A 113,706-nucleotide genomic window follows, 5' to 3' on the forward strand; every position below is an offset into this window, starting at 1 on the left:
ACATCAAGGAACGCGCCATCGCGTACTGGACCAACGTCGACGCCGATTTCGGCGCCAAGCTGCGCGCCAACCTCGGTGCCGGCCAGGTCGAGTCCGACGCAGAGGCCGCCAACAAGGTCTAATCCCTGTTGACTCGGCTTGCGCTGTCACCTCGACTTGCGCTGGCACCTCGGCTTACGCTGTCACCTCGGCTTACGCTGTCACCTCGACGGTGAACGCCCCGCCACGGACCTCCGTGGCGGGGCGTTGTGCGTTATCCACATGCGTGTGCGTGCCCCTCGCCTCCGCGGACAGAGGATCCGTAGGATTTGGGCATGACCGCATTTGCAGGCATTCCGGATGACGCTTTCCGGTTTTACGCCGATCTTGAACAGAACAACAACCGCGACTGGTGGCTGGAGCACAAGCCGGTCTACGACGCCGCGGTGAAAGGCCCGCTCACCCAACTGCTGGCCGAGCTGGAGCCACGCTTCGGGCCGGCCAAGATCTTTCGCCCCAACCGGGATGTCCGGTTCTCGCCGGACAAGTCGCCCTACAAGACCGCCCAGGGAGCCTTCGCCGCACGGGACGAAGGCTTGGGCTTCTACATCCAGCTCAGCGCCGACGGCCTCCTCATCGGCGGCGGCTGCCATACCTACACTCCGGCCCAGCTGGCACGCTTTCGCGGCGCGGTGGACGACCCCGCCAGCGGTGAGGCCCTGCAGGAGATCGTGCGCAAGGTCGAGGCAGCAGGCTTCGCGGTGGAGGGCGAACGCCTCAAGACGGTGCCGCGGGGCTTCGACAAGGACCACCCCAGGGCAGAGCTGCTCAAGCACAAATCACTCACGGCCGGGGTCAACGTGGGCCAGCCGGACTGGCTTGCCGGACCCGGTGCGGTGGAGGAAGTGGCACAGCGCTGGGAGGAATTGCGTCCCCTCGTGGAGTGGGAGGGCCGCTACGCCGCTCCCTGAGAATCGGTTGTGCCGTCCCCTCAGAATCAGATGTGCTGCCCGTCGGTGGCCAGGCGCCTGTCGAGGTTGTTGAAGAAGACCAGCATCATCAGCTCAAAGGCCTCGCTGGCTTCCTCGGGCTGGTTGTTGACGACGAAGTCGAACTGCAGCCCATAGAACGCGGCGGTGAACAGGCGGGCGTCGGTGTCGGCAAACTCCGGCTGGATGCCCTGGATGACGAGCCAGTCCCGGGACTTCTCGTGCAGCATCCGGAAGTGTTCCTGGGCGGTGCCGCGCGGTACCGCCGCCACCACGTCCTGCGCTGTCGCCTCGAATTCAAGCCGGGCCAGGTGCCGGTTGCGCTGCGCCATGGTCCACTGCCAGGACTCGAGGAGGAAGGCCCGCCACGCGTCCCTGTCAATTTCCCGGACGTCCGTGGCACGGATGCTGTCCAGCCGGGATTCGATGCCGCGGATGATCTCGTTGATCAGCTGTTCCCGGTGGCCGAAGTGGTACACCAGAACGTAGCTGCTGACGCCCAGCCCGTCGGCGAGGCTCCGGAACGTGAGCTCCGCCAGCGACTTGTCCATGAGGTAATCGAGAATCGCGGACAACAGCTCTGATTTGCGTTCCGGTCGTGCTGGGCGGGCCATGCCTCCATCTTAGGGAGCCGTCAGCACAACGCCGAAGTCGCCGGAACCGTGCCCACAACGCCGAAATCGCCGGTACCGTGCCAGCCCGCCGGAAATTTCCAGCGATTTCGCACGGTTCCGGCGACCTCGATTTGCGTGGCCGGTCATTGGCCGGTCAGGAATTGGTAAACGCGGTCAGCGGGTGAGCGCGTGCTCGTCGTCCCCGGCAGCGTCCCCGGCAGCCGGTCCGGCCGCATTGACGGCGCTTTCCTGGCCAGGGCCGTTCACAGAGGCCCGGGCTTCCGCGAACTTTTCGTTCAGCCGGGAGTGGCGCTGGCCGTAGGCGAAGTAGATCGCGATGCCGATGACCAGCCAGATCGCGAAGAAGATCCAGGTTTCCACGGCGAGGTTGGTCATGAGGTACAGGCAGAGCACTGCCGAGAGGACCGGGAGCACCTTGCCGAACGGAACGCGGAAGGCCGGCTTCAGGTCCGGGCGCTTCTTGCGGAGCACCAGGATGCCCAGGCTCACCATCACGAAGGCGGACAGCGTGCCAATGTTGATCATTTCCTCCAGCAGGTCCACATTCGTCAGCCCGGCCACGAGGGCCACGGCGGCGCCGCAGATGATCTGCAGGCGGGCCGGCGTCGCACGCACCGTGCTGGTCTTGGACAGGGAACGCGGGAGCAGTCCGTCGCGGCTCATGGCGAGGACCACGCGGGACAGGCCCATGAGCAGCACCATGATGACGGTGGTGAGGCCCACAAGGGAGCCAAAGGCGATGACCTTGGCGGCGTCGGTATTGCCGACAGCCTCGAACGCGGTGGTGAGCGTCGGGTTCTTGGCCTCAGCCAGCTGCGTGTAGGACACCATGCCGGTCAGCGCCAGCGACACCAGGATGTACAGCACCGTGACGATCGCCAGGCCGCCGAAGATGCCGCGGGGCAGCGTCTTCTGCGGGTTCTTGACCTCTTCGGCCGAGGTGGCGACGACGTCGAAGCCGATGAAGGCGAAGAAGACCAGGGCGGCGCCGGCGAAGATTCCAAGGGTTCCGTACTGGGCAGGGGCCGCACCTGTCAGGAAGCCAAAGAAGGACTGCTTCAGGACATCCGCGGTCCCGGTGCCTCCGGTAGGCTCGGACGCCGGAACGAACGGGGTATAGTTCCCGACCTTCATGTACGTGAAGCCGACGACGATCACGAAGAGGACCACGGCAATCTTGATGAGCGTGAAGATGTTGCCCACGCGGGCGGAGAGCTTGGTCCCCAGGACCAGCAGCACAGTGAAGATCGCGACGATCAGGAAAGCGCCCCAGTAGAGGTCGACGCCGCCCAGGGAGATCGACGGCGGTATGTCCACGCCCATGAGCGCAAAGACCTTGCTGAGGTAGATGCCCCAGTACTTCGCGATCACGGCGCCGGCCGTGAAGAGTTCGAGGATCAGGTTCCAGCCGATGATCCACGCGAGGATCTCGCCCATGGTGGCATACGTGAAGACGTAGGCGGAGCCTGCCACCGGGATGGCCGTCGCGAACTCGGCGTAGCACATGATGGCGAGCGCGCAGGTGACGGCGGCGATCAGGAAGGAGATGGTCACGGCCGGGCCGGCGAAATTCGCGGCGGCCTTGGCGCCGACCGAGAAGATCCCGGCGCCCACGGCAACGGCGACCCCCATGATCATGAGGTCCCACGTGCTGAGCGAGCGCTTCAGCTTGCGTCCGGGTTCATCGGCGTCAGACATGGACTGCTCGATGGATTTGGTCCGGAAAAGATTCATAGGAAAGTCCGCAATCTCGATATCAGGTTTGGAAACAGACCTATCTATCGTAGTGTCCATCCACTGGACGGCCAGATTTGTCCCACATAGTGAGACGCTTCAGTGAGCGGGAGCGGCCGCGGACGTGCCTCCGGCGTACATCCGCCGGGCCTCAGACGGGCCAGTCCATCAGCGTCGAGCGGATCAGGAATCGCTTGCCTTCCGGCGCTTCCACCGAGAATCCGCTCCCCCGGCCCGCAACGACATCGACAGTCAGGTGGGTGTGGCTCCAGTAGTTGAACTGCTCCCGCGACATCCAGAATTCCAGCGGCTGGGGCTGCAGCCGGTCGGAGATGTCGAACAGGCCCAGCTTGACGTCGGAGTCCCCCGTGATGAACTCCCCTGCCGGATAGCACATCGGCGAGGAGCCGTCGCAGCAGCCGCCGGACTGATGGAACATCAGTGGACCGTGCTGTGCCCACAGCTTGCGCAGCAGCTCAACGGCCTCGGGGGTGAGCGCCACGCGGGAGAAGTCCTCGCCGGTGCGGGTGATGGCGGCGTCGAGCCTGGCCTGGGACATGGGAAGTGCTCCCTCGGAAACTGGTGCGGGCGGAAACTGGTGCGGGCGGAAAACTTGTGCGTGCGGAAAATGGTGCGGGCGGGGCGGATCACTGCCGATCCGCCCCGCCCGGGTCAATGCGGCTTAGAAGAAGCCGAGCTTGTTCTCGTTGTAGCTGACCAGGAGGTTCTTGGTCTGCTGGTAGTGGTCCAGCATCATCGAGTGGTTCTCGCGGCCGATGCCGGAGGACTTGTACCCGCCGAACGCGGCGCCGGCCGGGTAGGCGTGGTAGTTGTTGACCCACACGCGGCCGGCCTGGATCTCGCGGCCGGCGCGGTAGGCGACGTTGCCGTTGCGGGACCAGACGCCGGCGCCGAGGCCGTAGAGGGTGTCGTTGGCGATTCCCATGGCGTCGTTGTAGTCGCTGAAGCGGGTCACGGACACCACGGGGCCGAAGATCTCCTCCTGGAAGATCCGCATCTTGTTGTGGCCCTCGAACACGGTGGGCTGCACGTAGTAGCCGCCGGCCAGGTCACCGGGCAGTTCGGCGCGCGCGCCGCCAGTGAGCAGCTTGGCGCCTTCCTGCTTGCCGATGTCGATGTAGGAGAGGATCTTCTCCAGCTGGTCGTTGGAGGCCTGGGCGCCGAGCTGCGTCTCGGTGTCCAGCGGGTTGCCCTGGATGATCTTCTCCACCCGCGCGATGGCGTCGGCCATGAAGGAGTCGTAGATGCCGTCCTGGACCAGGGCGCGGGACGGGCAGGTGCAGACCTCGCCCTGGTTGAAGGCGAAGAGCGTGAAGCCCTCCTGGGCCTTGTCGTAGAACGCGTCGTTGGTGTCGGCGACGTCGTTGAAGAAGATGTTCGGGCTCTTGCCGCCGAGTTCCAGGGTGACCGGGATCAGGTTCTGGCTGGCGTACTGGCTGATCAGGCGGCCAGTGGTGGTTTCACCGGTGAACGCGATCTTGCGGATCCGGGAGCTGGAGGCCAGCGGCTTGCCGGCCTCGACGCCGAAGCCGTTGACGACGTTGACCACGCCGGCGGGCAGGAGGTCGCCGATGAGTTCCATCAGCACCAGGATCGAGGACGGCGTCTGCTCGGCCGGCTTGAGGACGACGGCGTTGCCGGCGGCGAGGGCCGGGGCGAGCTTCCAGACGGCCATGAGGATCGGGAAGTTCCAGGGGATGATCTGGCCCACGACGCCGAGGGGCTCGTGGTAGTGGTAGGCGGTGGTGTCGTCGTCGAGCTGGGACAGCCGGCCCTCCTGGGCGCGCACGGCGGAGGCGAAGTAGCGGAAGTGGTCGGCGGCGAGCGGAATATCGGCGTTGAGGGTTTCGCGGATCGGCTTGCCGTTGTCCCAGGACTCGGCGACGGCGAGCATCTCGGTGTTCTCATCGATCCGGTCGGCGATCTTGTTCAGGATCGCGGCGCGCTCGGCCACGGAGGTCTTGCCCCAGGACGGTGCAACCTTGTGGGCGGCGTCCAGCGCCAGCTCGATGTCCTCGGCGGTGCCGCGGGCCACCTCGCAGAACGCCTTGCCGGTCACCGGGGTGATGTTCTCGAAGTACTGTCCCTTGACCGGGGCAACCCATTCGCCGCCGATCCAGTTTTCGTAGCGGTCCTTGAAGATGACCTTCGAGCCCTCGGTACCGGGCTGGGCGTAAACAGTCATTGCTAGCTCCTTTGCTGTGCAAGATGGGGGGCAACAAGGCGCTTCCGGCCCCCGTTGCACCCAGCGTAGGCGCGCAAAGGTTGCAATCAGGTTGCAACCGAAGTGAGCCAGGTCACCGCCGGGCATCCCCGGCCTCCAGCACCGGGGTCAGGCGCCCAGTTCCCTGTCCAGCCGTTCCAGATCGGCGACGACGGCGGCGCGCTTGGGCGAGCGGGGCGCCAGCAGCTTCAGCGCGGCGATCCGGACCTCCACGTCGTCCTTTGCCTCGGGCAGCCTCGCGTACTTCAGGAGCGATTCGGCGCTGCCGTCGGTCAGCAGGGCCTCACGCATCAGCGCGGAGACCCTGGCCCGCAGCTCCACGATGCCGGGCGCCTCGGAGCGGGGCAGCACGGCGCCGCGGTAGATTTCCAGCGCTATCCGGTGGGCGCCGCGCTGCAGGCAGTCCAGGACCTGTCCGGCGTCGGGAACCAGGTCCAGCGGCAGGCGGTAGGGGCGTGATTCCGGGACGGCGCCGGGGTTGAGCTGCTGGAGTACCTTGCGCAGCCGCACCATCTCCGCGCGCAGCGTCATGGTGGAGGCCTCCCCCGGGTAGAGGAGGGCGCTGAGTTCCTCGGCATTCAGCCCGGCGGGGTGGGTGCTGAGCAGGGCCAGAATCTCGCTGTGCCGGGCTGACAGGGCCACGGTGCGCCCGTCAATGCTGAGCAGGGCCTGATCGCGGCCGAGCAGCTGGAGGCTGTCGCGGTACAGGCTGTTGCCGGCCGGCGCCCCGGACGGTTTGGCCGCCGGGCTGCGCCGCCGGGACGGCGCGGACTGGCGGGCCGCGGCCAGCTGCAACCGCTCCACGCGCAGATGGGCCTGGGCCGCTGCGACCGTGGCCTCAACGAGCGACAGCGTGTGCGGGGCCACGGCCGACTCGGTTCCGGTGATGTCCACGACGCCCAGCAGGGCGCCTGAATCGGGATCGTGGAAGGGCACTGCCGTGCAGCTCCACGGATGCACCGAGCGTTTGTAGTGCTCCGCGCCGGAGATCTGGATTCCCCGGCCGAGGGCCAGCGCGGTGCCGGGGGCGCTGGTGCCGACTGTCGCCTCGGACCAGTCGGCGCCGGGGACGAACATCATCCCTTCCGCCCGGCGCTGCAGTTCCGCGTCGCCTTCGACCCAGAGCAGCCTGCCGACCTCGTCCCCCACCGCCACCAGCATGCCGCTGTCATGGCTCGGCAGGACCAGCAGCTTATGGATCACCGGCATGATGGCGGCCAGCGGGTGCTGGCGGCGGTATTCTTCGAGTTCTCCGCGGTCCAGGGCCAGCGGCGCCTCGGGGTGGTCCGGGTTCGCGCGCAGTTGCGCGGACCGGCGCCACGACTCCTGGATCAGGCTGCTGAGTCCGGGCAGTTGGAGGTCCTCGGGGGAAACGAGTCCCCGCGAGTCCAGTTCCTCGTGCCCGGCGCTGGCATGCTGCTGCCGCAGCGCTGCTGTGACCCCGCCTGCTGGCGGTAACAGTGCTGCCGGATGGACCAGATTCCTCATTGAACTCCCACCGGACGGGCTCGACGACGTGCCGAAGGCCGCCTCGTCCGGCCCAGTCTAGTTCCGTGCGGGGAGTTTGGAAACGTACCGGCCCGCACAGCCTGAGGGTGGCTCAGGCGCTGGCACCCGGCGGCAGGACGTAGCTCTTGACCTCGCCCAGGTGCCGGATGTCGGGGTGCGGCAGGCCGGCGGCCGTGAGCAGCTCCTGGAATTCCCGCCCGCTGCTGAAACGGTCAAAGACCTCCCGGTTCGGGCAGGTGTCCAGGACGGCGATGCCGTCCTCCGTCTGCACGCACAGGTGCAGGTCCAGCTGGCCCGCCGGAAGGAGGGCCAGCATGCGGTCGTGGCCGGCGAGAAGCTCTGCAGGGTCGCCGCGGAAACTGTACATTCCCAGATACATCATCGGTCTCCTTCACATCGACTGCGCTGCGGGATTTCAGTGCACAGGAACCGCCGGATGCCGTCCGGCCCACGGCCTGGCCTGTTCAAGCTGGGCGGCGAGCCGGAAGAGGGTCGGTTCGGTCCCGAATCCGGCAAGGAAGGACATCCCCACGGGAAGCCCTGCCGAATCGGTGCCCAGGGGGACGGACATGGCCGGGTTGCCCGTGATGTTGGCATACTCGCCGTCGAACATCAGGAAGCGGCCGGCCTCCCGTTCCCCGCGGACGGGGTCCTCCGCCGTCGGCGTCAGGGTGCCCAGCGGCAAAGGCGGCCAGCCCACCGTCGGCGTCAGCCAGAGGTCGTAGCCCCGGAAGAAGCCGGCTGCCCGGCGGCTGAACCGCTGCAGTTCCTCCACGCCCTGCAGGTAGTCTCCGGCACTGACCTTCCGGCCGCGCCCGAACAGGACCTCCGTATGCGGTTCGATCTCGCCAGGATCCGGTCCCCGGCCCAACCGCCGCGTCCAGTACCCCTCGATCCAGGCGGCTGCGGCGGCGTAGACCGCACGGATGGCCCTGTGTCCTGCCTGGTCCAGGGGTTCGGGGTGGGCCTCTTCGACGTCGTGTCCGAGGCTGCCGAGCAAGTCCACTGTGGCATCGAAGGCACGAAGGTAGTCGGGATGGACCGTCCGGCCGCTGTTGGGCGTGGCCGTGGCGGCGATCCTCAACCGTCCCGGCGGTGCCGCGGTTTCGGCCACGTACGGGCGCAGCTGCGGCGGTGCCCAGTAGGGGTCCCCGCGGGCCGGGCCGGCGACGGCGTCCAGCAGCGCCGCGGCGTCGCGCACCGTTCGGGTCAGGGCGAATTCGGTGGCGAGGCCGCCCACGACGTCACCGTATTCCGGGCCCAGCGGCACCCGTCCCCGGGTCGGTTTGAGGGCGAACAGCCCGCACCACGCCGCCGGATAGCGCAGTGACCCGCCGAAGTCGTTGCCGTGGGCCATCGGGACGATCCCGGCGGCCACGGCGGCGGCCGACCCGCCGCTCGATCCGCTCGTGGACAGGGACAGGTCCCAGGGGTTGCGCGTGGCTCCGTGCAGCAGCGGTTCGCAGTGCGGGCTCAGGCCGAACTCGCAGGTGTTGGTCTTGCCGATGATGGCCAGCCCGGCCCGGCGGAAGCGCCGCGCGAGCTCCTGGTCGTGCTGTGAGAGCCGGCGAGCCAGCGGGAGCCTTCGGAGAACGGAGTCCCGGCGATTTCCAGCGCAAGGTCCTTGACGAGGAACGGCACGCCGGGAAACGGGAGTTCATCGGCGGCAAGGGCTTCCGTGGCATCGTCCGGAGTGCTGGCAACCGGGGAGGTGCCGTCCAGCTCGGCGATCACTGCGTTCACCGCGGGGTTGAATTCCCTGATGCGCTCCCGCGCCTCGGCGAGGAGTTCTGCGGCGCTGACCTGGCCGGAGCGGACCAGGTCGGCCTGCTCGGTGGCATCCATCCAGCGGAGTTGTTCGTCCACGGCAACCTCCCGAAGGGATTAGCAGGGCGGGACTATCAGCGCGATATGGAAACACCGAATTAGGGCGGTCTGGTGCCCGCCGCGGCCGCCGGTGTCCGTGAAGATTCGTGCGTGAAGATTCTACGTCCGGGCGCGGCGCGGGGACAGGCCTGCCAGATCCCTTCGAGGGCCCCGCAGGTGCCAAAGGGACCCCCGCCGCGGCAGGATCCGGACCGGCGACTTGTGCAGGCGCTCGCTGGGCTGGTTCGACCACTAGGTTGGCTCGACGAGCAGCTTTCTGATTTCGGTGAGCTTGGCTTCGGATGCCTCCAGGCGGAGGCGGAGCCCCTCGACCGTCGCGGTATCAGTATCGGCCGCTTCGACGGGAGGTGCGGGAGTCTTGGGAGCCAGGAAGAAGTTGGCCAGGTATCCGGTAAACGTGCCGAAGATGCCGACACCGAGGACGATGATGCCTGACCCGATGAAACGGCCCATATCCGTGACCGGATATTGGTCACCGTATCCAACGGTCGAGATCGTGACAATCGTGTACCAGATGGCGTCCGAGGCGCTCGTGATATTTGCCCCTGGGGCGTATTGCTCGACGCGGAGCATCGTGAGGCTGCCGAATTCCAGGACCAAAATGCCCATGAGCAGCAGTACGTACAGGGAGCTGCCGGCCCGGTCCTTGATCAGCGCCCGGACGATCGTGTGGACGCCTACCTCGCGGAGCAGGCGGTACACCCGGATCAGCCGGAAGATCCGCAGGATCTTGAATTGGGCAACGGGCACGCTGGCCAACAGATCGGCCCAGCCGAAGTGCTTGAAGAAATAGGCACCCGCCGAGGGCGCGGTGACAATCCGGTAAAGGAAGTCGGCGAGGAAAATCACGCTGAAGATGGCGTTCATCACGGAGAGCACGGTGTCGAGCGCCGCGTCCCGCACGACATACAGGAGCACGAGATTGACGATCGACAGGATCGAGAGGATACCGATGAAGATCTCGTATCCGGTGCTCTTCAGTTCACTGCGTTCCTTGGTCATGGGAGGATTCTGGCACGCAGGCAGCTGCGTGCCGACACTTTTTTCCAGCCATCACACCGCGGAATGACCAGACATGCCTAGCCGCGGGAAATCTCGATCATGTCCTCGCGCGGCACCACCTTGATGCGCTCCCGTTCGACCCCGTTGGCGGGCTCCGCCGCGGACCACTCGGCGCCGAGGGCGAGCTCGTGGGCATCGAGCTTGATCCACCCTTCCCACGTGGTGTATTCGATGCCGCGCTCTTCCAGCAGGTCGATGATGGCCTGCGGGTCCGGGTTCTGCGCCGGCGGCAGGGTCAGCCGGTCCTCCAGGAGGAAGCCGATGGTCTCCAGGGCGTCGCCCTTGGTGTGCCCGATCAGCCCGACGGGCCCGCGCTTGATCCAGCCCGTGGCGTAGATCCCGGGGACGGGGTTGCCCTCGGCGTCCAGGACCCGGCCGCCTTCGTTGGGGACAACCCCGCGGCGGGCATCGTATTCCAGCTCATCCAGCGGCGAGCCGTGGTAGCCGATCGCACGGTAGACCGCCTGGACCGGGTAGTCGAGGAACTCCCCGCTGCCCTTGACGTTTCCGGTGCCGTCCAGCTGCATGCGTTCGAACTTGATGCCCGCGACCTTGCCGGGGTTCGCGGCGTCGTCGTACACCTCCACCGGGCTGTGCAGGAAGTGCAGGTGCAGCCTCCGCGAGGACGGTTCCTCAGCCTCGGCGTGCTCCTCGACGAGCCAGTTCGTCAGGGTGTTGACCATGGTCCGGATCTGGTTGTTGCTGCGGATGGCCTCGTCGGAGGCCTCGTCGAACTCGAAGTCCTCCGGATACAGGACGATGTCCACGTCCTTGGCGTGGCTGAGTTCGCGCAGCTCCAGCGGCGTGAACTTCACCTGCGCCGGGCCGCGGCGGCCAAAGACATGGACGTCGGTGACCGGCGAATCCTTCAGCGCCCGGTAGACGTTGTCCGGGATCTCGGTGACCAGGAGTTCATCGGCGTGCTTGACCAGCATGCGGGCCACGTCCAGGGCCACATTGCCGTTGCCGATCACGGCAATCTCCTTGGCCTCCAGCGGCCAGTCCCGCGGCACGTCCGGGTGGCCGTCGTACCAGGAGACGAAGTCTGCCCCGCCGAAGGAACCTTCCAGGCCGATCCCGGGGATGTCCAGGTCCGCGTCCTTGATGGCTCCGGTGGAGAAGATGACGGCGTCGTAGAAGGCACGGAAGTCATGCAGCGTCAGGTCCCGGCCGTAAGTGACGTTGCCGAGGAACCGGATATCGCCGCGGTCCAGGACCTTGTGCAGCGCGTTGACGATCCCCTTGATCCGCGGATGGTCGGGAGCCACGCCGTAGCGGATCAGGCCGTACGGGGCCGGGTAGGCCTCGAAGAGATCGATGCTGACCTGGAAGTCGCCGTCTTTGACCTCATTGGACTTCGTCAGGATGTCCGCGGCGTAGACGCCGGCCGGACCGGCGCCAACAATCGCGACGCGGAGGGGACGGGTGGATGTGGATTCGGCCGAGTTGGACACCGGGAGCCCTTCTGACTCTTAGGGACAGCGCCAGTAGATACAGCGCACAGGCCCCTATTCTAAATGTCGCCGGCTCGCATGCGCCCAATTGGCAGGAATAGGCGGAGCGCAGATGGTGTTATTGGTCTTGTGCCTAATCCCGAAGGATCCTCCTCCCCCGCCCCGCTGACGGCGCCGCCCGCCCCTGCCGTTGCCGCAGGCCCCGCCCGTCTGGCGGGACCGGCACAGGTAGACAAGGACACGACGGCGGGGATCCTGTTCGGCATCGGCGCCTACGGGCTCTGGGGGCTGCTGCCCCTGTACTTCTATGTTCTGCATCCAGCCGGCGCGGTCGAAATCGTGGCCAACCGGGTGGTCTGGTCACTGATTTTCTGCACCCTGCTGATCACCGTCACCAGGTCCTGGCGGGTGCTCGGCGCCGCGTTCCGGAACCGCACGGTGATCGGCCCGCTGGCCATCGCCGCGGCGCTGATCGCGGTGAACTGGCTGACGTATACCTACGGCGTGACCACCGGCCAGGCCGTCGAGGCCTCCCTGGGCTACTTCATCAACCCGCTGGTCTCGGTGCTGCTGGGGGTCTTTGTCCTGAAGGAGAAGCTGCGGCCGCTGCAGTGGGCCGCCGTCGGCATCGGTTTCATTGCCGTCGGCGTGCTGACGGTCTCCTACGGCAAGCTCCCCTGGATCGCCCTCACGCTGGCGTTCAGCTTCGGCCTGTACGGATTCGTCAAGAAACGTGTTGGCCCGCGCGCGGACGCGATCACCAGCCTCACCGTGGAGACGATCGTGCTGGCGCCGGTGGCCGCGGCCACCATGATCTTCCTCGCGGTCAGCGGGGCGGCAAGCCTGGCCTCCAACGGTGCCGGGCATTTCTGGCTCCTGGTGGCGTCGGGCGTCATCACCGCCGTGCCGCTGCTGTTCTTCGGCGCCTCCGCCCGCCGGCTTCCGATGACCACGATCGGCCTGCTGCAGTACTTCGCACCCGTCCTGCAGTTCATCGTGGCCCTGGTCGTGTTCAAAGAAACGATGACGCTGGACCGCTGGATCGGCTTCGGCGTGGTCTGGCTGGCTCTGCTGGTGTTGACCGTGGACATGCTGCACACTGCCCGGAAGAACTCCGTCACCCGGAAACTGGCCCGCGCGGCCGCGTAGCCAGTACTCAAGTCCTCCGGCCGGCGTCCTGCACACCACGCCCGCCGTGCACTAGTGTCATCATGAATGGACACGTTGGGGCGAAATTGAGGATTGCTGGTGCCAGTAGAGGATCGTGAAACTCCGGGCGGGCGGGATATCTCGTCCCTGGACTTCGACAGCAGCGGCATCTTGCGCCTCGAGTGGGCGCGGGGCGTGGTGATTGATGCCCCCAACGCCCAGCTGGCCATGGATCGGGTCAATGAACTGTGCGGCGGCCGGCCCACGCCGCTGCTGATCGACATGGCCACCACGCAGTCCGTCAGCCGGGCCGCCCGGGCCGTGTTCGCCAAGCGCTGCGACGCCTCGGCAATCGCGCTCCTTGGCTCGTCCGCCGTGGACCGAGTTCTGGCCAACTTCTTCCTGGGCGTCAATTCGGCGCCGGTTCCGACACGCTTTTTCACCAACGGCGATGAGGCGGTCCGCTGGCTGACTTCACAGGGCCATGACGGGGAATGATGATGACCGCCGCCTCGAGGAACTCGTGGACGGCATCGTCGTACTGTCCTCGGGCGATCTGTCGAACCGCCTGCCGGTGTCGCCGGCACGGGACGGCATCGACGCCGTAACGACCGGCATCAACCTGCTGGCCGAAGAACTCCAAAGCATGTACGAGGACCTGGAAGTCCGGGTCGCCGAACGGACAGCGCTGCTGGAGGCGGCCAAGGCCGAACTCCGGCGCGTCATCAACACCGATGAACTGACCGGCCTGGCCAGCCGCTCGCTGCTGCAGGAAAAAGTGGCCGAGGCTGTTGCCGGGGCCGGCACCGGACACCAGCCGGCACTCATCCTGCTGGACCTCGATTCGTTCCGGCTCGTCAACGACAGCCTCGGCCACGACGCGGGGGACGCCGTGTTGCGGGAGGCGGCCCTGCGGCTGAGCGCGGCGGCCGGGCCCGGACACCTGATCGCACGCCTGAGCGGCGATGAGTTCGCCGTACTCGTGGCGGACCAGGATCCGGAGGCCGTGCTGCAGATCGCGGCCCGGCTCGGCGAATCGCTGAAGGACAGAATCGTCGCCGGCGGCGTCGCGGTCGCCCTCACGGCCGGCACCGGTGTCCGGCTGGGGGAACCTGGCCTGCGCAGCGAGGAGCTCATCCGCGATGCCGACATCGCCATGCACGAGGCCAAGAAACGCGGCCGCGACACCCTTCTGGTGTTTTCCGCGGCGATGCACGAGACCGCCAAGCAGCGGGTCCACCAGGCGGCGGAACTGCGGACGGCGCTCGCGACGGACCAGCTCGAACTGGAATACCAGCCCATCATGGATCTGCGCACCGGAGCCATTGCCGGCACCGAGGCGCTGATCCGCTGGCGGCACCCCGTGTTGGGCCTGCTGGCGCCGGACACCTTCCTCGACGCCGCCGACGAGGCCGGGCTAACCGTCGAAATCGGCCACTGGGTGCTGCGGAACGCCATCGCACAGACCGGCCGCTGGAAGTCAGAACCGGGCCTTCCGGCGGATTTCAGCACGCATATCAATCTCTCACCGGCGGACCTGCACCACGTCGATCTGGCCCCCTACGTCGAAACCCTGCTGGCCCGGCACGGCGTCGAACCCCGCCACGTCTCCATCGAAATCACCGAAACCGCGATCATGCGCGGCGGTCCGGAGGTGGCCGCCACCATGCAGTCGCTCAATGACCTCGGCGTCCGGATCGAAATTGACGACTTCGGCACCGGCTATTCGTCCATCAGCTACCTGCGCACGCTCCCCGTCACGCAGGCCAAGATCGACAAGTCCCTGCTCGACGGCCTGACCACAGACCGGCAACAGGAGACATTCGTCGCGGCCATTCTGCAGCTGATCCATTCGGCCGGCCTCGCCGCCGTCGCCGAGGGCATCGAGGACAGGGAGCAGGCGAACCGGCTCCGGCAACTGAACTGCGAATTCGGCCAGGGATACTTCTTCAGCCGTCCGCTGCCCGTCGCGGACATGACGGCCCTGCTGGCGCACCAAGACGGCGCCGTCGCGTGAGCGGACCCGACTCGGCTGGCACGCAGAAGACGGCCACGCACAAGACGGCCACGCAGACAACGCGCATGCGCAGACAGGGCATGGGCGCGGTGGCGGACACCATCCGGCTCGCAGCCAGGGTCGCCGCCTTGTCCCTGCACCGTCCGCGGCGCCCGGACCGGCGCTGGGATGCCTTCTGGCGCGGCGTGTCGCAGGGGTCCCTCACGGAAGCGATCATCTGGGATGCGGCGCCCGGCGCCGGGAACGAAGAGGTCCGGCACCACCTGCAGACGATGGCCGGCACGATGAACACCAGCCTTCCCGTGATCGATCTCGGCTGCGGGAACGGCGCCATCACCCGGCGGCTCACCGAAGTCTTCCCCTCGGTCCTGGGTTTCGATGTCTCCCCCGGGGCCGTGGCGGCAGCGCAATCCGCGCAGCCGGACGTCCCCGGCCTCAGTTTCCGGAGCCTGGATGCCACGCAGCCGGTCGCAGCGGCAGGGCTGGCCCGCGAACTCGGGGACGCCAATGTATTTGTCCGCGGCGTGTTCCACGTCCTGAGCCGGCGACGGCAGGCACGCCTGGCGGGCTCCATCGAAGCCCTCCTCGGCGCCCGGGGACGGGTCTACCTCGTCGAGACGAATGTCCCGGGCAGCGCGCTGAGTTACTTGCGGGGCCTGGGCGCCACGGGCGGGCAGATCCCGGGACCGCTCCGCCAGGCCATTTCTGCCCTGCCGAAACCGGGCCATTTCGGTGCCGTGCAACGCTCGCGCGTGTTCCCCGCGGACCGCTGGACCCTCATCGCCGAGGGCCCCACCGTCCTGCGGACTGTGCCGATGGAACCCGACGGACCGCCCGGCAGCATTCCGGCGTACTGGGCGGTCCTGGCCCCGCGGCCTTAAAACCTCCGGGAATTAGACTGCCGGGAAGGTATCGACTTGCTGGTAGTCGCGCGGGACCACGACCATCGGAACGGGGAGGGCCCGCAGCACCTTAAAGGCCGTGCTGCCGATGAACAGCTTGTACTTCTCCGCCAGGCGGGAGGACCCCACGATCATGACCTCGCCGTCGTCCCATTCCAGGTCATCGATTGCTTCCTCGATTGTGCGCCCGTGGGCCACCTCGACACTGACGGGGTGCCCCTCCGGCAGGCGGTGCGCGGCGGCGGCCAGGACGGTGTTGGCGTGGATGTGGGCAGCGTTGACGTTTTCCCCGCCGTCCCCCTCCACGTCCAGTTCCACGAGCGAGACCAGCCGAAGCGGCACCCCGCGGCGCGCGGCAGATTCGATCGCGACGTCGATCGCCGCCTCTGCTCCGGCGCGCTGGCCCACGGCGAGGGTCATGCGCGTGACGGCTTCGGTCCGGCGGTAGCCGCGCGGCGCCAGTGCTACCGGAACCGGTGCGGCGTGCAGGAGGGCGTTGGCCACGTTACCCACGGTATGGCGCTTAAACAGGCCGTTGCTTGCGGCACCCACCACAATCAAGCCAGCCCTGTACTCAAGGGCGGCATCGATCAGGCCAGCTGCGAACGATTCCGCCTGGCGGACATGGAAGTGTGCCTCCAGTCCCTCCGGGACCAGCTCCATTCCCTGGCGCTCCGCGGAGAGGACCTGCTGCTCTGCGGCGCTGACCCGGTTTCCTTCCGGGTTCATCGCCACGTAGGGCGTGTGCCGGTCCACCACATAGACCAGGTCAAGATGCGCTCCCTGCGCCCGGGCCATCGCCGACGCCAAAGCAACCGCGTCCGCGCCGCGTTCGGTGGGGGTATAGCCAACTACGTATCGCATGTGTGAACCCCTTATGGGTCTGTGGCAGATGCCAGCTGCGCCCCGGGGGTTCCGGGCGACGTCGGCCGGTCTGCGTTCCTGCAGTGGATAGGGATGACTCTAGTCCAGCGCCCGTCCAAAAGGTGGTGACTAATGGCCCTGAGCAGCACAATCTTCCGGGCCTACGCTGGGATGGTCGAGGGGAGACAACCATGAACGCCATCCGCAGACGCAGGACCGGGTCGCGGACAGCGGGGCTGGGCACCCTGGCGCTCCTGCTGGTCCTGACCGCCTGCACGCCGCCGGCCCCGCAACCCCCGGCCAGCAGCCAGCCGCCGTCCCCGTCCGCCACCGCCAGCCCGACGGCGAGCCCGACGCCGTCGTCGACCGGCGACGCTGATGAAACGGCACCCCCGCAACCCGGCGACAAGGTGATTTCCTCAACGGTCACCCACGACTGGTCGGTGCCCGGGCCGACGACCCCGATCCACACGGACCACCAGAACCCTGTGCCGATCGCGCCTCCGCCGGCTGCCCCACTGCCTGCCTTGTATGCCATCGGCGCGGGCCAGCACCCCTCGGACGCCCCGCCGTATGACCAGCTCAGTTTCCGGTTCTCCGGCGGATTCCCCAGCTACGACGTCGAAGTGGTCCCCGAACTCGTCGCCGACGGCAGCGGCCTGCCCATCCCGATGCCCGGCACGGGAACCATCCTGGAGGTGACATTCCGGGGAGCCCAGTCGCACACCGCGGACGGCACGGCCAGCACCGTGACCAGCGCGCCGCCACCGGCAATCGGGTACCACGCACTCACCAGCTACGCGCCGGCCGGGGACTTCGAGGGCGTCCTGAGCTACGGAATCGGCGTCGGCCGTCCGATGAGCACGGTCCCGGAGACGAAGGTTCGCATTAATGAGGTGGAAAAGATCGAACAGGGCCAGCACCTGTATGTGGTGGCGATCCAGCTGGACTCGTCGGCCTGGAAGTAGCGCCTGGAAACAGCGGAGGAGCCGCGGACGGTGTGTCCGCGGCTCCTGGCGTTTACCGGAAGGACCGGTCTCCGGGAAGGGATTGCCTTCCCGGCAGCTCATGGTGATGTGGGCTAGGCGTTGGCCTTGATGGCCGAGGCCAGGACCGCGAGGCCGTCCAGCAGCAGCTCGTCGCTGATCACCAGCGGCGGCAGCAGCCGGATGACGTTGCCGTAGGTGCCGCAGGTGAGGATGATGACACCCTCCTTGAGGCAGGCTGCGGCGACGGCCTTGGTCAGCTCCGGGTTGGGCTCCTTCGAACCGGCCTGGACGAGTTCGACTGCCAGCATGGCGCCGCGGCCGCGGACGTCCCCGATCACGGACTGCTCGTTGGCCAGTTCGCGGAGCTTGCCGAGGGCGATCTCCTCGATGTGCTTGGCACGGGCGTTGAGGTCGTACTGCTCCATCGAGCCGATCGAGGCCAGCGCGGCCGCACAGGCTACCGGGTTGCCGCCGTAGGTGCCGCCGAGCCCGCCCGGGTGGACGGCGTCGAGGAGGTCAGCGCGGCCGGTGATGGCCGAGAGCGGCATGCCGCCGGCGATGCCCTTGGCCATGGTGATGATGTCCGGGACAACACCTTCGTGGTTCACGGCAAACCATTCGCCGGTGCGGCAGAAGCCGGACTGGACCTCATCGGCGATGAAGACGATGCCCTTGTCCTTGGCCCAGGCCGCCAGTGCGGGCAGGAAGCCATCGGCGGGGACAATGAAGCCGCCCTCGCCCTGGATGGGTTCGATGATGATCGCGGCAACCTGCTCGCCGCCGATCTGCTTCTCGATCATGGTAATGGCGCGCTTGGCAGCCTCGGCACCGGTGATCTCCGGGTTTTCTTCGCGGAACGGGTAACTCATCGGCATGCGGTAGACCTCGGGCGCGAACGGGCCGAAGTTGGTCTTGTACGGCATGGCCTTGGCGGTCAGCGCCATGGTCAGGTTGGTGCGGCCGTGGTAGGCGTGGTCGAACGCGACGACGGCGTCCCGGCCGGTAGCCAGGCGGGCCACCTTGACGGCGTTTTCGACAGCTTCGGCGCCGGAGTTGAAGAGCACCGTGCGCTTTTCGTGGTCGCCCGGGGTGAGGCGGTTCAGCTGCTCGGCGACTGCGACATAGCCTTCGTAGGGCGTGACCATGAAGCACGTGTGGGTGAAGTGCTCCACGGCTTCCTTCACGGCGCCGACGACGGCGGGGTCCGAGGCTCCGACGCTCGTCACCGCGATGCCGGAGCCGAGGTCGACGAAGGAGTTGCCGTCGACGTCGTGGATGATGCCGCCGTCGGCGTCGGCGACGAACACCGGAACGCTGGAGGCGACGCCGGCGGCGACGACCGCCTTGCGGCGCTCGGTCAGGGCAACGGACTTGGGGCCCGGGAAGTCGGCCTGGACGCGGCGCTTCTGCTCGAGCCGGTAGGTGATGTCATGTGCGGTGGTGGTCATGGGAAAGCCTTTCTAAGCGTCCAGTTGAGGCGCGCGGGTTATGCGTCAGGTGGAGTTGTGCGACGGCGTGATGCGGGGGCGTTACGCGTCGAGCGCGCTCATCACGTGCTTGATGCGGGTGTAGTCCTCCACGCCGTACATGGACAGGTCCTTGCCGTAGCCGGACTGTTTGAAGCCACCGTGCGGCATTTCTGCGGTGAGGAGAATGTGGGTGTTGATCCAGACGGCGCCGAAGTCGAGGTCTCGGCTCAGGCGCATCGCGGTGCCGTGGTTGGACGTCCAGACGCTGGAGGCCAGGGCGTATTCGACGTCGTTCGCCATCTCCACCGCCTCGTCCTCGGTGCTGAATTTCTGCACCGTGATGACCGGGCCGAACGTTTCCTTCTGGACGATGTCATCGCTCTGCTTGGCGCCGGTGACAATGGTGGGCTCGAAGAAGAAACCCTTCTCCCCCGCGCGGTGCCCGCCGGTCTCGATCTTGCAGTTCGCCGGCAGGTGCTCGACCACGGAGGTGACCGCGTTGAAGTGGTTGACGTTGTTCAGCGGGCCGAAGTAGTTGTCTTCGTCGTTCTGCGAGCCCGTGTGCAGGGTCTTGGTGTGCTCGACCATGGCGGCGACGACGTCGTCGTGCACCGAGTCCTGGACCAGGACGCGGGTAATCGCCGTGCAGTCCTGGCCGGCGTTGAAGAAGGCGAACTCAGCGATGGCAGCGGCGCTCTTCTTGATGTCGGCGTCGGCGAACACAATGGCCGGGGCCTTGCCGCCGAGTTCCAGGTGGGCGCGCTTCAGACCCCGGGCGGCGCCCGAGGCGACGGCGATGCCGGCGCGGACGGAGCCGGTGATGGAGACCAGGCCCGGGACCTTGTGCTCCACCATCATGGCGCCGGTCTCGCCGGTGCCCAGGACAACGTTCAGGACGCCGGCCGGGAAGATTTCACCGGCGAGCCGTGCCAGCACCAGGGTGGATTCCGGGGTGGTGTCCGAGGGCTTGAGGACCACGGTGTTGCCGGCGGCCAGGGCGGGCCCGATCTTCCAGATGGCCATAAGGAACGGGTAGTTCCACGGGGCCACCTGGGCCACGACGCCGATCGGCTCGCGGCGCACGTAGGACGTGTGGCCTTCGAAGTACTCGCCGGCGGACTTGCCTTCCATGATGCGGGCCGCGCCGGCAAAGAAGCGCAGCTGGTCGGCGCCCGCGGCGATTTCCTCGGAGGCGATCAGGGAGCGGACCTGGCCGGTGTTGCGGTGCTGGGCCTCCACGAGCTCGTCGCTGTTGGCCTCCACGGCGTCCGCCAGCTTGAGCAGCATAAGCTGCCGCTGCCCGGGCGTGGTGTGCTTCCAGGTCTTGAAGGCATTCTGGGCGGCCGTCATGGCGGCATCGACGTCGGCCTGCACCGAGATCGGCGACTGCGCCACCACGTCACCGTTGGTGGGGTTGACGATGGGCAGCAACCCTGTGCCGGCGGGGGTGACAAACTCGCCGTTGATGAAGTTCTGCAAGGTTTGGACCACGGTGTACAACCTCTTTCTTACTGCCAATGACGGATGTGTGTGACTGGTCACGAGCCTATGCCAGCCGGACATGCCAGGGAATAGGCACCTGCACACCTTGCCGGCAAGAGTTTAGTGCGCTTGACCAGCACCCAGCTATCCTGAATCCATGGCCATTTCACTCGCTGCCCTGCTGGGAGTTCCGTCCCTGAATCTCTCCAAGGCCGGCCTCGCCGAAACCACCTGGCACCAGGACATCCTCTGGGTGGCCGTCACCGAACAGGAGGACCCGCAGCGATTCCTCAACGGCGGCGAACTGATCCTGACCACCGGCATGCGTCTCAAGAGCGCCGCGGAGCAGCGTCGGTTTGTGCGCCAGGTCCAGCGGGCAGGGGCCGTGGGAATCGGGTTCGGCGTCGGCCTGACGCACGACGCCGTGCCCCCGGCCCTGATCGCCGAGGCCAACCGGTGGGGTTTGCCGGTGGTGGAAGTGCCTTACGAGACGCCCTTCATTGCAATCGGAAAGCTCGTGGCGGACGCCCAGTCTGCCGACCATCTGGTCAAGCTCGAGCGGCTCATCGCGGGGCACCAGATCCTGGCCCGGGCCCTGCTGACCGGCGGCGGCCTCGCGGAACTCCTGAAACACCTGGGTTCGATGCTGCGCACCGAGATCATCCTGACCCAGTTCACCGCCCAGCTGTACAACAGCGTGCCCGGCCACCCGGCGCCCAAGACCGAGGGCTGGTCGTCCTACCCCATCCCCACGGGCCGCCGCGACGCCTGCACGCTGTGGGTCAGGCAGCCGTTTGAGGACTCGGGCATCGTGGGCTACGCCCAAAACCTGATCAGCGTCGAACTAAACAACATGGTCAAGCAGCGGCAGGCCCAACGGGCCCTGGCCGGCCAGGTCCTCGACGACGTCATCCACGGCACGCTGGAGTCCAGCGAAGCCACCCGGCGCCTCGCCGGCGTCGGGATCAACAGCACCCGCAAGAACGTGGTCCTGCTCGCCGAATCGGCCGCCCACCAGAAACAGCTGGGGAGTTCCTCCCTTCCCCAGCCGCTCGAGACGGCGGTCAGCGCCGTCGTCGGGAAGGACCTCGTGGTGGTGATGCCCGACGACGGCAGCGGCGCCAGCACACTGGCCCGCAGCCTCAGCGACCACCTGGCCGAGGCCGGGATCCACGCCACGATCGGCATCGGCGGGGCGTACACCAAACCCAACGGCCTGCGCTGGAGCTATTTCGAGGCACGCGACGCGGCCAGCCACGGCCTGCCGGTCAACGAGCCGGAGCGGCTGAGCCTGACATCGCTGCTGCTGGCCAGCGAAGACGTTCCGCTGGCGGACATGGCCAACGAATCGCTGAATCCGCTGCGGGCCTTTGACGCAGCGCACGGCGCCGAACTCATGGCCACGCTGGAAAGCTACCTCGTCAACAATGGCTCGGTGGCGGCCGTGGCCGAGGAACTCACCCTGCACCGCAATACGGTCCGCTACCGGCTGGCGCAGATCACCGAACTCACCGGCTACGACCCGGCCCAGACACCGGACCGGGTGCAGCTCTGGCTCGCGCTGGCGGTGCAGCGGCTCAGCGCCCGGCAGCCGGGCTGACACCGCTCCCCCAACCCACGCCTTACCCAAGCAACGCGGGGTCACTCGCGGAGATATTCGCCACTAAAGGCTGACTCTCAAACATCAAACGTCTAACCTTTAGTTATGGTCAGCAGCACTGCGGTTTCCGCACTTTCCCAGACAGCCCCACCCGGTGCCGGCCGCCCGCGCGGCGTGATCCTGGCCGGCGTCGTGGCGCTCGTGCTCATCGGGCTCAACCTGCGCGCAGGGATCACCGGCGCCGCCGCGCTGTTCCACGACCTGCAGTCCGTCCTGGGCTACGGCCCACTGATCGCGGCCCTGCTCCCCTCGATCCCCACGCTGTGTTTCGCGGTGGCCGGGGCTGCCACGTCCTGGCTCACCCGGCAGCTGGGGCTGGAAAAAGCGATCCTGCTCTCCCTCGTGATGCTGGCCGCGGGACTGCTGCTCCGCGGAGTACCGTCCACCGGAATGCTCCTGGCCGGGACCGTGGCGGGGATGTCCGGGCTGGCCATCTGCAACGTGGCCATGCCGTCCTTCATCAGGGTGCACTTCGCGGACCGCACATCCCTCATGACCGCCGTCTACACGTTGACCATGACCACCGGCGCCACCGTCACCGCCGTGCTGATCGTTCCGATGGCCCACGCCCTTGGCTCCCCCTCGGCGGGCGTCGGCGCAATCGGCCTCCTGGCCCTGGGCGCCTGCCTCGGCTTTGTCCCGATCGCGGTACACGCCCACCTCAACACAACCGCCGGCAAGGCCGCCAGGGTCTCCCCGTGGCCCCTGCTGCGGACCCGCACCGGCGCGCTGATCACCCTCGGCTTCACAGTACAGGCGCTCCTGGCCTACGCCGTGCTCAGCTGGTTCCCCTACATGCTGGCCACGATGGGCCTCACCGCCTCCGACAGCGGGCTCATGTTCGGACTCATGCAGCTCGTCTCCGTCCCCGCCGGCATGATCCTGGTTGCCATCGGCTCGCGCCCCCGGATGCTGCGGACGGCGTTCTACCTGGCCACCGTCACCATGGCCCTCGGCGTCCTGGCCATGCTGGTCCTGCCGGCTACCTGGGCTGCACTGACCGCGGTGCTGCTGGGCTTCGGCCTCGGCATCTTCCCGCTGGTCATGGTGATGATCAGCCGCAGCGGCCGCACCACGGCCGAGACCACCGCGCTCTCCACCGTGGCCCAGTCCGCCGGATATCTGCTGGCGACCCTCGGACCGTTCGGCATGGGCCTGCTGCACAGCGCCACCAACTCCTGGACCCTCCCCCTGGCGCTGCTGCTGGCAGTGGCGCTCGGCCAGATCGTGGTGGGCCACCTCCTCTCGGCAGGACCGAAAGAGCTGCGCGCCAAAGATTTGCGCGCCAAAGAACTGCGCTCCGAGGGAAGGACCCGGCAATGACGCTTACCGCCTCGCACCGGCCCCCGCTGGCGGAGGAAATCACCGCCAAGCTGCGGGCTCTGATCCACTCGGGCGAATGGCCGCTGCAGCAGCGCATCCCGGCCGAACCGGAATTGATGGCCGCGTTCGGGGTCTCCCGCGGCACCCTTCGCGAGGCCATCAAAGCGCTCGCGCACAGCGGCATGCTCGAAGTCCGGCGCGGGGACGGCACGTACGTCCGCGCCACCAGCGAGATCGCCGGCGCCACGCAGCGGATGTACCAGGACCACTCCCAGGAGCATATCCTCGAGGTCCGGGTCGGGCTGGACACCCAGGCCGCCCGCCTTGCCGCCCGCCACGCGACGGCCGACGACGTCACCGCCCTGCGCGATTTGCTCACGGCACGCCGGGACGCCTGGCTGGCCGAAGACTACGCCGCCTGGGCCCGCGCCGACTGGGACTTCCATGTGCGCGTGGCGCAGGCGTCCGCCAACCCGCTGCTGCATGAGCTGTACGTCAGCTTCGGCGGCGTTTTCCACAATGACCTGCTCCGCCAGCAGCGGCGCGGAGGATTCAATGGCCTGCCGCTTGAGGGCCACGACGAACTCGTGGCCGCGATTGCCGCCCGCGACGAGGCGGCCGCCGTCGAAAGCGTCACCAGGAACCTGAATTCCTGCGCCGAATGGCTGCAGGAGTAACTGCCACGGATTTTCCCAAGGTGGCCGGAAGATGCTCTGTCTCAGTGGCGTCCGCCATTCGCGAAACTGGCCTCGCGGCCCGGCTCGCGGGCACGCGGATTCGCGTCACCGTCGGCCTCAACGCCGAGTCCAGACGGCCGGCCCCTGCGCCCAGCAGCAGGGGCCGGCTCGACTGCGGCGCGTGGCTCAGCTGCACGTCAATAGGGTCTTAGTGCCGTAGACCGGACCCCAGCCGCGATCAACACTAAGAGTGGTAGGACGCTGCACGAGGGTGCCCGAAAAGGGGTGCCTGCATTGGCCCCAGTCCCCGGGACGACGGCGCCAGTCTCGCCGGATGTCAGCCTCGCCGGGTTCGGCAGTGCCTGCTGTGATTTGCCGCAGCAAGTACGCCGCGAGGAGGTCGAAAGTGGGCAAGAAGAAGAAAAAGGCCAAGCGCGCCGAGGGACAGGACGAGCAGGCCCGGAAGAAAATGCCCCGCAAGGAGTACGAGGCGGAGATGGCCGTCCTGCAAGGCGAGCTGGTGGCCATGCAGGAGTGGGTGAAGTCCACGGGAGCCAAGGTCTGCATCGTCTTCGAAGGCCGCGACACGGCCGGCAAGGGCGGCACGATCAAGCGAATCGTCGAGCGGGTGAGCCCTCGGGTGTTCCGGGTGGTGGCGCTCCCCACCCCGACGGAGCGGGAGAAATCCCAGATGTATCTCCAGCGTTATATGTCGCACTTCCCGGCGGGCGGCGAGGTGGTCATCTTTGACCGCAGCTGGTACAACCGTGCGGGTGTGGAGCGTGTGATGAACTTCTGCACCCCGGAGGAGACCGAAAGATTCCTCAACATGACGCCGATATTTGAGAAGGCGATGGTCGACGCTGGAATCATCCTGATCAAGTACTGGCTCGAGGTCAGCGCCGACGAGCAGACCCGGCGCCTCGAGAGCCGCATCGATGACCCCCGCAAGACCTGGAAATTGTCGCCCATGGATCTCAAGTCCTACAAGCGGTGGTACGACTACTCCAGGGCCAGGGACGCCATGTTCGAAGCGACCGACACCGCCTGGGCACCGTGGTACGTCGCGCACAATGACGTCAAGAAGCGCGGCCGGCTCAACATCATCAGCCACCTGCTCAGCCAGGTGCCCTATGAGCCGTACCCGGGGCTCGACGTCGAACTCCCCAAGCGTCAGGAGGCCGGCGACTACCGTGAACCCACGCTGGCCGTCCGGCACATCCCGACACCTTTCTGAACAGCGTCCCGGCGACGAGGAGGAATGTCATGACCGACAATCCCGGAGCGGCACCAGATTTGGCCGCGACCGAAGTGGACGCAACGTGGTACTCGATGTCACCAGCGGACGTAGCGTCCGAGCTGAGGGTGGACCCGGCCAGCGGGTTGAGCGCGGCGGAGGCTGAGGAGCGGCTGCAGGAGTACGGCCTGAACGCGCTGGCCGCCGCGAAGCAGGAGCCGGTCTGGAAGCGGTTCTTCAAGCACTACCGGGACTACATGCAGATCGTGCTCGTGGTCGCCGCCCTGGTGAGCCTGTTGATCGAGGAGTACGGGACCGCCATCGGGCTCGCCCTGCTGACGCTGTTCAACGCATGGTTGGGCTACCACCAGGAAGGCAAGGCCGAGGCGGCCGCCGCTTCCCTGGGGCAGATGATGAAGGCCATGGCCAAGGTGCGCCGCGATGGTGACATGGCGGAAATCCCCGCCGACCAGATTGTCCCCGGCGACATCGTGGTGGTCGACGCCGGTGACCGCGTCCCCGCCGACGGCAGGGTCATCCTGGCCGCGACCCTCCAGATCGAAGAGGGCGCGCTGACCGGCGAAAGCGTCGCTGTCGAGAAGGACGTCGCGGCCATCGGCCGGCACGACGTCGGCATCGGGGACCGCGTGAACATGGCATTCATGAACACCAACGTCACCCGGGGCCACGGCGAGATCCTCGTGACCACCACCGGCATGGGCTCGGAGGTCGGCCACATCGCCCACATGCTGGCCGGTCAAAAGGAGGAGAAAACCCCCCTCACCAAGCAGGTGGACCGGCTTACCATCTTCATCATCATCGCGGCCCTCTTCGCCTTTGTCGCGATCGTGGTGATGGGGCTGGCCCAGGGCGAATCCTTCGCGGTGCTCTTCGGGATCGGCGTGGCCCTGGCGGTCGGCTCGATCCCGGATGCACTTCCCGCCGTTGTCACCACGATCCTGTCCGTGGGCTCGGTCAACATGGCAAAGAAGAATGCCATCATGAAGGTCCTGCCCGCGGTGGAGACCCTTGGTTCCACGTCGGCCATCAATTCCGACAAGACCGGCACCCTGACCTTGAACCAGATGACGGTGCGCGAATTCGTGACCGTGCAGCACCACTACACCGTCAGCGGCGAGGGCTACAGCTTCAACGGCCAGATCCAGCGGACCACCGGCGACGCCGAACGCGACCTGGACTACGTGATGTTCCCCTGCGCGCTGTGCAACGACTCCGATATCGAGAACGGCGAAGTCATCGGCGATCCCACCGAGGCGGCGCTGTACGTGCTGGCGCAAAAGGGCGGCGTGGACGTCCGCGAGTTCCGCAGGAACAACCCGCGGGTGGCGTCCGTGCCCTTTGACTCCGACTACAAGTTCATGGCCACCTTCCACCTGATGCCGGGCGCCGATGGCAAGCCAGTGATCCGGGCCTACGTGAAGGGGGCACCCGACGTCGTCCTCAACAGGTCCTCGTCCGGGCGGATGCCGGGCGGCCGCACCGAGACCCTCACCGAGGAAATGCGGGGGAAAGTGCTCGCCGCGAACGACCGCATTGCCAGCCAGGGCCGGCGCGTGCTCGCCCTGGCGCAGCGCGAATTCGACCCGGCAACGTTCCAGCCCTCTGGCGACCTGATGGCCTTGATGCAGGACCTGGAGATTTCGGCGCTGATCGGCGAGGTGGACCCGCCCCGCGCCGAGGCCGTGGCCGCCATCGCCACGGCGAAGCACGCCGGCATACGGGTCCGGATGATCACCGGAGACCACGCCGTCACCGCTGCGGCGATCGCGGCCGAACTGGGCATCCGGGGACGTGCGGTCACCGGCGCCGATTTCGCGGCGATGACCGACGCCGAAGCCGACAGCCAGGTGGACGGGATCGGGGTGATCGCCCGGGTGGCGCCCGAGCACAAGGTCAGGCTGGTCGAGGTCCTCAAGCGCAAGGGCAACATCGTCGCGATGACCGGCGACGGCGTCAACGATGCGCCGGCCATCGCCGCGGCCGACATCGGAATCGCGATGGGCATCACGGGCACCGACGTCGCCAAGGGTGCGGCCAAGATGATCCTGGCCGACGACAACTTCGCCACGATCGTGGCCGCCGTCGAGGAAGGCAGGCTGGTCTACGACAACCTGCAGAAGTTCATCCGCATCCAGGTCGCCAACCTGTACATGTTCATCCTGGCCTTCATCGGCTCCTCGGCATTCGCGATCGCCGGCACGGCTCTGCTCAGCCCGGCGCAGGTACTCTGGATCCACATGGCGATCGTCGCCCCGATCGGCGCCGTGATGGGCCTGGACCTCGCGACGCCGGGCATCATGGACCGCAAGCCCCGGCCGTTCAATCAGCCGATCATCGTCCGGTCGATGATGGTGCGACTGCTGATCGTCGGGCTGTTCATGGCGGCCGCCACACTGCTCCTCGTGCAGATCGGCAAGGCCAGCTACGGTTCACTCGAAGTCGGCCAAACCATGGCCATAGTTGGCCTGGGTCTGATGAACATTTCGGTCGCACTCAACCTGCGTTTCCCCGAGGAGAGCGCGTTCGGGCCTTCCACCGTGTCCAACCCGAAGCTGCTCTGGGCGTTCGGCTGGGCGGTCTTCGGCTCGATGCTGATCACCCAGATGCGCGTCATGCAGGACCTCTTCGGCACGGTACCGCTCACCGGCGCGCAGTGGCTGCTCTGCCTGGTTCCGGCCGTAGTGCTGCTGCTCCTTGGCGAACTGTTCAAGCTGATCCTGCGGGCCCGGCACACGTCTAACAGGGCCAACGTCCCCGCTCCGCCCGTTCCTGCCTGACGCCCGGAACCGCCGCGCGTAGAATCGGCGCCAAAGGCAACGCCCGGGGCAAAGCGCTGAGCAACGCCCTGGGCACGATGGGGTTTCACCGGACCGGATGAGGTTGAGCGGCATCGCTACGGCAGACGAAGAGTCAGGGATCGATTCCGTCATCGACGGCGCCGCGGACGCGGCCGAGGCGGCGTCGAACAGCATCTGGCTCGACGTCGCCGCGCGTTCGGGGTTCGCCGTGATGGCACTGCTGCACATCGTGATCGGGGCCATCGCCGTCGCCCTGGTCCTGGGCGTGCCCGGCCAGGCCGACCCCACCGGCGCCATCGAACAGCTCGCGGCCAACCCCTGGGGGCCGGCCGTGATGTGGGCGGCGTGTACGGCCTGCGCCGGGCTTTCGCTCTGGCAGCTGAGCGAGGCGACCCTGAGGGCGCGGCACCTGCCCCGCGGCGAACGGCTGGGCAAGCTCATTTCCTCCGGCTTCCTCGCCGTCGCCTACGGCAGCGTCGGCTTGAGCTTCGCCGGCTTCGCGCTCGGCCAGCGCGGCGATTCCGGCGACTCCACGCGGGATTTCAGCACGGCCCTGGTCCAGAGCCCGTTCGGGGTGCCGGCCTTGGTCGGCCTCGGCCTGACTATCATCGGGATCGGCGTGTACTTCATCGTCAAGGGCTTCGGGAAGAAGTTCAAGGAGGAGCTGCACCATTTCGAAGGGACCCACCGGGGCAGGCTGATCAGTGTCCTCGGCGTCACCGGCCATGTCGCGAAAGGGCTGGCACTGATCCTGACCGGGCTGCTGTTCGTGATCGCGGCGGCCACCAACAACCCCGGTTCATCCACCGGCCTCGACGGAAGCCTCAAGGCACTGCGCGACCACCCCTTCGGCCCGTACCTGCTCCTGGCGATCGGCGCCGGCTTCATTGCCTACGGCGCGTTCGCCCTGGTACGGGCGCGCTTCGGCCGGATGTAGCGGCCCCGGATGTAGCCTCCTCCCGTGCTGCTAGCCTGTGGCCTTCCGCAGCGGAACCACATCGCCTTCCTGGTACAGCAGAGCCCGGATCTCGGATTCGGCGGAATCCAGCCGCCTCGGGTCGATCGTCTCCCCCGCAGCGAAGTGGTCCAGCAGCCGCGGATCCACGTAGCTTTTCCGGGCGATCGACGGCGTGTTGCCCAGCACCGCGGACGCCTCCAGCATGGCGCGGCTGACCGCATTCTTGCGGGCCCCAACTTTCGCCTGCGGCCCGCTCTGCGCCAGGCTGACGGCCGCCGCCGCCGTCCCCCGCAGGGTGCGGAAGTCCTTGGCTGTGAAGTCCTCCCCCGTGCGTTCCTTGACGTACTCGTTGATGTCCGCGCTGGACACCGGATGCCAGCGGCGGCCGTCCTTGTAGGCGAGCAGCCGTGCATTGCCACCGCGCCGCTTGAGCTGGCGCACGACGGCGGCGAGGTCGGCGTCGTCGATCCGCGATGCCCAGGTCTTGCCGCTCTTGGCGGGGAAACTGAGCCGGAGTTCGTCCTTGTGGACCTTGACGTGGGCGCAGAGCAGGGTGGCGAGGCCGCGGCTGCCGTTTTCGTTGGTGTACCGCTCCGAGCCGACCCGCAGCGATCCGCTGTCGAGCATCCGAAAGGCTGCGGCCAGCACCCGCTCGCGGCTCAGCCCCTCGGAGCGCAGGTCCATGGTCACCAGGCGGCGCGCGGCCGGCAGGGTCTCGGCGAGCTGGAGTGAGCGGTCGAACTTGAGCCGGTCCTTCCGTTCCCGCCAGCTCGGGTGGTAGATGTACTGCCGCCGGCCCACTGCGTCGACTCCCGTGGCCTGGATGTGCCCGTTGTCGTACGGGGCAATCCAGACATCCGTCCAGGCCGGCGGGATCCCGATGCCCTCCAGCCGCTCCCGCACGGGCCCCGGCGGCACGGTGGACCCGTCCAAGTCCTTGTAACTGAAGCCGGTCCCGGCGGGGACCCGGCGGTACCCGCGGCCGGACGCGTTGCTGTGACGGAGCCTCATGACGGTAAGCCTACTGACTACTGCCCTGGTTTCCACGCACAACAAACAACGCGGGGTCACTCCGCGCCCATAGTCCCGTCCGGGATGGGCGCGAGGTGACCCCGCGTTGCGCTGTGTTCTGCGCTGGCTCCGGGCGTGAAGGCTAGACCTCCGCGGCCACTCCGCCGCGGGAGATCGCCACCATCTCCTCGCGCGGGACTACCTTGATGCGCTCACGGGTGACGTCGACCCCGAAGGACGGGCCGGCCGCCGTCGCCGTCTCGCCGAGGCCGCGCTCGTGGGCGTCGAGCGCCAGCCAGCCTTCCCAGCTGGTGTACTGCACGCCGCGGCCCTCCAGGAGTTCGACAATCCTCTCCGGGGCGGGCGCCGCGGCCAGGGGCAGGTTGGCGCGGTCTTCGAGCAGGTAGGTCACGGTTTCCAGGGCGTCGCCCTTGGTGTGGCCGATCAGCCCCACCGGCCCGCGCTTGATCCAGCCGGTCGCGTAGATTCCGGGAACGTGGGTGCCGGCGGCATCCAGGACGCGGCCGCCGTCGTTCGGGACAACGCCCTTGCTGTGGTCGAACTCGACCTCAGGGAGTGCGGAGCCGAAGTAGCCGATGGCGCGGTACACGGCCTGGACCGGGTAGTCGACAAACTCGCCGGTGCCGCGGGCGTTGCCGGTGCCGTCCAGTTCGGTGCGCTCGAACTTGATGCCGGCGACGCGGCCGGGCGTCTCGGCGCCGTCGTACACCTCGACCGGGCTGTGCAGGAAGTGCAGGTGCAGCCGGCGGGACGCCTTGAGCTCGGAGAGGTCCTCGGGCTGTTCGGCGATCCAGTTGGTGAGCGTGCCCACCATGGTCTTGGTCTGGTTGTTGCTCTGGATCTGCCGGTCCGATTCGGCGTCGAACTCGAAGTCCTCGGCGTAGAGGATGATGTCGACGTCCTTGGAGTGCGAGAGTTCGCGCAGTTCCAGCGGCGTGAACTTGACCTGGGCCGGGCCGCGGCGGCCGAACACGTGGACGTCGGTGACGGGCGAGGACTTCAGCCCGGCGTAGACGTTGTCCGGGATTTCGGAGACCAGGAGGTCGTCCGCGTGCTTGGAGAGCATGCGGGCCACGTCCAGGGCCACGTTGCCGTTGCCGATCACGGCGATTTCCTTGGCGTCCAGCGGCCATTCGCGGGACACGTCGGGGTGGCCGTCATACCAGGAGACGAAGTCGGCGCCGCCGTAGGAGCCCTCGAGTTCGATGCCGGGGATGTTCAGGTCCGCGTCCTTGATGGCGCCGGTGGCGAAGATGACGGCGTCGTAGTGGGTGCGCAGGTCATCGATGGACAGGTCGGTGCCGTAGTCCACGTTGCCGAAGAAGCGGATGTCGCCGCGGTCCAGGACCTTGTGCAGGGCGTTGACGATGCCCTTGATGCGGGGGTGGTCCGGGGCCACGCCGTAGCGGATCAGGCCGTAGGGTGCCGGGTAGCGGTCGAAGAGGTCGATGCTGACTGTGAGCTCGCCGCTCTTGACGGCCTCGCTCTTGGTCAGGATGTCCGCGGCGTAGACGCCGGCGGGACCGGAGCCGACGACGGCGACGCGCAGCGGGCGGGCGGCGGTTCCTACAGGGGTGTTCGTTGACACGGCTGTGTTCCTTTTTCTTCTGCATCCGTTGCTCCACAAACGCCCTTTTGAGACTTGATAAAGGCAGTTATGGAGCAATCGACGGGCTTTACGGGGTCAGTACGCGGGTCTTGGTGGTGCGGGGAGCGTTCGGGGAAGTGGTGCTGTAGTCCGCGGTCTTGAAGCGCGACGGCGCGAACGGGCTGACGCGGACAACGTCGCCGATCACGATTACCGCGGGGTTCGCGACGCCGGCGGCCTCCGCCTGGTCCGCGATGGTCCCGAGAGTTCCGATGGTCACCCGCTGGTTCGGCAGGTATCCATTCTCTACGATGCCAACAGGCGTCTCCGGAGGCAAACCGGCGCGGGCCAGGGAGGCTGCGGAATCGCGCAGCTGGCCCACGCCCATGAGCAGGATCACAGTGTGGTCGGCGCGGGCCGGGACCTCGGAGAGCTCCTCGTGTCCGGTGACCACGCTGAAGCCTTTGGCGAGGCCGCGGTGCGTGACCGGGATGCCCGCGGCGGCCGGGACGGAGATGGCTGACGTGACGCCGGAAACCACTTCCACCTCGACGCCGTGCTGCCGGCAGAATTCGGCTTCCTCGCCGCCGCGGCCCAGGACGTACGGGTCGCCGCCCTTGAGCCGGACCACGCGGTGGCCCTGCAGGGCTTCGTCGACCAGGATCCGGTTGATCTCCGCCTGCGGGACGGGATGGTGGCCGGGAGTCTTGCCGACCTCGATCACGCGGACGTCGGGGGCGAGTTCGTTTAGCAGCTCACGGGGGCCGAGCCGGTCCGCGACCACGACGTCGGCCTGGCCCAGGAGCCGGCGGCCGCGGACGGTGATGAGTCCGGTGTCGCCGGGACCGCCGCCTACGAGTGCCACCGATCCGGTGGCGCCTGTGCCGGAAACACGGCGCCTGCGCAACGGCAGATCCCCGGCGTCCAGGGCGGTGGCGACGGCGTCGCGCAGGGCCATGGCCCGGCGCGGGTCCCCGCCGGCGTTGACGGCGATCTTGACGTCGTCCACCACGGCGACGGCGGGCGTCCAGGCGGCGGACGCTTCGTGGTCGGAGGCATTGACGCACCAGATGCGCTGTGCCTCGGCGTCGGCCGAAACCTGGGCATCCACCGCGGCGTCGCCGGTGGCCGTCTGGACGAACCAGACGCCGTCGACGTCGGAGGGACGGTACGGGCGGGGCTCCCAAGTCAGGAGGCCGGCGTCGGCAAGTTCAGTCAGGGCCGGGCAGGCAACCGGGGCAACAACGGTGACGCGGGCTCCGGCGTCGAGCAGGCCCTTGGTGCGCCGGGCGGCCACCGGTCCGGCGCCTACCACCAGCACGGGACGGCCGAGGAGGCGCAGCGCCGTGGGGTAAATGTCCTGAATTGCCATGCATCGACGATAGGGCGGCGTCACATTGCGGAACAACGGCGCGGAAACACCAGTTCACGCAAGGTAACGCCACGTCACATTGTGGACTGGCTTATGCGGGCCGGCTGGGAGCTGTTCGGGGGGCACTTTGACGGCCGGAGCAGTCATCTCGCGCAGAAACGACGGCGCGTCCGTGTCAATGTGCCCCCGGAGCGCAGGCCTCGCAGGAGCACAGGGCCGCAGGGCCGCAGGCTTCGGCCTATTTCACTGCGATGAGTTCGATCAGTTTGATGTCCGGGTCCTTGGCGAGCAGGGCGGGACCGTGTTCGCCGAGGGCGGCGGGGATGGCTCCCGTGAGGTGGGCCTGCCGGTCCTCCTCGGTATCGAAGGTGTCGAAGATGCCGAACGTGTTCTCGTTGACCCTGAAGGCGTACCAGGTGCGCGTCCCGGGTTCGTTGAGCACGATTTCACGGCCCCCGTTGAGGAAGTCCCAGACGTCCTGTTCCTTCCCCGCTTTGGCTTCGACCAGGGCCAGAACGCCAAATTTTGCTGCCACAGCGACCTCCTTGGATTCAGTCTTGGAATCAGATGGAATGGGCCGCAACCCGGCCTATAGGCGTGAGTGTAGGCCCGCGGTTTCGGCGGAACAAGGGTCCTCAAGCGGACAGCAGAAAGCCCGACGGCGAGCATCGCCATCTGGCATTTTGTGTTCTCTCACGACCCCGCAAACTACCCGGCGCGATGAGCCATACAATTTACTTCGGCCGGATTCTCCGGTCAGTCTCAACTTGGGGGAAGGGGACTTCGTTGTCTCTGCACGAAAAGGTCCTTGCTCGGACGCGCATTGGCCGTCTGACCAGGGCAGTAGCCACAGCAGGGAGCACCGCACTGCTCGCCGGTCTTTTTATGGCTCCGGCAGCACAGGCGCAGCCGGTGGAAACGGCTGCCACGCCGGCAGCGGTTCGCCCGGGAACCGTCGCGGGGGTCAGCTGGATCAACGCCGTAGCCGGCAAACCCGTCCTCGGGCAGGCGCTGGAGCTAAGCGCGCCGGTACCAACGGTCAGCGGTATCGCCAAGGTGGGCCAGCTGCAAACTGCCAATGCAGGCACGTGGGCGCCGACCGGTGCCACGCTCTCCTACCAGTGGTACCGCGGAACGGCAGCCATCGTTGGCGCGGTCGGCCGCACCTACACCACCACTGCGCTCGAACACGGTAGGACGCTCAAGGTCAGGGTGCGTGCAGCCAAATCCGGCTACACAACGCTAGACGGCTACTCCGCGGCTCGCACGATTGCTGCCGGGACCATCGAGGCCACCAGTTCGCTGACGGTGATCGGAACCCACCGCCTTGGACAGACGGTGAAGGTTTCTCAGGGTTGGACTGCCGGTTCAACAATCCAGTACCAGTGGTACCGGAACGGCGTCGCAGTCAGCGGCGGGACCGGTTACGCGCTGTACCTTAACAGCGGCTACATCGGCGCCCAGGTGAACGTCAAGGTGACAGTCTCCAAAGCGGGATACACGACCCGCTCGGCCACCACTCCAGCCATCACGGTGGGCAAGGCCCTGATCACGTTGATATCGGCCCCGAAGATCACCGGAGCGCTGTCTCTTGGATCGACCCTGACGGCCGACGCCGGCACTTACGCACCGGCACCGTCAGCCTATGCCTACCAGTGGTACCGTGACGGCGCCGCGATCTCCGGCGCGCGCAACCGCACGTACGGCATCACTGCTGCCGACAACGGCCGCTCCATCACGGTCCGAGTGTCCGCCAGTCTGCTCTACCGGGATACGCGGGTCACTATGAGTCCGGCACTGAAACTGCCTGTTTGGGCTGTGACGGTACTTCGTGGTGACGGCACCTACCCTGTCGGAGCGCAGGTCAAGCCCGGCCTGTACAAAGCAACCGGGACCGGCACCGGATGCTACTGGGAAAGGCTCAGTGGCTTCACCGGCCAGCTGAGCCAGATCAACGCAAACTACTACGGGACCGCCCGGACATACGTCCAGATCCTTCCGGGAGACGTCGGATTCAGCTCCCGCGGCTGCGACTCCTGGACGACCGCCCCTTCCACCGGGGCCAAGTCGACCCGGATCACAACCGACGGCACCTACCGCGTCGGCATCGACATCCTGCCTGGCACCTACTACGGATACGGCGCCGGAGACTCCTGTTACTGGGAAACGCTCAGCGGTTTCAGCGGAGCTGACGACATCACCGAAAACTACTTCGGCGCGGCCCGGACCATCGTCACAATCCCGGCGGGAACAATGGGCTTCCAAGCCCGCGGCTGCGGCACGCTGACGCGCGGCTGACAAACGGACAACAGAAAGCCCGACGGCGAGTATCGCCGTCGGGCTTTCTGTTGTTTGGAATTGTCGAGGTGCTTTAGCGGGTGCTGCCCGCCAGGAGGCCCCTGCGGCGGAGGAGCCGCTTTTCGATCGGGGCGAACACGAGCAGTTCGATCAGGATGCCGACGCCGAGGATCAGCAGGATCGCGGACATCACGATGGTCATGTCGGACAGGGCGCGGCCCTGGTCCAGCATGGAGCCCAGGCCAAAGCCGATGGTGCCGCCGACGGCGATGATTTCCGCCGCCATCAGTGAGCGCCAGGAGAACGCCCAGCCCTGTTTGAGGCCGCTGAGGTACCCGGGCAGGGCTGCGGGCAGGATGATTTGCAGGGCCAGTTGGAGCCGGGACGCCCCCAGGACCTTTCCGACGCTGCGGTACTGCGGCGGGATCTGGTCCACACCGGAGATCAGCCCGTTGATGATGGAGGGGATGGCGCCCATGAACACCACGAAATACACCGTGGCGTCGGTCAGGCCGAACCAAAGGATGGCCGCGGGCACCCAAGCTACGGACGGCAGGACCTGCAGCCCGGAGATCAGCGGACCGAAGGCGCGCCGGAGAGGTGCCACCTGCGCCAGCAGGAGCCCCACCGGAGTCGCAATGACCACGCTGATCAGGAAGCCCACAACGCCGCGCTGCAGCGACGTCCAGACGGCCTCCTGCAGTTTGCCCTCGCCCCACAGGGTTCCGATCTGGCCAACAACATCCATCGGGCCGGGCACGATGTCCCGCCGTTTGAAGCCGAGCCAAACGTAAACCTGCCAGATGAGGACAAGCACCACCAGGGCGGCCACCGGGAGCAGGATCCGACTCCAGTCGATGCCGGCCTTGCGCGCGGCATCGGACTGGAGGGAGTCCAGACCCGACTCCAGCTGCCGCAGGTCTTCCTTGCCGGTGGAGGAACGGGTCAGCGCCGCGTGGACCTTGCGGGTCTCGGCCGGGGCGTCGGCGACAGCTTCGGCGACGGGGAGTTGGTTACTTGGCATGGCGGCGGATCTCCTCGCGTAGCCGGGCGGTGATGACGCCGGTCAGGTGGCCGGCCAGTCCTGCGTCGGTGCGGTGTTCCTCGGTGACGTGCCATTCCTGCACCACCCGGCCGGGCCGGGAGGAGAGCAGCAGCACGCGCTGGCCAAGCCGGACGGCCTCGCGGACGTTGTGGGTGACAAAGACGATAGTGCGGCCGGTTTCCTTCCAGATGCGTTCCAGTTCGTCATGGAGCAGGTCGCGCGTAATGGCGTCCAGGGCGGCGAACGGCTCGTCCATCAGCAGCAGCTGCCGGTCCTGGGCCAGGGAGCGGGCCAGGGCCACGCGCTGGCGCATGCCGCCGGAGAGCTCGTGCGGGCGCTTGTCCCCCGCGCTGCCCAGGTGAACGAGGTCGAGCAGTTCGCCGGCCTTGGTCCGGCACTCGGCCTTCCCGAGCCCGCGCAGTTTCAGGGCCAGTTCCACGTTTTCGCGGGCAGTCAGCCACGGGAAGAGGGCTGAATCCTGGAACATGAAGGCGGCGCCGTCGCTGGGCACTTCGAGGGCCCCCGACGTCGGTGCCTCCAGTCCCGCCATGATGTTGAGCAGGGTGGACTTGCCGCAGCCGGACGCACCGAGCAGGGCGACGAACTCGCCCTGCCCGATGGTGGCGTTGACGTCGTCCAGCACCGGGGCGCCGTCGCCAAAGCGCTTGCCCAGGTTTTCCAGTACGACTGGCATGGTCAGGTCCTAACTGTTGTTGCGGGTGGCTGGAGGCCGGGAGCTAGTCCTTGCCCAGTCCTTCGGCGGAAATCTTCTGGCCCGCCGCAGTCTCGCCGAGGACGGCGTTGAGCGCCGTTAGGTCGAAGATCCCGTTGATGTCGGCCGGTTTGGTGGTCCCGGCGTCGACGCCGTCCTGCAGAAGCTTCTTGTACGTCCCGGCGAGCGGGTCCGTGGTGAAGACAATGTTCTTCAGGGATCGGTCGATCACATCGGCCGGAAGCGCCGAGCCGGCCGCCGCCTTGAGTGCGTCGTTGAGGACCGTGGCCTTCTCGGCGGCGGGCGCCGCGTTGAGCCAGTTCACGGACTCAACGTGGCCTTTCAGGAGCGCCTGCACGGTGGCCGGGTGCTCGGCCGCGAACTTCTTGTTGACGATCAGGACGGTGGTGATGAACTCGCCCTTATCCCAGAGGTCCTTCTCGTCGACCAGGACCTTCGCGCCGGCCTGCAGTACCAATCGGGAGGCCCAGGGCTCCGGCAGCCACGCACCGTCGAGCTTGCCGTCCTGGAACAGCTTCAGGGTCTGGGCGTTCTCGGTGGGGTTGATGGCGACGTCGCCGCCGCCGTCAGTGGAGGTCTTGAGCCCCTGGTGGCCGAGCCACGCGCGCAGTGCCACGTCCTGGGTTCCGCCGAGCTGCGGGGACGCGAGCGTCTTGCCCTTGAGGTCGGCTGGTGAGTTGATGCCGGGCTTGACCACCAACTGAGCCCCGCCTGCCGCGGCGCCGGCAATGATGCTGACCGATTCGCCCTTGCTCTTGATGTAGGAGTTGATGGCCGGGTTGGGGCCGATGTACGTGGCGTCGATGGCGCCGGCGTTAAGCGCCTCGATCGCGGCCGGGCCGGCGTTGAAGGTCTGCGTGGTGAGCTTGGTTGCGCCAAGGTCCTTGGCGATGATGCCCTTGCTGGTGCCGACCAGGGCCGGTGCGTGGGTGATGTTGTTGAAGTAGCCGAGCCGCAGTTCGGTGGCCGGGCTGGTGTCCGCGGCGGCCACCGCCGGGGCGGCTTCCGGGCCGCGGGACAGCGAGGATGCCACGGCCGCGCCGGCGCCGATCAGGATCACGAGTCCGGCAACGAGGGCGATCTCCAGGGTGCGTTTGCGCTTGGGCTTTCCGGTCTCGCCGGCGACGATCCGGGTGGTGCCGGGTTGGGCGCCGGGCTCACGGCTTTCGGGTGTGGGTGACATGGGCTGAATCCTGTTCTGGGTCTGTGCGGAAAGGCCGGGCGGGGTGGTCAGCGCCGGCGACATCGCCCCCGAAGATCCCCGTCGAGAAGACCGTGGAACCGTTCCGTCGTCGTCATTCATTCACCATAGGGAGTGTCATAAACGCGGTTCAATGGCCCGGAAACCGGGGGTCACGCAAGTTCATGCAGCGTCATATTCGGCCGAAAAAGACGGCAGCCTGTTTCCTGGTCCGCGGCAATTGCTGCGGGCCGGGAAACAGGCTGTACCCGTGGGGATGGGCGTCAGATCGCGTAGCGCTCGTCTTCGTGGTCTCCCGGGTGGTCCTTGACCAGGCCGGCGGCAAGGGTGTTGCCGTCGAGCGGGTCGATCACCAGGAATGCCCCCGTGCGGCGGTGGTGCAGGTAGTTCTCCAGGGGCAGCGGGGCGGAAAGCCGGAGCTGCGCGTGCCCGATGTCGTTCAGCTCCAGGGTGGACGTCGGTTCCAGGCCGAAGCTGGCGAGGTCCACCTTGCCTGTCACGTTCCGGACCAGGGCCTGGACCGTGCGGGTGCCGTGCTTGACCAGCACCTTAGCGCCCTCGCGGAGCGGCTTGGGCGAGAGCCAGCACAAGGCGGCGTACAGGTCGGCGCTGGCTTCGCGGACGGTGCCCGCAGCCGCGATTGTGTCGCCCCGGGCGACGTCGAACTCGTCGGCCAGGCGCAATGCCACGGACTGCGGGGCGGCCGCCTCGGCGAGCTCGCTGCCCGCGAAGTCGATCCCGGTGACCGTGGTGGTGCGCGGGGCCTGACCCGGCGTCAGGATGCTGACCTGGTCCCCCACCTTGACCGAACCTTCGGTGATCTGCCCGGCGTAGGCGCGGTAGTCACGATAGGCCTCGGCGTCGAGCCCGCCGGCGATCGCGTCCGGCGCCAGCGCGCCCTGCGGCCGGATGACCAGCTGAACGGGGAAGCGGAAGCTCTCCAGGTGGCTTTCGAGCTCGTCGGCGGCCGGCAGGGTCTCGAGGACTTCCAGCAGTGCCGGCCCGGTGTACCAGGGGGTACGCCGCGAAGCGTCCACCACGTTGTCGCCGTCGAGCGCGGACACGGGGATGACCCGGAGGTCGGCGACACCGTCGGATCCGAGCCCGAGCTCGCGCCCGACCTGCTGGACGTCCGCCTCGATTGCGCGGAATACGTCCTCGCTGAAGTCCACGAGGTCGATCTTGTTCACCGCCACGATCACGTGGGCCACCCGCAGCAGCTGCAGCACGGACAGGTGCCGGCGGGTCTGCTCCAGGACACCCTTGCGGGCGTCGATGAGCACGACGACGGCGTCCGCGGTGGACGCGCCGGTCACCGTGTTCTTGGTGTACTGCACGTGCCCGGGGCAGTCGGCGAGGATGAAGCTGCGGCGGTCCGTGGCGAAGTAGCGGTAGGCGACGTCGATGGTGATGCCCTGCTCGCGCTCGGCGCGCAGGCCGTCGGTCAGCAGGGCGAGGTCGATCCCGCCTTTATCGCCGCCGAAGCCCCGGTCCGCGGACGTGCGGGCGACGGCGTCGAGCTGGTCGGCGAGGATGGCCTTGGAGTCGTGCAGGAGCCGGCCCACCAGCGTGGACTTGCCGTCGTCGACCGATCCGGCGGTGGCGAAGCGGAACAGGGTGGTGGGCAGCGCCGCGGACACCAGGTCCGGGTCCGGGAGAAACGTTTCCGTGCTCATTAGAAATAGCCGTCCTTCTTGCGGTCTTCCATGGCGGCCTCGGAGATGCGGTCATCGGCCCGGGTGGCGCCACGTTCGGTGATGGTCGAGGCGGCAACCTCAATGACGACGTCGCGCACGGTGGCGGCGGCCGATTCCACGGCGCCGGTGCAGGACATGTCCCCGACGGTCCTGTACCGGACGGTCTTGGTGATGACTTCCTCGTGTTCGCGCGGCTGGGAGACCTCGCCGACGGCGCGCCACATGCCGTCGCGGGCGAAGACCTCCCGGTCGTGGGCGTAGTAGAGACCCGGCAGTTCGATGTTTTCGCGCTCGATGTAGCGCCACACATCCAGTTCGGTCCAGTTGCTGATCGGGAACGCGCGGACGTGCTGGCCCACGGTGTGCCGGCCGTTGTACAGGTTCCACAGCTCGGGGCGCTGGTTGCGCGGATCCCACTGGCCGAACTCGTCACGCAGGCTCAGGATCCGCTCCTTGGCGCGGGCCTTGTCCTCGTCGCGGCGGCCACCGCCGAAGACGGCGTCGAACTTGTTGCGCTGGATCGCGTCCAACAGCGGGACGGTCTGCAGCGGGTTGCGCGTGCCGTCGGCACGCTCTGCCAGTTCGCCGGAGTCGATGAACTCCTGGACGGAGCCGACAACCAGCTTCAGGCCCAGCCGCTCCACGGTGCGGTCGCGGAAGTCGATGACCTCCGGGAAGTTGTGGCCGGTGTCGACGTGCAGCACCGGGAAGGGCACCTTGCCCGGCCAGAAGGCCTTGGTGGCCAGGTGCAGCATGACCACGGAGTCCTTGCCGCCGGAGAACAGCAGCGCCGGCTTCTCGAACTCGGCCACCACCTCGCGGATGATGTGGATGGCCTCGGACTCGAGGGTGTCCAGGCTGGAGAGGCGTGTGGAAACGGGAGCGTCGGTCACCTGTGTGGGCTCCTCAGTCAGGAAAGTGCTCATACGTGTAGTCCGCATTCTGTCTTGTCGGTTCCTGCCCAGCGGCCGGCGCGGGGGTCATCACCGGGCGCTACCCTGCGGGTGCAAGGCTGGCAGCCAATGGACGGGTAGCCCTGTGAAAGCAGCGGGTTGACGGGCAGGAGGTTGTCGTCGGAGTACTGCACCAGCTGGTCGAACGTCCAGGCCGCCACCGGGTTGACCTTGACCAGCCCGTTGGCCTCGTCCCAGGTGATCAGCGGGGTGTTGGTGCGGGTGGGGGCCTCGTCGCGGCGGACTCCGGTGAACCAGAGCTCGTAGCCGGCGAGGGTGCGGCGCAGGGGCGCCACCTTGCGCAGGGCGCAGCACTGGGCTGCGTCGCGGGCGAAGAGGTCCTTGCCCAGGAGCCGGTCCTGCTGCTCCACGGTGTTCTCCGGGAGGACGTCCACCACATTGACGTGCAGGTTGGCTGCGACCTCGTCGCGCGTCGCGTACGTCTCCGGGAAGTGGTAGCCGGTCTCGAGGAACAGGACGTCGACGCCGGGCAGCTGGTCCGCGACGAGCGCCGGAAGGACGGCGTCGGCCATGGAGCAGGCGACGGCGACCGTGGGCAGCTCGAAGTTGCGGGCCACCCAGGCGATGACATCGCGGGCCGGGGCGTCCCAGCCGAGCTCGGCGGCGCCGGCCTCGGCGATGGCCTTGAGCTCGTCGTGGGAGCGGAGTGCAACCGTCACTGCAAATCACCTTCCTCGGCTGTGTGGGCCCATTCGGCGAAGGTCTGGCCTTCGGCGCGGTCCGCCACGAACTTCCGCACCACGCGTTCCACGTAGTCCGGCAGGTCCGCAACGTAGACCTTCAGGCCACGGACGGTACGTCCCAGGCCGGCCTCTTCGCGGTCCGACGAAGCCAGTCCGCCGCCGAGGTGGACCTGGAAACCGGGGCTGGGGTCGCCGTCGGGCGTGGGGAGCATCATGCCTTTGAGTCCGATGTCCGCGGTCTGGATGCGGGCGCAGGAGTTGGGGCAGCCGTTGATGTGCAGGGACAGCGCGTGGGGCAGCTGGCCGCTGTCCGCAAGATCGGCGAGGCGGCGCTCCAGCTCGGCGACGGCGGTGGCCGCCGTGACCTTGGTCTCCACGATGGCCAGCTTGCAGTACTCGATGCCGGTGCAGGCGATGGTGCCGCGGCGGAACACGGACGGCCGGGCGGAGAGGCCCAGGGCGTCGAGCTCTGCCACGAGCGGCTCAACCTCGTCCTTGGGCACGTCCAGCACAACCAGCTTCTGGTGCGGGGTGGTGCGCAGGCGGTGGGAGCCGCGGGCCTCGAGGGTGTCCGCGAGCTTCACCAGCTGCGCTCCCGAGAGGCGGCCGGCAATGGGCGTGGCGCCGATGAAGAACTTGCCGTCCTTCTGCTCGTGCACGCCCACGTGGTCGCCCGGGGTGGACGGCTTCGGTGCGGCGGGGCCGTCGGCCAGCTTGTAGCCGAGGTATTCGTCCTCGAGGATCTGGCGGAACTTCTCCGGTCCCCAGTCGGCCATGAGGAACTTCAGGCGCGCCTTGGTGCGCATGCGGCGGTAACCGTAGTCGCGGAAGATGCTGGTGACGCCGAGCCAGACGTCGGCGGCCTGCTCGGGCGTGACGAAGGCGCCCAGGCGCTTGCCCAGCATCGGGTTAGTTGACAGCGCGCCGCCGGCCCAGAGGTCGTAGCCGATGCCGAGTTCGGGGTGCTTGACGCCGACGAGGGCGAAGTCGTTGATCTCGTGCACCACGTCCTGGCTGGGGTGGCCGGTGATGGCGGTCTTGTACTTGCGCGGCAGGTTGGACAGCAGCGGGTTGCCGATGAACCGTTCGCCCAGCTCGGCGATGAGCGGGGTGGGGTCGATGATTTCGTCCTTGGCGATGCCGGCCACGGGCGAGCCGAGGATGACGCGGGGAACGTCGCCGCAGGCCTCGGTGGTGGACAGGCCCACACCCTCCAGCCGCTTCCAGATCTCGGGGACGTCTTCCACGCGGATCCAGTGCAGCTGGATGTTCTGGCGGTCGGTGAGGTCGGCGGAGTCGCGGGCGAAGTCGACCGAGATGTTGCCGATGACGCGAAGCTGCTCGGTGGTGAGCGCACCGCCGTCGATCCTCACGCGCAGCATGAAGTACTTGTCTTCGAGCTCGTGCGGCTCAAGCGTGGCGGTCTTGCCGCCGTCGATCCCGGGCTTGCGCTGGGTGTACAGCCCCCACCAGCGGAAGCGGCCGTGCAGGTCCTGGCCCGGGATGGAGTCGAAGCCGTCCTTGGAATAGATGGACTCAATACGCTCGCGGACGTTAAGGCCGTCGTCTTCCTGTTTCCAGGTTTCGTTGGCGTTCAGCGGCGTGGTTCCGTCGACCTTCCACTGGCCGTGGGGCTTGGCGGCGGGCCGGGAGGCACGGGCCGGGCGCGAGGGCTTGTCCGTGGACGCTCCGGCTAGAGCTGTATCAGTCATGCATCGACTGTAGGGGTGCCCGTAATGCCGTCACAAAGGGTCGGAAACGGGAAGTCACCTAGGGAAACATTTCGTCACGAACCGCCGTAAAGCCTTGATCGATCCAGGCGGCTGTGCATCGGCGGGGACCGTCAGGCCGGCGACTGGGAGGCTGCGGCCAGCGCCGCGTCGTAGCGTTCCAAAGCAATTTCGGCGAGGACCGGCGAGGGCAGCAGCGGCGCCGTCACCAGGTCCGCGCCGGCCTTGGCCAGTTGGTCGTGGAAGAAGCCGGGCGCCAGCAGGTAGGAGGCGATGACCACCCGCCCGCCCAGGTCCACCGCCCCGGCCGACTCCCCTGCGCCGGCACCGCCGGCGGCCTCCTCGCGGAGCATGGCGACGGCCTCCGGGACCGATGGCTTGGCGGAGGCGCCGTAGCCGGCCACGATCCGGTTGGACCGCAGGGCACGGAGTTGCTCGGCGAGTTCCTCGACATTCTTGGCGGCGCTGGGATCGGAGGAACCGGCGGCGGCGAGCACCACGGCGTCGTTGTCCGTCACACCGGCCTCGCGCAGGCGCTGGTCCAGCAGCGCCGCGAGCCGCGGGTCCGGCCCCAGCGGCGCAGCGGCAAGGGTGTCCGGCCGGCTCTTCACGGCCCGTGCGATGTCCACCTTGACGTGGTAGCCGACGCTGAGCAGCAGCGGCACCACGACGGCGCCCTCCCCCGCCGGAAGTCCCGCGACGACGGCCGGCAAGTCCGGGTCCTGCACGTCGACGTAGGCCTCGCGGACGTCCAGCCCTGGACGGAGCCGGGCGATGCCGTCCCGGAGCGCGTCGACCTCCGCGGCTCCGTGCGGACTGGACGTGCCATGGGCGCAGGCGATCAGGATGGGGCTATTCATAGCCGTTAGCGTAACCTTGGAGCCGCCCTATCCGCCCCCTTGTTATCGACCGGGACGCTTCATGACCTTCTCCTTCAGCCTTGTCCTGGTCTGGCTCGAACTTGCCGGAGTCTTCTTCTTCGCGGTCTCCGGCTCGCTGCTCGCGGCCCGGAAACAGTTCGACCTCATCGGCTCGCTGCTCCTGGCCTCGGTGGTGAGCCTGGGCGGCGGCGTCATCCGGGACATCATCCTGAACACCGGGCCGCCCGCGGCGTTCACCAACCCGGCCTACCTGGCCCCTCCCCTCCTTGCGACGGTGCTGGTCTACTTCCTGTTCTCCAGCGTCCAGCGGTTCACCTCGCTGCTGGTCCTGTTCGACGCCGGCGGGCTGGCCCTCTTCTGCATCACCGGCACGTTGAAGGCCCTGGCCGCCGGGATGAATCCCGTGGCGGCCGTTCTCCTGGGGGTCACGACGGCGGTGGGCGGCGGCCTGCTGCGGGACATCACGGCCAACGAGGTGCCGCAGCTTTTCGACGCTCGGGATCTGTACGCCGTTCCGGCGTTCGCCGGGGCGACTGCGACCGTGGTCCTGTCCCTTACGGGAGCCTTCACCGGCGTCACGGCCTGCGCCGTCGCCGCCGTCGTCTTCGCCTTCCGGATCGCCGCCTGGCGGCTCCACTGGCGCCTTCCGCTGGCGGTCCGCGGCTGGCACCGGCTGGGCCTGGACAACGCGGAAAACGACCGCTGAGGATTAGCTAGGATAAGACCATGACTGACATGTTCCTCGAGAAATTCCGCGCGCTTGTCCCGAAGTATCTCGAAGACGAATGGCAGGAAGAGGATGGCCTCGCGGCCGAAGAGCTTGACGCCGCCCTCGCCGAACACCAGTTCCAAGTCCCGCTGGTCCTGCGCGAGTTCTACCTCGCCGTCGGCGGCTGCGAGGACATCATGGAGGCCTACCACTACTTCTGGGACCCCGAAGAGCTCGAAGTCGATGACGAGGGCTTCCTCATGTTCCTCGAGGACGAGGAAGAGCAGTTCACCTGGGGTTTCCGCGTGGGCGACCTCAGCATCCCCGATCCCATCGTGTACCGCCGCAACAACGCCCGCGGCCAGTGGAAGAGCGAAGAGGGGACCTTCTCCGAATTCGTCTTCGACATGTTCGAGTGGGCCTTCAACGACGATGACGAAGACTAGGCCTGGGGCCACGCCCCATTAGGTTCCGGTCCCGGCGGATTCTCCCCATGTTTGGCGTCCCGCACCGGAGTGTCCGGGCAAACCGCCGGTGATTTTCGGCGTCGGAGGTTCATACCTGAGGAAACTCAGCGGAGGACGCGGCCGCGGAGCACCTGCCATACCTCATCGACCACCTTCTGCGGGTTGTGGACCACGTCCTGGTACCCGTAGCGCAGCACGGCGTAGCCGGTCAGGGTGCTGGCGTTGTTCCGTCCCCGGTCCTTCTTGACCTGCGCCCGCTCAAGACGGGTGCTGCCGTCGATCTCCACGATCAGGAATCCCTCCAGCAGGAAATCCACGATGCCGATCCCGGGCAGCGCCACCTGCGTCTGGGTGTAGATTCCCTGGCTCCGGAATAGCAGCCTGGCCACGACCTCGATGGCTGAGTCCGCCGTGCCGTCGACCAAATCCAGGACTGCGCGGGCGGCCCCGTTGCGGTTTCCCGGCAGCCGTTCGCTCAGGTAGTCGAGGGTCGTGCGGCCCTGCAGCAGGGCGCTTTCCACCATGACGGCGGCCTCCACAGCGGACAGGCACCGCAGCGCGTGGAGCAGGGTATCCGTCAGACTGGCCACGGGCAGCGGGAACTCCGGCGGCACAGCACTGCCGCGGTGGATGACTGCGCCGGCCGCTGACCGTGTGCGCACAGCAGGTGCAGCCGCTCGGGCTCATGGAGGCGCCATAGGCCATGGAACGGCGCGGCGGAGGCGCAGCAGACCAGGCCGTTCGCGAGCACGGCGGCAACCAGGTCAGGAACGGCGCCCTCCAGAGCCACTACTCCGTGGCGCAGCCGTGACATCTCCCCCGCAGCCACGGCATTCCTGATGCTCCGCGCCGAGAAGCCGGCCCGCAGCAACGTCCCGGTCCGGGCAACCGAGCCGGCGTACTTGAGGTAGGTGGTGAGGTCCATGAGGAAAGCACAGCCCCGGACCGCGCGCACCAACAGCCGTGTTGGCATGTATGTGGAAACTTCCGGCACCGCGCTCCCCGGCATGGCCGCCGGTTTTCCCCAGTTTTGACGGCGTCCGACGGCGCGTCCCGCCGCCGGGCCGGTGTGTCCCGCAGCTCTCCGTTCAAATATGGGGAAACTCCGCGCGACAACGTTGGCACAGGCTAGAAATCTTTTGACAAATATTTAACAGAAAGGGCTGGACGCTGTGACATATCTGTCATAGACTCATTTCTGGGTTCACCAAATGCCTCCGGTGGATCTGATGCGAACGGAGAAATCGCCCCGGTTCGGCACAACGGAAGACTCGAACGTTGTGAGGAACCGGGGCCATTCCGTTTAAGAATCGGCAAGCCCGATGCGCCCGGCCGGCGGTGCCGGCAGAACCGGCATCGATGGCGGGGAACGCCGTCCAGCCGGTGCCAGGCGGCGGGGACGCCGTCCAGGCGGGCAGCGCGAGCCAACCGGACCAGACAGGGAACGGACACAAAAGAGCGGTCCAAGACAAACCCGTCCTGGACCGCTCACCCGTGCCCTCCTGACAAGGAACACCTACATATCAGCTGCTGCGGTCCACTACCGCGTGCGCGAAGCTGGTCAGCGACGCCTTCACGACGCCTTCGGGCAGCGGGGCAAGCGCGGCAATCGCCTCATCGGCCCAGGCGCGCGCCACCACCCAGGACTGCGCGGTGACGGGGTGCTCGCGGAGTCCGGCCACGGCCGCGGCCAGGGCCTCGTCGGAGCTGAGGTCGCCGTCGATCAGCGTCAGCAGTTCGACGGCGGACAGGTCACCCTCGCGGGCCGCGGTGCGCAGCAACAGCACCGGCAGCGTCGGGACGCGTTCGCGCAGGTCGGTTCCTGGAGATTTGCCGGACTTGACCTTGATTCCGGTGACGTCGATGACGTCGTCGGCGAGCTGGAAGGCGACGCCCACTTTCTCGCCGTACTCCACCAGATGGGCTTCGTAGGACTCGTCGGCGCCGGAGAAAATGGCGCCCAGCTGGCCGGAGGCCGCCACGAGCGAGCCGGTCTTGTCCGCGATGACGGACAGGTAGTGCGCCAGGGGGTCCTCGTCCGGACGGGGTCCCACGGTCTCGTGCAGCTGGCCGAGGCAGAGCCGTTCAAAGGTCCGGGCCTGGATGCCGAGCGCGCGGGAGCCGAGCTCCGAGACCAGGATGGAGGCGCGCGCAAAGATGAGGTCACCGGTCAGGACCGCGACGGAGTTGCCCCAGACTTCGTGGGCCGTCGGCGCCCCGCGGCGGAACGGCGCGGAGTCCATGACGTCGTCGTGGTACAGCGTGGCAAGGTGCGTCAGTTCGACGACGACGGCGGCCTGCACAACGGCGGGCAGGGAGGCGTCGCCAAGGTGGGCGCACAGCAGGGTCAGGAGCGGGCGGATGCGCTTGCCACCGGCTTCCACGAGGTGACGCGACGTTGCGTCAGCCAGGGGATCGGAGTTGGCGATGGCTTCGCGCAGCCTCTTCTCGACGCGCGCCAGGTTAGTGGTGAGCGCGGGACCCAGTTCGGGGTCGCCCGCAATGGCCGCGAAGCCCGCCGGCAGTTGGAGGCCCGTGGCGATCGCCGTGGTGGTGGGGGCTGGTTCAGAGCTCGGCAGGCCGTGTCCGGCGTGCGTCCAGCTTTGGTCTGCAGAGTTGGTCACGGGTTAACCCTAACTTTTGTTGCGGAAACCGCGGAGTTGGTATCGGAGTGCGGAACGCTGTCCGTGGCGGACTTTGCCTGATTGGACCCTGCTTGGTTGGACGCTGCCTGGTTGGACGTGGCAGGTACCAGGGATTCCAGGACCCGGATGACCCGGTCCTCGAAGCCCTTGGCGGCGGGATCGGTGAGGTTGGCCAGCATCCGCACCACGAAGCGCATCAGCACAGGGATAGGCATGCCCGTCCGCAAGGCCAGTTTCATGACGGCCGGCTTGCCGATCAGGGCGGCGAACGCCCGGCCCAGCGTGAAGTGCGAGCCCCACTGCTCCCGCACGTAGTCGGCGTACCGCGCAAGGTGCGCGTCGGCGTCGGCCACACCCCAGCCCGCCGACGCTGACCGGGCAGCGCCGTCGATGATGAATTCGGCCGCAAAGCGGGCGGATTCCATGGCATAGGAGATGCCCTCGCCGTTGAACGGGGACACCATGCCGCCGGCATCGCCCAGCAGCAGCAGCCCCTGCGAGTAGTGCGGGGTGCGGTTGAAGCCCATGGGCAGCGCGGCGCCGCGGATCTCGCCCACCTGGTTGTCCGGGGTGAAGCCCCACTCGGCGGGCATGCCGGCCGTCCATTCGCGCAGCACCTGCTTGTAGTCCAGCTTGCCGAAGTCCTTCGAGGAGTTCAGGATGCCCAGGCCCACGTTGGAGGTGCCGTCGCCGACGCCAAAGACCCAGCCGTAGCCGGGCAGCAGTTTGCCCTCGCGGCCGGGAAGCTCCAGCCAGCCCTCCATCCAGTCGTCCTCGTGCCGGGGGCTGGTGAAATAGGTCCGCACGGCCACGCCGAGCGGCCGGTCGTCGCGCTTGCGGATGCCCAGCGAGACGGCGGTGCGCGCGGAGTTGCCGTCCGCGGCGAGGACGACGTCGGCGCTGAAGTCGCGCGTTTCGCCCGTCTTGCGCCCGGACTCATCCAGCAGCGCGGCGCGGACGCCGGTCACCCGGCCGTCCTCGGAGTGGAGCGCCTCGGTGACGCTGTGGCGTTCCTGCACGACGGCGCCCGCGGACCGGGCGTGGCGGGCCAGCTGCTCGTCGAAGCCAAGCCGGGTCCGGATCAGCCCGTACTGCGGGAAATCGGAGACCTCGGGCCAGGGCAGTTCGATGGTGCGGCCGCCGGCGATCAGGCGCAGGCCCTTGTTGCGGCGCCAGCCCTCGCTTTCGGGATGCGCGAGTCCCAGCTTCTGGATCTCGCGGACCGCGCGCGGCGTCAGTCCGTCGCCGCAGACCTTCTCGCGGGGAAAGCTGGTTTTCTCCAGCACCGTGACGTCAATGCCGGCTTTGGCAAGGTAGTAGGCGGCAGTGGAACCGGCCGGTCCCGCTCCGACGATCAGTACATTCACGACGCGTATCGGCTAACGCCCGGGCCGGGTGATGTTGCGGCGCAGCTTGGCCACGGGTCCGGTGTGGGCGGCCAGAGCGGCAGCTCCGCTGGCGGGATTGGTTGCCGGGCCGGCCAGCGGCTTCTGGGCCCGGTGCACGGCGACGATGCCGCCGCTGAGGTTGCGGTAGGTGACGGATTCCCAGCCGGCTTCCTGCAGCCAGGCCGCCAGGTGGTCCTGGTCCGGCCAGGCGCGGATGGACTCGGCCAGGTAGACGTAGGCGTCCGGGTTGGACGAGACCTTAACGGCGATGGCCGGCAGGGCCCGCATGAGGTATTCGGTGTACATGGTGCGCCAGAGCGGCACCACGGGCTGGGAGAACTCGGCGATGACCAGCCGGCCGCCGGGCTTGGTGACCCGCAGCATCTCGGCCAGGGCCTTCTTGGGCTCGTTGACGTTGCGCAGGCCGAAGGAGATCGTGCTGGCATCAAAAGTGTTGTCCGCGAACGGCAGGCGGGTGGCGTCCCCGGCGATGAAGTCGATGTCCGGGCGGCGGCGCTTGCCGACTTTGAGCATGCCCAAGGAGAAATCGCAGGCGATCACGTTAATGCCGGCGTCGGCATACGGCTCGCTGGAGGTGCCCGTGCCGGCAGCCAGGTCCAGCACCCGCTGGCCGACCGAAACGCCGACGGCATCGACCACCACCTTGCGCCAACGCCGCGTCTGCCCCATCGACAGGACATCGTTGACGACGTCGTATTTGGGGGCGACGTCGTCAAACATCGTGGCTACTTCGTCCGGACGCTTATCCAAGGATGCTCGGTTCACCATGTCATTGTCTCAAATGATCGGCTCGCCCACGAACGGGCCGCCAATCAACGCCGCTTTCACCTGCGGCAACGGCCGCGCCCGCCGCGCGCAGGCCCCATCGGCCGGTGATTATCCACCGCAGGGCGATCACGGGCTAGTGTTATGCCATCATGACGAGCACGTTCCGCACCTTGACAGTCCCCCTCGATGCCGAAACTTTCCCCGGGGGTCTGCCGTCGTTTCTGGTCCGGGAGGATGTCCTCTGCTGGACCCGCCGCGAGGCCGGGCTGGTGGGCTTCGGCGAGATCGCCCGGTTCACCGCCACCGGCCCCGAGCGCTTCCTCGAGGCGGACATCTGGTGGCGCCATCTGGTCCTGGAGGCGGACATCGAGGACGCCGTGGACTGCCCCGGCACCGGTCCGGTCGCCTTTGGCTCGTTCGCCTTCTCCAAAGCCTCAGCCCACGAGTCACGCCTGCTGGTCCCCGAAATCGCCGTGGGGCTCCGTGACGGCCAGGCCTGGCTCACCCAGTTGACGTTCGACGACGGCGAGCTCACCGAGGCCGGCGCCCGCGCTGCCCTGGACCGCTGGCTGGGCAGCGCCAGCGCTAATACCGGCGCCGGGTCCGACAGCGCCGTGGCGGACGACCCGGTGCCGGTGCCCGCGCAGGTGGGTGGCGCCGTCGTACGCCCTTTGACGCTGGCTGCAGGGGCAACCCTGCACACAGGTTCCCTGACCGAGGAAGCCTGGATGGCCGCCGTTGCCGCGGGCGTCGAGGAGATCCGGACCGGCGCCCTGGAGAAGCTGGTGCTGGCGCGGGACATCGTGGCCACCGTCCCCACCGGCGTCAATGCCGCCCAGGTGCTGCGCGAATTGTCCGCCCGCTACCGTGAATGCTGGACCTACGGCGTGGACGGGCTGGTGGGGGCCACGCCGGAGATGCTGATCCAGGTGGAGGGCCGCACCGCACAGGCCCGCGTCCTGGCGGGCACGCTGGACCGCCGCGACGCCGACGGCATGGCGGGCTCCCCGCTGGAATTCGCCGAACGCGTGCTGGCCGGCTCCGAGAAGCAGCGGCACGAGCACGACATCGCCATCCAGTCCCTGACCACGCAGCTGGCCCCGTTTTCCGAGGCCATGAACGCGCACAGCGAACCGTTCATCCTGGAACTGCCCAACGTGTGGCATCTGGCCTCGGATGTGAAGGCTGAGCTGGCCGAGGTGGAGGGCCACGTCCCCACCTGCCTCGCGCTGATCAATGCACTGCACCCGACCGCTGCCGTCTGCGGCACCCCCACCACCGTGGCGGGCGCCCTGATCCGGCAGCTTGAGCACCTGGACCGCGGCCCGTATGCCGGTCCGGTCGGCTGGCTGGACGCGGCAGGCAACGGCGAGTGGGGCATCGCACTGCGCGGCGCCGTCATCGAATCCCCGCAGACGGTCCGGCTGTACGCGGGTTGCGGCGTGGTGGATGGCTCGGTGCCCGAGACCGAGCTCGCCGAGACGTGGGCTAAGTTCCGCCCAATGCTGGAGTCGCTCGGCATCAGCAGCTAGCCTGCCACGCATGACGCTCCGGGGCGAGCCGTTGCAGGTCGCGCGGACCCCCGACGTCCCGCTACCGACTCCTGCTGTGACAGGAATCCGGGATCACAGACAGATCGGGCATTGGGGTTATTGCATTTCGGTCTGGTTTAGTTATCCAATAGTGAAACTTAGTTTTCTGTGACGCACATCTCATGTTCGGCGCTACACTATAACCGGCCTCGTTACCATCCCTCCGGCAACAAAAGGTAAGAAAATGCAGATTTCCCGTTCGTTCCTGAGCAACCCCAGGCTTAAGACGGCAGCAGTCCTGGCCGTCGGTGCCCTGGCCCTTTCGGCCTGCACCAACGCCTCCGAAACCGGTGGCAAGGGGGCAGCGTCGCCTTCCGGCAGTGCCGCGGCCAGCTTTGACCCCAGCACCGTCCAGAAGGACGACGCGCTGGCCGCCATGGTGCCTGAGGCAATCAAGTCCAAAGGCACCCTGACCGTGGGCTCGGATACGTCCTACGCCCCCGCGGAATTCCTCGGCACCGACGGCCAGACCGCGGTGGGCTACGACGTCGACATCGCCAAGGCCATCGGCGCCGCGCTGGGCCTGAAGGTCCAGGTCCAGACGGCCGAATTTACGGGCATCCTTCCGGCCCTGGGCCCGAAGTACGACCTCGGGATCTCCTCTTTCACGATCAACCCGGAGCGGCTCGCCGCGGTGAACATGGTCAGCTACTACAAGGCCGGCACCGGCTGGGCCGTGCAAAAGGGCAATCCGAAAAAGGTCTCGCTGGATGACCTCTGCGGCAAGTCCATCGGCGTGCAGACCGGCACCATCCAGGAGGATCCGGACCTCTCGGGCCGCAACAAGAAGTGCGTCGACGCGGGCAAGCAGCCCATCAACATTGTGACGCTCAAGACCCAGACGGACATCACCACCCGCCTGGTCAACGGCAGCATCGACGCGATGGCGGCCGACTCCCCCATCATCGGTTACGCGCTGACCCAGACCAACGGCCAGCTCGAAAAGCTCGGCGAGGTCTACGACGCTGCCCCCCAGGGCATCGCCGTCGCCAAGTCCGACACTGCCCTGGCCGACCTCGTCCAGAAGACCGTCACCAAACTGATGGAAGACGGTTCCTACAAGAAGATCCTTGAGGGCTGGGGCGCCGCTGACGGTGCCATCACCACGTCCCAGGTCAACCCGGCGGCGACATCTTGAGCATTCCCACAACCGGACCGACAGCAGGGGCACAGATGGACAGCCATCAGGACGCTCAAGCAGCACCGGTACTGAACAATGCAGTACCGGTGCGGCACCCTGGACGCTGGATCAGCGCCGTCATCATCGTCGGCGTCCTTGTCGCCTTCCTGCAGAGCCTGTTCACGAACCCCAACTTCCGCTGGGACGTCGTGGGCACCTACATCCTGGACACCAAGGTGGTTCAGGGCGTGATGTGGACCTTGTTCCTGACGTTTGCCTCCATGGTCTTGGCGATCGTCCTGGCCATCCTCCTGGCCTTCATGCGGCAGTCCGACAACCCTGTGTTCCGCTGGTCCAGCTGGACCTGGGTCTGGTTCTTCCGCGGCACCCCTGTGTACACCCAGCTGCTCTTCTGGGGCCTGGCCACTGTTCTCTATCCGACAATCGTTCTCGGCATCCCGTTTGGTCCGGCAGCCATCACCTGGGTGACCTCGGATCCCACGCACGGCCTGATCCCGGCCATCCTTGGCCTGGGCCTGAATGAGTCCGCGTACCTCGCGGAGATCTTCCGGGCCGGCCTGAAGTCCGTGGACAAGGGCCAGAGTGAGGCCGCCGAGGCACTCGGCATGACCAAGGGCAAGATCATGCGGCGGATTATCCTGCCGCAGGCCATGCGCGTCATCGTTCCGCCGACAGGCAACGAGACCATCGGCATGCTGAAGACCACCTCCCTGGTCCTGGCCGTGCCGTTCACCCTGGATCTGACGTTCGCGACCAACGCCCTCGCCAACCGGATTTACCTTCCGATTCCGCTCCTGATTGTCGCCGCGTTCTGGTACCTGCTGGTGACCAGCCTGCTGATGGTGGGCCAGCACTTCATTGAGGCGCACTACGGCAAGGGCGTGGACAACCGGGTTCCGGCGCCCGTCAACCCCGCGGCAGCCAAGGCCGCCGCGGCCGTGGCTCCCAGCGCCGACGCCGAGCCGGACCTCAAAATGAACTTCCCCGAGGAGGAGGCGAAATGACGATCACCACTGAGAAACCACTGGTGCAGATTGAGGGCCTCCACAAGTACTACGGCCACCACCACGTGCTGCGCGGCATCGACCTGACCGTCAACCAGGGCGAGGTTTCGGTGGTGATCGGCCCGTCCGGTTCGGGCAAGTCCACCATGCTCCGCTGCGTGAACCTGCTCGAGACCATCAGCGCGGGACGCATTTCCGTCGGCGGTGAGCTGATCGGCTACCGCGAGGTCAAGGGCAGGCTCCACGACCTGAAGACCAAGGAAATCGCCGCCCAGCGCCGCGAGATCGGGATGGTCTTCCAGCGGTTCAACCTGTTCCCGCACAAGACGGCCATGCAGAACATCATGGAAGCTCCGATCCAGGTCAAGGGCCAGTCAAAGGCCGTGGCCCGGAAGCGGGCCCTGGAACTGCTGGACCGAGTGGGGCTCGGCGACCGTGCCGGCCACTACCCGTCCCAGCTCTCCGGCGGCCAGCAGCAGCGCGTTGCGATTGCCCGGGCCTTGGCCATGGACCCCGAGCTCATGCTGTTCGATGAGCCCACCTCGGCGCTCGACCCGGAGCTCGTGGGCGATGTCCTGAACGTGATGAAGGACCTCGCCAAGTCCGGCATGACCATGATCGTGGTGACCCACGAGATCGGCTTCGCCCGCGAGGTCGGCGACCGCCTGACGTTCATGGACGGCGGCGTGGTTGTGGAATCGGGCGATCCCCGCGAAGTCCTGGCCAACCCGCAGCACCCCCGCACCAAGGAGTTCCTGAGCCGGGTGCTGTAATTTCGACATTCCGCACCGATTAAGGACAGCCGCTACGTGGATCCACGTGGCGGCTGTCCTTTTTCGTAGCGGAAACCTGGGCTACGTCAGCGGGAGGCCTTCCACGGCCGTGGCCACTGCGGCCCGGATGGCCCGGTGCAGTTCCCCGAGCCGGTGCCGGTCCGTGCGCACTTCGATGATGCTGCGGCCCGCCAGCGGCTCGGACAGCGCCTTGGCGAGTTCCGCCGTCGTGCCTACCGAGTGGTGCGCGACGCCGTATGCCGCGGCCAGCGCGGCGACGTCCACCTGCTGCGGGGTGGCGAATAGACGTTCGACGGCGTCGCCGTAGCGCCCCGCCGCGGCCACTGCGCCGTGCTCCAGGAGCCCGAAGATGGCACCGCCGGCGTCGTTGAGCACCACGATCCGGAGCTGGGGTTCGGCCTCCCCGGCGCCGAGCAGGAGTCCCCCGGCGTCGTGCAGGAACGTCACGTCCCCCATGAACACGGTGGTTTCCTGGCGGCCGCCCAGCGCGATGCCCGTGGCGGTGGACGTGGTGCCGTCGATCCCGGCCAGGCCCCGGTTGGCGAACATGGTGGCCTGCGGTTCCGCGGGCGGCGCCCCGGCGAGGTCCACGTCGCGGATCCCGTTCGAGGAGCCCAGCACCAGCTGTCCGCGGGCGTGCTTCCAGACCTCTGCACCGACGGACGGGCCGGTCGCGGCGGGGGATGCGGCCAGGATCAGGTCCACGGCGTGCTGCGCGGCGGCTCCTGCCAGCAGCCAGGCATCGAGCCACGCGGCAGCCCCGCGGCCGGCGAACTCGGCCAGGTCCGCCAGGGTGTCCAGCGGCAGTTCGGTGCGGCGGCCGGGTTCGTACCAGGCCACCGGGACGGGCTGGTACAGGGCCGAGGGGACATCCGCCCGTTCCAGCAGAGCGCTCACCGGCCGGGAGAGCGTCGGCCGGCCGAAGAGGACCACGCGCTCGATCGGTTGTGCGGAGTCCGCGCCGAAGTGGTCGATCAGCAGCCGGTAGGGCCCCACTGCGTTGGGGCCGAACCGGGCGTTGGAGGACGGTTCGGCCAGCAGCGGCAGGCCGTGCGCGCGGGCGAATGCCTCGGCGACCGGACCGGCGTCGTGCCCGGCCAGCACCACCGTGCGCCGCTCCGGCAGTGCCGCCGACGCGGCCGGAAAGTCCAGCGCCAGGGGGTTCCGCGCGGCCCGGTAAACGCCGTGTCCGGCCGCGACGGGCAGCCCGTCGCCCACGGCCGGGACCAGCGGATCGCGGAAGGCCAGGTTGAGCTGGACAGGACCGGGAGGCGCGTCCTCAAAGGCCCCGGTGGCCGCGCTGAGGGCCGTATCCACGGCGCGCCGCGGATCGCTGCCCGCGGGAACATCGACGGCGAACCGCACGTGCTCGCCGAACAGGTCCAGCTGAACGGTGGTCTGGTTCGCGCCGGTCCCCCGCAGTTCCTCGGGCCGGTCGGCGGAGATGACCACGAGCGGCACGGCGGCGTGGTTGGCTTCCATGACGGCCGGCAGGAGGTTGCCGACGGCGGTCCCCGACGTGGTGAGGACGGCGGCGGGGGCCCCGTTGGACAAGGCGAGGCCAAGCGCCGTGAAGCCGGCCGACCGCTCGTCGATCCGGACCAGCAGCTCAACCCGTCCGGCGGCCTCGGCCTCGGCCAGGGCGTAAGCCATGGGCGCCGAGCGCGAACCCGGGGACACCACCACCTGGCGCACACCGGCGTCGAGCAAGGTATCGACGGCGATCCGCGCAGCCTCCACCGCGGCAAGGCCGCCGGGCGTGGACGGGGCGGGCGCGGAATCCGCCGGACTCACATGTTCTCCGGCGTTTCGATGCCCAGCAGCTCCAGGCCACCGGACAGGCGGCGCAGCGCGAGCGCGCACAGGGCCAGCCGCGAGTCCCGCACGTTCTCCTCGGCCTTGAGCACCGGGCACTGGTCGTAGAAGGTGGTGAACAGCTGCGCGAGCTCGAAGAGGTAGCCGCAGAGCCGGTGCGGCTCAAGGGCTTCCCGCACCTTGTTCAGCGTCGCGTCGAACTCCAGCAGGTGCAGGGCGAGGGCACGTTCTGCGGGTTCGACGACGGCGATCGCCGTCGCGGGCCCGCTTTCGCCCGCTGCCTCGGCTGCCGGGGTCACGACTGCGGGCGCGCCGCCGTCGATACCGCCGGTGATCTGCTCCAGCACCCCGGCTTTGCGCAGGATGGAGCGGATCCGTGCGGCGGCGTACTGCACGTAGGGTCCGGTGTTGCCGCTGAGGGCGAGCATGCGGTCGAAGTCGAAGACGTACTCAGTGTCGTGGCCGGTGGAGAGGTCGGCGTATTTGACGGCGCCGATGCCCACCTGGCGGGCGGTCACGGCGCGTTCCTCCTCGCTGAGCTCGGGCCGGCTCTCGTCGATGACGGCGCGGGCGCGGTCCACGGCCTCCTCGAGCAGGGCCATGAGCTTCACCGGGGCACCGGAGCGGGACTTGAGGATCTTCCCGTCCTCACCGAGCACGTTGCCGATCTGCACATGCACGGCCTCCACCGTGTCCGGCAGCCAGCCCGCGTCCCTGGCGCTGGCCATCACCATGCGCAGGTGGACGTTCTGCGGGGCGCCCACGACGTAGAGGATCCGGTTGGCCTCGAGGTCCCGGACCCGGTAGCGGATGGTGGCGAGGTCCGTGGTGCCGTAGCCGTAGCCGCCGTCGGATTTGCGGATGATCAGCGGCAGCGGCTGCCCGTCGCGGCCGCTAAAACCGTCGGGGAAGGTGCAGAGGGCGCCGTCGCTGATCCGGGCGAGGCCGCGGTCCTCCAGTTCCTGGCACAGCTGTGCCAAATGCGCGTCGTAGGAGCTTTCGCCGGCGATGTGGTCGTCGGTGAGGCTGATCCCCAGGGTGGAGTAGATGGCGTTGAAGTAGCGCTTGGACTGCGCGACGAGCCGCTGCCAGACGGCGAAGGTCTCGGCGTCGCCGCCCTGCAGGGCAACCACGCGGAGCCGGGCCCGGGTGGCGAATCCTTCCGCGTCGGTGGCCGAGGCATCGAACTTGGCCCGGGCGGCCTGGTAGAACGCGCTGGGGTCCTCAACCAGCAGCGCCGCCTCCGGGGAGTCCTCGCCGATCTCGAGCCAGTGTTCGATCAGCATGCCGAACGGTGTGCCCCAGTCCCCGATGTGGTTCTGCCGGATCACGGTGTCGCCAAGAGCTTCGAGCACCTTGACGAGGCTGTCGCCCACCACGGTGGTGCGCAGGTGGCCGACGTGCATTTCCTTGGCCACGTTCGGGGAGGAATAGTCGACGACGACGCGTTGCGGTGTGGCGGCGGGCGTCACCGCCGTGGCCGGGGACGCGGCCTGGACCGACTCTGCGTTCAGCAGTTCCTCGATCCACGTTCCGTCATAGCTGAGGTTGATGAAGCCGGGCCCGGAGATTTCCACGCTGGTGCAGATGCCGTCCAGATCAAGGGCCTCCACGATCTTTGCGGCGGCGTCCCGCGGCGGCAGGCCGGCCTTCTTGGCCAGGGCCATGGCGGCGTTGATCTGGATGTCGGCGAACTGGGAGGGCCTGACCACCGGGTCCGCCTGCCGGAACTCTTCGCCGAACGCAGTGGCAATTGCAGCCTGGACTCTGGGGACAACCAATTCGGCCGGATTATTCACAGTCCCAAATTATCAGTTCGTGCCTCACCCCGACGTTCCCTCACTTCCGGCCCCCAACCGGGGGACGCTCCCTCACGTCCGGCCGTGGAAATGCTAAACGTGAGGGAGCGTCCGGAGGGGGCTAGCTGTTGGTGCGGAACACCTGGACCACGGACGGACGCGGGGCGCGGACCTGGCCGGGCTTCGGCGTCGCGCCGGCCGCGACGTAGTCCGGGAAGTAGGAGTGCTGTTCGGCGAACGTGCCTTCCTCGCCCGGGTGCTGCACGGCAACGAACACGGTCCGTTCGTCGTCGTGGATGACCGGGCCGCAGGTCTCGGCGTCGCGCGGGACGGCGAGGAACTGCTCCACCCTGCCGCGTTCCGCACCGTCCAGGGTCACCTTGAACAGCCCGTCGGCGTAACCGATGCTGGAGGGCGCGCCGTCGGTGGAGATCCACAGGTTGCCCACGGAGTCGAAGGCCACGTTGTCCGGGCAGGAGATGGGTGAGACCTGGCTGGCGGGGAACCCGGCGAAGTAGGCGGCGGAGTTCTTGGCCGGATCGCCGCAGACCATCAGCAGGTTCCAGCCGAACGTGGTGGAGGTCTGGTCCCCGGTCTCGGTGATTTCGACGACGTGGCCGTCGCGGTTCAGGGTACGGGGGTTGACCTCGGTGGCGCCTTCCTTGCCCGGCTTGCCGCGGTCCGCGTTGTTGGTGCAGACCACGTAGACCTTGCCGGTCTGCAGGCTGGGCTGGACGTCTTCGCAGCGGTCCATCTTGGTGGGGCCCACCTTGTCGGCGGCGAGGCGGGTGTACACCAGCACCTCTTCCACGGACATCCCGGCCACCTTGGACTGTCCGCCCACCACGAGGGGCAGCCACTCGCCGGAACCGTCGAAGGCTCCGTCGGCCGGAAGCTTGCCCGCGCCGTCGAATCCGGCTGCCGGGGAGTTGCCCGTGAACTTGGCCACGTACAGGTCACCCTCGGAGAGCAGCGTGAGGTTGTTCTTGCGGTCCTCAGCGGTGTTTCCGGGCCGGTAGGTGCCGGCCGAGACGAACTTGTACAGGTAGTCGAAGCGTTCGTCGTCGCCCATGTAGGCCACCACGTGGCCGGACTTGGCGACGATCACGTTGGCGCCCTCATGCTTGAAGCGGCCCATCGCGGAGTGCTTGCGCGGCGTGGAGGTGGGATCGAACGGGTCCACTTCCACGATCCAGCCGAAGCGGTTGGCCTCGTTTTCGTACCCGGGGTTGCGCGTGTCGAAGCGCGGGTCGTCGAGTTCCCACTGGCGGGCGGTGGGCTTGCTGGTCAGGCCGTAGCGCTTGTCGGAATCAGAGGTTCCGGGCGTGGCGAAGTAGCCGTTGAAGTTTTCCTCTCCGGACAGGATGGTGCCCCACGGCGTGGTGCCGCCGGAGCAGTTGCCCAGGGTGCCCTTGATGGCCCGGCCGGAGGGATCGGCGGCGGTCTTCAGGAGCGCGGATCCGGCGGCCGGGCCGTCGAGCTCGTAGGTGGTGTCGGTCAGGAAGCGGCGGTTCAGCCCGGCGCCCCGGACGTAGCTCCAGGGCTTGTTCGTGTTCTTGCGCTCCAGCTCCACGACCGTGAGGCCGTGGGCTGCCCGGCCGATCGCGCGGGTCTCGGCGGCGTCGAACCCGGCCGGCAGCATGATGTTCTCGTTGGTGTATTCGTGGTTCGTGAAGAGCACGGCCCGGCGGTCCTTGGATCCGTCGATCGGCAGGATGTCGGTGTAGTCGTTGTTGTAGCCGAACTGGCGGGCCTGCGCCGCGGCGCTCTGGTGGTCGATGTCGAAGGCCGGCGAGTCGTTGAAGAGCGGGTCGCCCCAGCGGATGACCGGCTGCCAGGTGAACCCGGCGGGGACGGTGAGCTGGTCGACGGCGGCGTCCACCGGAGCGATGGCGGTGAACTGCAGCTTGGATTTTCCAAACCCGTCCTTGGCGGCTGCCGCGAGGCCCGGGCCACCATCGGCGACGGCGGGTCCGGCCGAGGTCACGGCGTTTCCAAAGGCGACGGCGAGCGCGCCGGCGGCGCCGAAGCCCAGGGCGGCACGGCGGGACATCGTGGCGGAGGCGATGTCACGGAAGTAGCTGTTGGTGCTGGTGTTGCAGACCTCGCCCGAACAGGCGTTGTCGCATTTCAGCGCGCAGGTGACAGGGCTTCGCTTGCCCTTGGTGTGGCCGAGCATGGGGAGCAGGGAAAACGTGCGTCCGGAGGAGACAGACATGGAGAGACCTTCCATGGGGGTGAGTTGCGGTCGCGCCCACCCTTCCAGCCGCGGACTACGCGGAGCCGTCCCGCGGGTGAAGATCCGGTGAACGGCGCAGTTCCAGCACGGTGTGTACCCGCCGCAGCCGTTCCAGCCACCAGTCCCGGCGTTCGGTGGATGCGGCGTGTGCGGCCAGCAGCCCGGGCGCCGGGCGGACGTCGCGGAGGGCGATCGCGCCGTCGTCGGGAACCAGCGAATCCTCCGTGACATCGGCGGCGAGCAGGGACACCGTGCCCAGGCCGCAGGCGTACGGCAGCTCGGGCAGGGCGGCGGCGAGGGCCAGCCCGGCCCGGATTCCCACCGATGTGTCCAGTGCCGAACTCACGACGGCGGGCAGCCCGGCCTGCGCCACGATCTCCAAGGCACGCCGCACTCCCCCGAGCGGGGCGACCTTGACCACGATCAGGTCCGCGGCGCCGGCGCGCGCCACTTTGAGGGGGTCGTCCTCCTTGCGCACGCTCTCGTCCGCGGCGATCAGCACGGGAACTCCGGCGGCCCGGAGCTGCCGCCGGACCTCGGCGAGGCCCGCGATCTCCGGCACGGGCTGTTCGGCATATTCGAGCCCGACGGCGGCGAGCCGCTTGAGTGCCGCGACGGCGTCCGGCACGTCCCAGCCTCCGTTCGCGTCCACCCGGATCGCGGCGTCCGGCAGCGCCTCCCGGACGGCGGCCACCCGTGCGGCGTCGTCGTTCAGGCTCTGGCCTCGTTCGGCAACCTTGATTTTGACCGCATCCACCCGGCCAAAGCGGGCCAGGACCTCGGGCACCTGGTGCGCCGGCACGGCAGGGACTGTCGCGTTGACCGGGACGCTGCCCCGCAGCGGCGCCGGGAACCCGGACCAGCCGGCCTCCACCGCGGCACTCAGCCAGCGGGAGGCCTCGGCGTCGTCGTACTCCGGGAAAGGTGCGAATTCGCCCCAGCCGAGCGGACCGCGGAGCAGCAGGGCCTCGCGCTGCAGGATGCCGCGGAACTTCACGCGCATCGGCAGGCTCACAACATGGGCGCCTGCCAGGAGTTCGTCGAGGCCGGGCAGGGGTGCCGCCGGCGCTGACATGGGGTTCGTGGGGAGGGCGGGCATGGTGCCACTGTACTGGGATGCCGAACTGGGATGCGGACCGGCGATGCCGAATAGGGAGGCTGCACTGGGATGGCGGCCGCGGCAGCCAGCCCGCAGGCTGGCACATGGACACTGGCCAAGTCGGCCGATTGCGAAGGTCCTTGATTGGGCCGGCGTCGACTGGGGGTGAGTCCCTGCTCCAGGAAACTCGTCTCCGCCGGCCCCGCTCAAGGAGCGTAGTGCCGGGGACAAGCCGCGCCGGCACACCCGACTCTACGAATCCCCTGCCGGCGCCGCACCAGTAGTGGGTACTTGCTTTTTCGGCGGCTGCTACTCCCCCCGCCGCGCCGGGCCCAGCACCGGCCCTTCAGCTGGCGCGCAGGGTTCTGTGGGACCCTTGATGGCATGACTTTTCGGCAGGAACGCACCTCATGGGACCCGTCTGCCCAAATTCAGAAGACCCAAGTCCAGGAGATCCAAGTCCCGCAGACGCAGGTCCCGAAAACGAAAACGCCGTTCCTCGCGACTCCGCGGCCCGAAACCCGGGAATGCAGGCCCCGGGCCCGCAGACCCCGTGATCCGCAGGCGGATCCAAAAGCGCGGCGGTCCCCCGGCAAAGGCGCGGCCGCCTTGTTCGTGCTGGCCACCCTTTTCTGCGTCGCCGCGCTGGCCGCCACCTACATCTTCTTTGTGCGCACCACCACCGGCCAGTTCATTGACGAATCGGCCCTCGTCGAAGCGGTGGAGCTCAGCGGCACCGCGGGCAAGGCCGCTACCAAACTGCTGGACTGGCTACCGGCGCTCTCCGTGGTGATCGCGTCGATCGTGGTGGTCTTCGTCACCATCCTCCGGCGCCGCTGGTCTGCGGCGGCGATCGCGATTGCGGCCTGCGTGGGCGCCAATGTGGCCACGCAGATCCTGAAGGACCTGCTCCCGGTCCGGCCGTACCGCGGCGTCGAGACGCTGGAGCTGAATTCGTTGCCCTCGGGCCACACCACTATGGCTGCCTCCGCCGCCGCCGCGGTGTTCCTGATGGTCTCGCCGCGCTGGCGGCCGCTGGCCGGCTTTCTGGGCGGCAGCTTCGCCGTCGCCACGGGGGTGTCCACCCTGATCAACCAGTGGCACCGGCCGGCCGACGTGGTGGCAGCTTTCCTGCTGGTAGGGGCCTTCATGATCCCGGCCGGCTGGCTGATCATCCGCCGGGGCCCGCGCTGGAATATCTGGGACGGCTACAACAAGCACTGGGCCTCTGCCAGGGTGTGGGTGGCGCTTCCCCTGCTCGCCGGCCTTGCCGCGGCCGGGGTGGCGGCGTATGCCCTGCTGAGCGTAGGCCTGGGCGGTCAGGAGATCAGCAGCACCAGCTACTTCTGGGCCGGAACATCGCTGATCGTCATAGCCGGCTACCTCGCCACCGTGGCCGGAGTGTGGTTGTTCGGCCTTGCCGCCGGGCAGCGGGGCGCACACCTCCGGGCGGCCTAAGCGTTCTACGCAGAGCGGCGGGACGCGCGCCTGGCTGACCCGGCGGCACCTCCCGGGGACACTTTGGACACGGACACGCCGGGAAAACTCGGCGTCTCCCCCGCAAAGCCCTTCAAAGTGCCCCCGGAACGCGGCGCACCCCGGCTGGGTGGTGGCGGGGGCCGCTATTGACGCACGGAAAAGTAGTTCAGCCAGTCAGTAGTTCCGGCGGTGCTTGAGCCGGGGAATGGTCACTGCGAACACCGCAGCGGCGGCGAAGCCGATCACGCCGGTCGCGGCCACGCCGGCCCCCAGGGACGCGGCGGCGGTGACGGCTGAGAGCAGCACGGGACCTCCGGTGGACCCGGCGTCGGCCATGAAGCGCCAGATGCCCAGAAACTGGCCGCGGCCGTTATCCGGCGAGAAGTCGGCCCCAAGCGTCATGTTCAGTCCGGAACTGATCCCGTTGCCGAAGCCGATCAGGAGCGCCGCCAGCATGAGCGAGACGAAGCCCGTGCTCAGCGGGATCAGCACCATGGCGGTGCCCATGATGAGCGTGGACGGCACCGCCACCCACTGCCGGCCCTTGCGGTCCATCAGCTTGCCTGCCGGGTAGAACACCAGCATGTCCATCGCCCCGGAGATCCCGTAGATGAGGGAGGCCTGGGTGGGGTCCATGCCCAGGTGATCGGCCCACAGCGGGATGACCGCCTGGCGGGAGGCACGCAGCGCGCTCAGCAGCAGGACCCCAGCGCCCACGTTCAGGAAGACCCCGGCGTGGGACACCGCGATGCTACGCAGGGTGGGTTGCTGCGGCGCCACGCCGTCGGCCGGCAGCGGCTTCGCCTCAAGGTCCGGGATGGTGACCGAGACGGCCGCGGCGGCGGCCATGGCCACGACGCCGGCCCAGTAGGCCCCGCTGATGCCGGCAAACTGCATCACGACGGCGCCGATGAACGGGCCGATGAAGATCCCGATCCTGTTGACGCCGCCGAGCGTGGACAGGGCCCGCGCCCGGACCATGACCGGAACGGCCTCGGTCAGGTATTTCTGCCGCGCGAGGCTGAAGACGCTGGCGGCCATGCCCACCACCACCATCGCCGCCGCCAGCACCCAGAGGCCGCCGGAGAACAGCGGGGCGAGGGCCGCGGCGGCGAGGGCTAACGCGCTGGCGGCGGCTGCCCCCACGATCGCCCAGCGTTCACCGAACTTCAGGGTGATCAGGGACGCCGGAAGGTTGAAGAACCAGGATCCGAGTCCGATCAGGGTGACAATCAGCGCGGCACCGGCCACGGAGGCGCCGAGGTCGCGGGCGGACAGGGCGACCACGGGCAGGATCGCGCCTTCGCCCAGGCTGAACATGAGGGCCGGCCCGAACGCGGGAACGGCGATGCTGCGGAGGCTGAACGGGGCGAGGCGTGTGGTGGTCATCCCCTTCATCCTAGGCAACCGCCACGCCCGAACTTGGCCTACGCGTCGAAGTGTGTGCGGACTTCTTCGCCGGTGACGTTCCGCAGAACGTCCGCGGCCACATCCCGGAGCTTCTGGTTCCGGTTGCTGGACACCCGGGTCAGGATGGCCATGGCCTCGTCCTGGGAGCAGCGGTTCTGCGCCATCACCACGCCGCAGGCGAGATCAATGGAGGTGCGGTGTTCCATGGCGGCGTGCATGTCCTCCGCCCGGGACTGGACGGTTGCGATCCGCACGGCCAGCCGCAGGGCACGGCCGGCGAGATCGGCGAATCCGGACGCCTCCGCAATGATGTCCTCGGTGAACAGTCCGGTGTCCGCCCCGAAGAAGTTCAGGGCCGCGGCAGCGTCCTCGCCGATTTCCAGTGGGACGCCGAGCGTGCTGCGGCAGCCGTGGGCTGCGAGTTGGCGTTGGTAGTCGGGCCAGCGGGAATCGGTGTCGACATCCGCGAGCAGGATCACGGTTTTGGTCCGCAAAGCCTCGATGCAGGGCCCCGCACCGAGGCTTTGCTCGATGCGGTCCAGCACAACGGCCCGGGGGCTGCTGCCCGCGACCGTCATGGTCCGTTTGCGGCGCTGCAGCGTGACGCCGCACTCAACCTCGGCGCCCGTCGTGTGGCTCAGCGTGGCGGCCGAAAATTCCGCGAGACGGTTCAGGAAGTCTTCGACGTTCTCGGTCCCCAGGAGTAGGTCCTGGAGGTGGCGGGCGGCGTCATCCCCGACGAAGTTGTTGGCCATGCCTTAATCTACCGCGCCTTAATCCACCGCGGCGGCCCGGCCGGACGGGCCTAGCTGTATCCGTCGACAATTGCCGCGGCGATCTCGCGGTAGGCCCGCCGAGTTTCGGGGCGGAGCACGTCCAAGGTGACGAGGTCGCCGTCAGCCACTCCGCGGTCGTGCGGAACGGCGATCAGCTGGCGGCAGATGCCGGAGAGGTGTTCCTCGATGGCGTCCTTGTCCACCCGGGTGGACACCTCGTCTTTGTCGGTGATGACCACGACGGCGTTGCGGGCCAGGTCTTCGTAGCCGTGGCTGGCCAGCCAGTGCAGGGTGCTGCGGGCCCGCTTGGCGCCGCTGACGGCATAGCCGGCCGCGATGATCAGGTTGTCCGCCGACTGCAGGATCCCGCTCATGGCATTGTGCGTCACGCCCGTACCGCAGTCGATCAGGGCAACGGAGTAGTAGCCGGCGATGAGCTTGCGGATCCGCAGGTATGCCTCGGCCGTCAGCGAATCCGATACCTCGGGATCCTGTTCGCCGGCAATGAGGTGGAGCCTGCCGGCATGGTGCATGTAGCGGGCCAGCGCCGTGAGGGAATCGACGGACTCGATGTTCATGAGCAGGTCCGTGATGGTGCGCGGGCTCTGCTGCTGGTAGATCCCCTCGCCGAGGGCCCGTTCCACGAGGTCGCCGGAATCGGGGTTGGCGTCGATCGCGCAGGGAGGATCGCCCCGGAACTCGGCCAGGGTCAGGCCGACGCCGACCGTGGTGGAGGTCTTGCCGATGCCGCCCTTGAGGCTCAGGACTGCCGTGTTGTAGCTGCCCTGGAGTTGGCGGGAGATGCGCCGGGCCAGCTCGTCTTCTTCCCGCTGCCTGGCGCTCGGGCCCAGGTTTAGCCCGCCGCCAGTCAGGTTGTAGAGCGCCCCGCGGAAACCACCGATGGGCCGGGGCTTCTGTTCGCGGACGAAAAGACCAGGGGAACTGATGAAGTCGGGTACCGGGGCGTCCGCCAGGGCGGCCGCCTTGCTGGCCGAGCGGGTGGAACGGGTGGGCTGGGCCGGCACGGCAGGAGCGGCCTGGGGGGCAGGCGGCTTCAGGGCAGGATCCTTGGACGGTTTTGCAGGCTGCGGCCGCGCGGGCGGTGCGTCGGCCGCGGCGGCAGCCTCCGCCCAGGAACTGCTGGGGGCTGTCGGGCGTTGCTCGGCCTGGTTGCTGGAAATGATGGGCATGGTTCCTGTCCAGGCGTCGGAGTCGTCGCCGCGGCGGCGGTCTCTCCGGCGCGGGAGTTGGGCCTGCTCTGCAGCTGCTTCAGCTTCAGCGAGGGCGTTGGCGGTCTTGTTTTCGACCGGTTCTGGCATGTTTGTTCCCCCCAGGGATCACAGCGCAGACCGCTGCAGTGCTCGATTGACATCGTTCAAGGGACAAGTCTAGGGGCAGTGGCGGGCGCACTGCCCCTCAGCCGCCAAAATCCTGGCCCTAGCGGTTGGCCTGCGTGTCCTGCAGGCGCTTGATGAACCAGCGCGACTGCTCTGGCCCGTACGGCAAAATCGGAATGGCCTTGGTCGCGTCGTCCGGGGTTTCCCGGGTGGCCTGGATGGCCTGCCGGACCGCGGTGGTCATGGTGTTGGCCATGGTCTTGACGAACTGGTCCGAGCACGGTTCGCCGTGGCCGGGAATCAGGAATTCGTAGCGGTGCCGCAGCGCGGACAGGTGCCGGAGGGCATCGGCCCAGTCTTCCGGGTACGAGTCCTCGAAGGACGGGTGGGAACCTTGCTCCACGAGGTCGCCGGCGTAGAGGGTGCTGGCCGTGCCGACCAGGAGGTCGCCGTCGGTGTGGCCGCGGCCCAGATAGAACAAGGTGACGCTCTGCCCGCCAAGGTCCACCAGTACCGGCTGATCCTTCACGATCGCGTTCGGGACCACCAACTCAGCGTCAGTGCCCTGCCCTGCCGCCATCTCCGGCTCCGCCGAGGCTACGAGCCTGCGCTGTTCGTCGCCGTTCTCCTCGATTTCCGCGGCGCAGTTCTCGTGCGCCCAGAATTCCGTGACACCGTCATCAGCAAAGATGGCATTGCCGAAGAAGTGGTCGTAGTGGGCATGCGTATTGACGACGACGAGGGGCAGCCCGGTCTTTTCCCGCACGGCGGCCAGGATCTCGCGGCCCTGCCGGGGCCCGCCGCCGGTGTCGATCACCATGGCGCGCTCGGTGCCGACCACCAGGCCTGTGTTGAGCAGGGAACCTTGAGTTGTCAGTACGTAGTTGTCCGGACCGACCTCGAGCCATCGTGACATTGAATCTCCGTATTTCCGACGCTTTTCCGGCGTTGTAGTGCGGTGGTGTTGGTGCTTTGTATAGGCCTCGATTCTACCCATGCCTGCTGGCAATTCCCGGGGAGCGTGCCCGTCCGGTCAATGCGCGGGTGTGCCGGGATGCCCTCGTCTTGGCTCCCGCCGCGGTGTAGCCTGTGGGCAACTTCCGTCGAGGGGCCAGGGGCTCCACCGAACGATTGGGGGTGGCTCCCATTGAATGCCGGCACGTCCGTGGAGCGGATGGTGTACTTCAGCGATGCCGTCTTCGCCATTGCCCTGACCCTGCTGGCCTTGGACCTGAAATTGCCCGAGGGTATCCCCGCGGCGCAGTTGGACAGCGCCTTGGTTGCGGCCCTGCCGCAGTTACTGGCTTACGCCCTGTCCTTTGTCATCATCGCCAAGACCTGGATGTCCCACCACGCCGACTTTGCCCTCATCCGCCGCTTCAACGCGAACCTGGCCCGGCTGAATCTGGCCCTCTTGTTCTTCATCGCCATGCTCCCCGGTCCGACCTCGATCCTCAGCGACTACGGCGACGACCCCACACCGTGGCCGAGCATTCTGTACGCCGCCAACATTTCCGCGGTCTACCTGATGCTGGCCGCCATCTGGGGCTACGCGAAGCACGCCGGACTGATGGACCGCGAGATGGCCGCCCACGTCCACGGCCGCATCTTCAACGCGCGCGTGGCCGTTGCGCTGGTCTTCCTGCTCTCGATTCCGGCGGCGTTCACCCTCAACTCCTACACGCCGTTCTTCTGGCTGCTGCTCCTGCCTGCGTCATGGCTGGCGGGGCGGCTGTCAGCCTCCGCGGCGAAGAAGCCGGCGGCGAAAGCCGGGAACAAGGCGGAGAGGAGGCCGGGGACCGCACAAAACTAACTGCACACGACTAACCGTGCAGAACTGAATGTGCGGTTCCCGCCCGCCTCACATGTCCGCGAGCACCGACCCCGGGTTCTCGATCGCGTCGGCCACGTAGCGCAGGAAACCGCCGGCCGCGCCGCCGTCGCACACCCGGTGGTCGAACGTGAGCGTCAGTTCGGTGACCTTGCGGACCGCGAGCTCGCCGTCGACCACCCAGGGCTTGTCGATGATCCGCCCGACGCCGAGGATCCCCACCTCGGGGTGGTTGATGATCGCGGCGGATCCGTCCACCCCGAACACGCCGTAGTTGTTCAGCGTGAACGTGCCGCTGCCCAGTTCCGCCGGGGTCGCCTTGCCCTCGCGCACGACGGCGGTGAGGCGGCGGATCTCCGCGTCCAGTTCGCGGGCGCTGAGCTTGTCCGCGTTCCGCACGGACGGGACCATCAGTCCGCGGTCGGTCTGCGCCGCGAAGCCGAGGTTGACGCCGTCGAAGGCCACAATCTCCTGCATGGCGCCGCCGGCGACGTCCTCGGTGGTCACGATCCTGGTGTTGAGCTCCGGGTACTTCTTCAGTCCCGCGACGACGAACCGTGCGATGAAAGCCAGCAGGCCCGGAACGTTGTGCGGGTCGGACTTCTTCAGCGCGGCACGCATCTCCACGAGCGCCGTGGCGTCCACATCAACCCACACCGTGGCTTCCGGGATCTCGGACCGGCTGCGCGTCATGTTCGCCGCCACAGCCTTCCGCACGCCCCGGACGGCGGTACGCCCGGAGATGCCCAGCCCGGTCCGCGCATCCGTGTGGGACGGAACCGACGCCGCGGCAGGAGCAGCAGGAGCGGCAGGAGCCCCCACTGCGCGCTCCGCCATCGGAGACGGCTTGATCACGGCCTCCACGTCCCGCCGCATGATGAGCCCGCTGGCCCCCGACCCCTGGAGTCCCCCCAAATCAACCCCATGATCGCGCGCCATCCGGCGAACCAGCGGAGAAATAACGGCCCCCAGTTTCCCGGGAACCCGGGTCCGCATCAGCAACAGGTCATCGGCAGCCTTCTCGGCGGCAGACACCCCGGAACCCGACTCGGCCACCGCAGCCCGCTTAGGAGCCCGGCTCCGCCGAGCAACCCCATGCCCGCCAGGAGTCCCATACCCAATCAGGACATTGCCGGACCCAGCCTTCTCCTCCTCGCGGTAAGCCTCGGCCGCAACATCAGCCGGCGAGGAAACAGACTCAGCCGCCGCAGGCAATGCCGCCCCGGGAGTGGCATCGGGCCTGTCGGAGCCGGCAGCATCGTCCGCAGGACGAATGCTGTCCGGCGAAGGGGCGGGGGCGGCATTGCCTGTGGCGGCGCCACCAGCGGAAACGGAACCAGTGGGCATGACGGAGATCAGCGGCTTGCCGACGTCGAGCGTCTGGCCGGGCTCGCCGTGCAGCACGGCCACGGTGCCGGCGTACGGCGAGGGCACCTCCACCATGGACTTGGCCGTCTCCACCTCGGCGATCGGCTGGTCCACGCGGATCTCATCGCCCACGGCCACGAGCCAGTTCACAAGTTCGGCTTCGGTAAGGCCTTCGCCCAGGTCCGGGAGGAGGAATACTTTCGGTTCGCTCATGGTCAGTCTTCCCACTGGAGGTCGTCAACGGCGTCGAGGATGCGGTCCACGCCGGGCAGGTAGTAGTGCTCAAGCTTCGGCGCCGGGTAGGGCACGTCGAAGCCGGTGACGCGGCGGATCGGCGCGGCCAGGTGGTGGAAGCAGCGTTCCTGGACCCGGGCGACGATTTCGGAGGCCACGGACGCGAAGCCGTGGGCCTCGGCGATGACCACGGCGCGGCCGGTCTTGCGGACCGAGGCGCAGACGGTCTCGTCGTCGAACGGGACGATCGAGCGGACGTCGATCACCTCGAGCGAGCGGCCCTCCTCGGCGGCCGCAGCGGCGGCGGCGAGCGCCGTCGGGACGGACGGCCCGTAGGCGATCAGCGTGGCGTCGGCGCCGGGGCGGGCGACGGCGGCCCGGCCCTCGGTAGACGTGCCGCGCTCTGTGTTCACGGCGTGCTCGGCCCGCAGCGCGTCCAGGTCCACCTGGTCCTTGGACCAGTACAGCTTCTTGGGCTCCATGAACATGACCGGGTCGTCGGAGTCGATGGCTTCGCGGAGCATCCGGTAGCCGTCCGCCACGGTGGCGGGGGCGAAGACCTTCAGGCCGGCGGTGTGCGCGTAGTAGGCCTCGGAGGAGTCGCAGTGGTGCTCCACTCCCCCGATGCCGCCGGCGTACGGGACCCGGATGACCATGGGCAGCTTCACGGCGCCCTTGGTGCGGTTGTGCATCTTGGCGACGTGGCTGACGATCTGCTCGAAGGCCGGGTAGGCGAACGCGTCGAACTGCATCTCGATGACCGGGCGCATGCCGTTCATGGCCATGCCGACCGCCATGCCCACGATCCCGGATTCGGCCAGCGGGGTGTCGAAGCAGCGGCTCGTGCCAAAGGTCTTGGTGAGCCCGTCCGTGATGCGGAAGACGCCGCCGAGCATGCCGACGTCTTCGCCGAAGACCAGGACCGAGGGATCCGCGTGCATGGCGTCGGCCATGGCGGTGTTCAGGGCCTTGGCCAGCGTGATGGTCTGCGGGCCCGATTTTTCAGCGGCGGCTGCGGCCTTGGCGGCCGCAGTGGCGGTGGCGGCGCTGACGTTGCCGTTCGCCTCGGAGGACGTGGTGATCGTGGGGCTCATTTCCCGGCCTCCGTTGCGGTGGATGCGGATGCGGCGTCGCGGGCCAGTTCGTCGGCGAGCATGGCGGACTGTTCCTTCAGCTGCGGGGTGGGGGTGGAGAAGACGTACTTGAAGAGGTCCTGCGGTTCCACCGGGACCTCTTCACTGAGGCCTTCGCGCAGCTGCGTGGCGACCGCCTCTGCCTTTTCGGCGATCGTTGCGGCGCGGCCGTCGTCGAGCAGGCCGCGGTCCGTCAGGTAGGTCGTCATCCGGCTCAGCGGGTCCTTGGCCACCCATTCGGCGACTTCGCTGTCCTGCCGGTAGCGGGTGGCGTCGTCGGCGTTGGTGTGCGCCTGCATCCGGTAGGTGTGCGCCTCCACGAGGAGCGGGCCGGAGCCTTCGCGGGCGAGCTTGACCGCCCGGCCGAGGACGGCGAGCAGGGCAACGACGTCGTTGCCGTCCACGCGTTCGCCGGCCATGCCGTAGCCCACGGCCTTGTGGGCCAGCGACGGCGCGACGGACTGGTGCGCGAGCGGCACGGAGATCGCGTACTGGTTGTTCTGGACGAAGAAGACCACGGGCAGGTGGAAGACGGCGGCGAAGTTCAGGGCCTCATGGAAGTCGCCTTCGCTCGTGGCGCCGTCGCCGCACATGGCCAGGACCACGGTGTCCTCGCCGCGGAGCTTGGCGGCGTGGGCGACGCCGACGGCGTGCAGCAGCTGGGTGGTCAGCGGCGTGCACTGGATGCCGACCTTGTGCTTGGAGGGGTCGTAGCCGCCGTGCCAGTCGCCGCGGAACAGCGTCATGGTCTGGACGGGGTCCACGCCGCGGGCCATCACGGCCACGGAGTCGCGGTACGTGGGGAACAGCCAATCCCCTTCGGCGAGGCACAGCGCCGCGGCGACCTGGCAGGCCTCCTGGCCGTGGCTCGAGGGATACACGGCCATCCGGCCCTGGCGGACCAGGGCGGAGTTCTGGTCATTGACGCGGCGGCCGACGACGAGCTGCTCGTAGGCGGCCAGGAGTTCGGCCTCGCTGGGCAGGCTGTATTCGTGCCCGGACTGGGTGCCCTGCTCGGTGTGCGGGTTCAGCGTCCCGTCCGGGCCGACCATCTGGATCTGATGGCGCGCGGGGAGCATGTAGTCCTCAGCCGTGATGCCGAACTTGCGCACGGCCTCGCTGGCTGGGTTCTGCGGCGCGGCCTGCTGAGCGTCCTGCTGCGCCGGCTCTGCCTCCGAGGCGGCAGGCTGTTGCGCAGCGTCGTCTGCGGAGATCGTCATTGGTCCGTCCTTCTGTAGCCACTAATCTTTCCCAGTATGCCGCCAGCCGATGTTTCGTATCCACCTTCACCGCGAATCGTGGAGAAGTCCACAAATTTGCCCTAATCTGGAAGACAAATCGTAAGTGTGAGCTGGATTACCGGCGGGGGTTGTAGACGAATGGCAGAGCTTGAGCCGGACCAGGTGGCGGTGCCGCTGGACGATGTGGACCGGAACATCATTTCCGAGCTAACCCGGGACGGTCGGATGTCCGTAACGCAGGTGGCCGAGAACGTCCACATTTCCCGCGCCCACGCCTACACCAGGATTGCCCGGCTTACCGGTGAAGGCGTGCTGACCAAGTTCACTGCCCTGGTGGATCCCATCAAGGCGGGTTTGAAGTCTTCGGCGTACGTCACGCTGAAGGTGCGCCAGCATTCCTGGCGCGAGCTACGCGAACTCCTGCGTGCCATCCCGGAGGTGCACCACATCGCGCTGGTGGGCGGGGACTTCGATGTCATCCTGCTGGTGCGCGCCGTGGACAACATCGACCTGCGCCGGGTGATCTTCGACCAGCTGCAGTCCATGCCCGGGGTCCTGGACACTCAGACGTTCCTGGTGTTCGAAGACGTGGATACGCGCTAGCTGACGAACGCCTTCATCCAGGCCCGGAGCTCTTCGCCGAACTCCACCCGGTCGGAGGCGATCGAGATGACCGCCTTGAGGTAGCTGAGCTTGTCCCCGGTGTCGTACCGGCGGCCGCGGAAGACCACGCCATAGACGCCGCCACCCTCGCAGTCGGACACGGCGAGGGTCTGCAGCGCGTCGGTGAGCTGGATTTCGCCGCCGCGGCCGGGTGGGGTGTCCTCCAGAACGTCGAAAATCTCCGGGTGGAGGACGTACCGGCCGATCACGGCCAGGTTGGACGGGGCATCGGCGACGTCGGGTTTCTCCACGAGCCGGTTGATCCTCACGTGGTCCTGGCCCGGGACCGCCGAAATGTCGGCGCAGCCGTAGGCGCTGATTTCCGCCGGATCCACCTCGATCAGGGCCACGACGGAGCCGCCGGTCCGGGCCTGGACGTCCATCATGGCGATCAGCAGTTCGTCCCGTTCGTCGATCAGGTCATCGCCCAGCAGGACGGCGAAGGGTTCGTAACCGACATGTTGGCGGGCGCACAGGACCGCATGGCCGAGACCTTTGGGGTCGCCCTGGCGCACGTAGTGCAGCGGGCCCAGGCTGGAGGCGTGGCGTACTGCGTCCAGCCGGTCAATATCGCCCTTGCGTTCGAGGGCGCTTTCCAGTGCGGGTTCGCGGTCGAAGTGGTCTTCCAGCGCCCGCTTCTGGCGCCCGGTAATCATCAGCAGATCGGTCAGCCCTGCCCGGACGGCTTCTTCCACAACGTATTGGATGGCGGGCTGGTCGACCACCGGCAGCATTTCCTTGGGCATTGCCTTTGTGGCCGGCAGGAAGCGCGTTCCCAGTCCGGCCGCGGGTATGACAGCTTTAGTTACAGATCTCCCCAGACTCATAACCGAACTTTACAAGCGGGTTCCGGAAATGAGAATGGTTCGAGGCAAAGACGAGTACTCGGGAATATCGTGCTGTGGACCCGCGCGGGGCCGCCTGTCAGCCTTTGAAAACCGGGCTGCGCTTCTCCTGGAAGGCGCGGAAACCCTCGGCGTAGTCCTCGCTCTTGCACAGCCGTGCCTGCTCGGTGTTCTCCTCTGCCATGGCCTCCCACAGCCCCAGCCGCTGGTCCCGGATGTGCGCCACGAGCTCCTTGCTGGCCCGGAACGCACCCGTGGCGCCGGTGGCGACGTTGGCGACGATCGCCCGGGTGGCCTCGAGCAGTTCCGCCGCGGGCATGGCCCGGCTGAACAGGCCCTGGGCCACGGCGTCGGCGCCGCTGATGAGCTCGGCGGTGTAGATCAGGTCCAGGGTCCGGTGCATGCCCAGGCGCTCGGTGAAGTACCAGTGTCCGCCGGAATCGAGGGTGGCGCCGAGCTTGGCGAACGGTGAGCCGAACTTGGCATTTTCCGCCACGTAGACCACGTCCGTGGCCAGCAGCAGGCCCAGCCCCACGCCGAGGCAGGCACCCTGGGCCGCGGCGAACGTGGGCGCCGGGAAGGCGCTCATTTTCTTGAGCAGCGGCTGGACGAGGCCGCCCAGGTAGGCCTGCGCGTCGTCGCTCTCCGGGGTCACGCCGGCGATGTCACGGCCGGCGCAGAAGGCGCGTCCCTCGCCGCGGAGCAGAAGTGCACGGACCTCTCCGCGCGCGGCGGCGTCAGCGGCGTCGTCGTACGCCCGGGACAAATCCGCCAGCGCCCGCTCGTCGAGGGAGTTCAGCTTGTGCGGGGCGTCGAGCACTACCTCGGCGACGCCGTCGGCGATGGACAGGGAAATCATGGGACTCCTTGGATTCGAAGGCGGACGTCGAAGAAACCTAGACGTCGAAGTCGACAGTGACTTCCGGGGTGGTGGGGTGGGACTGGCAGGTCAGGACGTAGCCCTTGTCGAGCTCGTCCTGCTCCAGGGCGTAGTTCTCATCCATGGTGACATTGCCGCTGACCACCTTGGCCCGGCAGGTGCCGCAGACGCCGCCGGCGCAGGCGAACGGCACGTCCGGCCGGACCCGGAGGGCCGCGTTGAGAATGGATTCCCGGGCGTGGGTGGGGCTGGTGACATCGCCCTGCAGGCCGTCCAGCTTGAAGGTGATCTTGTAGGTCTCCTTGGACTCGTCCTCGATCACGGGCCGGCCGACGTTGCCCTCCGGGCGGTCCGGCTTGCCGGAGGTGAAAAGCTCGAAGCGGACGTGCTCCGGGGCGACGCCGCGGGCGGCGAGCGTGTCCCGGCACAGCTGGACGAGCTCGAACGGGCCGCAGAGGAACCATTCGTCGACGTCGTCCGCGTGGATGGCGGTGCCCAGCAGCGCCTGCAGCTTCTCGGCGTCGATCCTGCCGCTGAGCAGCGGCGCGATCCGCTGTTCACGGGAGAGCACGTGGTGCAGCGCGAGCCGGGCCGGGTACTTGTCCTTCAGATCCGCGAGCTCCTCCAGGAACATCACGTCCATGGCGGCCTTGTTGGCGTAGATGAGGTCGAAACGGGTCTCCGGGTGGGCCGCCAGCAGGGTCCGGGCGATGGCGATCACGGGCGTGATGCCGGAGCCGGCGGCGATCGCCACGAACGAACCCGGTTCCCCCGCCAAGCTGTTTTCCAATTCCTTCGGATCGTTCATGGAGTTCATGACGTTTTGTTCCACCGGCTTGCCGTCGCGGCCGTGCTTGGAGACAAAGGCGCCCATGGGGCTCATGACGTCCAGGGCGTCGCCGGCCTTCAGTTCGGCGTTGGCCCACGTGGAGAACAGGCCCCCGAGGTCCTTCTTGATGGCCACGCGGATTTCGCTGGAGCCGTCCGCGAAGCTGCGCGGTTCGGCGCAGATCGAGTAGCTGCGGCGGATCTCGTGGGGCTGGCCGTCGTCGTCCGGCAGGGTGGTGCGCAGCGCGACGTACTGGCCCGGCAGGTAGTCGAACTGTCCGGCGAGCTCGGCCGGGACGCCGAACGTCACTTCGATGGCGTCGTCGGTGAGCCGGCGGACTTCGTCTACCGTCAGGGTGTGGAAGGACGCACGACGGCGGCCGGTGGCTGCGGCCGACTCCGCGGCGCTCTGGCGGACAACCTTCATGGAGGCACCTGTTCCTTACAAAACTTTGAAGTAGTCGAACGGTTCTTTGCAGTCCTGGCATACGTAGAGCGCCTTGCAGGAGGTGGAACCGAAGCGGGTGAGTTCTTTGGTGTTCAATGATGAGCACTGGGGACATTTGACGGCGAGCGAGAGCCGGATGGGGCCGGCGTGCCGGGTGGCCGCCGAGTGGCCAGAGGGTGGGGCGATCCCGTACTGCTCCAGCTTGGCTTTGCCTTCCTCGCTCATCCAGTCCGTGGTCCAGGCCGGCGAGAGGACAAGTTCCACCCGGACGCTAGGGTACCCCGCACCATGGAAAGCTGCCGTGAGGTCATCCCGGATGGCGTCCATGGCAGGGCAGCCGGAGTAGGTCGGGGTGATGGTGACCTGGACGGCGGGAACCATGCCGCCGTCGCCAGCGCTTGGTTCCTTCGAAACCTGGACATCGCGCAGGATGCCGAGATCCGCAATGGTGAGGACCGGGATTTCGGGGTCGCAGACTGTGGCAGCCACCGCCCAGGCCTTCTGTTGGGCGGTGTTGCCCTGGGCGGCGTTGCGGCGCTCCGCGGTTTCCGGGTCAGAAACGAACATTTCCATGGCGCCTACCAGCTGGCTCCGGGGTGCTCGCGGGCGAGCACCTGCATCTCGGCGAGGATGTAGCCGAGGTGTTCGGAGTGCAGGCCGCGGCGGCCACCGCCCGGTGTTGGCTGGACGTTGGGGACCTCGAGCTCGGCTTCGGCCAGGACCTCGCCGGTGAGCCGGTCGAAGTCCTCGCGCAGGCTGGACGGCTGGGGCGCGGCGCCGGCTTCGCTGAGGCGTCCGGTGAGTTCGTCGTCGCGGAACAGCTCGTCCACGAAGGGCCAGATGACCTTGAACGCGTGGATCATGCGCTGGCGCGATTCGTCCGTGCCAAGGGCCAGGCGCAGGACCCACTGGGTGCTGTGGTCCCGGTGGTAGTCCACTTCCTTGACCGCCTTGGCGGCGATGCCGGCCAGGGTGGAGTCGGTGGAGGAGGTCAGCCGGCGGTAGAGCTCGAACTGGTAATGGCTGACCACGAACTGCCGGGCGATCGTGACGGCGAAGTCCCCGTTCGGCTGCTCGAAGAGGGCAGCCGAGCGGAACTCGTGCTCGCGGCGGAAGTAGGCGAGATCGTCCTCGCTGCGCCCGTCCAGTCCGCCGGCGTAGCTGAGGAAGGACCGGGCGTGGCCCAGCTCGTCCAGGGCGATGTTGCCGAGGGCGACGTCCTCTTCGAGTTCCGGCGCGCGGGAGATCCAGTGGCCCAGGCGCTGGGCAAGGATTAGGGCGTCGTCGCCCAAGCGCAGGGCGAACTCAGCGGCGTCCTCGCTCGGCTTCGCGGAGCCGCGGCTGACGGCCAGCGCGATGTCCTCGGGGCGGAGGGCATTGCCGGGGGTGATGCGGGTGGCGCTGGCCGTCCCGTCGCCGCTGGCACCGGCACCGGATACGCCGACGGAGATGTCCCCGTGGCCGCCCGTTTCTTCTGCAGTTTCAGGTGTGCTCACAGGTGCTTCACGCCCTCACTCTTGGTGTAGTACGTGGCGTGCCGGTAGTCCTTGCCCTGCGGGGATTCAAAGAAGGAACCCTTGGAATCGGGGTCGCTGGAGGCGATGGCGTCGGCCGGGACCACCCAGATGGACACGCCTTCGTTGCGGCGGGTGTAGAGATCCCGGGCGTTGCGCAGGGCCATGGCCGCGTCGGGTGCGTGCAGGGATCCTGCGTGGACGTGGGACAGGCCGCGGCTGGAGCGGACGAATACTTCCCAGATCGGCCAGACGTTGCCTGCGTGGGTTTCGGGTGATGAGGAGGTCATGCTGCTGAATCCTTCTGTGCTTGCTTGCGGCTCTGTTTTTCGGCATAAGCCGCTGCGGCTTCGCGTACCCAGGCGCCGTTCTGGTGTGCCTCGCGGCGCCGTTCCAGGCGCTGGGCGTTGCAGGGGCCGCGGCCGGCCAGGACTTCGTGGAATTCAGCCCAATCCAGCGGCCCGTGCTCCCACTTCCTGGTTTCCTCGTTGAACCGGATGTCCTTATCCGGAAGCGTCAGGTCGAGGACCTTGACCTGCTCCATCATCATGCCGACAAACCGGTTGCGCAGCTCGTCATTGCTGAACCGCTTGATGTTCCAGGCCATGGACTGCTTGGAGTTGGGCGAGTCGTCATCAGGCGGGCCAAACATCATCAGGGCCGGGGCGTACCAGCGGTTCACCGCGTCCTGCGCCATCTGCTTCTGTTCGGGAGTGCCGTGGGAGAGTTCCAGCAGGATCTCGAAGCCCTGGCGCTGGTGGAAGGACTCTTCCTTGCAGACCCGCACCATGGCCCGGCCGTAGGGGCCGAAGGACGCGCGGCAGAGCGGCACCTGGTTGGCGATCGCGGCGCCGTCGACCATCCACCCGATGGCACCCATGTCGGCCCAAGTGCGGGCCGGGTAGTTGAAGATGGAGGAGTACTTGGCTTTGCCGTCCATCAGGTCCTGCATCATCTGATCACGCGGCTGGCCGAGGGTCTCGGCGGCGGAGTAGAGATAGAGGCCGTGGCCTGCCTCGTCCTGGACCTTGGCCATGAGGATGGCCTTGCGCTTCAGGCTCGGGGCGCGGGAGATCCAGTTGGCTTCGGGCTGCATGCCAATGATCTCCGAGTGGGCGTGCTGGGAGATCTGGCGCAGGAGCGTTTTGCGGTAGGCCGGGGGCATCCAGTCCCGCGGTTCGATCCGGGAATCTTCGGCCATGACCTTGTCGAAGTAGGCCTGGCCCTCGGCGTCGCGCCGGGCCGCGTCCTCGGGGCTCGGTTCATGCCGTTCCGGCGATGGCTCGGCGGGCACTGACTGCAGGGTCTGCGATGCCATGGTTGCTCCTAGTGAATTTCCGATAAATAATTACCGACCGTTCGTTCAGGATATGCGGAAGGTCAGAGATGCGTCAAGGCACCGCGGCCGCATGGTCCTGGCAGGCGACAGGGAAATTCCTGGCAGGCCGGACCGGCCCGGCGTAGGTTGGGACAGGAGCCAGGGCAGGACGCTCCAGCCGGATGAAAGGAGGCATCGTGGACGCGACCGCACAGATACTGCAGCACTACGAGTCCATCCGCGCGGAACAGGAAGACTTCTACAAGGACCTCCACCAAAACCCCGAGCTCTCACACCAGGAACTCCGCACCGCCGCCAACGTGACGCGCGACATGAGTTCCTACGGCTTCCAAACGCAGTCTGGGATCGGGGGAACAGGCGTCGCGGCGGTGCTGCAGAATGGCCACGGGCCAACGGTTTTGCTCCGTGCGGACATGGACGCGCTGCCCGTGCAGGAACGGACCGGTGCCGGCTATGCAAGCACCGTCACAGCCGAGGACCAAGGCGGCGACCGCGTGCCGGTCATGCACGCCTGCGGGCACGACGTTCACGTCGCATGCCTGCTGGGCGCCTCCAGACTGCTCGCCGATCATCGGGACCTGTGGCGCGGCACGCTCGTGGCCCTGTTCCAGCCGGCGGAGGAGACCGGCGACGGAGCCCGCGGCATGCTCGCCGATGCCTTCCTGGAACGGATCCCTGCGCCCGACGTCGCCCTCGCCCAGCATGTGCTGCCGGGCGTCGCGGGCCACGTCGCTACCCGGCACGGCCCGGTCTTATCCAGCGCCGACAGCATCCGCATCACGGTCCACGGCCGCGGCGGCCACGGCTCGACGCCGCAGAACACCGTTGACCCTGTGGTCCTGGCCGCCATGATCGTCATTCGCCTGCAGACAGTCATTTCCCGCGAAATCCCACCCACCGAACCCGCCGTCCTCACCGTGGGAAGCCTTCACGCCGGGACCAAAAGCAACATCATCCCCGATTCGGCAGTGATGGAACTGAATCTGCGCACCTATACCGACGCCACAAGGCAGCGGATTCTCGACTCTGTCCGGCGCATCGTCCAGTCCGAGTGCACCGCCAGCGGCTCCCCCAAAGAACCGGAATTCGAGATCTTCGACCGTTTCCCGCTCACCGTCAACGACGACGCATCAACAACGCGCGTCGCGGCGGCATTCAGCGCCTATTTCGGCGACCGGGCCGGCAGCCTGGAGCTCCAAACAGCCAGCGAAGACTTCAGCGACATCCCCCGGGCCGGCAACATCCCCTACACCTACTGGGGCATCGGCGGAACGGACCCGGAAACCTACCGCGCCGCCGTACGGGCCCACCGCGTGCAGGAGGACATTCCGGCGAACCACTCGCCGATGTTCCTGCCCGTCCTCCAACCGACCCTACAGACCGGAACCGAAGCCCTCGTCACCGCAGCCCTGGCCTGGCTGGGACGGGAGTCGCAAGAGGCTGCCGCGCCCTGAATTGCGAAAGGATTCGTATACCTAGAGCTACTATGTTTGATACCCTTCAGCTCTAGGTATAGGAGGCGCAGTGCGCATTGATAAAGACCTGGTCGCCGCCTCGGCCACTCCCCTTGTGCTGGGCATCCTGGCGGACGGCGACCTGTACGGCTACGCAATCCTCAAGCGCGTGAGTGAGCTCTCGGGCGGCGGCATGCAGTGGACGGACGGGATGCTCTACCCGCTGCTGCACCGGCTCGAGCGGCTGGGTTACGTATCCTCGCTGTGGGGGACTTCCGACGCCGGTCGCCGGCGCAAGCATTACACCATCACCCCCGCCGGCCGGGACGCCCTTGCCGACCGGCAGGAGCAGTGGACCGTCGTCGCGGACGCGCTGCGCCAGGTGTGGCAGACCACGCAGGGGCCGGCGGCCGCGACTGAGGGATGGGCGTGATGGCGCCGCACGCTGAGCTGGAGGCCCAGATCGATCGGTGGCGCGGATACGTCCAGCGGAACCGGGCGATCTCCCCCGCCGACGTCGATGAGCTGGAGGACCACCTGCGCGAGCAAATCGCCGACCGGCAGGCGACCGGCCTCGATGACGAGGAGGCCTTCCTCGTCGCCATCAAGCGGATGGGCAACCTGGACGCTGTCTCACGCGAGTTTGCCCGCGAGCACTCCGACCGGCTGTGGAAGCAGCTCGTCCTGGTGCCCGAGGGTTCCGGCGACGCCGGCACCTCCCCTTGGCGCGAGCTGGCCGTCGTCCTCGCACTCGCCGTCGGGGCCGGCGTGGCGGTCAAGGCCGGAACTGTCTGGATCGGCGACGGCGCCGCCCTGATGCGCAACCTGGGCCTGCTCGTCTTCCCCTTCGTAGCGGCGTACTTCGCATGGAAGCGGCGTTTCACCTGGACGGTGGCGGCGACCCTGATCGTCCCGTTTGCCGCCCTTGCGGCGGTGCTCAACCTCTATCCGTTCGCCCCGGACGGCGCCACGGGGTTGCTCGCTGCCCTGCACGCCCCGGTCATCCTGGGCGTGCTGACCGGAATGGCCTACGTCGGCGGGAGATGGCGGTCCGACAAGCGGCGCATGGACTTTGTCCGGTTTACCGGCGAGCTTGCGATCTACTACACGCTGCTGGCGCTCGGCGGCGCAGTCCTGATCGCGCTCACCCTCGCGACGCTCCGGGTTGTGGGCGCCGATTTCCAGCCGGTCGTGGAAGATTGGGTCCTGCCGTTCGCTGTGCCCGGGGCTCTCGTGGTCGCCGCCTGGCTCGTCGAGGCCAAGCAGCAGGTGGTGGAAATATCGCTCCGGTCCTCACCCGCGTATTCACGCCGCTGACTGTTGCCATGCTGCTGGTCCTGCTGGCCGTGCTTGCCACGGCGGGCGGTTTCGCCGACATCGACCGCAACCTGCTGATTCTCATGGACGCGATCCTCGTGCTGGTCCTCTGCCTGCTGCTCTACTCAATTTCCGCCCGCGACCCGCTCGCCCCGCCCGGACCGTTCGATGCCCTGCAGTTGGCCCTCGTCATCGCGGCCCTTGCGGTCGATGCTGTGATGCTGACCGCAATGCTGACCCGTATCGCCGAGTTCGGCTTTAGCCCCAACAAGATCGCCGCGCTCGGGCTGAACCTGCTGTTGCTGGTGCACTTGTTGCGCGCGGCCTGGCTCGCCGTCGGATTCCTGCGCGGGCGCCTCCCGTTTGCCGCGGTGGAGCGCTGGCAAACACGCTACCTGCCGGTCTACGGCGTCTGGGCAGCGGCAGTGGTGGTGGTCTTCCCGCCCGTCTTCGGCTTCATCTAGTCGATCGCTGCTGTCAGCGGCGGTCCCCGAAGTCAACAATGTCGACGTCGAGCGGAATCTCGGCGCTGCGTGGGCTCGGGCTCGGGAGAAGTCCCTCGTTCCACGTGCCCTCCAGCGTCGTGGCAGCCGCCCACCGCTGCGCGTTCATCCGGCCCTGGAGCCTGAAGCGGTCGACGACGAACGGCAGTCCGTCCGAGCCGAGGACCGATCTGCCTTCCGTGATCTGGAAGTGCAGGTGCGGCGCGGAGGTGTTTCCCGTGTTGCCGATCCTGCCCAGCGTCTGGCCGGGCAGGACACTGCTGCCCACCCCGACGGCCACCGAGCCCTTCTGCATGTGCGCGTACGTGGCGTAACGGCCGTCGCCGTGGCGTACCGTGACGTGGTTGCCGAGGACGTTCTCCAGCGTGATCGTGCCGGGGTCGGGCAGCTGGCCAGGGATCTGGTCGTCGAGGGTATCCAGTGCGCCCACCACGGTGCCGCCGGCAACAGCAACGATGTCCGCACCATATGCGGTGTAGCTGCGCACATCGGCGGGGTCGCCGTTGACCAGCCGGCCCTGGCTGTCGAGGCGAATCCAGTCGATGGCGAAGCGCTGTGCGGCGTGCAGGGCTCCGTTGATCGGCAGCACCGTGGCACGGTGCACGCCGTCGGTGGCGCAGCAGCCATTCCCGGCCACCCAGCCCGCGCCGGTCAACGGCGGCCCGACCACGGTGGCGCCGCCGTCGAGCGGGAGGGGCGCCGCCATGTAGGCGGTTTGCGCGTAAGCGCTGCCGCCGTCGACAGGCGCCGTGAGGACATGGAAGCGATGCACCAACGCGTTCGGAACGTCTTCGGGGCCGTCGAAGTCGAGTTCAATGAGCACGAGGCGGGCGCCATTCGGCTCGAGCGCCAGGCTCGTGGTGGGCCTCGAACCCAGCGTCCGCAACCGGCGCTGGAGGTCAGCTCCCGAAAACGTCTCGACAATCCGGCCCTCGTTGGCGGCGTCCAGGACGTCGATGCTCTCCACGGTGGACGGCTGCGGCCTGACGTTCGTCAGGTGAAGTTCGTAGACCAAGTGCCACTGCTCGTCGGTCCCGGGCACTGCCGTGCTCGGGGAGCCCAGCGTCGAGGCCGTGATCGGTGAGAATTCGTCGGCAGCCGCGGACGGTGCCTCGAGCGAATTTGGTTCCGGACTGTGTTTCGCATCTGGACGATGCAGAGTGTCGGATCCCGAGGAGACCAGGAGAAGAACGACTGCCAGCGCGACGCCGATCGCCGCCGCCACGAAGGCGACGATTCGGCGCCGGCCGGACGCATTCATCGGGAAAACTCAGCCCTTCACGGCGTTGTCGAGGCCGGCCCGGATCTTGTCCATCGTCTTGTTGTAGGCATCGGTCATGTCGATGTCGAGGCGATCAGCAAGAACGAAAATCCACCAAAGCGATTCCGAAAGTTTGTGCTCGAGCTCCGCAGTGGGATCCCCGTCAATATCCCAGGTGCCTTCGTGGGCCAGCAGGAGCCGCCCGATGTACCCGACGTCGTTCGAGAACCCCATCATGAGCTCGTGGTCCGTCCAGACCTTTCCGTTCAGGCGCCGCTCGAGAATCTCATAGAGCGCGCGCACTTCAAGGGCACGGTCGCGGGCATCGGCGAGTGCGGCATGCTTGGGCGTAGACACGTAAATCCTTCTTCCGGCCGGTAACCTGTGAAACGCATCCGGGCCCGGAATTATTCTGCTGCGCCGTGTCCATCGCCGTGACAGAGTGGAGAAAGTCGCGACTGCGCCCAAGGAGGATAAGCTCGAAAGCTACGTCGCATCCGCGTCTCCGAACCCATGAATCTCCTCACCGGAAACTGGAAACCTTGGAAACGTCCTCACCCATTCGGATCCTCACTGTCTGCACCGGCAATATCTGCCGCTCGCCCGTTGCGGAGCGCTTGCTCCGGTCCGGTCTCGACCAGGTGAGGCCCGGCGCCTTCCGCGTGGAGAGCGCCGGCACACGGGCCATGGTGGGCGAGGCTGTCCAGCCCAGCTCAGCGGACATCATCCGGAACTACGGCGGAACAGCCGACGGCTTTGCTGCCCGCCAGCTGACTCCGAAAATCCTGCGCGACACGGACCTGGTGTTGACCATGGCCGCGCGGCACAGGGGCGAAGTGCTGCAGATGGATGCTTCCCTGCTCCGACGCACTTTCACCATCCGCGAGTTCGCGCGAATGCTAAAGGTCCTTGAACAAAGAGACACAGAGCAGAACGACGGTGCACAGGCTCCGGCGGCGGACCTCCCGGCCTTCTGGCGGGCGTTACCCGTCCGGGCCGCTGCGGTACGGCATCTGGCCCTCGCGGAGGATGCGTCAGAGAACGACGTCGTGGATCCCTACCGCCGCGGCGAGGACATGTACCGGCAGATGGAGGACGAGCTCGCGCCCGCCCTCCTCACGATCCTGCGTTTCGCCCGGCACAACAGCTGAGCGGCCGCAGCGGGTGTTGTGCCGGGCGCCGGTCAGGCGTGGGGCAGCACGAGTTTGGCGTAGCGGTCCTTCATGGTGGCCAGGACGGTATCGCCGTCGGCGTCCCAGATCTCCTGGTTGAAGATTTCCACTTCGATGTCGCCGGTGTATCCGGCGTCCCGGACCCAGGTGCCGATGGTCGCGAAGTCGATGACGCCGTCACCCATCATGCCCCGGGACAGCAGGGCGTCCGCGGCGATGGGGAGGTTGAAGTCGCACACTTGGTAGGAGGCGATCCTGTTTTCCCGGCCGGCCCGTTCGATCTGCGTCTTCAGTTCCGGGTCCCACCAGACGTGGAAGGTGTCGACGGCGACGCCGACCGCCTTCGCGTCGTAGGGGGCCGCCAGGTCCAGGGCCTGGCCCAGGGTGGAGATCAGGGCCCGGTCCGCGGCGTACATCGGGTGCAGCGGTTCGAGGACCAGCCGGACTCCGTTTTCGGAGGCGAACGGGACCAGGTCCTCGAGGCGGTCGGCCACGCGCCGGCGGGCCGCGACGACGTCCCTCTCCCCCGGTGCCAGGCCGCCGACCACGAGGAACAGGTCCCGGGTGTCCAGGGCCACGGCCTCCAGGATGGCGGCCCGGTTGTCCGCCAGTGCTGCGGCCTGGCCGGCGGCGTCGGGGGCGGTGAGGAAGCCGCCGCGGCACAGCGAGGACACGCGCAGCCCGGCGTCCCTGATCAGCCGGGCGGCCTTGTCCAGGCCGGCGTCGTGCACGGTGTCCCGCCACGGCCCGATCGCCGGGATCCCGGCGCGCACGCAGCCGTCAACAGCCTCGGCCAGGGTCCACTTCTTGGTGGTGGCGCTGTTCAGTGACAACCGTGAGAAGCCGGACACGTCGCTCATGCCGCCACCCCGTTGATCCGCAGGAAATCCGACATCCGGAAGGCGGCCAGGGCGGGGTTCGTGATCAGTCCGGCCCGGTCTGCCAGTTCGAAGGTCTTCGCCAGGTGCACCACGGACCGGCCGGAGTGCAGCCCGCCCACCATCTGGAATCCGGGCTGCTTGCCGTTCAGCCAGGACAGGAACGCGATGCCGGTCTTGTAGTAGAAGGTGGGGGCGCTGAAGATGTGCTTGCCCAGCTCCCGGGTGGAGTCGAGGATGGCCCGCGCTTCCGCAGCGTTGCCGGCGTCGTAGCTCTGCAGGGCCGCCGAGGCTGCCGGGTAAATTGCCGCGAAGATGCCCAGCAGGGCATCCGAGTGATGCGTGCCGTCGCCGTCGATGAGTTCGGGGTAGTTGAAGTCGTCGCCGGTGTAGAGGCGGACGGTCTCGGGCAGGGCGGCCCGCAGGGCCACTTCGTGGGCGGCGTCCAGGAGCGAGACCTTGACCCCGTCGACCTTGTCAGCGTGCTCCCGGATCAGGGACAGGAACGTCCCGGTGGCGGTGGGGACGTCGTCGGAGCCCCAGTACCCCGCCAGCGCCGGATCGAACATGGTGCCCAGCCAGTGCAGGATGACCGGCCGGTCCGCCTCATGCAGCAGGGTCGAGTAGACATGCAGGTAGTCATCCGGCCCGCCGGCCACCTTCGCCAGCGCCCGCGAGGCCATCAGGATCACCTTCGGCCCCGCTTCGGCGACGACGGCGATCTGCTCGCGATAGGCGTTTAGGACCGCCTGGAGGCCGGCTGCGCCGGAGGGCAGCGTTGCCAGGTCCAGCTGGTCGGTCCCGGCGCCGCAGGAGACGAGATCGCGCACGGTCTTGCCGGCGGTCGCGGCAGCGCCGGAGGCAACCACTGAAGCTGCTTCGGCGCCGGTGCGTTTGATGAGCTGCTGGGTGGCGTCCCAGTCCAGGCCCATGCCGCGCTGGGCGGTATCCATGGCATCGGCCACGCCCAGGCCGTAGGACCAGAGCTCGTGCCGGTACGCCAGGGTGGCGTCCCAGTCCAGCCGGGCCGGGGCGCCCGGCGTGTTGTCGGCGGTGACTTCGGGAATGACATGGGCCGCGGCGTAGGCGCGCCGTGACGCCAGCGGCGCCGTCGGCTTCCTCCAGCGGGGGGGCGTCCCCGAGCCGGTACTGGCGGGTGCCGCCGTCGTACATGGGAAGAATGAGGGAGGTCATCAGAGCGTGATCTCCGGGATATCGATGGTGCGGCGCTCGGCGTTGGACTGCAGGCCCAGTTCGGCGAGCTGGACGCCGCGGGCCGCGGAGAGCAGGCCGAAGCGGTGTTCGCGGCCGGCGACGACGTCGCGGAGGAATTCTTCCCACTGCAGCTTGAACCCGTTGTCCAGCTCGGCGTTCGCGGGGACCTCCTGCCACTGGCTGCGGAAGGATTCGGTGACCGGCAGGTCCGGGTTCCAGACCGGCTTGGGCGTGTGGGCGCGCTGCTGCGCGACGCACTTGTTCAGGCCGGCGACGGCGGAGCCATGCGTGCCGTCAATCTGGAATTCCACCAGCTCGTCGCGGTAGACACGGACCGCCCACGAGGAATTGATCTGGCCAACGACCGGCCCGCCGCCGGGGGTTTCGAGTTCGAAGATGCCGTAGGACGCGTCGTCGGCCGTGGCTTTGTATTCCGTGCCGGCCTCGTCCCAGCGGGCCGGGATGTGGGTTGCCGTCTTGGCGTTGACGCTCTTGACCTTGCCGATGATGCCTTCCAGGACGTAGTTCCAGTGGCAGAACATGTCGGTGGTCATGCCGCCGCCGTCTTCCTTCCGGTAGTTCCAGGACGGACGCTGGGCCGCCTGGACGTCGCCTTCGAAGACCCAGTAGCCGAACTCGCCGCGGATCGAGAGGATGCGGCCGAAGAAGCCCTCGTCCACGAGCCGGCGCAGCTTGACCAGGCCCGGCAGGTACAGCTTGTCGTGCACGACGCCCGCCGTGACGCCGGCTTCCTTGCCGATGCGGGCCAGCTCGATGGCTTCCTCCAGCGTCTCGGCGGTGGGCTTCTCGGTGAAGATGTGCTTGCCGGCGCGCATGGCCTTCTTCAGTGTCGCCGCGCGGAGGCTGGTCATGGACGCGTCAAAGACGACGTCGACGGTGGGGTCGTTGATCACTGCGTCCAGGTCCGTGCTCCACTCGGAGACCTTGTGCAGCTCGGCAAGCTCCCGGATCTTTGCCTCGTTGCGGCCCACCAGGATCGGTTCCACCTGCACCTTGGTGCCGTCTTCCAGGGTGAACCCACCGGCGTCGCGGATGGGGAGGATGGAGCGCAGCAGGTGCTGGCGGTAGCCCATCCGGCCGGTAATGCCGTTCATGGCGATGCGGATCGTCTTTGTTTCGAAGCCCATGTGTCCTCCACGGTTCTTGGATGTCAGCTGCTTTTCTGGGATCTGCGTAGTCGGGAAAGCGCATTCCCATGCGTTCATAATGCGTTGCCGGGGTCGCAATGGCAAGCGCTTTCCAGCAAATTGCGTAGGATGGAAGACGGAGGCGGGAATGGACCTGCCTGAACCAGCGCCTTCAGAACAGGAGTTTCCGTGGCCGCAAGCACGCTCGCCGAAGTAGCCCGGCTGGCCGGGGTTTCCCTGGCCACCGCCTCCCGGGTTCTCAATGGCTCTGACAGAAAACCCGGCCAAGACGTGGCGGAGCGCGTCAGGCAGGCTGCAGCTTCCCTGGGCTACGTCCCAAACGCCCAGGCGCAGGGATTGGCAAGATCCACCTCGGGACTCGTCGGCTTGGTTGTGCACGACATCGCCGACCCCTACTTTGCGGCAATTGCCCGCGGCGTCCAGGCGGCCGCCAGGGAGCAAGGCAAGATGGTCCTGCTGGCGACGACCGAGGGAACGCCGGCCGACGAACGCGCCGCGGCAGCCGCCTTCGCCGCCCGCCGGGCCGATTCGATCGTCATCGCCGGATCACGTTCCATCCGGCCGGAGGACCAGGAGAGCAATGCCGAACTCGCGGCAGAACTCGACCGGTACTGCCGAAACGGCGGGCGCGTAGGGGTGTTGGGACACCCCATCGTCGGAGCAGCCGCCCTGGACGGCTATCACGTAGTGGCTGTCCCCAACGAGGCGCTGGCTGCGCAGCTCGCCACGACCCTGGCGCAGGTCCCCGGGGAATTCGTGATTATTGGCGGTCCGGAGGGTCTGCTCACCTCCGACGACCGCGTCCGCGGGTACCAGAGCGGCCTGGCAGCAGCCGGGCTGCCGCCGGCCGAGGTCCTCCGCGCCAGCTTTGACCGCACCGGCGGTTACGAGGCGGGTCTCACGCTCGCCAACCGGATCTCCGCCGCGCGGAAGGCCAATAAAGCCTCGACCGGTGAAGCGCCGCGGCCGTGCATCTTTGCCGCGAGCGACGTCATGGCCATCGGCGCTGTGGCCGCACTCCGGTCCGAGGGATTGCGGGTGCCCCGCGACGTCTTGATCGCAGGATTCGACGACATCGAAACGCTCCGGGACTTCCGGCCATCCCTGTCCACGGTCCGCCTCCCCCTCGAGAAGATCGGCAGGCTCGCCGCACTGGCCGGCACCACGGGGCAGACCGGAGCCGGCGGCGCGGACGACGGCACCGCCATCGCCGGCCAGGTCACGTTGCGTCGCAGCACCCAGTCGTCCTCCGCGCCCCGAAACTAGGGCGACGCGCAGAGCTCGTTACGGATTTCGGACCTGTCCCCGCAGTGATTGGAGCCGGCACTCGGGGCAAGTGCCGTTGCAACGCCGGCCGGCACTGCGTGTCGGGTCACGTCACCGCGGTGGCGTTGGCGGGTGAGCCTGTCCCTCCGGTGATGTTCAGCGGTTTGATGCTGAGGAACCCTTCCCACCGGCCGGTGGTTTTCATGTGCCGGCTGAGGGGCCCAAGCCGCCACAGCTCGCCCAGGGGCATGCCGAGTTTGGCGAGGAGTTGTTGGTGCATCATGCCGTGGTCGTTTGGGGCGGAACGTTGGAACGGGCTACCTGGCACGGCCGGCAGGCATTCGAGGGCGAAGTTGTCTGCGGCCAGGAGGGCGAGACGGTGGTCCCAGGCCCAGGCGACGAAATCCCCTGACTGGGCCACACCGCTGGCACGACGGCTGTCGCGGGCCCGTTGTTTTTCCTCCGCGGAGAGGGCCAGGAACCATTCACACCAGCCGGTGTGGAGCATCAGGATGTCACCCGGACGGATGCTGAGCGACTGGGCCGCCATCGCCGCCTGGATCAGGTCGAGGCTGAGGGCTTCACCTGCTGCATGGTCGATGGGGGCGCCCAGACCGTTGCGGTGCCCGTGGAGGTCGACCAGGACTCCCCTGCCAACGATCGGGTTGTCAGCCCATTCCTGGATGCCGAGCTCCGGGGTGCCTTCCTTGATTCGCTCGTCGGGGGTGCCGTTGTAGAAGCCGATGTCATCTGCCCTCCGGTGCCGGAGTCCGTCGATCTGGGTGGAGCCTTGGAGGTAGTAGCCGTCCAGGTAATCGTCGCGGTGGGCGGGATGGGAAGAGTAGATCGTGTGGCGGGGTGCGCTGCGTTTGAGCGACATCCCGGGGTCGAAGGCGTCCGCCGGATAGTCCAGTCCGAAGACCGTGCCGGTCCTGATGCAGTCAGTGGCTTCCAGGATGGCGTCCTGTGTAATGAAGGACGGCGTTCCGCGGTCCGGTTCGGGAAACAATCCCCAGGATGTCCCGGCGAGGCGGCCTTCCCGCTGCAGCAGCTCGGCGAAAGTTGGGTACGTTCCTGGTTCGGTTTCCTTGGCGCCTGTCATCGCATGGTTGCTTCCTGCGGGGTTTGCTTCTGTTTTTGATGGCTCTTGTAGCTGAGGAGGAAGCCGGCGACCGCGCACACCGAGGCAGCGATGCACAGAGGGGGCTTGAACGCGTCATTGAAGAATTGCAGCCAGTCGCCCTGGCCGGCGGTCAGGGCGATGGCCTGGCCTGCCACGAATACGACGCCGCCCAGGAGGAGAAGGGCGAGTGTCAGGACGAAGATGGCTTCGATGGTTCGTCTGATCTTGTGCATTGGGCTGGTTCCTTTAGATCGGCAGGATGCCGACGATGATCAGCACGCCGATGCCCAGCAGCGGCAGGGCATAGTGGGTGAGCAGGCGGGAGAAGGTCTTGACCGGATCCACGTCTGCGATGCCGCAGGCGACGTAGAGCGGTGCGCCTCCGGGGGGAACCGCTGCTTCGCAGGAGGAGAAGATCAGCACCGCGACGGCGGCGGTGGTTGCCGGGACGCCGGCGGCCACGAGTGTGGCGACACCGACGGTTCCGACGGCTGCCATGGTGGCCGTCGCGGAGAGGGGCGCGGCGACGGCGATGACGATCAGCCCGATGAGGATGGCGAGGAGCCACAGGGGCAGGTTCAGTTGGTTGAGTAGGGCGGTCATCTGTTTGGGGAGGCCGGTCGCGGCGAGGGCGTTGGCGCCCGCGAAGGCGAAGAGCACGGTGATGCCGACGATCCCGAACCTCGGGGAGGAGTCCCGCAGCAGCGCCCACCAGGCGCTGCCGCTGCCCGGCAGCTGTTTCCTGCCCAAGAGGGCCCCGGTGATGAGGAGGACGACCGGGATCCAGACGATGACGCTGACGGACTTGGTGATATCGCCTCCGGTCCAGTCCGACAGTGCCGTGGCGATGGCGCCGGAGGTGATGATCAGCGGGATGGCCACCACAATGAAGAGCAGCAGGGTGGCCCAGCCGCGCCCGAACGCTACCCGGGCCGCCAGCCGGTGCGCAGGATCCAGCGGCGTCATCCCGCTCTGTCGGATCAGCAGCCAGGTCACGATGAGCCGGTGCAGGAAGCACCAGAGTCCGCCAATGAGCAGGGGAAGAACCAGCTCGTTGACGTTTAGCAGGGGGCCGACGGTGGCGGATCCGACGAGCACGAACATGGAGGCGCTGAACGGAAAGGTGATGCCCATTCCGGCGTTTCCGGCCACGAGAGTCGCCGCGGCGGGCTTGTCGATCCGGGACTTCTCCATCCAGGGGATGGTCACGGAGCCGACGGTCGCGGCGATGGCCGCCTGGTTGTGGACCACCCCGCCCAGACCGGCGGACGCCACGGTAGACACCCAGGCGGGGCCGCCCTTGACGCCGCCGATCAGGGAGTTCAGCAGGTCGATGAGCCGGTCGAGCACGCCGGTTTTGTCCAGCAGGTAGCCCATGAACACGAAGGCCATGGTGGCGTACACGATTTCGTCCGTGGCGGCCGAGTACAAGGAGGCCCAGCCGATCTGTGCCGCGGCGGCTCCCGTGAACGGGAGCACGGCCAGGAAGCCGAGGATCATGGCTTCTCCGACGCTGCGTTTGATCACTGTGGTCCAGAGCAGGATGACGGCCAGGTAGGCCCCAAGGGCCCAGATGCCGATCATGCTGCCGCTCCTGAGTGGGAAATTCTTACTGGAAGGTTCATCGTTGGTTCCTGTTCCTGATTCTCCCTGATGACGGGATCAGCGCAAGGCCGGCGCCGCCGGTACCGTTTCCTGGGCCATGCGTGTCAGGGCGGTCGCTGAGGCCGCCGTCATCTCGGCGGGCACTCCCAGCTCGGACAGGTAGCCGGCGGTGTCCTGCATTTCCTTGGAGCGGCGCAGTGCGTGCTTGGCGGTGCCGGTGAGGAACCTGTCGATGACGGCGTGGCCGTCGCCGGCGAGCTGGCGGGCGATCTGAGCGCGGATCCAGTCCTCCAGGCCGGCGGCCCGTCCGGCGGTGACCGCTTCGACGACGACCGAGGCCATGCCTTTCATCAGGACGCTTCGGAGCAGTTTGTGGGCCATCGCGGCCCCGGGTTCCCCGTCGGCGATTTCGACGTCGGCGCCCAGCGGGGACAGAAGCTCGGCAACTGCCCGGGATCCCGGGCCACTGACCATCAGGGGTGTTCTTGCCCCCTGGGTGGGGACGGGCCCGAGAATGGCGACGTCGGCGAAACGCGCTGCGCTGGGCAGCTGCCCGAGTTCCTGCATGACCTGCGGGGACGAGGACGTGAAATCCGCGTAGCAGCTGCCGGCAGGCAGGACCGGCAGGCATTCCTGGGCAACGCTTCGGGCGGCGCCCGCCCCGGTGAGGACCAGGACGATGTCCGCGCCGGCGCAGGCTGCTGCCGCGGTCACTGCCCGGGTGACGCCGGCCGGGGTGGCGGGGGCGACGGGATCGAATCCCGTCACGCTGTGGCCTGCGGCGACCAAGGCGGCCGCGTAGGTGGCTCCGGCCTCACCGAGGCCGATGACGGTGCACGCTGTCATTTTATTGGGTCTTTTCTCTCTAGTGCGGTTCTGTTGAGTGGCGGGTCGGCCTAGTGGCGGTCGGCGATGATGGCGGCGCGGCGGTTAGTTTCGTCGGCGAAGACGCCCTCGGCCGCTTCCGCCACGGCTGTTGCCTGGTCTCGGGGGATGACGACGACGCCGTCGGAATCGCCGATGATGATGTCCCCCGGGAGGACGGGAACCCCACCGAAGGAAATCGGGGTGCCCAGCCGGGACGGGCCGTTCTTGTACGGCCCGGCCGGGGTGACGGCGCGGGCGAAGACCGGCATGCCGATCTCACCGAGGGCTTCCGCGTCGCGGGCGGCGCCGTCCACGGCAAACCCGGCGAGGCCAAGGTTGATGGCACGTTCGCCGATGAGCTCGCCCAGCAGCGCCCGGGATTCGTCCCCGCCGCCGGAGACGACGATCACGTCTCCGGGGCGGGCGAGCTGCAGGGCGCGGTGGATGCCCTGGTTGTCGCCGGGTCGTGTCCAGACGGTGAAGGCGGGCCCGGCGAGGCGGGCGCCGGGCCAGATGGCCTGGATGGCGGAGTCTGCGATTCCGAGGCGGTCCATGGCGTCGCCGATGTTGGCGGCGGGCAATTTGGCGAGGCGGTCGAGCACGTCCTTGTCGGGGCGGGCGAAGTCTGAGTCGATGTCCTCAAGGACGGGAGTTGTCATGGTGGATTTCTTCCGTGGGTGGTGACTGGTGGGAGGGCTAGCCTTTTTTCTGGACCAGCGGGAGGACCTTCTTGAAGTCCGCTTCCTGCCCGGCCCAGAACTTTTCGTAGTCGGTGCCGGAGAGGTAGCTGGTCTGCAGGCCGAGGGCGCCCATCTTTTCCTTGACGGCGGGGTCCTCGATGGCCTTCTGCAGGGCGGCTTCGAGCTTCTTGGCGACGGCGTCCGGCAGGCCGGCCGGTGCGGAGTAGCCGCGGACGGTGCCGGCTTCGACGTCGTAGCCGGATTCCTTGAAGGTGGGGACGTCGGGCAGGGCGGGTGAGCGTTCGGCTGTCATGATGCCCAGGACGCGGGCCTTGCCCTGCTTGGTCAGGTCGGTCACGTCGCTGACGTTGGCGACCAGGACATCGACGTGCCTGCCAAGGAAGGCGGTGGTGGCCTGGGAGGCGCCCTCGGAGAAGTGCACTGGGGCGAACTCGGAGCCGGTGGTCTCCTGGATCTGGGCTAGGGCGAAGTGTTCGCCGGTCTGCAGCCCGGTGGTGCTGGCGGTCAGTGACTTCGGCTGGGCCTTGGCGGCGTCGAGGAGTTCCTTCAGCGTTTTGTAGGGGCTGTCCGGCTGGACGGCGATGACGGCGGGGTCAATGACCTGCCGGCCGAGGGGCTGGAAGCTGTCCCGGGTGTATTTGGCGCCGCGGGCCGGGTCCAGGGGTGAGACGACGACGGACGGCGAGCCGGTAGCTCCGATGGTGTAGCCGTCGGGCTTGGCGCTGGTCAGTGCCGTGTAGCCGATCTGTCCGCCGGCGCCGGGCTTGTTGATGACCTCGACGTTGGTGCCGAGTTCTTTCTCCAGGATCGGCTGGACGAGGCGGGCTGCGGTGTCCACGGCTCCGCCGGAGGAGAAGGCGACGATCAGGTCGATGGACTTACCTTTTTTCGGGAAGTCGTCCCCGGAGGCGGCGTTGTTGGCGCTGGCGTTGGCGCCGCAGCCGGTGAGGGCGATGAGGGCGGCTGCGGCGAAGGCTGCGGTGATTTTCTTGCGTGACAAGGGTCTTCTCCTTTGAAGAAAAGTTGAGTGTGACGGATTGATAGGTAACGGGCGTGAACTGGGTTTAGGCTTCGGGGTCCTCGGTGAGGGCCTTGGGTTTGCGGAACTTGAGCAACGGGCTGCAGATGATGAGCGCGCCGACGCCGATCAGCACCGCGGAGATGGGGCGGCTGGTGAAGACGCTGAAGTCGCCTTGGGAGATTTCCAGGGATTCGCGCAGTGAGCGTTCCATCAGCGGGCCCAGTACGAGGGTGAGGACCATCGGTGCCAGCGGGATGTCCAGGTTCCGCAGGGCCAGGCCGAGGAGGCCGAAGCCGATCATGACGAAAACGTCGAAGACGCTGAAGTTGATGGTGTAGGCGCCGATCACCATGAAGAGCAGGATCAGGGCGGTGAGGATGGGGGTGGGGACGCGCAGGATGGAGGTCCAGACGCCGACCAGGGGGACGTTGAGCAGCAGCAGCAGGACGTTGCCGATGAAGAGGCTGGCGATGATGGCCCAGGCGATCTCGGAGTGGTCGGTGAAGAGGGCGGGCCCGGGCGTCAGGCCCTGCTGGAGGAACGCGCCCATCAGCACGGCGATGGTCGGGGATGCGGGGATGCCGAGGGTGAAGAGCGGGATCAGGGCGGCGTTGGCGTGGGCGTTGTTGGCCGTTTCGGGACCGGCGACGCCTTCCACTGCCCCCTTGCCTAGTTCACTGCGGAAGCGGGAGAACTTTTTTTCTGCGGCGTAGGACAGCAGGGAGGACACCGATCCGGTCATGCCGGGAATGAGGCCGAGTCCGAAGCCGACGCCGGTGCCCCTCGCCATGGCGGGGGCGCTGCGCCGCCATTCTGTCCGGGTCGGGAGCAGGGAGCGCATGCCGGGGGCATGGACCAGCGGGGTCTCTGAGTTCTTGCGGTACGAGAGGATCTCGGAGAGCCCGAAGACTCCGACGATGACGGCGACGAAGCTGACGCCGTCGAGGAGTCGGTCCATGCCGAAGGTGAAGCGCGGGGCGCCGGCGACGGGGTCGATGCCGACCATGGAGATCAGCAGGCCCAGGGCGCCGGAGATGATGGCCTTGACCATGGATTTGCCGGCCAGGGCTACCAGCAGGGAGATGCCGACGACCATCAGCGCGAAGAACTCTGGTGGCCCGACGAGCAGGCCCAGTTCACCCAGGGGTTTGGCGGCAGCGACCAGGCCGATGGTGGCGATTGTTCCGCCGACGAAGGATCCCACGGCGGCCAGGGTCAAAGCCGCGCCTGCCCTGCCGATCTTGGTCATCGCGTAGCCGTCGATGGTGGTGATCGCCGACGACGCCTCCCCCGGAGTATTCAAAAGGACGCTGGTGATGGTGCCCCCGTACTGGGTGCCGTAGAAAATGGCGCACAGCATGATGATGGAGCCGGCGGGGTCCAGGTTCAGGGTGAGCGGGATGAGCAGGGCCACGCCGGCCACCGGGCCGACACCGGGAAGGACTCCGATGATGGTGCCCAACAGGCAGCCGAGGAAGGCAAAGAGCAGGTTTTGCCAGGTCATGGCGGTGGCGAAGCCGCCGAGCAGTTCGTTGATTGTGTCCACGTCTAGAGTCCGATCAGGTTCAGCGGAGCGAAGGCCGACACGGGAAGCGCGACGTTCAGCCCGTAGTTGAAGGCATAGAACGCGCCGACGCTTCCGGCGAGGGCGATGATCAGCGAGGACACCCAGGTCCGGCGGCCGCGCAGTTTCAGGTGGTAGAGCAGGAACAGGAACATGCTCAGCTGGAAGCCCAGCAGATCCATGACGGACGCCAGGACAACAAGGCTGACCACGACCGAGATGACCACGCCCCGGTCGATCCCCTCGGCTTTCTCGCTCGGCCTGCGCAGTTCCTGGACCAGCCAGAGCGCGGACATCGCGACCAGCACCCCTCCCATGGCGAACGGGAACAGGCCCGGGCCGGGTCCCAGCGACGTCCACAGGCCGAGGCCGACCGAACTGACCAGGACGTACACGCCGACGGCGGTGAACGTGCCGATGCCCGTAAGCACCGACGGAGCGACACGGATGGCGCGCTCGGGTTTCGTCAGTAGTGACTCCGTTGTCATCGTTTCCTTCTTACGTTCTGTGATCATTCATTTCATAGAATGAAAGAGTGTTTCGTCTGAAGAAATAGTGACAGGAGACACAAAGCCTGTCAAGCACAAGGAAGTTACATAGAATGAAAGAATGACGGTGACTTCGACACACTCAGGTGGCTCCGCGGAAGAGGGCAGCCCCAAGGCCGCAAATATGCGCTCCCTGTCGAGGGCGATGGAGGTTTTCGCCGAACTCCAGCGCGCGGAACGGCCGCAGCGCCTCAGCGACCTGGCCAGGACCTGCGGCATGAGCCTGCCGACCACGCTGCGGATCCTGCGGGTCCTTCAGGATTTCGGCATGGTCAGCCAAACGGACAAGTCGTACCGGATCGGCCCTGCGGTGCTGCCTGCTGCCCGCAGCTACCTGGAGAACGACCCCCTGGTGGTTGCCGCCCGGCCGATCCTTCAGCAGGTGGCCTCCCAGACCGGGCTCACGGCATCGCTGTACACCAGGCTCGGCTTTGAACGAATCCTGGTTGCGCGCGTCGATGGCGATTCACCCCTGCGCTACGACCTGCCACTGGGAAAGCGGCTCCCCCTCACGGTTGGGGCGGCCGGGAAGATCCTGCTCGCCTCAGTTTCGGAGGCAGAACTCCGGCAGGTGGCGGCCGCTGCCATCGCATCCGGCCATGAAGAGGAGACGTTTACCGCCGACGCGCTGCGCGCACGACTGCCCGAACCCGGCGTCGACTATGCCTATTCCGCGGATGAGCGCGCCACCGGCGTGCTGTCGGTCGCCGTCGCCGTGCCGAACAGGGCCGGCCGCCCCAGTGAATCGATCGCTCTGACCAGTCCCGTCGAAACGGCCAGCGAAGCCGGCCTCAAGGCCGGCGTTCCAGAACTGCGGCGCGCCGCAGGCCGGCTCTCGGAGCTCCTGGAGGGCTCCGTCTACTAATAAGAAGCCGGCGGCACGGTGGGGGGTGCCGCTGGCGGAAGTTAGCCGCCGACTATTCGTCGCCGCTCCCCTCCCTGCGGCTGACTGCTAGGCCGCCGCCAGCCGATGGACGCGGGGAACCGCGGCCGTTTCCAACGGCGCCACGATGCTGAGCTGGCATTCTGACTGAAGCGGGTCGATGGCGGCCGGCAGGTGGTGCGAGGCCGAGCACTCCCGCAGCTGCTCCATGGCCGCCGGTTCCACCACTGCGTGGCTGACATCCAGCACGAGGTGGAGTCCTTCTTTCAGGTGGTTTGCCCGCTTGACCACCACGTAAAGGGCCTGGAGGCTCTGCGCCGTCACATGTCCCTGTGCCGCCACTTCCGCCTGTCCGCAATCGAGGTCAAGCCTGACAAGAACCCGGAGTTTGTGGTTCAAAACGATTCCCCTGTTCGTGCATGTACCGCTTGGCCGCGACGCTGCGGCCGGTTGGCCGCGACGCTGCGACCGCCACCAAGCCTAGGCAGAGAGTGTGACGCAGGCAACAGTGCGCTTCATATCCGGGAAACCTCGCGTTATCTGCCGGTTTGTTCGTCGAAAAGTGTTGATCGGCATGCCCGGTGTATTGTAAGGGAGGCCCCACGACGACCTTCCGGCACTTGGCATTGGTCCAGGACGCAACGGAGAGCGACATCGTGCCCCCTAACGCCGTGGCGAGGAACTGTGCCACCGAATGCAGGACAAGCCAGCACCGACCATCCCGTCCACGCTGCGTTTCGCGCCTCAATACTCCGGTGTGGCCAGCCTAAATACTGACAGCTAGATTCCGGGCAACCAGGCCCGGCCGACGTAGAGGAACACATGACAGACCCCTTCGACAGCCCAGACGACGTCCGCGGGACGGAATTCCGCGAGCGCCGCCCCTCGCGGCCCGTGCGGAAACGCCGGGGCCGGACGGTGCTGATCGCCGTCGCCGTGGTGGTGGCGCTTGTGGCGGTTGTTGCCGGCGGTTACCTCTTCAACCTCGCGCACACCTTCGACTCCGGTTCCAGCAAGATTGACCAGGCTTTCCCGGACGAGTCCACTCGCCCGAAGAAGACGGACGGCGCGATGAACATCCTGGTGATGGGCAGCGACAGCCGCGGCGCCACCGAGGCCGACTCGGCGGCCGGCACGCCCACGAACCAGCGGGCGGACACGCTGATGCTCATGCATATCCCGGCGGACCGCAAGAACATCTACACCATGTCCATCATGCGTGACCTCTGGGTGGACATCCCTGGGCACGGCGAGGCGAAGATCAACTCGGCGCTGGCCCTGGGCGGCACACCCCTGATGGTGCAGACCGTCGAGTCGATCTTCCAGCAGCGCATCGATCACGTGGCCATGATCGATTTCGAGGGCTTCAAGGGCCTCACGGACGCGCTGGGCGGGGTAAGCGTGAACCTCAAGCTGCCGTTCACCTCCACCGCGCTGCCGGGCCAGTCCTTCGCCCCCGGCCAGCACACCTTCAACGGAACCGAGGCCCTGGCCTTCGTGCGGGAACGCCACGCGTACGCCGACGGCGACTACCAGCGGGTCCGCAACCAGCAGGAGTTCCTGCGGGCCATCATCAAGAAATCGATCGCCGGCCAGACGCTGAGCAACCCGATCACGATCAACAACATGGTGGGCGCCGTCTCGCCGTTCGTCACGGTCGACAAGACCCTGGATTCGGGAGCCGTGGCAGGGCTGGCGCTCGAGCTCAAGGACATCCGGGCGCAGAACACCGTCATGTTCACGCTGCCGACAGGCGGGATCGGAACGTCCACGGACGGCCAGTCGATTGTGCTGACCGACCCGACAGCAATCCAGGCCATCTCCGCGGCGATGGCCTCGGATTCCCTGGGTGAGTACGTCGCGGCCAACAAGTTCGAGAACGGGAACTGATTCCCGCCTTGTGACCTGCCCCGGAGAGGGTCCTTGGACCCATCCTCCGGGGCGGGCAGTGGTGGTAGCGTCCGTTCATGGGGAACGCTCCGGAGCCAGCAGCAGCGGCTTCCGCGGCGTCCCCGTCCCCTCCACCGGCCACTGCGAACGGCCGTCGACGCCGGATATTCCTGCTCCTGGCGGCGCTGTTCGCCGTCGCGGTGGCCGTCGCCGTCTCGGCGTACTCTCTCTCCCGGCCACGGCCCGCGGACCCCGCTCCGGCGGGAACCGCCGCCCCGGCGGCCGCGCCGGCGACTGCCAGCCGCGCGCCGTCGACACCGCCCACGCCATCGACACCGCCCAGCCCCACGCCCACGCCGGAACCACCCGCCGTCGCGCTTAACATCCTGTTGATCGGTAGCGACAGCCGGGTCAATCAGCGGGCCGCGGCGGCCGCCGGGAGCGTCTCCGACCAACGCGCGGACGTCCTCGTGCTGATCCATCTCCCGGCGGACCGGCAGAGCGTCTACGGCATCTCGATCATGCGCGACCTGTGGGTGGACATCCCCGGCCACGGCCAGGCGAAGATCAACTCAGCCCTGTCCCTCGGCGGGACGCCGCTGATGGCGCAGACGGTGGGGGCGCTGCTGGGCCAGCGCATCGACCACACGGTAATGCTCGATTTTCAGGGGTTCGCGGCCCTGACCGATGCGGTCGGCGGCGTCGACGTCGACATCAAGCGGCCGTTCACCGGCACGGTGGATGACAGGGTCTATTTTCCGGCGGGCGTGCACCGGCTCAACGGGGTGCAGGCCCTGGCCTTCGTCCGCGAGCGCCATGCCTTCGCTGACGGCGACTACCAGCGGGTCCGGAACCAACAGACCTTCTTGAAGGCCGTGATGGCCAAGCTGGCCGCCGAGGGCGGCCTGGCGGACCGCGCTACCGTCCGGAAACTCGTCACCACGGTGCTGCCGCATGTGACCCTGGACGCCAGCTTCACCCTGGAGTCGCTTGAACGCCTCGCCTTCGGCCTCCGCAGCGCAGGCCCGGGCCGCGGCGTCTTCTTCACGCTTCCGACCGCCGGCACCGGGTTCAGCCGCGACGGCCAGTCGATTGTCCTGCAGGCCCCGGCGGCAACCGCCGCGGTCTCCGCCGCACTGGGCTCGGGAACGCTCCCCCGCTACGTGGCGGCCCACAATCTGCAGAACGGCAATTGACGCACGCTTTTGGGTAGATTGGGTCCATGACCCAGACTCCCTCGCAGCCCTCCCCGCAGCCCCCTGTCGCCCGGAAGGTTCCCTCGGTGCGCACCCACCACGGCGACGCGTTCGAGGACAACTACGAATGGCTGCGGGACAAGGAATCCGCGGACGTCGTGGACCTGCTCAAGGCCGAGAACGCCTACCAGGAGTCCGTGACCGCGCACCAGGAACCGCTGCGCGAGTCCATCTTCCAGGAAATCAAGGGCCGCACCCAGGAGACAGACCTCTCCGTCCCGAATCGCAAGGACGGCTGGTGGTACTACACCCGCTCGGTCGAGGGCAAGGAGTACGGCATCCACTGCCGCGTGCGCGGCCAGGAAACCGGGGACCGCGTCGCGGACTGGACTCCCCCGGCCGTCGAGGCCGGCGTCGTCATCCCCGGCGAGGAAGTCCTGCTCGATGGCAACCTCGAGGCCGAGGGCAAGCCGTTCTTCGCCGTGGGCGGGGCCGCCACCACGATCGACGGCACGCTCTACGCCTACGCCGTGGACAACGCCGGCGACGAGCGCTTCACGCTGCGCATCAAGGACCTGCGCACCGGCGAGCTGCTGCCGGACGTGATCGAGAACGTCTTCTACGGCATCTCCTTCTCCCCCGACGGCAGCCGGATCTTCTACACAGTGGTGGACGATTCCTGGCGCCCGTACCAGGTGAAGGCCCATGTGCTGGGCACACCCGTCAGCGAGGACACGGTCATCTACCAGGAGGACGACGTCGCCATGTGGCTCGGCTTCGAGCTCGCGGCCGACCGGCGGCACCTTGTGCTCAGCATCGGCTGCTCCGAGTTCAGCGAAACCCGCCTGCTGCGCTTCGATGACCCCGACGCCGCCCTGCGCACCGTGATCTCCCGCGACGAGCGCGTCCTCTACGAGGCCGAACCGTTCCTGCTGGCCGACGCCGCGGGCCAGGGCCGGGAGCGGATACTGCTGACCCACAACAAGGACGCCATCAATTCCATGGTCTCGCTCGTGGACCCGGCCGAGCTCGACAAGCCGCTCGCCGAGCAGCGCTGGGACACCGTCGTCGCGCATTCCGACCAGGTCCGGGTCAACGGTGCCGGGGTCACCTCGACCCATGCGGTGGTCTCCATCCGCAAGGACACGATCGAACGCGTCCAGGTCCTGCCCCTGGCCGGCCTGGGCACCCCGGAGCAGGGCGCGGCCGTGGAACCTGCGTTCGACGAGGAGCTGTACACGGCCGGCGTTGCGGGCTCGGACTATGAGGCGCCCGTGATCCGGATGGGCTACACCTCCTACTTCACCCCGTCCCGGGTCTACGACTTCGTGCTGCCCACTCCGGAGCAACCGGGTGGTGAGCTCCTGCTGCGCAAGGAGAGCCCGGTGCTGGGCGGCTACTCGCCGTCGGACTACGTCGCCACCCGGGAGTGGGCCGTGGCCTCCGACGGGACCCGGATTCCGCTCTCGGTCCTGCGTCATGCCTCCGTCCGGCAGGATTCGACGGCGGCCGGCCTGGTGTACGGTTACGGCTCCTACGAGATGAGCATGGATCCGGGCTTCGGCATCCCCCGGCTGTCCCTGCTGGACCGCGGCATCGTGTTCGTGATCGCCCACATCCGCGGCGGCGGCGAGCTGGGCCGGCACTGGTACGACGACGGCAAGAAGCTGCACAAAAAGAACACGTTCACCGACTTCATCGCGGCCACGGACTGGCTCGCCGGATCCGGCTGGGTGGACCCTGACCGGATCGCGGCCATGGGCGGCTCAGCCGGCGGCCTGCTGATGGGCGCGGTGGCCAACCTGGCACCGGAAAAGTACGCGGCGATCGTTGCGGCCGTTCCGTTCGTGGACGCGCTGACCACCATCCTGGACCCCGAACTGCCGCTCTCCGCGCTGGAGTGGGAGGAGTGGGGCAACCCGATCACGGACCCTGAGGTCTACGCGTACATGAAGTCGTACACGCCGTACGAAAACGTCCGCGCCGTGGCCTATCCGAAGATCGCCGCGGTCACCAGCTTCAACGACACCCGGGTGCTCTACGTGGAGCCCGCCAAATGGGTGCAGCGGCTGCGCGAGGTAAACACGGGCAGCGACCCGATTGTCCTGAAGATCGAGATGGAGGGCGGCCACGGCGGCGCGTCGGGCCGGTACGTACAGTGGCGCGAACGGGCCTGGGACTACGCGTTCGTCGCCGATTCCCTCGGCGCCACCGAACCGCTGCCCGGAGCCGGGCTGAAATAGCCTGTGGCGGCGCGCCCGGTCGCGCCTGGGGCTCGCCCGTTCGCCCGTTCGCCTCACCCCTTCGACAGGGATGGCCGCCATGAGACCCCTCTTGGCGGCCATTTCCGGCGAATCGGTGGGGACGGGGCTTCGACGCGGGAGGGGCCGCACACGGCGCGGCGGTGTCTCCGGGACCATCCGGGAGCACGCTACCGCCAAATTGGTCACCATGCTTACTATTTACTGGCATGATGGGCACTTCGACGTAGAACCCGCCCGCTGGGGGCGGGGCGTCCGAGAGTCTTGACCAGGCACAGGGTGCCGGAGATGGAGTTTGTTATGAGCGCTGAGCACGGACTGACCCCGTTGACTGATGATGAGCTGATGGCACAGGGCGGCACGGCCCTTCCGGACAAGGAGGTGGCCTCCGTCCTGGACCTGAACGCCGACCTGAACCTGGGGATCAGCGCCGCCGCGCCGATCGACCTTGGCATCGCGGCCAACGCCAACGTCGCCGCCCCGATTGACGCCGCTGCGTCGGCCAACGTTCTCTCCCTCGGGTCCGAATCACAGGCACTGGCCGACCAGGGAACCATCATCAACCAGGGCGTCACTGGCGATGCCACAGCAGATTCCACCCAGGACAGCGTCATTGATCAGGGCACCGGGACGGATGCCGGGACCGCAACAGGTCCTGCCGCAGGGCCGGACGCAGCGTCGGCAGCAGGGCCCGGTGCAGTGCCCGCCGCGGGTACGGCCGCGGATTCCGGCACCACCAACGACGGCGGCATCCTGCCCGATGGCACGGCCCCGGACCTGGGCGGGGCGCTGCCCACGGATGCGGCCGGAGCCGCCGCCGGCGCCGGCGCCCTGAACGGCAACCTGCTCAACGTCGACGTGAACCTGGACGCCAACGCGGGCATCGCGGCGCCCATCAACGGTGCGGTGGCCGCCAACGCCAACGTGGCTGCCCCGATCGACGCTGCCGTCGGCGCCAACATCGGCTCCATCGACAGCAACGCGTTCGCCGTCGCCCAGCAGGATGCCATCATCAACCAGGACATCCATGGCGACGCCACGGCTTCGGCTGACCAGCAGTCCGACCTGAAGCAGTAGAACCCAGATGAACAGCGCGCACGGAGGGCCGTCCGGGCAGGACGGCCCTCCGGTCCCGGCCGCCGCCGACACCGCCGCCAGCGGGCCCGGCTCAGGAGTCGGCTCCGGCAGCAACGCCGGTGCCACCGTCGCCGGCGCTGCCGAAGCTGCCGGCCCGGCGTCGAACGTTGCCGTCAGTGAGCAGCAGGTTCCGGTGCGGGCCGCCGGCATCCAGCTGATCGGCGAGGCGAAGGGATCCGGCTACAAGGAGCCGCCGTCCCTGGTGCGCCGCGCCGACGGCCAGACCATCCAGCTCACCCGGCTGCTGTACCTGGTGCTTGAGGCGATCGACGGCCAGCGCGGTCCCGAAGAAATCGCCGGGCACGCCAGCAACAGCTTCGGACGGCTGGTCAGCGCCGGGAACGTCCGGACACTGATCACCTCCCAGCTCCTCCCCCTGGGCCTGCTCCGGCTGGCGGACGGCTCCGAGCCGGCGGTGAAGAAATCGAACCCGCTGCTGGGCATGCGCTTCCGCTACTCGGTGACCGATCCGGACCGCACGCGGAAGCTCACGGCGCCGTTCGCCACGCTGTTCAACCCCGTCATTGTGGTGGCCGTGACCGCCGCGTTTCTGGCCGCGTGCTGGTGGGTGCTGATGGTCAAGGGGCTGGCCTCCGCCACGCATGAAGCGTTCGCCAATCCCGGACTGGTGCTTCTAATCCTGGTGGCCACGGTGCTCTCGGCCGGGTTCCATGAGTTCGGCCACGCCGCCGCCGCCCGCCGCGGCGGGGCCACACCCGGTGCCATGGGCACGGGCCTGTACCTGATGTGGCCGGCCTTCTACACCGACGTCACCGATTCCTACCGGCTGGGGCGGGGCGGCCGCCTGCGTACCGACCTTGGCGGACTGTACTTCAACGCGATCGTGGCCGTCGCGATTATGGGCCTCTGGTGGGCCACCGGCTTCGACGCGCTGCTGCTGGTGGTGGTGACCCAGATCCTGCAGATGGTCCGGCAGTTGATGCCGCTGGTCCGTTTTGACGGCTATCACATCCTGGCCGACGCCACCGGCGTCCCGGACCTGTTCCAGCGCATCAAACCCACCCTCCTGGCCCTGGTGCCCTGGCGTGCGACGGCTCCCGAAGCCAGGCTCCTGAAGCCGTGGGCGCGGGCCGTGGTCACCGTCTGGGTGCTGGTCACGGTGCCGCTGCTCATCTTCAGCATGGCCACCATGGTGCTGACCCTGCCGCGCGTGCTGGGCACCGCCTGGGACAACGGCCTGAAGCAGCAGGCCATGCTCTCCCACAGCATCGGCAGCGGGGACTTCGCCGACGCCGCAGTCCGGGTGCTCGCGATCGCCTGCCTGGCCCTGCCCCTGCTGGGCATCTTCTACATTCTGCTGCGCCTGGTCCGGCAGCTGGTCACGGGGCTGTGGCGAAAGACCCGCGGCAAGGCCTGGCAGCGAGCAACCGCGGTCGTTGCCATCGGGGTTGTCGCGGCCGGTCTCGCCTGGGCCTGGTGGCCCGGCGCGGACACCTACCGCCCGGTCCAGTCCTACGAGCGCGGCACCCTGGCCGACGCCACCACGGTGCTCTTCCCGGCCGCGTCCACGGCCCGGATGGCAGAGGGCCAGCAGGGACGGACCGTTGCCCTGTGGCCCGAGGGCGCCCGGAAACCCACACGCGAGGACCCGCAGCTGAGCATGGTCCTGGTGCCCCGGGAAGGCGGCACGTCCGGCACCGCCACGGCCGGCGCCGCGGCGCCGGCTGCCCCTTCCTGGGTCTTCCCGTTCGACAAGCCGGCCGCTCCCGAGGACGACGGCAACCAGTCCCTCGCGGTCAACACCACCGACGGTTCCGTGGTGTACGACGTCGCCTTCGCCCTGGTCTGGGCCGACGACGGCGGGACCGTGGACACCCGAAACGAGGCCTACGCCTTCGCCAGCTGCGCGGACTGCGCCGCCGTGGCGGTGGGCTTCCAGGTGGTCCTGATCGTGGGCCAGGCAGATGTGATCGTCCCGGAAAACCTCTCCGCGTCGGCCAACTACAACTGCGTCCGGTGCCTGACCTACGCCCTGGCGAGCCAGCTGGTCCTGACCTTGGACGGGCCCCTGAGCAACCACGGCACGGCCAGGCTCAACGCGCTGTGGCAGGAGATCGCCGCCTACGGCAAGGACCTGCGGAACCGGCCGCTCTCGGAGATCCAGGCCCGGCTCAGCGCGTACAAGGAACAGATCATGGCGGTCATCAAGGCCGATCCCAGCGCCACCCCGGCCGGGTCCTCCGGCACGGGCACGACGCCGGGTGCAACGCCTGGCGCCACACCGGGCGCGTCGTCGCCGGGAGCCGGCGGCACGACGGCGCCGTCGCCGGGAGCCGGCGGCGCTGGGACTACCGGGACCACGAGGTCGTCCCGCGGCGCTGTGCCCACCGGCGGCGCTGGGCCGACCGCCCCGGCCGGCGGTCCGGCGTCCGCTCCCGGCACCGGTGCCGGTTCGGGGTCCACCGTGCCAGCCGAGCAGCCCACGGCGCCGGCGGAGCAGCAACCGACGCAACCCGGCTCCTCGGCACCGGCCGCGGGGACGGCCACACCGGTTCCCGCAGCAACCACCCCGCCGGCACCTTAACGCCGGACCGCAAGGGCACCCGATTGGACACAGATGGCCGGAATAAATACCTCATTCCGGCCATCTGTGTCATATCGGTGCTCCCGGCAGATCGGTGCTCCCGTCATATCGGTGCACCCGTCATATCGGCGCTCCCGTCATATCGGTGCTTCGCGCCGCTCTGGGTCGTGGCCCCGTTCAGCGGGCCTTCCGTTCACACGCGGGAATGGTGTACACCGTTTCCGTGGCCCATACGCCCTTCGTGGTGCCACTTTTGGCCTGCCGTGATTCCAAGCGCATGCCGGGCCAGGTTATTGGGGACCGGCCCCCAAACATGGAGAGGCAACACGATGAGACTGACGCTGACAGAGTTCCTCACATTGGACGGCGTGGCGCAGGGTCCCGGATCGCCCGAGGAGGACACCAGCGACGGCTTCTCACAAGGAGGCTGGTTCGTCCCCTATCTGGACGAGGATTTCATCCAGCGGGCGGCGGCCTGGCTCGGTGCGGCGGATGCGCTGCTGTTCGGCCGCCGGACCTACGTCAATTTTGCGAGGGACTGGCCGAAGATCACGGACCCCGATGATCCGTTCTCTGAAAAGATGAATGGTTTGCCGAAGTACGTGGCCTCGCACAGCCTGGCGGAGGCCGGTTGGGCACCGACGACGATCCTGTCCGGGGACGTCCCCGCACAGGTCGCTGAGCTGAAGCGGCAACCCGGCAGGGAGCTGCAGATCCATGGGAGTGCCCGGCTGGCCCAGTCGCTTCTGGGCACGGGGCTGATCGACGAACTGCGGCTGGTGATCGCCCCGGTGGTGGTGGGCAACGGCAGGCGGCTGTTTCCGGCAGGCGGCGCCCCGGCAGGCCTGCGCCTGGTCCGCAATGAGATGACGCCGGGCGGACTCGCAATTCTTGTCTACGAGTCGGCGGGGCTTCCGACGTACGGGACCTATGACCCGGGTTCCTCCCGCGGCTAAGTCTGTCGACGCCCCAGGCCGGAGCGGCCGGCTACCGGGCCTTCCATTCGTCCGCGAGCAGGGCGTACACCACTTCCGTGGCCCATTCGCCCTTGTAGTGCCACTTGTCCACCTGCCGTGATTCCAGGCGCATGCCGAGCCGCTCACAAAGCGCCGCCGAGGCCGTGTTCAGGGCATCGAGCTTGGCGTCGATGCGGTGGAAGCCCAGGTCCTCAAAACCGAGCCTGAGCATCGCAACGGCAGCCTCCGCCGCGTACCCTTTTCCGCGGGCGGCCGGGGCCAGGCTCCAGCCGATCTCGGCCTGCCCGCGCCCCTCCAGCCACTTCAATACCACCTCGCCGAGCAGCCCGGGCGAGTCCGCGGCCTCGATGGCCAGGGCCACCCAATCGCCCTCCTTCTCGAACTCGAAATTGGCGTACCGTCCCACGGTTTCCATGGACTTGGTGTAGCTCTTCGCCTCCCCAGGCAGGAACCGGGCGGTCTCGGGCAGCGAATGGTAGGCATGGAAGGCCTCGAGGTCGGAGGCTTCAAAGCGCCGCAGCACAAGCCGCTCGGTGCGGATGGGCAAGTTCAGTTCGGTCATGCCTCCTACGCTACCCATCGGTTGCTCCGTAACTGCCGTTTTGAGCCGCCAAAAGGGCACCTACGGAGCAACCGATGCACGGGCGACGACGGCGGCCGTCGCCTCGGCGATCGCCTGCTCCTCGTCGGTGGGTACCACCAGGACAGGCAGGGCCGAAGTCGGGGTGGAAATGACCCGGGGCTCCTTGGACCGTTCCCGGTTCAGCCCGGCGTCGAGCTCCACGCCGAGGGCACCGAGCCGCTGCGCCACCAGGGCGCGGAACTGGTGCGAGTTCTCGCCGATTCCGGCCGTGAACACGAGGGCCTTCGCGCCGCCCACGGCCACGTGGTAGCCGCCGATGTACTTCGCGAGCCGGTAGGACGCGACCGCCAGGGCCATCGCCGCCTTGGCGTCACCGGCCTCCGCAGCCTCCACCACCGAGCGCATGTCATTGTTCCCGGCCAGGCCCTTGAGCCCGGACTGCCGGTTCAGCATCGAGTCCAGGTCCTCGGGAGACCAGCCGGTCCGGCCCAGGAACACCAGGATGGACGGATCCAGGTCGCCGGAACGGGTGCCCATGACGAGCCCCTCAAGGGGGGTGAACCCCATGGAGGTGTCGATCGACTGGCCGCCGCGGATCGCCGTGACCGAGGCGCCGTTCCCAAGGTGGGCGATGACGGCGTCGAACTCCTCCACCGGAACATCCAGCAGCGCGGCCGCCCGGTGCGAAACGTATTCGTGCGAGGTGCCGTGGAACCCGTACCTGCGGATCCCGTGGTTCGTGTAGAGCTCCTCCGGCACCGCATAACGCCAGGCGTGCTCGGGCAGGGTGCGGTGGAACGCGGTGTCGAACACGGCTACCTGCGGCAGCTCGGGCCACTTCCTGGCGATCGCGCGGATGCCCAGGACGTTGGCGGGGTTGTGCAGCGGCGCGAGCGGGTTCAGCCGTTCAATGGCCCGGGTGATCTCGTTGTTGACCAGCACCGGCTCGGCGAAGCGCTCCCCGCCGTGCACCACCCGGTGGCCCACGGCATCGAGCACGCGGTCCCCCAAAGCTGCGTGGATGGCCGCGTCCACCTGCTCCAGCGCCTCGGCGTGGTCGCGCGGGCCCTCGGGCTGGCCGTCGCCCTCGCCGCCGGTCCCCATGCCGATCTTTTCGACCAGGCCTTCGGTGAGCACGCTGCCGGCCTCCACGTCGCGCACCTGGTACTTGAGCGAGGACGAGCCGGAGTTAATGACGAGCACGAGCATGGGGCCTCCTAAGCCTTAGCTTCGACGGGCTGTTCGGATGCGGGCTGGTCCTCGGCCGACTGGGCCTGGATGGCCGTGATGGCCACGGTGTTGACGATGTCCTCCACCGTGCAGCCGCGCGAGAGGTCGTTGACCGGCTTGCGCAGGCCCTGCAGCACCGGCCCGACGGCGACAGCACCCGAGGACTGCTGGACCGCCTTGTAGGTGTTGTTGCCGGTGTTCAGGTCCGGGAAAATGAACACGGTCGCCTGCCCGGCCACGGACGAGCCGGGCATCTTGGACTGGGCGATCGCGGCGTCCACGGCGGCGTCGTACTGGATGGGGCCTTCGACGGCGAGGTCCGGCCGGCGCGTCTTCACGACTTCGGTGGCCTGCCGGACTTTGTCCACCGCCTCACCGGTGCCGGAGCCGCCGGTGGAATAGGACAGCATGGCGACCCGCGGCTCCACGCCGAACTGGTTGGCCGTCTCCGCAGAGGCCAGCGCGATATCCGCGAGTTGCTCGGCGTTCGGGTCCGGGTTGACCGCGCAGTCGCCGTAGACCAGCACCCGGTCCGGCATCAGCATCAGGAACACCGAGGATACGATTTTCACGCCGTCCCGGGTCTTGACGAACTCCAGCGCCGGCCGGATCGTGTGTGCGGTCGTGTGCGCTGCCCCGGACACCATGCCGTCCACGACGCCCAGCTGCACCATCATGGTGCCGAAGTAGCTGCCATCGAGCATGACTTCCAACGCCCGGGCCAGGTCCACGCCCTTGTGCGCCCGCAGCTCCGCGTACTTCTGGGCAAACTGCTGGCGCAGCTCCGACGTCGCGGGGTCCACGATGCTCATGCCCGAGAGGTCGATGCCCTGGGTGGACGCCAGCTCACGGACCGCCGACTCGTTGCCCAGGATCGTGAGGTCGCAGACGTCCCGCCGGTGCAGGATTTCGGCGGCCCGCAGGATCCGCACATCGTTCCCCTCGGGCAGCACGATGTGCCGGCGCTGCAGCCGGGCCCGCTCAATGAGGTCATGCAGGAACCGCAGCGGCGTCATCCGCTCCAGCCGGGGCAGGTGCAGCCGCTCCACCAGCTCGGCCTCGTCCACGCGTTTCGCCCACAGTCCCACGGCCGAGGCCACCTTGCGGCGGTGCCCCGACCAGATCTCGCTGCGGACCTCGGACACCCGTTTGGCGGTGGTGTAGGTGTCGTCCTGGGCCGCGAACACGGGGAACGGCGCCTGCGCCAGCAACGAGTAAATGTTGGGGTCCGGGGCCAGGCCGCCGGTGAGGATCAGCGCCGACGGCACCGGGAACTCCGGCGAGAACGAGGACGCGAGGCAGGCGACCATCACGTCCGCCCGGTCGCCCGGGACGATCACCAGGGCGCCGTCGTCGAGCACATGCAGGAAGTTGGCCACGTTCATGGCCGCCACCTTGATAGCGTGCACGTCGCGTTCCATGTCCGGCCGGCCGGCAACCTGGCGGATCCCCAGGGCCGTGGCGACCTCGCCGGTGGTGGGCCGGGCGATGTCCTCCAGCTCGGGGAAGACGTACACGGGGCGGCCGGACGCGCCGGGCTTCATGGCGGCGGCGATCCCGTCCACGGTCTCCGGGTCGGCACGGTTCACCATGATCGCCAGGAGGCTGCAGCGTTCAGCCGCCAGTTCCTTGCGGGCAACCTCGACGGCGTCGGCCGCCTCCGCGACTGTGAGACCCTTGGCGCCCACCACGGCCACGATGGGGGCCGCCAGGTTGTTCGCGAGGCGTGCGTTGAGGTCGAATTCGACGGCGGCGTCCTGGCCGGTGAGGTCCGTTCCCTCCACGATTACCACGTCGCAGTGGCGGGACATCTCGGCAAAGATCTCCACGCACCGGGAATCGATCTCCGCCCTGTTCCCCTCGGCCAGCAGCGCCCGGACCTCGGCGAACGTCAGGCCGCCGCGGCAGCGCTGGTCATCGAGATCGAACCTGGCCTTCATCAGGGCCACCATGGGGTCCGCCGCGGCGTCGTTGCCATGAACCACGGGCTTGAAAAAGCCGATGCGGTCCGCGTGCCGGTGCAGGGTGTCCGCCAGGCCCAGCGCTATGAGGGACTTGCCGGAGCCCGGGGTGGTCGCGCTGACGTAGATTCCTTTGGCCATGTGTCCCAGCATACTTACACCCCTTGACAGCGGGCACCCGAATGGGATTACCTAATGAACATTCGGTAAATAAAGCTGGAGGCAACGACGCATGGCTGAACTGACGGTTTCCGGGGGCACGCACCCCATCCTGAAAGACGACTACGCCTCGGAATGGATGGGCATCGAAGTCCTGGCGCTGGACGACGGGCATGCCACGATCCGCATGACGCTCCGGCAGGAAATGCTCAACGGCTTCGGCATGGCCCACGGCGGAATGATCTTCGCCTTCGGCGACACCGCCTTCGCCCTGGCCTGCAACCCGGCCAATCCGCAGCCCGGCGCAGCCGGGATGAACACAGACACCATCACCGTTGCCGCCGGCGTCGACATCAACTTCCTGAAGCCCGCCTTCCGCGGGCAAGTGCTGACCGCCGTCGCGAACCGCCGCGCCAGCACCGGGCGCAGCGGTCTGTACGACATCCAGATCTATGCCGCCGACCCCGGCGCGTCCACACCCGCGGCACCGGCCGGCGCGGCCCCCGCAGCCACCCTTCCGGGCCAGCTCCCCACGGATATCGCCCGGGGCGAACTCATCGCCGAGTTCCGCGGCCGCAGCCGCACCATCTCCAAGAAATAGAAGCAGGGAACCACAGATGATCCAAGAAACTGCCGCCACCACTGATGCTGTCCTGGACCGCGAGGAGACCATCTCGCGCGACGAACTCGAGGCGCTTCAGCTCAGCCGCCTGCAGCACACCGTGGCCTACGCCTACGACCGTGTTCCCCTGTACAAGCGCAAGTTCGACGATGCCGGCGTCCACCCGACGGACCTGCGTGAGCTCTCCGACCTCGGCAAGTTCCCCTTCACCACCAAGGAGGACCTCCGGCTCGAGTACCCCTTCGGCATGTTTGCCGTGCCGCAGCACGAGGTTGCCCGGATCCACGCGAGCTCCGGCACTACGGGCCGCGCCACAGTGGTGGGCTACACGAAGAAGGACCTCGCCGACTGGGCCAAGCTGGTGGCCCGCTCGCTGCGCGCCTCCGGCGTCCGGCCGGGCATGAAGGTCCACAACGCCTACGGCTACGGCCTGTTCACCGGCGGCATGGGCGCCCACGCCGGCGCAGAGGCCCTCGGCTGCACCGTCATCCCGATCTCCGGCGGCCAGACCGAACGCCAGATCACCCTCATCCAGGACTTCAAGCCCGACGCCATCCTGGCCACCCCGACCTACCTGCTGACCATCGCCGACGCAATGATCAAGCAGGGCATCGACCCGGCCTCCACGTCGCTGAAGTACGCGGTCCTGGGCGCCGAGCCGTGGACCGAGGAAATGCGGCACGAGCTCGAGACCACCATGAACCTCAAAGCCTGCGACATCTATGGCCTCTCCGAGGTCATGGGCCCGGGCGTCGCCGGCGAAGCCGTGGAAACGCAGGACGGCAGCCACATCTGGGAGGACCACTTCCGGCCCGAGATCATCGATGCCTTCGACCCCTCCGTGGTGTTGGGCGACGGCGAACCGGGCGAGCTCGTCTTCACCTCCCTGACCAAGGAGGCGCTGCCGATCATCCGGTACCGCACCAAGGACCTCACCCGCTTGCTGCCGGGCACGGCGCGCCCGGCGCACCGCCGCATGGGCCGCATCACCGGCCGCAGCGACGACATGATCATCCTGCGCGGCGTGAACCTCTTCCCGTCGCAGATCGAGGAAATCGCCCTGCGCATCCCCGAGCTCAGCCCGCACTTCCAGCTGGAACTTACCCGGCCCGAGGGCCATCGGATGGACCAGATGACCGTCAAGATCGAGCGCCGCGACGCCGTCACGGTCGAGGGCGCCGCGGCCGCGGCCAAGGTCCTGCAGCAGCAGATCAAGATCCACGTCGGCTCCTCCTGCGCCGTCGACGTCGTCGAGCCCGGCTCCCTGGAGCGCTCGAACGGCAAGCTGCGCCGGATCTACGACATGCGCCCCAAAGGCTGAGTGACCGACCGTTCATGAGAAACTAGCGAGTATGCCCACCACAGCACCCACCACCAAGCGCGGCCGTCCCGGCTATGACCAGCAATCGGTCCTGCTGATCGCCGTCGACGTCTTCAACCGCCACGGCTATGACGCCACCTCGATGGGAATCCTCGCCGAGAACCTGGGCATCTCCAAGTCCGCGATCTACCACCAC

102 protein-coding genes and 1 pseudogene (1 of these 103 only partly in view) are annotated in these 113,706 nt (G+C 67.7%); 38 read left to right on the forward strand and 65 right to left on the reverse strand.

All coding sequences use genetic code 11. The features are described from left to right. The first annotated feature begins 314 nt into the window (after window positions 1–314). Window positions 315–950, forward strand: a complete 636-nt coding sequence (locus tag ACFVTM_RS14115; RefSeq protein ID WP_390204100.1) for a DUF2461 domain-containing protein — start codon at window positions 315–317, stop codon at window positions 948–950. 26 nt (window positions 951–976) lie between these two features. Here ACFVTM_RS14115 and ACFVTM_RS14120 read toward each other — a convergent pair whose 3' ends face one another. The 10 genes from ACFVTM_RS14120 to ACFVTM_RS14165 all read right to left on the reverse strand — a co-directional run bounded on the left by ACFVTM_RS14120 (window position 977) and on the right by ACFVTM_RS14165 (window position 11,494). Continuing rightward, complete coding sequence (locus ACFVTM_RS14120; RefSeq protein ID WP_390204101.1) at window positions 977–1,582, reverse strand: TetR/AcrR family transcriptional regulator; 606 nt, start codon at window positions 1,580–1,582, stop codon at window positions 977–979. A 174-nt stretch (window positions 1,583–1,756) separates the two neighbouring features. After that, window positions 1,757–3,337, reverse strand: a complete 1,581-nt coding sequence (locus ACFVTM_RS14125; RefSeq protein WP_390204102.1) for an amino acid permease — start codon at window positions 3,335–3,337, stop codon at window positions 1,757–1,759. 151 nt (window positions 3,338–3,488) lie between these two features. After that, window positions 3,489–3,896, reverse strand: coding sequence for a DUF779 domain-containing protein (locus tag ACFVTM_RS14130; RefSeq protein ID WP_390204103.1), 408 nt, complete (start codon window positions 3,894–3,896; stop codon window positions 3,489–3,491). A 123-nt stretch (window positions 3,897–4,019) separates the two neighbouring features. After that, the gene (locus ACFVTM_RS14135; protein WP_390204104.1) at window positions 4,020–5,543 is read right to left on the reverse strand and encodes an aldehyde dehydrogenase family protein; all 1,524 of its coding nucleotides are present in this window, start codon (window positions 5,541–5,543) and stop codon (window positions 4,020–4,022) included. A gap of 147 nt (window positions 5,544–5,690) precedes the next feature. After that, complete coding sequence (locus ACFVTM_RS14140; RefSeq protein WP_390204105.1) at window positions 5,691–7,070, reverse strand: GAF domain-containing protein; 1,380 nt, start codon at window positions 7,068–7,070, stop codon at window positions 5,691–5,693. A 112-nt stretch (window positions 7,071–7,182) separates the two neighbouring features. Then, on the reverse strand, window positions 7,183–7,473 hold the full coding sequence (locus ACFVTM_RS14145) for a hypothetical protein (protein WP_390204106.1): 291 nt from the start codon (window positions 7,471–7,473) through the stop codon (window positions 7,183–7,185). A gap of 33 nt (window positions 7,474–7,506) precedes the next feature. Further along, window positions 7,507–8,667, reverse strand: a complete 1,161-nt coding sequence (locus ACFVTM_RS14150; protein ID WP_390204306.1) for an amidase — start codon at window positions 8,665–8,667, stop codon at window positions 7,507–7,509. Continuing rightward, window positions 8,565–8,957, reverse strand: coding sequence for a hypothetical protein (locus tag ACFVTM_RS14155; RefSeq protein ID WP_390204107.1), 393 nt, complete (start codon window positions 8,955–8,957; stop codon window positions 8,565–8,567). The genes ACFVTM_RS14150 and ACFVTM_RS14155 overlap by 103 nt, the downstream gene beginning before the upstream one ends. Window positions 8,958–9,209: 252 nt before the next feature. Continuing rightward, window positions 9,210–9,980 (reverse strand): ion transporter, encoded by a 771-nt coding sequence (locus tag ACFVTM_RS14160; RefSeq protein ID WP_390204108.1) that lies wholly within the window; start codon window positions 9,978–9,980, stop codon window positions 9,210–9,212. A gap of 77 nt (window positions 9,981–10,057) precedes the next feature. Further along, window positions 10,058–11,494, reverse strand: coding sequence for an FAD-dependent oxidoreductase (locus ACFVTM_RS14165; protein WP_390204110.1), 1,437 nt, complete (start codon window positions 11,492–11,494; stop codon window positions 10,058–10,060). 78 nt (window positions 11,495–11,572) lie between these two features. Here ACFVTM_RS14165 and rarD point away from each other — a divergent pair, with 78 nt between their 5' ends. From rarD to ACFVTM_RS14185, 4 genes are all read left to right on the forward strand, one after another. After that, window positions 11,573–12,643 carry an EamA family transporter RarD gene (rarD, locus tag ACFVTM_RS14170; RefSeq protein ID WP_390204111.1) on the forward strand — a complete coding sequence of 357 codons (1,071 nt, stop codon included), beginning with the start codon at window positions 11,573–11,575 and terminating at the stop codon, window positions 12,641–12,643. A gap of 93 nt (window positions 12,644–12,736) precedes the next feature. Then, a complete protein-coding gene (locus ACFVTM_RS14175) occupies window positions 12,737–13,141 on the forward strand; it encodes an STAS/SEC14 domain-containing protein (RefSeq protein WP_390204112.1) in 405 nt (134 codons plus the stop codon). Then, the gene (locus ACFVTM_RS14180; RefSeq protein WP_390204113.1) at window positions 13,128–14,660 is read left to right on the forward strand and encodes a putative bifunctional diguanylate cyclase/phosphodiesterase; all 1,533 of its coding nucleotides are present in this window, start codon (window positions 13,128–13,130) and stop codon (window positions 14,658–14,660) included. The genes ACFVTM_RS14175 and ACFVTM_RS14180 overlap by 14 nt, the downstream gene beginning before the upstream one ends. Then, window positions 14,657–15,541 (forward strand): class I SAM-dependent methyltransferase, encoded by an 885-nt coding sequence (locus ACFVTM_RS14185; RefSeq protein ID WP_390204114.1) that lies wholly within the window; start codon window positions 14,657–14,659, stop codon window positions 15,539–15,541. Before ACFVTM_RS14180 ends, ACFVTM_RS14185 begins: the two co-directional genes overlap by 4 nt. A 12-nt stretch (window positions 15,542–15,553) precedes the next feature. Here the strand turns inward: ACFVTM_RS14185 and ACFVTM_RS14190 are convergent, their stop codons facing one another. Then, window positions 15,554–16,426 (reverse strand): universal stress protein, encoded by an 873-nt coding sequence (locus tag ACFVTM_RS14190; RefSeq protein WP_390204115.1) that lies wholly within the window; start codon window positions 16,424–16,426, stop codon window positions 15,554–15,556. 191 nt (window positions 16,427–16,617) lie between these two features. On the opposite strand from ACFVTM_RS14190, the gene ACFVTM_RS14195 reads away from it, so the two are divergent. Further along, window positions 16,618–17,394, forward strand: a complete 777-nt coding sequence (locus tag ACFVTM_RS14195; protein WP_390204116.1) for a hypothetical protein — start codon at window positions 16,618–16,620, stop codon at window positions 17,392–17,394. Window positions 17,395–17,507: 113 nt separating this feature from the next. Here ACFVTM_RS14195 and gabT read toward each other — a convergent pair whose 3' ends face one another. Both gabT and ACFVTM_RS14205 read right to left on the reverse strand, forming a co-directional pair. Continuing rightward, window positions 17,508–18,863 carry a 4-aminobutyrate--2-oxoglutarate transaminase gene (gabT, locus tag ACFVTM_RS14200; RefSeq protein WP_390204117.1) on the reverse strand — a complete coding sequence of 452 codons (1,356 nt, stop codon included), beginning with the start codon at window positions 18,861–18,863 and terminating at the stop codon, window positions 17,508–17,510. A gap of 81 nt (window positions 18,864–18,944) precedes the next feature. Next, window positions 18,945–20,375, reverse strand: a complete 1,431-nt coding sequence (locus ACFVTM_RS14205) for a gamma-aminobutyraldehyde dehydrogenase (protein WP_390204118.1) — start codon at window positions 20,373–20,375, stop codon at window positions 18,945–18,947. 148 nt (window positions 20,376–20,523) lie between these two features. Here ACFVTM_RS14205 and ACFVTM_RS14210 point away from each other — a divergent pair, with 148 nt between their 5' ends. The 6 genes from ACFVTM_RS14210 to ACFVTM_RS14235 all read left to right on the forward strand — a co-directional run bounded on the left by ACFVTM_RS14210 (window position 20,524) and on the right by ACFVTM_RS14235 (window position 29,019). After that, window positions 20,524–21,966 carry a PucR family transcriptional regulator gene (locus ACFVTM_RS14210; RefSeq protein WP_390204119.1) on the forward strand — a complete coding sequence of 481 codons (1,443 nt, stop codon included), beginning with the start codon at window positions 20,524–20,526 and terminating at the stop codon, window positions 21,964–21,966. Between the two features lie 105 nt (window positions 21,967–22,071). Beyond that, complete coding sequence (locus ACFVTM_RS14215) at window positions 22,072–23,349, forward strand: MFS transporter (protein ID WP_390204120.1); 1,278 nt, start codon at window positions 22,072–22,074, stop codon at window positions 23,347–23,349. Next, window positions 23,346–24,026: a FadR/GntR family transcriptional regulator gene (locus ACFVTM_RS14220; protein WP_390204121.1), complete on the forward strand. Its 681-nt coding sequence runs from the start codon at window positions 23,346–23,348 to the stop codon at window positions 24,024–24,026. Before ACFVTM_RS14215 ends, ACFVTM_RS14220 begins: the two co-directional genes overlap by 4 nt. 406 nt (window positions 24,027–24,432) lie before the next feature. Continuing rightward, entirely contained in the window at window positions 24,433–25,263 is an 831-nt protein-coding gene (gene ppk2, locus ACFVTM_RS14225) for a polyphosphate kinase 2 (RefSeq protein WP_390204122.1), read from the forward strand. A 29-nt stretch (window positions 25,264–25,292) separates the two neighbouring features. Further along, entirely contained in the window at window positions 25,293–28,061 is a 2,769-nt protein-coding gene (locus tag ACFVTM_RS14230; RefSeq protein ID WP_390204123.1) for a cation-translocating P-type ATPase, read from the forward strand. A 103-nt stretch (window positions 28,062–28,164) separates the two neighbouring features. Further along, window positions 28,165–29,019 carry a DUF1206 domain-containing protein gene (locus ACFVTM_RS14235; RefSeq protein WP_390204124.1) on the forward strand — a complete coding sequence of 285 codons (855 nt, stop codon included), beginning with the start codon at window positions 28,165–28,167 and terminating at the stop codon, window positions 29,017–29,019. Between the two features lie 30 nt (window positions 29,020–29,049). Here ACFVTM_RS14235 and ACFVTM_RS14240 read toward each other — a convergent pair whose 3' ends face one another. The 4 genes from ACFVTM_RS14240 to ACFVTM_RS14255 all read right to left on the reverse strand — a co-directional run bounded on the left by ACFVTM_RS14240 (window position 29,050) and on the right by ACFVTM_RS14255 (window position 33,567). Further along, window positions 29,050–30,051, reverse strand: coding sequence for a DNA topoisomerase IB (locus ACFVTM_RS14240; RefSeq protein ID WP_390204125.1), 1,002 nt, complete (start codon window positions 30,049–30,051; stop codon window positions 29,050–29,052). Between the two features lie 142 nt (window positions 30,052–30,193). After that, a complete protein-coding gene (locus ACFVTM_RS14245) occupies window positions 30,194–31,660 on the reverse strand; it encodes an FAD-dependent oxidoreductase (RefSeq protein ID WP_390204126.1) in 1,467 nt (488 codons plus the stop codon). An 88-nt stretch (window positions 31,661–31,748) separates the two neighbouring features. Then, a complete protein-coding gene (cobA, locus tag ACFVTM_RS14250) occupies window positions 31,749–33,032 on the reverse strand; it encodes a uroporphyrinogen-III C-methyltransferase (protein WP_390204127.1) in 1,284 nt (427 codons plus the stop codon). Between the two features lie 238 nt (window positions 33,033–33,270). After that, window positions 33,271–33,567: a putative quinol monooxygenase gene (locus ACFVTM_RS14255; RefSeq protein WP_390204128.1), complete on the reverse strand. Its 297-nt coding sequence runs from the start codon at window positions 33,565–33,567 to the stop codon at window positions 33,271–33,273. A gap of 377 nt (window positions 33,568–33,944) precedes the next feature. Here ACFVTM_RS14255 and ACFVTM_RS14260 point away from each other — a divergent pair, with 377 nt between their 5' ends. Further along, window positions 33,945–35,330, forward strand: coding sequence for a hypothetical protein (locus ACFVTM_RS14260; protein WP_390204129.1), 1,386 nt, complete (start codon window positions 33,945–33,947; stop codon window positions 35,328–35,330). 73 nt (window positions 35,331–35,403) lie between these two features. On the opposite strand, the gene ACFVTM_RS14265 is transcribed toward ACFVTM_RS14260, so the two are convergent. The 8 genes from ACFVTM_RS14265 to ACFVTM_RS14300 all read right to left on the reverse strand — a co-directional run bounded on the left by ACFVTM_RS14265 (window position 35,404) and on the right by ACFVTM_RS14300 (window position 44,253). Further along, window positions 35,404–36,354: an ABC transporter permease gene (locus tag ACFVTM_RS14265; protein ID WP_390204130.1), complete on the reverse strand. Its 951-nt coding sequence runs from the start codon at window positions 36,352–36,354 to the stop codon at window positions 35,404–35,406. Further along, the gene (locus ACFVTM_RS14270) at window positions 36,344–37,069 is read right to left on the reverse strand and encodes an ABC transporter ATP-binding protein (RefSeq protein WP_390204131.1); all 726 of its coding nucleotides are present in this window, start codon (window positions 37,067–37,069) and stop codon (window positions 36,344–36,346) included. Before ACFVTM_RS14270 ends, ACFVTM_RS14265 begins: the two co-directional genes overlap by 11 nt. A 43-nt stretch (window positions 37,070–37,112) precedes the next feature. Beyond that, window positions 37,113–38,291 (reverse strand): ABC transporter substrate-binding protein, encoded by a 1,179-nt coding sequence (locus ACFVTM_RS14275; protein WP_390204132.1) that lies wholly within the window; start codon window positions 38,289–38,291, stop codon window positions 37,113–37,115. A gap of 281 nt (window positions 38,292–38,572) precedes the next feature. Further along, the gene (locus ACFVTM_RS14280) at window positions 38,573–39,985 is read right to left on the reverse strand and encodes a sulfate adenylyltransferase subunit 1 (protein ID WP_390204133.1); all 1,413 of its coding nucleotides are present in this window, start codon (window positions 39,983–39,985) and stop codon (window positions 38,573–38,575) included. Continuing rightward, window positions 39,985–40,932, reverse strand: a complete 948-nt coding sequence (gene cysD, locus ACFVTM_RS14285; RefSeq protein ID WP_229995877.1) for a sulfate adenylyltransferase subunit CysD — start codon at window positions 40,930–40,932, stop codon at window positions 39,985–39,987. Before cysD ends, ACFVTM_RS14280 begins: the two co-directional genes overlap by 1 nt. Further along, window positions 40,929–41,639, reverse strand: coding sequence for a phosphoadenylyl-sulfate reductase (locus ACFVTM_RS14290; RefSeq protein WP_390204134.1), 711 nt, complete (start codon window positions 41,637–41,639; stop codon window positions 40,929–40,931). Before ACFVTM_RS14290 ends, cysD begins: the two co-directional genes overlap by 4 nt. Then, window positions 41,636–43,375, reverse strand: a complete 1,740-nt coding sequence (locus ACFVTM_RS14295; protein ID WP_390204135.1) for a nitrite/sulfite reductase — start codon at window positions 43,373–43,375, stop codon at window positions 41,636–41,638. The genes ACFVTM_RS14290 and ACFVTM_RS14295 overlap by 4 nt, the downstream gene beginning before the upstream one ends. A 131-nt stretch (window positions 43,376–43,506) precedes the next feature. Then, the gene (locus tag ACFVTM_RS14300) at window positions 43,507–44,253 is read right to left on the reverse strand and encodes a sirohydrochlorin chelatase (protein WP_390204136.1); all 747 of its coding nucleotides are present in this window, start codon (window positions 44,251–44,253) and stop codon (window positions 43,507–43,509) included. A gap of 61 nt (window positions 44,254–44,314) precedes the next feature. Here ACFVTM_RS14300 and ACFVTM_RS14305 point away from each other — a divergent pair, with 61 nt between their 5' ends. Both ACFVTM_RS14305 and ACFVTM_RS14310 read left to right on the forward strand, forming a co-directional pair. Then, window positions 44,315–44,980 carry a trimeric intracellular cation channel family protein gene (locus ACFVTM_RS14305; RefSeq protein WP_390204137.1) on the forward strand — a complete coding sequence of 222 codons (666 nt, stop codon included), beginning with the start codon at window positions 44,315–44,317 and terminating at the stop codon, window positions 44,978–44,980. Between the two features lie 20 nt (window positions 44,981–45,000). Next, on the forward strand, window positions 45,001–45,429 hold the full coding sequence (locus tag ACFVTM_RS14310) for a hypothetical protein (protein ID WP_390204138.1): 429 nt from the start codon (window positions 45,001–45,003) through the stop codon (window positions 45,427–45,429). 125 nt (window positions 45,430–45,554) lie between these two features. Here the strand turns inward: ACFVTM_RS14310 and ACFVTM_RS14315 are convergent, their stop codons facing one another. From ACFVTM_RS14315 to ACFVTM_RS14335, 5 genes are all read right to left on the reverse strand, one after another. Further along, complete coding sequence (locus tag ACFVTM_RS14315; protein ID WP_390204139.1) at window positions 45,555–46,040, reverse strand: endonuclease domain-containing protein; 486 nt, start codon at window positions 46,038–46,040, stop codon at window positions 45,555–45,557. Continuing rightward, the gene (locus ACFVTM_RS14320) at window positions 46,028–46,375 is read right to left on the reverse strand and encodes a hypothetical protein (RefSeq protein WP_390204140.1); all 348 of its coding nucleotides are present in this window, start codon (window positions 46,373–46,375) and stop codon (window positions 46,028–46,030) included. The genes ACFVTM_RS14315 and ACFVTM_RS14320 overlap by 13 nt, the downstream gene beginning before the upstream one ends. A gap of 598 nt (window positions 46,376–46,973) precedes the next feature. Further along, entirely contained in the window at window positions 46,974–48,074 is a 1,101-nt protein-coding gene (locus ACFVTM_RS14325; RefSeq protein ID WP_390204141.1) for a polyprenyl synthetase family protein, read from the reverse strand. Then, the gene (locus tag ACFVTM_RS14330) at window positions 48,071–49,462 is read right to left on the reverse strand and encodes a geranylgeranyl reductase family protein (RefSeq protein WP_390204142.1); all 1,392 of its coding nucleotides are present in this window, start codon (window positions 49,460–49,462) and stop codon (window positions 48,071–48,073) included. Before ACFVTM_RS14330 ends, ACFVTM_RS14325 begins: the two co-directional genes overlap by 4 nt. Window positions 49,463–49,474: 12 nt before the next feature. Then, window positions 49,475–50,269: a demethylmenaquinone methyltransferase gene (locus ACFVTM_RS14335; RefSeq protein ID WP_390204307.1), complete on the reverse strand. Its 795-nt coding sequence runs from the start codon at window positions 50,267–50,269 to the stop codon at window positions 49,475–49,477. A gap of 152 nt (window positions 50,270–50,421) precedes the next feature. Here ACFVTM_RS14335 and ACFVTM_RS14340 point away from each other — a divergent pair, with 152 nt between their 5' ends. The 4 genes from ACFVTM_RS14340 (at window position 50,422) to ACFVTM_RS14355 (ending at window position 54,782) form a co-directional block, all read left to right on the forward strand. Then, window positions 50,422–51,804: an isochorismate synthase MenF gene (locus ACFVTM_RS14340; RefSeq protein WP_390204143.1), complete on the forward strand. Its 1,383-nt coding sequence runs from the start codon at window positions 50,422–50,424 to the stop codon at window positions 51,802–51,804. 244 nt (window positions 51,805–52,048) lie between these two features. Further along, window positions 52,049–53,002 (forward strand): ABC transporter substrate-binding protein, encoded by a 954-nt coding sequence (locus ACFVTM_RS14345; RefSeq protein WP_390204144.1) that lies wholly within the window; start codon window positions 52,049–52,051, stop codon window positions 53,000–53,002. Window positions 53,003–53,037: 35 nt separating this feature from the next. Further along, complete coding sequence (locus ACFVTM_RS14350; protein WP_390204145.1) at window positions 53,038–54,009, forward strand: amino acid ABC transporter permease; 972 nt, start codon at window positions 53,038–53,040, stop codon at window positions 54,007–54,009. After that, complete coding sequence (locus ACFVTM_RS14355; protein ID WP_390204146.1) at window positions 54,006–54,782, forward strand: amino acid ABC transporter ATP-binding protein; 777 nt, start codon at window positions 54,006–54,008, stop codon at window positions 54,780–54,782. The genes ACFVTM_RS14350 and ACFVTM_RS14355 overlap by 4 nt, the downstream gene beginning before the upstream one ends. Before the next feature lie 81 nt (window positions 54,783–54,863). Here the strand turns inward: ACFVTM_RS14355 and menD are convergent, their stop codons facing one another. From menD to ACFVTM_RS14375, 4 genes are all read right to left on the reverse strand, one after another. Further along, window positions 54,864–56,597, reverse strand: coding sequence for a 2-succinyl-5-enolpyruvyl-6-hydroxy-3-cyclohexene-1-carboxylic-acid synthase (gene menD, locus ACFVTM_RS14360; RefSeq protein ID WP_390204147.1), 1,734 nt, complete (start codon window positions 56,595–56,597; stop codon window positions 54,864–54,866). Further along, window positions 56,594–58,417, reverse strand: coding sequence for an arginine--tRNA ligase (gene argS / locus ACFVTM_RS14365; protein ID WP_390204148.1), 1,824 nt, complete (start codon window positions 58,415–58,417; stop codon window positions 56,594–56,596). The genes menD and argS overlap by 4 nt, the downstream gene beginning before the upstream one ends. A 121-nt stretch (window positions 58,418–58,538) precedes the next feature. Beyond that, on the reverse strand, window positions 58,539–60,635 hold the full coding sequence (locus ACFVTM_RS14370) for a PhoX family protein (RefSeq protein WP_390204149.1): 2,097 nt from the start codon (window positions 60,633–60,635) through the stop codon (window positions 58,539–58,541). 55 nt (window positions 60,636–60,690) lie between these two features. Beyond that, window positions 60,691–61,755: an o-succinylbenzoate synthase gene (locus ACFVTM_RS14375; protein ID WP_390204150.1), complete on the reverse strand. Its 1,065-nt coding sequence runs from the start codon at window positions 61,753–61,755 to the stop codon at window positions 60,691–60,693. Window positions 61,756–62,208: 453 nt separating this feature from the next. Between ACFVTM_RS14375 and ACFVTM_RS14380 the strand changes: the two genes are divergently transcribed. Next, on the forward strand, window positions 62,209–63,213 hold the full coding sequence (locus ACFVTM_RS14380; RefSeq protein ID WP_390204308.1) for a phosphatase PAP2 family protein: 1,005 nt from the start codon (window positions 62,209–62,211) through the stop codon (window positions 63,211–63,213). 195 nt (window positions 63,214–63,408) lie between these two features. Here ACFVTM_RS14380 and ACFVTM_RS14385 read toward each other — a convergent pair whose 3' ends face one another. The 4 genes from ACFVTM_RS14385 to ACFVTM_RS14400 all read right to left on the reverse strand — a co-directional run bounded on the left by ACFVTM_RS14385 (window position 63,409) and on the right by ACFVTM_RS14400 (window position 67,673). Beyond that, the gene (locus ACFVTM_RS14385) at window positions 63,409–64,623 is read right to left on the reverse strand and encodes an MFS transporter (protein WP_390204151.1); all 1,215 of its coding nucleotides are present in this window, start codon (window positions 64,621–64,623) and stop codon (window positions 63,409–63,411) included. Window positions 64,624–64,661: 38 nt separating this feature from the next. Further along, entirely contained in the window at window positions 64,662–65,399 is a 738-nt protein-coding gene (locus ACFVTM_RS14390; protein WP_390204152.1) for a GAF and ANTAR domain-containing protein, read from the reverse strand. Between the two features lie 50 nt (window positions 65,400–65,449). Next, on the reverse strand, window positions 65,450–66,739 hold the full coding sequence (locus tag ACFVTM_RS14395; protein ID WP_390204153.1) for a MinD/ParA family protein: 1,290 nt from the start codon (window positions 66,737–66,739) through the stop codon (window positions 65,450–65,452). A gap of 118 nt (window positions 66,740–66,857) precedes the next feature. Next, window positions 66,858–67,673, reverse strand: coding sequence for an MBL fold metallo-hydrolase (locus ACFVTM_RS14400; RefSeq protein ID WP_390204154.1), 816 nt, complete (start codon window positions 67,671–67,673; stop codon window positions 66,858–66,860). A 231-nt stretch (window positions 67,674–67,904) separates the two neighbouring features. Between ACFVTM_RS14400 and ACFVTM_RS14405 the strand changes: the two genes are divergently transcribed. Beyond that, window positions 67,905–68,570 (forward strand): TMEM175 family protein, encoded by a 666-nt coding sequence (locus ACFVTM_RS14405; RefSeq protein ID WP_390204155.1) that lies wholly within the window; start codon window positions 67,905–67,907, stop codon window positions 68,568–68,570. A gap of 48 nt (window positions 68,571–68,618) precedes the next feature. Here ACFVTM_RS14405 and ACFVTM_RS14410 read toward each other — a convergent pair whose 3' ends face one another. Genes ACFVTM_RS14410 through pdhA form a run of 3 tightly spaced genes read right to left on the reverse strand, consistent with a single transcriptional unit; the run spans window position 68,619 to window position 72,543 of the window. Continuing rightward, entirely contained in the window at window positions 68,619–70,169 is a 1,551-nt protein-coding gene (locus tag ACFVTM_RS14410) for a dihydrolipoamide acetyltransferase family protein (protein ID WP_390204156.1), read from the reverse strand. A gap of 2 nt (window positions 70,170–70,171) precedes the next feature. Continuing rightward, complete coding sequence (locus tag ACFVTM_RS14415; protein ID WP_390204157.1) at window positions 70,172–71,284, reverse strand: alpha-ketoacid dehydrogenase subunit beta; 1,113 nt, start codon at window positions 71,282–71,284, stop codon at window positions 70,172–70,174. Further along, a complete protein-coding gene (pdhA, locus tag ACFVTM_RS14420; RefSeq protein WP_390204158.1) occupies window positions 71,281–72,543 on the reverse strand; it encodes a pyruvate dehydrogenase (acetyl-transferring) E1 component subunit alpha in 1,263 nt (420 codons plus the stop codon). Before pdhA ends, ACFVTM_RS14415 begins: the two co-directional genes overlap by 4 nt. Window positions 72,544–72,702: 159 nt before the next feature. Between pdhA and ACFVTM_RS14425 the strand changes: the two genes are divergently transcribed. After that, window positions 72,703–73,167, forward strand: coding sequence for an Lrp/AsnC family transcriptional regulator (locus tag ACFVTM_RS14425; RefSeq protein ID WP_390204159.1), 465 nt, complete (start codon window positions 72,703–72,705; stop codon window positions 73,165–73,167). On the opposite strand, the gene galU is transcribed toward ACFVTM_RS14425, so the two are convergent. The 7 genes from galU to paaA all read right to left on the reverse strand — a co-directional run bounded on the left by galU (window position 73,164) and on the right by paaA (window position 79,060). Next, complete coding sequence (galU, locus tag ACFVTM_RS14430) at window positions 73,164–74,054, reverse strand: UTP--glucose-1-phosphate uridylyltransferase GalU (RefSeq protein ID WP_390204160.1); 891 nt, start codon at window positions 74,052–74,054, stop codon at window positions 73,164–73,166. The genes ACFVTM_RS14425 and galU overlap by 4 nt on opposite strands. Window positions 74,055–74,151: 97 nt before the next feature. Beyond that, window positions 74,152–74,931: an enoyl-CoA hydratase/isomerase family protein gene (locus ACFVTM_RS14435; protein ID WP_390204161.1), complete on the reverse strand. Its 780-nt coding sequence runs from the start codon at window positions 74,929–74,931 to the stop codon at window positions 74,152–74,154. Between the two features lie 37 nt (window positions 74,932–74,968). Beyond that, the gene (gene paaE, locus ACFVTM_RS14440) at window positions 74,969–76,207 is read right to left on the reverse strand and encodes a 1,2-phenylacetyl-CoA epoxidase subunit PaaE (protein ID WP_390204162.1); all 1,239 of its coding nucleotides are present in this window, start codon (window positions 76,205–76,207) and stop codon (window positions 74,969–74,971) included. A gap of 15 nt (window positions 76,208–76,222) precedes the next feature. After that, window positions 76,223–76,795, reverse strand: a complete 573-nt coding sequence (gene paaD, locus ACFVTM_RS14445) for a 1,2-phenylacetyl-CoA epoxidase subunit PaaD (RefSeq protein ID WP_390204163.1) — start codon at window positions 76,793–76,795, stop codon at window positions 76,223–76,225. Window positions 76,796–76,806: 11 nt separating this feature from the next. Further along, window positions 76,807–77,724, reverse strand: coding sequence for a 1,2-phenylacetyl-CoA epoxidase subunit PaaC (paaC, locus tag ACFVTM_RS14450; RefSeq protein WP_390204164.1), 918 nt, complete (start codon window positions 77,722–77,724; stop codon window positions 76,807–76,809). Further along, on the reverse strand, window positions 77,721–78,032 hold the full coding sequence (gene paaB / locus ACFVTM_RS14455; protein ID WP_390204165.1) for a 1,2-phenylacetyl-CoA epoxidase subunit PaaB: 312 nt from the start codon (window positions 78,030–78,032) through the stop codon (window positions 77,721–77,723). The genes paaC and paaB overlap by 4 nt, the downstream gene beginning before the upstream one ends. Continuing rightward, window positions 78,029–79,060, reverse strand: coding sequence for a 1,2-phenylacetyl-CoA epoxidase subunit PaaA (paaA, locus tag ACFVTM_RS14460; RefSeq protein ID WP_390204166.1), 1,032 nt, complete (start codon window positions 79,058–79,060; stop codon window positions 78,029–78,031). The genes paaB and paaA overlap by 4 nt, the downstream gene beginning before the upstream one ends. Window positions 79,061–79,257: 197 nt before the next feature. Here paaA and ACFVTM_RS14465 point away from each other — a divergent pair, with 197 nt between their 5' ends. The 4 genes from ACFVTM_RS14465 to ACFVTM_RS14480 all read left to right on the forward strand — a co-directional run bounded on the left by ACFVTM_RS14465 (window position 79,258) and on the right by ACFVTM_RS14480 (window position 82,316). Further along, window positions 79,258–80,535 carry an amidohydrolase gene (locus ACFVTM_RS14465; protein WP_390204167.1) on the forward strand — a complete coding sequence of 426 codons (1,278 nt, stop codon included), beginning with the start codon at window positions 79,258–79,260 and terminating at the stop codon, window positions 80,533–80,535. Window positions 80,536–80,605: 70 nt separating this feature from the next. Beyond that, entirely contained in the window at window positions 80,606–80,968 is a 363-nt protein-coding gene (locus ACFVTM_RS14470; RefSeq protein ID WP_277526425.1) for a PadR family transcriptional regulator, read from the forward strand. Further along, window positions 80,968–81,852, forward strand: a complete 885-nt coding sequence (locus tag ACFVTM_RS14475; RefSeq protein ID WP_390204168.1) for a permease prefix domain 1-containing protein — start codon at window positions 80,968–80,970, stop codon at window positions 81,850–81,852. Before ACFVTM_RS14470 ends, ACFVTM_RS14475 begins: the two co-directional genes overlap by 1 nt. Window positions 81,853–81,860: 8 nt before the next feature. Then, window positions 81,861–82,316 (forward strand): hypothetical protein, encoded by a 456-nt coding sequence (locus tag ACFVTM_RS14480; RefSeq protein WP_390204169.1) that lies wholly within the window; start codon window positions 81,861–81,863, stop codon window positions 82,314–82,316. A 13-nt stretch (window positions 82,317–82,329) separates the two neighbouring features. On the opposite strand, the gene ACFVTM_RS14485 is transcribed toward ACFVTM_RS14480, so the two are convergent. Both ACFVTM_RS14485 and ACFVTM_RS14490 read right to left on the reverse strand, forming a co-directional pair. Next, window positions 82,330–83,616 (reverse strand): M23 family metallopeptidase, encoded by a 1,287-nt coding sequence (locus ACFVTM_RS14485; RefSeq protein WP_390204170.1) that lies wholly within the window; start codon window positions 83,614–83,616, stop codon window positions 82,330–82,332. 9 nt (window positions 83,617–83,625) lie between these two features. Continuing rightward, window positions 83,626–83,973, reverse strand: a complete 348-nt coding sequence (locus tag ACFVTM_RS14490; protein ID WP_390204171.1) for a hypothetical protein — start codon at window positions 83,971–83,973, stop codon at window positions 83,626–83,628. Window positions 83,974–84,158: 185 nt separating this feature from the next. Between ACFVTM_RS14490 and ACFVTM_RS14495 the strand changes: the two genes are divergently transcribed. Next, a complete protein-coding gene (locus ACFVTM_RS14495) occupies window positions 84,159–84,767 on the forward strand; it encodes a low molecular weight phosphatase family protein (protein ID WP_390204172.1) in 609 nt (202 codons plus the stop codon). Window positions 84,768–84,799: 32 nt separating this feature from the next. Here ACFVTM_RS14495 and ACFVTM_RS14500 read toward each other — a convergent pair whose 3' ends face one another. From ACFVTM_RS14500 to ACFVTM_RS14510, 3 genes and pseudogenes are all read right to left on the reverse strand, one after another. Beyond that, complete coding sequence (locus ACFVTM_RS14500; RefSeq protein WP_390204309.1) at window positions 84,800–85,639, reverse strand: sugar phosphate isomerase/epimerase family protein; 840 nt, start codon at window positions 85,637–85,639, stop codon at window positions 84,800–84,802. A gap of 5 nt (window positions 85,640–85,644) precedes the next feature. Further along, window positions 85,645–86,860 (reverse strand): annotated as a pseudogene (locus ACFVTM_RS14505) (dihydrodipicolinate synthase family protein). After that, entirely contained in the window at window positions 86,860–88,029 is a 1,170-nt protein-coding gene (locus ACFVTM_RS14510; protein ID WP_390204173.1) for a Gfo/Idh/MocA family protein, read from the reverse strand. Before ACFVTM_RS14510 ends, ACFVTM_RS14505 begins: the two are co-directional and overlap by 1 nt. Window positions 88,030–88,218: 189 nt before the next feature. On the opposite strand from ACFVTM_RS14510, the gene ACFVTM_RS14515 reads away from it, so the two are divergent. Further along, entirely contained in the window at window positions 88,219–89,316 is a 1,098-nt protein-coding gene (locus ACFVTM_RS14515) for a LacI family DNA-binding transcriptional regulator (RefSeq protein ID WP_390204174.1), read from the forward strand. Between the two features lie 106 nt (window positions 89,317–89,422). Here ACFVTM_RS14515 and ACFVTM_RS14520 read toward each other — a convergent pair whose 3' ends face one another. The 8 genes from ACFVTM_RS14520 to ACFVTM_RS14555 all read right to left on the reverse strand — a co-directional run bounded on the left by ACFVTM_RS14520 (window position 89,423) and on the right by ACFVTM_RS14555 (window position 96,685). After that, window positions 89,423–90,418 carry a cyclase family protein gene (locus tag ACFVTM_RS14520; protein WP_390204175.1) on the reverse strand — a complete coding sequence of 332 codons (996 nt, stop codon included), beginning with the start codon at window positions 90,416–90,418 and terminating at the stop codon, window positions 89,423–89,425. After that, the gene (locus tag ACFVTM_RS14525; RefSeq protein ID WP_390204176.1) at window positions 90,415–90,672 is read right to left on the reverse strand and encodes a hypothetical protein; all 258 of its coding nucleotides are present in this window, start codon (window positions 90,670–90,672) and stop codon (window positions 90,415–90,417) included. The genes ACFVTM_RS14520 and ACFVTM_RS14525 overlap by 4 nt, the downstream gene beginning before the upstream one ends. Window positions 90,673–90,685: 13 nt before the next feature. Continuing rightward, window positions 90,686–92,023, reverse strand: coding sequence for a TRAP transporter large permease subunit (locus tag ACFVTM_RS14530; RefSeq protein WP_390204177.1), 1,338 nt, complete (start codon window positions 92,021–92,023; stop codon window positions 90,686–90,688). A gap of 78 nt (window positions 92,024–92,101) precedes the next feature. Further along, on the reverse strand, window positions 92,102–92,890 hold the full coding sequence (locus ACFVTM_RS14535; RefSeq protein WP_390204178.1) for a DUF1932 domain-containing protein: 789 nt from the start codon (window positions 92,888–92,890) through the stop codon (window positions 92,102–92,104). Between the two features lie 50 nt (window positions 92,891–92,940). Next, window positions 92,941–93,570, reverse strand: coding sequence for an RraA family protein (locus ACFVTM_RS14540; RefSeq protein ID WP_390204179.1), 630 nt, complete (start codon window positions 93,568–93,570; stop codon window positions 92,941–92,943). A gap of 37 nt (window positions 93,571–93,607) precedes the next feature. After that, the gene (locus ACFVTM_RS14545; protein WP_390204180.1) at window positions 93,608–94,612 is read right to left on the reverse strand and encodes a tripartite tricarboxylate transporter substrate binding protein; all 1,005 of its coding nucleotides are present in this window, start codon (window positions 94,610–94,612) and stop codon (window positions 93,608–93,610) included. A 64-nt stretch (window positions 94,613–94,676) separates the two neighbouring features. After that, window positions 94,677–96,179: a tripartite tricarboxylate transporter permease gene (locus ACFVTM_RS14550; RefSeq protein WP_390204181.1), complete on the reverse strand. Its 1,503-nt coding sequence runs from the start codon at window positions 96,177–96,179 to the stop codon at window positions 94,677–94,679. A gap of 2 nt (window positions 96,180–96,181) precedes the next feature. After that, entirely contained in the window at window positions 96,182–96,685 is a 504-nt protein-coding gene (locus tag ACFVTM_RS14555) for a tripartite tricarboxylate transporter TctB family protein (protein ID WP_390204182.1), read from the reverse strand. A 121-nt stretch (window positions 96,686–96,806) separates the two neighbouring features. Here ACFVTM_RS14555 and ACFVTM_RS14560 point away from each other — a divergent pair, with 121 nt between their 5' ends. Continuing rightward, a complete protein-coding gene (locus ACFVTM_RS14560) occupies window positions 96,807–97,610 on the forward strand; it encodes an IclR family transcriptional regulator (protein ID WP_390204183.1) in 804 nt (267 codons plus the stop codon). An 87-nt stretch (window positions 97,611–97,697) separates the two neighbouring features. Here ACFVTM_RS14560 and ACFVTM_RS14565 read toward each other — a convergent pair whose 3' ends face one another. Further along, on the reverse strand, window positions 97,698–98,027 hold the full coding sequence (locus tag ACFVTM_RS14565) for a hypothetical protein (RefSeq protein ID WP_390204184.1): 330 nt from the start codon (window positions 98,025–98,027) through the stop codon (window positions 97,698–97,700). Between the two features lie 423 nt (window positions 98,028–98,450). On the opposite strand from ACFVTM_RS14565, the gene ACFVTM_RS14570 reads away from it, so the two are divergent. The 6 genes from ACFVTM_RS14570 (at window position 98,451) to ACFVTM_RS14595 (ending at window position 107,613) form a co-directional block, all read left to right on the forward strand. Beyond that, a complete protein-coding gene (locus tag ACFVTM_RS14570; RefSeq protein ID WP_390204185.1) occupies window positions 98,451–99,518 on the forward strand; it encodes an LCP family protein in 1,068 nt (355 codons plus the stop codon). Between the two features lie 77 nt (window positions 99,519–99,595). Next, the gene (locus ACFVTM_RS14575; protein ID WP_390204186.1) at window positions 99,596–100,714 is read left to right on the forward strand and encodes an LCP family protein; all 1,119 of its coding nucleotides are present in this window, start codon (window positions 99,596–99,598) and stop codon (window positions 100,712–100,714) included. A gap of 26 nt (window positions 100,715–100,740) precedes the next feature. Next, window positions 100,741–102,957 carry a S9 family peptidase gene (locus tag ACFVTM_RS14580; protein WP_390204187.1) on the forward strand — a complete coding sequence of 739 codons (2,217 nt, stop codon included), beginning with the start codon at window positions 100,741–100,743 and terminating at the stop codon, window positions 102,955–102,957. Window positions 102,958–103,275: 318 nt separating this feature from the next. Beyond that, window positions 103,276–104,052, forward strand: a complete 777-nt coding sequence (locus ACFVTM_RS14585; RefSeq protein WP_390204188.1) for a peptidoglycan-binding protein — start codon at window positions 103,276–103,278, stop codon at window positions 104,050–104,052. 7 nt (window positions 104,053–104,059) lie between these two features. Continuing rightward, a complete protein-coding gene (locus ACFVTM_RS14590) occupies window positions 104,060–106,657 on the forward strand; it encodes a hypothetical protein (RefSeq protein WP_390204189.1) in 2,598 nt (865 codons plus the stop codon). 329 nt (window positions 106,658–106,986) lie between these two features. Then, on the forward strand, window positions 106,987–107,613 hold the full coding sequence (locus ACFVTM_RS14595; RefSeq protein WP_390204190.1) for a dihydrofolate reductase family protein: 627 nt from the start codon (window positions 106,987–106,989) through the stop codon (window positions 107,611–107,613). A 31-nt stretch (window positions 107,614–107,644) separates the two neighbouring features. Here the strand turns inward: ACFVTM_RS14595 and ACFVTM_RS14600 are convergent, their stop codons facing one another. Genes ACFVTM_RS14600 through pta form a run of 3 tightly spaced genes read right to left on the reverse strand, consistent with a single transcriptional unit; the run spans window position 107,645 to window position 111,549 of the window. Further along, window positions 107,645–108,196 (reverse strand): GNAT family N-acetyltransferase, encoded by a 552-nt coding sequence (locus ACFVTM_RS14600; RefSeq protein ID WP_390204191.1) that lies wholly within the window; start codon window positions 108,194–108,196, stop codon window positions 107,645–107,647. Window positions 108,197–108,256: 60 nt separating this feature from the next. Beyond that, on the reverse strand, window positions 108,257–109,426 hold the full coding sequence (locus ACFVTM_RS14605; RefSeq protein ID WP_390204192.1) for an acetate kinase: 1,170 nt from the start codon (window positions 109,424–109,426) through the stop codon (window positions 108,257–108,259). 8 nt (window positions 109,427–109,434) lie between these two features. After that, window positions 109,435–111,549 (reverse strand): phosphate acetyltransferase, encoded by a 2,115-nt coding sequence (gene pta / locus ACFVTM_RS14610; RefSeq protein WP_390204193.1) that lies wholly within the window; start codon window positions 111,547–111,549, stop codon window positions 109,435–109,437. 91 nt (window positions 111,550–111,640) lie between these two features. Here pta and ACFVTM_RS14615 point away from each other — a divergent pair, with 91 nt between their 5' ends. The 3 genes in view from ACFVTM_RS14615 to ACFVTM_RS14625 are tightly spaced (at most 31 nt apart) and all read left to right on the forward strand, a layout consistent with a single transcriptional unit that may run on beyond the window. Next, window positions 111,641–112,168 (forward strand): hotdog fold thioesterase, encoded by a 528-nt coding sequence (locus ACFVTM_RS14615; protein WP_390204194.1) that lies wholly within the window; start codon window positions 111,641–111,643, stop codon window positions 112,166–112,168. Between the two features lie 16 nt (window positions 112,169–112,184). Then, window positions 112,185–113,510 carry a phenylacetate--CoA ligase PaaK gene (gene paaK, locus ACFVTM_RS14620; protein ID WP_390204195.1) on the forward strand — a complete coding sequence of 442 codons (1,326 nt, stop codon included), beginning with the start codon at window positions 112,185–112,187 and terminating at the stop codon, window positions 113,508–113,510. A gap of 31 nt (window positions 113,511–113,541) precedes the next feature. Further along, a protein-coding gene (locus tag ACFVTM_RS14625; RefSeq protein ID WP_390204196.1) for a TetR/AcrR family transcriptional regulator crosses the window boundary here: on the forward strand, window positions 113,542–113,706 show its 5' end (the start). The gene runs 441 nt beyond the window's last position; 165 of the gene's 606 nt are visible here — the first part of the coding sequence; its start codon is at window positions 113,542–113,544; the stop codon falls past the right edge of the window.

Source organism: Arthrobacter sp. NPDC058130 (assembly GCF_042884475.1).
Taxonomy (GTDB): Bacteria; Actinomycetota; Actinomycetes; order Actinomycetales; family Micrococcaceae; genus Arthrobacter.

Coding starts and splice junctions, on each gene's coding strand:
- ACFVTM_RS14115 (WP_390204100.1), top strand. CDS start 315: ATGACCGCATTTGCAGGCATTCCGGATGACGCTTTCCGGTTTTACGCC.
- ACFVTM_RS14120 (WP_390204101.1), bottom strand. CDS start 1,582: ATGGCCCGCCCAGCACGACCGGAACGCAAATCAGAGCTGTTGTCCGCG.
- ACFVTM_RS14125 (WP_390204102.1), bottom strand. CDS start 3,337: ATGAATCTTTTCCGGACCAAATCCATCGAGCAGTCCATGTCTGACGCC.
- ACFVTM_RS14130 (WP_390204103.1), bottom strand. CDS start 3,896: ATGTCCCAGGCCAGGCTCGACGCCGCCATCACCCGCACCGGCGAGGAC.
- ACFVTM_RS14135 (WP_390204104.1), bottom strand. CDS start 5,543: ATGACTGTTTACGCCCAGCCCGGTACCGAGGGCTCGAAGGTCATCTTC.
- ACFVTM_RS14140 (WP_390204105.1), bottom strand. CDS start 7,070: ATGAGGAATCTGGTCCATCCGGCAGCACTGTTACCGCCAGCAGGCGGG.
- ACFVTM_RS14145 (WP_390204106.1), bottom strand. CDS start 7,473: ATGATGTATCTGGGAATGTACAGTTTCCGCGGCGACCCTGCAGAGCTT.
- ACFVTM_RS14160 (WP_390204108.1), bottom strand. CDS start 9,980: ATGACCAAGGAACGCAGTGAACTGAAGAGCACCGGATACGAGATCTTC.
- rarD (WP_390204111.1), top strand. CDS start 11,573: ATGCGCCCAATTGGCAGGAATAGGCGGAGCGCAGATGGTGTTATTGGT.
- ACFVTM_RS14180 (WP_390204113.1), top strand. CDS start 13,128: ATGACGGGGAATGATGATGACCGCCGCCTCGAGGAACTCGTGGACGGC.
- ACFVTM_RS14190 (WP_390204115.1), bottom strand. CDS start 16,426: ATGCGATACGTAGTTGGCTATACCCCCACCGAACGCGGCGCGGACGCG.
- ACFVTM_RS14195 (WP_390204116.1), top strand. CDS start 16,618: ATGAACGCCATCCGCAGACGCAGGACCGGGTCGCGGACAGCGGGGCTG.
- gabT (WP_390204117.1), bottom strand. CDS start 18,863: ATGACCACCACCGCACATGACATCACCTACCGGCTCGAGCAGAAGCGC.
- ACFVTM_RS14210 (WP_390204119.1), top strand. CDS start 20,524: ATGGCCATTTCACTCGCTGCCCTGCTGGGAGTTCCGTCCCTGAATCTC.
- ACFVTM_RS14215 (WP_390204120.1), top strand. CDS start 22,072: ATGGTCAGCAGCACTGCGGTTTCCGCACTTTCCCAGACAGCCCCACCC.
- ACFVTM_RS14220 (WP_390204121.1), top strand. CDS start 23,346: ATGACGCTTACCGCCTCGCACCGGCCCCCGCTGGCGGAGGAAATCACC.
- ACFVTM_RS14230 (WP_390204123.1), top strand. CDS start 25,293: ATGACCGACAATCCCGGAGCGGCACCAGATTTGGCCGCGACCGAAGTG.
- ACFVTM_RS14240 (WP_390204125.1), bottom strand. CDS start 30,051: ATGAGGCTCCGTCACAGCAACGCGTCCGGCCGCGGGTACCGCCGGGTC.
- cobA (WP_390204127.1), bottom strand. CDS start 33,032: ATGGCAATTCAGGACATTTACCCCACGGCGCTGCGCCTCCTCGGCCGT.
- ACFVTM_RS14265 (WP_390204130.1), bottom strand. CDS start 36,354: ATGCCAAGTAACCAACTCCCCGTCGCCGAAGCTGTCGCCGACGCCCCG.
- ACFVTM_RS14270 (WP_390204131.1), bottom strand. CDS start 37,069: ATGCCAGTCGTACTGGAAAACCTGGGCAAGCGCTTTGGCGACGGCGCC.
- ACFVTM_RS14275 (WP_390204132.1), bottom strand. CDS start 38,291: ATGTCACCCACACCCGAAAGCCGTGAGCCCGGCGCCCAACCCGGCACC.
- ACFVTM_RS14280 (WP_390204133.1), bottom strand. CDS start 39,985: ATGAGCACGGAAACGTTTCTCCCGGACCCGGACCTGGTGTCCGCGGCG.
- cysD (WP_229995877.1), bottom strand. CDS start 40,932: ATGAGCACTTTCCTGACTGAGGAGCCCACACAGGTGACCGACGCTCCC.
- ACFVTM_RS14295 (WP_390204135.1), bottom strand. CDS start 43,375: ATGACTGATACAGCTCTAGCCGGAGCGTCCACGGACAAGCCCTCGCGC.
- ACFVTM_RS14300 (WP_390204136.1), bottom strand. CDS start 44,253: ATGAATAGCCCCATCCTGATCGCCTGCGCCCATGGCACGTCCAGTCCG.
- ACFVTM_RS14305 (WP_390204137.1), top strand. CDS start 44,315: ATGACCTTCTCCTTCAGCCTTGTCCTGGTCTGGCTCGAACTTGCCGGA.
- ACFVTM_RS14310 (WP_390204138.1), top strand. CDS start 45,001: ATGACTGACATGTTCCTCGAGAAATTCCGCGCGCTTGTCCCGAAGTAT.
- ACFVTM_RS14320 (WP_390204140.1), bottom strand. CDS start 46,375: ATGGACCTCACCACCTACCTCAAGTACGCCGGCTCGGTTGCCCGGACC.
- ACFVTM_RS14340 (WP_390204143.1), top strand. CDS start 50,422: ATGACGAGCACGTTCCGCACCTTGACAGTCCCCCTCGATGCCGAAACT.
- ACFVTM_RS14345 (WP_390204144.1), top strand. CDS start 52,049: ATGCAGATTTCCCGTTCGTTCCTGAGCAACCCCAGGCTTAAGACGGCA.
- ACFVTM_RS14350 (WP_390204145.1), top strand. CDS start 53,038: ATGGACAGCCATCAGGACGCTCAAGCAGCACCGGTACTGAACAATGCA.
- ACFVTM_RS14355 (WP_390204146.1), top strand. CDS start 54,006: ATGACGATCACCACTGAGAAACCACTGGTGCAGATTGAGGGCCTCCAC.
- ACFVTM_RS14370 (WP_390204149.1), bottom strand. CDS start 60,635: ATGTCTGTCTCCTCCGGACGCACGTTTTCCCTGCTCCCCATGCTCGGC.
- ACFVTM_RS14375 (WP_390204150.1), bottom strand. CDS start 61,755: ATGCCCGCCCTCCCCACGAACCCCATGTCAGCGCCGGCGGCACCCCTG.
- ACFVTM_RS14385 (WP_390204151.1), bottom strand. CDS start 64,623: ATGACCACCACACGCCTCGCCCCGTTCAGCCTCCGCAGCATCGCCGTT.
- ACFVTM_RS14390 (WP_390204152.1), bottom strand. CDS start 65,399: ATGGCCAACAACTTCGTCGGGGATGACGCCGCCCGCCACCTCCAGGAC.
- ACFVTM_RS14395 (WP_390204153.1), bottom strand. CDS start 66,739: ATGCCAGAACCGGTCGAAAACAAGACCGCCAACGCCCTCGCTGAAGCT.
- ACFVTM_RS14400 (WP_390204154.1), bottom strand. CDS start 67,673: ATGTCACGATGGCTCGAGGTCGGTCCGGACAACTACGTACTGACAACT.
- ACFVTM_RS14410 (WP_390204156.1), bottom strand. CDS start 70,169: ATGAGCGAACCGAAAGTATTCCTCCTCCCGGACCTGGGCGAAGGCCTT.
- ACFVTM_RS14415 (WP_390204157.1), bottom strand. CDS start 71,284: ATGAGCCCCACGATCACCACGTCCTCCGAGGCGAACGGCAACGTCAGC.
- pdhA (WP_390204158.1), bottom strand. CDS start 72,543: ATGACGATCTCCGCAGACGACGCTGCGCAACAGCCTGCCGCCTCGGAG.
- ACFVTM_RS14425 (WP_390204159.1), top strand. CDS start 72,703: ATGGCAGAGCTTGAGCCGGACCAGGTGGCGGTGCCGCTGGACGATGTG.
- galU (WP_390204160.1), bottom strand. CDS start 74,054: ATGAGTCTGGGGAGATCTGTAACTAAAGCTGTCATACCCGCGGCCGGA.
- ACFVTM_RS14435 (WP_390204161.1), bottom strand. CDS start 74,931: ATGATTTCCCTGTCCATCGCCGACGGCGTCGCCGAGGTAGTGCTCGAC.
- paaE (WP_390204162.1), bottom strand. CDS start 76,207: ATGAAGGTTGTCCGCCAGAGCGCCGCGGAGTCGGCCGCAGCCACCGGC.
- paaD (WP_390204163.1), bottom strand. CDS start 76,795: ATGTTCGTTTCTGACCCGGAAACCGCGGAGCGCCGCAACGCCGCCCAG.
- paaB (WP_390204165.1), bottom strand. CDS start 78,032: ATGACCTCCTCATCACCCGAAACCCACGCAGGCAACGTCTGGCCGATC.
- paaA (WP_390204166.1), bottom strand. CDS start 79,060: ATGGCATCGCAGACCCTGCAGTCAGTGCCCGCCGAGCCATCGCCGGAA.
- ACFVTM_RS14475 (WP_390204168.1), top strand. CDS start 80,968: ATGGCGCCGCACGCTGAGCTGGAGGCCCAGATCGATCGGTGGCGCGGA.
- ACFVTM_RS14480 (WP_390204169.1), top strand. CDS start 81,861: ATGCTGCTGGTCCTGCTGGCCGTGCTTGCCACGGCGGGCGGTTTCGCC.
- ACFVTM_RS14485 (WP_390204170.1), bottom strand. CDS start 83,616: ATGAATGCGTCCGGCCGGCGCCGAATCGTCGCCTTCGTGGCGGCGGCG.
- ACFVTM_RS14510 (WP_390204173.1), bottom strand. CDS start 88,029: ATGGGCTTCGAAACAAAGACGATCCGCATCGCCATGAACGGCATTACC.
- ACFVTM_RS14520 (WP_390204175.1), bottom strand. CDS start 90,418: ATGACAGGCGCCAAGGAAACCGAACCAGGAACGTACCCAACTTTCGCC.
- ACFVTM_RS14525 (WP_390204176.1), bottom strand. CDS start 90,672: ATGCACAAGATCAGACGAACCATCGAAGCCATCTTCGTCCTGACACTC.
- ACFVTM_RS14530 (WP_390204177.1), bottom strand. CDS start 92,023: ATGATCGGCATCTGGGCCCTTGGGGCCTACCTGGCCGTCATCCTGCTC.
- ACFVTM_RS14535 (WP_390204178.1), bottom strand. CDS start 92,890: ATGACAGCGTGCACCGTCATCGGCCTCGGTGAGGCCGGAGCCACCTAC.
- ACFVTM_RS14540 (WP_390204179.1), bottom strand. CDS start 93,570: ATGACAACTCCCGTCCTTGAGGACATCGACTCAGACTTCGCCCGCCCC.
- ACFVTM_RS14555 (WP_390204182.1), bottom strand. CDS start 96,685: ATGACAACGGAGTCACTACTGACGAAACCCGAGCGCGCCATCCGTGTC.
- ACFVTM_RS14560 (WP_390204183.1), top strand. CDS start 96,807: ATGACGGTGACTTCGACACACTCAGGTGGCTCCGCGGAAGAGGGCAGC.
- ACFVTM_RS14570 (WP_390204185.1), top strand. CDS start 98,451: ATGACAGACCCCTTCGACAGCCCAGACGACGTCCGCGGGACGGAATTC.
- ACFVTM_RS14575 (WP_390204186.1), top strand. CDS start 99,596: ATGGGGAACGCTCCGGAGCCAGCAGCAGCGGCTTCCGCGGCGTCCCCG.
- ACFVTM_RS14580 (WP_390204187.1), top strand. CDS start 100,741: ATGACCCAGACTCCCTCGCAGCCCTCCCCGCAGCCCCCTGTCGCCCGG.
- ACFVTM_RS14585 (WP_390204188.1), top strand. CDS start 103,276: ATGAGCGCTGAGCACGGACTGACCCCGTTGACTGATGATGAGCTGATG.
- ACFVTM_RS14590 (WP_390204189.1), top strand. CDS start 104,060: ATGAACAGCGCGCACGGAGGGCCGTCCGGGCAGGACGGCCCTCCGGTC.
- ACFVTM_RS14595 (WP_390204190.1), top strand. CDS start 106,987: ATGAGACTGACGCTGACAGAGTTCCTCACATTGGACGGCGTGGCGCAG.
- ACFVTM_RS14600 (WP_390204191.1), bottom strand. CDS start 108,196: ATGACCGAACTGAACTTGCCCATCCGCACCGAGCGGCTTGTGCTGCGG.
- ACFVTM_RS14605 (WP_390204192.1), bottom strand. CDS start 109,426: ATGCTCGTGCTCGTCATTAACTCCGGCTCGTCCTCGCTCAAGTACCAG.
- pta (WP_390204193.1), bottom strand. CDS start 111,549: ATGGCCAAAGGAATCTACGTCAGCGCGACCACCCCGGGCTCCGGCAAG.
- ACFVTM_RS14615 (WP_390204194.1), top strand. CDS start 111,641: ATGGCTGAACTGACGGTTTCCGGGGGCACGCACCCCATCCTGAAAGAC.
- paaK (WP_390204195.1), top strand. CDS start 112,185: ATGATCCAAGAAACTGCCGCCACCACTGATGCTGTCCTGGACCGCGAG.